The organism is Flavobacterium nitrogenifigens (genome assembly GCF_003254565.1).
Classification (GTDB): domain Bacteria; phylum Bacteroidota; class Bacteroidia; order Flavobacteriales; family Flavobacteriaceae; genus Flavobacterium; species Flavobacterium nitrogenifigens.
Genome location: NZ_QJRI01000177.1, coordinates 57,672 through 173,014 on the forward strand (window position 1 = coordinate 57,672; position 115,343 = coordinate 173,014).

Annotated in this window: 99 protein-coding genes and 2 tRNA genes (1 of these 101 only partly in view); 50 read left to right on the forward strand and 51 right to left on the reverse strand. The window is 33.4% G+C overall.

Annotated features, from left to right (window positions below; translation table 11 throughout):
- From DM397_RS14750 to DM397_RS14795, 10 genes are all read left to right on the forward strand, one after another.
- On the forward strand, positions 1-437 hold the 3' portion of the coding sequence (locus DM397_RS14750; protein ID WP_111378449.1) for a phosphoribosylanthranilate isomerase. Its footprint begins 196 nt before the window's first position; only the last 437 of its 633 coding nucleotides appear in the window; its start codon lies off the left edge, out of view; its stop codon occupies positions 435-437.
- 12 nt (positions 438-449) lie between these two features.
- Positions 450-1,631, forward strand: coding sequence for a tryptophan synthase subunit beta (trpB, locus tag DM397_RS14755; RefSeq protein ID WP_111363367.1), 1,182 nt, complete (start codon positions 450-452; stop codon positions 1,629-1,631).
- A gap of 56 nt (positions 1,632-1,687) precedes the next feature.
- Positions 1,688-2,008, forward strand: a complete 321-nt coding sequence (locus DM397_RS14760; RefSeq protein WP_111378273.1) for a gamma-glutamylcyclotransferase family protein — start codon at positions 1,688-1,690, stop codon at positions 2,006-2,008.
- Between the two features lie 9 nt (positions 2,009-2,017).
- Positions 2,018-2,755: a carbon-nitrogen hydrolase family protein gene (locus DM397_RS14765; protein ID WP_111378274.1), complete on the forward strand. Its 738-nt coding sequence runs from the start codon at positions 2,018-2,020 to the stop codon at positions 2,753-2,755.
- A gap of 101 nt (positions 2,756-2,856) precedes the next feature.
- Entirely contained in the window at positions 2,857-3,618 is a 762-nt protein-coding gene (gene trpA / locus DM397_RS14770; RefSeq protein ID WP_111378275.1) for a tryptophan synthase subunit alpha, read from the forward strand.
- Positions 3,619-3,728: 110 nt separating this feature from the next.
- Positions 3,729-4,277, forward strand: a complete 549-nt coding sequence (locus DM397_RS14775; protein ID WP_111378276.1) for a hypothetical protein — start codon at positions 3,729-3,731, stop codon at positions 4,275-4,277.
- A gap of 262 nt (positions 4,278-4,539) precedes the next feature.
- On the forward strand, positions 4,540-5,169 hold the full coding sequence (locus DM397_RS14780) for a TetR/AcrR family transcriptional regulator (protein WP_066033843.1): 630 nt from the start codon (positions 4,540-4,542) through the stop codon (positions 5,167-5,169).
- Complete coding sequence (locus DM397_RS14785) at positions 5,159-6,478, forward strand: TolC family protein (RefSeq protein ID WP_111378277.1); 1,320 nt, start codon at positions 5,159-5,161, stop codon at positions 6,476-6,478. The genes DM397_RS14780 and DM397_RS14785 overlap by 11 nt, the downstream gene beginning before the upstream one ends.
- Before the next feature lie 12 nt (positions 6,479-6,490).
- The gene (locus tag DM397_RS14790; protein ID WP_111378278.1) at positions 6,491-7,570 is read left to right on the forward strand and encodes an HlyD family secretion protein; all 1,080 of its coding nucleotides are present in this window, start codon (positions 6,491-6,493) and stop codon (positions 7,568-7,570) included.
- A gap of 5 nt (positions 7,571-7,575) precedes the next feature.
- Positions 7,576-9,162 carry an MDR family MFS transporter gene (locus DM397_RS14795; RefSeq protein WP_111378279.1) on the forward strand — a complete coding sequence of 529 codons (1,587 nt, stop codon included), beginning with the start codon at positions 7,576-7,578 and terminating at the stop codon, positions 9,160-9,162.
- Between the two features lie 260 nt (positions 9,163-9,422).
- Here the strand turns inward: DM397_RS14795 and yaaA are convergent, their stop codons facing one another.
- Positions 9,423-10,181, reverse strand: a complete 759-nt coding sequence (yaaA, locus tag DM397_RS14800; RefSeq protein ID WP_111378280.1) for a peroxide stress protein YaaA — start codon at positions 10,179-10,181, stop codon at positions 9,423-9,425.
- A 1,129-nt stretch (positions 10,182-11,310) separates the two neighbouring features.
- On the opposite strand from yaaA, the gene DM397_RS14805 reads away from it, so the two are divergent.
- From DM397_RS14805 to DM397_RS14815, 3 genes are read left to right on the forward strand one after another with little or no spacing between them, the layout of a single operon-like run.
- Positions 11,311-11,685: a GxxExxY protein gene (locus tag DM397_RS14805; RefSeq protein ID WP_111378281.1), complete on the forward strand. Its 375-nt coding sequence runs from the start codon at positions 11,311-11,313 to the stop codon at positions 11,683-11,685.
- A 14-nt stretch (positions 11,686-11,699) separates the two neighbouring features.
- Entirely contained in the window at positions 11,700-13,133 is a 1,434-nt protein-coding gene (locus DM397_RS14810) for a CCA tRNA nucleotidyltransferase (RefSeq protein WP_162615491.1), read from the forward strand.
- Positions 13,134-13,148: 15 nt separating this feature from the next.
- On the forward strand, positions 13,149-14,174 hold the full coding sequence (locus tag DM397_RS14815; RefSeq protein ID WP_111378282.1) for a COX15/CtaA family protein: 1,026 nt from the start codon (positions 13,149-13,151) through the stop codon (positions 14,172-14,174).
- 117 nt (positions 14,175-14,291) lie between these two features.
- Here the strand turns inward: DM397_RS14815 and DM397_RS14820 are convergent, their stop codons facing one another.
- The 9 genes from DM397_RS14820 to DM397_RS14860 form a co-directional block, all read right to left on the reverse strand.
- Positions 14,292-15,059 carry a LytR/AlgR family response regulator transcription factor gene (locus tag DM397_RS14820; protein ID WP_111378283.1) on the reverse strand — a complete coding sequence of 256 codons (768 nt, stop codon included), beginning with the start codon at positions 15,057-15,059 and terminating at the stop codon, positions 14,292-14,294.
- Between the two features lie 39 nt (positions 15,060-15,098).
- On the reverse strand, positions 15,099-15,485 hold the full coding sequence (locus DM397_RS14825; protein WP_111378284.1) for a 2TM domain-containing protein: 387 nt from the start codon (positions 15,483-15,485) through the stop codon (positions 15,099-15,101).
- Between the two features lie 13 nt (positions 15,486-15,498).
- Positions 15,499-15,816 (reverse strand): 2TM domain-containing protein, encoded by a 318-nt coding sequence (locus DM397_RS14830; protein ID WP_111378285.1) that lies wholly within the window; start codon positions 15,814-15,816, stop codon positions 15,499-15,501.
- Positions 15,807-16,136: a 2TM domain-containing protein gene (locus DM397_RS14835; protein WP_111378286.1), complete on the reverse strand. Its 330-nt coding sequence runs from the start codon at positions 16,134-16,136 to the stop codon at positions 15,807-15,809. Before DM397_RS14835 ends, DM397_RS14830 begins: the two co-directional genes overlap by 10 nt.
- Positions 16,117-16,440, reverse strand: a complete 324-nt coding sequence (locus DM397_RS14840) for a 2TM domain-containing protein (RefSeq protein ID WP_111378287.1) — start codon at positions 16,438-16,440, stop codon at positions 16,117-16,119. The genes DM397_RS14835 and DM397_RS14840 overlap by 20 nt, the downstream gene beginning before the upstream one ends.
- Complete coding sequence (locus DM397_RS14845; RefSeq protein ID WP_111378288.1) at positions 16,440-17,777, reverse strand: 2TM domain-containing protein; 1,338 nt, start codon at positions 17,775-17,777, stop codon at positions 16,440-16,442. Before DM397_RS14845 ends, DM397_RS14840 begins: the two co-directional genes overlap by 1 nt.
- Positions 17,778-17,796: 19 nt before the next feature.
- Positions 17,797-18,417, reverse strand: a complete 621-nt coding sequence (locus DM397_RS14850; protein ID WP_111378289.1) for a hypothetical protein — start codon at positions 18,415-18,417, stop codon at positions 17,797-17,799.
- A gap of 48 nt (positions 18,418-18,465) precedes the next feature.
- A complete protein-coding gene (locus DM397_RS14855) occupies positions 18,466-18,873 on the reverse strand; it encodes a DUF2141 domain-containing protein (protein ID WP_185957087.1) in 408 nt (135 codons plus the stop codon).
- Between the two features lie 373 nt (positions 18,874-19,246).
- On the reverse strand, positions 19,247-21,412 hold the full coding sequence (locus DM397_RS14860; RefSeq protein WP_111378291.1) for a TonB-dependent receptor: 2,166 nt from the start codon (positions 21,410-21,412) through the stop codon (positions 19,247-19,249).
- A gap of 143 nt (positions 21,413-21,555) precedes the next feature.
- On the opposite strand from DM397_RS14860, the gene DM397_RS14865 reads away from it, so the two are divergent.
- The 10 genes from DM397_RS14865 to DM397_RS14910 all read left to right on the forward strand — a co-directional run bounded on the left by DM397_RS14865 (position 21,556) and on the right by DM397_RS14910 (position 29,488).
- The gene (locus DM397_RS14865) at positions 21,556-22,014 is read left to right on the forward strand and encodes a DinB family protein (RefSeq protein WP_111378292.1); all 459 of its coding nucleotides are present in this window, start codon (positions 21,556-21,558) and stop codon (positions 22,012-22,014) included.
- A 12-nt stretch (positions 22,015-22,026) separates the two neighbouring features.
- Positions 22,027-22,485, forward strand: a complete 459-nt coding sequence (locus tag DM397_RS14870; RefSeq protein WP_111378293.1) for a YciI family protein — start codon at positions 22,027-22,029, stop codon at positions 22,483-22,485.
- A gap of 19 nt (positions 22,486-22,504) precedes the next feature.
- Positions 22,505-23,992 (forward strand): hypothetical protein, encoded by a 1,488-nt coding sequence (locus tag DM397_RS14875; RefSeq protein ID WP_142479092.1) that lies wholly within the window; start codon positions 22,505-22,507, stop codon positions 23,990-23,992.
- Complete coding sequence (locus DM397_RS14880; RefSeq protein WP_111378295.1) at positions 23,992-24,567, forward strand: sugar O-acetyltransferase; 576 nt, start codon at positions 23,992-23,994, stop codon at positions 24,565-24,567. Before DM397_RS14875 ends, DM397_RS14880 begins: the two co-directional genes overlap by 1 nt.
- Complete coding sequence (gene gloA2 / locus DM397_RS14885) at positions 24,567-24,956, forward strand: SMU1112c/YaeR family gloxylase I-like metalloprotein (protein WP_111378296.1); 390 nt, start codon at positions 24,567-24,569, stop codon at positions 24,954-24,956. Before DM397_RS14880 ends, gloA2 begins: the two co-directional genes overlap by 1 nt.
- Positions 24,957-25,194: 238 nt before the next feature.
- Positions 25,195-26,478 (forward strand): chloride channel protein, encoded by a 1,284-nt coding sequence (locus DM397_RS14890; protein WP_239457861.1) that lies wholly within the window; start codon positions 25,195-25,197, stop codon positions 26,476-26,478.
- Between the two features lie 99 nt (positions 26,479-26,577).
- Positions 26,578-27,177, forward strand: coding sequence for an HPP family protein (locus DM397_RS14895; RefSeq protein WP_111378298.1), 600 nt, complete (start codon positions 26,578-26,580; stop codon positions 27,175-27,177).
- Between the two features lie 211 nt (positions 27,178-27,388).
- A complete protein-coding gene (locus DM397_RS14900) occupies positions 27,389-27,931 on the forward strand; it encodes an IS1096 element passenger TnpR family protein (protein ID WP_111378299.1) in 543 nt (180 codons plus the stop codon).
- Positions 27,932-28,026: 95 nt separating this feature from the next.
- A complete protein-coding gene (locus DM397_RS14905) occupies positions 28,027-28,392 on the forward strand; it encodes a four helix bundle protein (protein ID WP_111378300.1) in 366 nt (121 codons plus the stop codon).
- Positions 28,393-28,429: 37 nt separating this feature from the next.
- Positions 28,430-29,488, forward strand: coding sequence for a nucleoid-associated protein (locus tag DM397_RS14910; RefSeq protein WP_111378301.1), 1,059 nt, complete (start codon positions 28,430-28,432; stop codon positions 29,486-29,488).
- Between the two features lie 89 nt (positions 29,489-29,577).
- On the opposite strand, the gene DM397_RS14915 is transcribed toward DM397_RS14910, so the two are convergent.
- Together DM397_RS14915 and DM397_RS14920 are read right to left on the reverse strand one after the other, a co-directional pair.
- Entirely contained in the window at positions 29,578-30,159 is a 582-nt protein-coding gene (locus DM397_RS14915) for a TetR/AcrR family transcriptional regulator (protein WP_111378302.1), read from the reverse strand.
- A 71-nt stretch (positions 30,160-30,230) separates the two neighbouring features.
- Complete coding sequence (locus DM397_RS14920; protein ID WP_111378303.1) at positions 30,231-30,983, reverse strand: glucose 1-dehydrogenase; 753 nt, start codon at positions 30,981-30,983, stop codon at positions 30,231-30,233.
- A gap of 226 nt (positions 30,984-31,209) precedes the next feature.
- Between DM397_RS14920 and DM397_RS14925 the strand changes: the two genes are divergently transcribed.
- On the forward strand, positions 31,210-33,579 hold the full coding sequence (locus DM397_RS14925; RefSeq protein ID WP_111378304.1) for a GAF domain-containing protein: 2,370 nt from the start codon (positions 31,210-31,212) through the stop codon (positions 33,577-33,579).
- 291 nt (positions 33,580-33,870) lie between these two features.
- On the opposite strand, the gene DM397_RS14930 is transcribed toward DM397_RS14925, so the two are convergent.
- Positions 33,871-35,058, reverse strand: coding sequence for a Pycsar system effector family protein (locus DM397_RS14930; protein ID WP_111378305.1), 1,188 nt, complete (start codon positions 35,056-35,058; stop codon positions 33,871-33,873).
- Positions 35,059-35,084: 26 nt separating this feature from the next.
- On the opposite strand from DM397_RS14930, the gene DM397_RS14935 reads away from it, so the two are divergent.
- Positions 35,085-38,816 (forward strand): metallophosphoesterase, encoded by a 3,732-nt coding sequence (locus DM397_RS14935; protein WP_111378306.1) that lies wholly within the window; start codon positions 35,085-35,087, stop codon positions 38,814-38,816.
- A 156-nt stretch (positions 38,817-38,972) separates the two neighbouring features.
- Here the strand turns inward: DM397_RS14935 and DM397_RS14940 are convergent, their stop codons facing one another.
- Positions 38,973-39,830, reverse strand: a complete 858-nt coding sequence (locus tag DM397_RS14940) for an SdiA-regulated domain-containing protein (RefSeq protein ID WP_111378307.1) — start codon at positions 39,828-39,830, stop codon at positions 38,973-38,975.
- 125 nt (positions 39,831-39,955) lie between these two features.
- Entirely contained in the window at positions 39,956-41,008 is a 1,053-nt protein-coding gene (locus tag DM397_RS14945; RefSeq protein WP_111378308.1) for a hypothetical protein, read from the reverse strand.
- A 106-nt stretch (positions 41,009-41,114) separates the two neighbouring features.
- On the opposite strand from DM397_RS14945, the gene DM397_RS14950 reads away from it, so the two are divergent.
- Genes DM397_RS14950 through DM397_RS14960 form a run of 3 tightly spaced genes read left to right on the forward strand, consistent with a single transcriptional unit; the run spans position 41,115 to position 45,234 of the window.
- A complete protein-coding gene (locus tag DM397_RS14950; RefSeq protein WP_111378309.1) occupies positions 41,115-42,026 on the forward strand; it encodes an ABC transporter ATP-binding protein in 912 nt (303 codons plus the stop codon).
- Between the two features lie 3 nt (positions 42,027-42,029).
- Positions 42,030-42,866, forward strand: coding sequence for an ABC transporter permease (locus DM397_RS14955; RefSeq protein ID WP_111378310.1), 837 nt, complete (start codon positions 42,030-42,032; stop codon positions 42,864-42,866).
- A gap of 13 nt (positions 42,867-42,879) precedes the next feature.
- Complete coding sequence (locus DM397_RS14960) at positions 42,880-45,234, forward strand: T9SS type B sorting domain-containing protein (RefSeq protein ID WP_167511666.1); 2,355 nt, start codon at positions 42,880-42,882, stop codon at positions 45,232-45,234.
- A 148-nt stretch (positions 45,235-45,382) separates the two neighbouring features.
- On the opposite strand, the gene typA is transcribed toward DM397_RS14960, so the two are convergent.
- A complete protein-coding gene (typA, locus tag DM397_RS14965) occupies positions 45,383-47,179 on the reverse strand; it encodes a translational GTPase TypA (protein WP_111378311.1) in 1,797 nt (598 codons plus the stop codon).
- 168 nt (positions 47,180-47,347) lie between these two features.
- Between typA and DM397_RS14970 the strand changes: the two genes are divergently transcribed.
- Both DM397_RS14970 and DM397_RS14975 read left to right on the forward strand, forming a co-directional pair.
- Positions 47,348-49,057: a PAS domain-containing sensor histidine kinase gene (locus DM397_RS14970; RefSeq protein WP_111378312.1), complete on the forward strand. Its 1,710-nt coding sequence runs from the start codon at positions 47,348-47,350 to the stop codon at positions 49,055-49,057.
- Positions 49,058-49,062: 5 nt separating this feature from the next.
- Positions 49,063-49,470, forward strand: a complete 408-nt coding sequence (locus DM397_RS14975; RefSeq protein WP_111378313.1) for a response regulator — start codon at positions 49,063-49,065, stop codon at positions 49,468-49,470.
- Positions 49,471-49,693: 223 nt separating this feature from the next.
- Here the strand turns inward: DM397_RS14975 and rpsT are convergent, their stop codons facing one another.
- From rpsT to proS, 4 genes are all read right to left on the reverse strand, one after another.
- On the reverse strand, positions 49,694-49,945 hold the full coding sequence (gene rpsT / locus DM397_RS14980; RefSeq protein ID WP_111378314.1) for a 30S ribosomal protein S20: 252 nt from the start codon (positions 49,943-49,945) through the stop codon (positions 49,694-49,696).
- 154 nt (positions 49,946-50,099) lie between these two features.
- A tRNA-Glu gene (locus DM397_RS14985) sits at positions 50,100-50,171 on the reverse strand.
- 45 nt (positions 50,172-50,216) lie between these two features.
- Positions 50,217-50,288: transfer RNA gene (locus tag DM397_RS14990), tRNA-Glu, on the reverse strand.
- A gap of 78 nt (positions 50,289-50,366) precedes the next feature.
- Positions 50,367-51,845, reverse strand: coding sequence for a proline--tRNA ligase (proS, locus tag DM397_RS14995; protein ID WP_111378315.1), 1,479 nt, complete (start codon positions 51,843-51,845; stop codon positions 50,367-50,369).
- 102 nt (positions 51,846-51,947) lie between these two features.
- Between proS and DM397_RS15000 the strand changes: the two genes are divergently transcribed.
- From DM397_RS15000 to DM397_RS15020, 5 genes are all read left to right on the forward strand, one after another.
- Positions 51,948-52,955 (forward strand): hypothetical protein, encoded by a 1,008-nt coding sequence (locus DM397_RS15000; protein ID WP_111378316.1) that lies wholly within the window; start codon positions 51,948-51,950, stop codon positions 52,953-52,955.
- Positions 52,956-52,995: 40 nt separating this feature from the next.
- Positions 52,996-54,573, forward strand: a complete 1,578-nt coding sequence (locus DM397_RS15005; RefSeq protein WP_111378317.1) for an OmpP1/FadL family transporter — start codon at positions 52,996-52,998, stop codon at positions 54,571-54,573.
- 211 nt (positions 54,574-54,784) lie between these two features.
- Positions 54,785-56,098 carry a 30S ribosomal protein S12 methylthiotransferase RimO gene (rimO, locus tag DM397_RS15010; RefSeq protein ID WP_111378318.1) on the forward strand — a complete coding sequence of 438 codons (1,314 nt, stop codon included), beginning with the start codon at positions 54,785-54,787 and terminating at the stop codon, positions 56,096-56,098.
- A 42-nt stretch (positions 56,099-56,140) separates the two neighbouring features.
- The gene (locus tag DM397_RS15015; protein ID WP_111378319.1) at positions 56,141-56,686 is read left to right on the forward strand and encodes a hypothetical protein; all 546 of its coding nucleotides are present in this window, start codon (positions 56,141-56,143) and stop codon (positions 56,684-56,686) included.
- Positions 56,687-56,714: 28 nt separating this feature from the next.
- The gene (locus tag DM397_RS15020; protein WP_111378320.1) at positions 56,715-57,620 is read left to right on the forward strand and encodes an N-acetylmuramoyl-L-alanine amidase; all 906 of its coding nucleotides are present in this window, start codon (positions 56,715-56,717) and stop codon (positions 57,618-57,620) included.
- 348 nt (positions 57,621-57,968) lie between these two features.
- On the opposite strand, the gene DM397_RS15025 is transcribed toward DM397_RS15020, so the two are convergent.
- From DM397_RS15025 to DM397_RS15055, 7 genes are all read right to left on the reverse strand, one after another.
- On the reverse strand, positions 57,969-59,060 hold the full coding sequence (locus DM397_RS15025; protein ID WP_111378321.1) for an outer membrane beta-barrel protein: 1,092 nt from the start codon (positions 59,058-59,060) through the stop codon (positions 57,969-57,971).
- 596 nt (positions 59,061-59,656) lie between these two features.
- Positions 59,657-60,622 carry a glycoside hydrolase family 5 protein gene (locus DM397_RS15030; RefSeq protein WP_111378322.1) on the reverse strand — a complete coding sequence of 322 codons (966 nt, stop codon included), beginning with the start codon at positions 60,620-60,622 and terminating at the stop codon, positions 59,657-59,659.
- Between the two features lie 12 nt (positions 60,623-60,634).
- The gene (locus tag DM397_RS15035; protein WP_111378323.1) at positions 60,635-61,867 is read right to left on the reverse strand and encodes a glycoside hydrolase family 27 protein; all 1,233 of its coding nucleotides are present in this window, start codon (positions 61,865-61,867) and stop codon (positions 60,635-60,637) included.
- 96 nt (positions 61,868-61,963) lie between these two features.
- A complete protein-coding gene (locus tag DM397_RS15040; RefSeq protein WP_111378324.1) occupies positions 61,964-63,001 on the reverse strand; it encodes an IPT/TIG domain-containing protein in 1,038 nt (345 codons plus the stop codon).
- A 20-nt stretch (positions 63,002-63,021) separates the two neighbouring features.
- Positions 63,022-64,620, reverse strand: coding sequence for a RagB/SusD family nutrient uptake outer membrane protein (locus DM397_RS15045; protein ID WP_111378325.1), 1,599 nt, complete (start codon positions 64,618-64,620; stop codon positions 63,022-63,024).
- A gap of 13 nt (positions 64,621-64,633) precedes the next feature.
- Entirely contained in the window at positions 64,634-67,825 is a 3,192-nt protein-coding gene (locus tag DM397_RS15050) for a SusC/RagA family TonB-linked outer membrane protein (protein WP_111378326.1), read from the reverse strand.
- Between the two features lie 313 nt (positions 67,826-68,138).
- On the reverse strand, positions 68,139-69,017 hold the full coding sequence (locus DM397_RS15055; RefSeq protein ID WP_111378327.1) for an AraC family transcriptional regulator: 879 nt from the start codon (positions 69,015-69,017) through the stop codon (positions 68,139-68,141).
- Positions 69,018-69,324: 307 nt separating this feature from the next.
- Between DM397_RS15055 and DM397_RS15060 the strand changes: the two genes are divergently transcribed.
- The 6 genes from DM397_RS15060 to DM397_RS15085 are packed head-to-tail and all read left to right on the forward strand — an operon-like array spanning position 69,325 to position 76,872.
- Positions 69,325-70,461: a glycoside hydrolase family 26 protein gene (locus tag DM397_RS15060; protein WP_239457862.1), complete on the forward strand. Its 1,137-nt coding sequence runs from the start codon at positions 69,325-69,327 to the stop codon at positions 70,459-70,461.
- A gap of 36 nt (positions 70,462-70,497) precedes the next feature.
- Positions 70,498-71,889, forward strand: a complete 1,392-nt coding sequence (locus DM397_RS15065) for an MFS transporter (RefSeq protein WP_111378328.1) — start codon at positions 70,498-70,500, stop codon at positions 71,887-71,889.
- A gap of 27 nt (positions 71,890-71,916) precedes the next feature.
- A complete protein-coding gene (locus DM397_RS15070; protein WP_111378329.1) occupies positions 71,917-73,107 on the forward strand; it encodes a glycoside hydrolase family 130 protein in 1,191 nt (396 codons plus the stop codon).
- A 6-nt stretch (positions 73,108-73,113) separates the two neighbouring features.
- Positions 73,114-74,304 (forward strand): AGE family epimerase/isomerase, encoded by a 1,191-nt coding sequence (locus DM397_RS15075; protein ID WP_111378330.1) that lies wholly within the window; start codon positions 73,114-73,116, stop codon positions 74,302-74,304.
- Between the two features lie 3 nt (positions 74,305-74,307).
- On the forward strand, positions 74,308-75,540 hold the full coding sequence (locus DM397_RS15080; RefSeq protein ID WP_111378331.1) for a glycoside hydrolase family 26 protein: 1,233 nt from the start codon (positions 74,308-74,310) through the stop codon (positions 75,538-75,540).
- Positions 75,541-75,585: 45 nt separating this feature from the next.
- On the forward strand, positions 75,586-76,872 hold the full coding sequence (locus DM397_RS15085; RefSeq protein WP_111378332.1) for a glycoside hydrolase 5 family protein: 1,287 nt from the start codon (positions 75,586-75,588) through the stop codon (positions 76,870-76,872).
- A gap of 76 nt (positions 76,873-76,948) precedes the next feature.
- Here the strand turns inward: DM397_RS15085 and mgrA are convergent, their stop codons facing one another.
- From mgrA to DM397_RS15110, 5 genes are all read right to left on the reverse strand, one after another.
- Positions 76,949-77,905 carry an L-glyceraldehyde 3-phosphate reductase gene (gene mgrA, locus DM397_RS15090; protein WP_111378333.1) on the reverse strand — a complete coding sequence of 319 codons (957 nt, stop codon included), beginning with the start codon at positions 77,903-77,905 and terminating at the stop codon, positions 76,949-76,951.
- Between the two features lie 171 nt (positions 77,906-78,076).
- Positions 78,077-78,643 carry an HdeD family acid-resistance protein gene (locus DM397_RS15095; RefSeq protein WP_111378334.1) on the reverse strand — a complete coding sequence of 189 codons (567 nt, stop codon included), beginning with the start codon at positions 78,641-78,643 and terminating at the stop codon, positions 78,077-78,079.
- A gap of 390 nt (positions 78,644-79,033) precedes the next feature.
- On the reverse strand, positions 79,034-81,331 hold the full coding sequence (bglX, locus tag DM397_RS15100) for a beta-glucosidase BglX (protein WP_111378335.1): 2,298 nt from the start codon (positions 81,329-81,331) through the stop codon (positions 79,034-79,036).
- A gap of 376 nt (positions 81,332-81,707) precedes the next feature.
- The gene (locus DM397_RS15105) at positions 81,708-83,087 is read right to left on the reverse strand and encodes a sialate O-acetylesterase (protein WP_111378336.1); all 1,380 of its coding nucleotides are present in this window, start codon (positions 83,085-83,087) and stop codon (positions 81,708-81,710) included.
- Positions 83,077-84,171 carry an SGNH/GDSL hydrolase family protein gene (locus tag DM397_RS15110; RefSeq protein WP_111378337.1) on the reverse strand — a complete coding sequence of 365 codons (1,095 nt, stop codon included), beginning with the start codon at positions 84,169-84,171 and terminating at the stop codon, positions 83,077-83,079. The genes DM397_RS15105 and DM397_RS15110 overlap by 11 nt, the downstream gene beginning before the upstream one ends.
- A gap of 204 nt (positions 84,172-84,375) precedes the next feature.
- Between DM397_RS15110 and DM397_RS15115 the strand changes: the two genes are divergently transcribed.
- Positions 84,376-84,879, forward strand: coding sequence for a C40 family peptidase (locus DM397_RS15115; RefSeq protein ID WP_111378338.1), 504 nt, complete (start codon positions 84,376-84,378; stop codon positions 84,877-84,879).
- 150 nt (positions 84,880-85,029) lie between these two features.
- Here DM397_RS15115 and DM397_RS15120 read toward each other — a convergent pair whose 3' ends face one another.
- Together DM397_RS15120 and DM397_RS15125 are read right to left on the reverse strand one after the other, a co-directional pair.
- A complete protein-coding gene (locus DM397_RS15120; protein ID WP_111378339.1) occupies positions 85,030-86,607 on the reverse strand; it encodes a L,D-transpeptidase family protein in 1,578 nt (525 codons plus the stop codon).
- Positions 86,608-86,775: 168 nt separating this feature from the next.
- Positions 86,776-87,192 carry a DUF1573 domain-containing protein gene (locus DM397_RS15125; protein ID WP_111378340.1) on the reverse strand — a complete coding sequence of 139 codons (417 nt, stop codon included), beginning with the start codon at positions 87,190-87,192 and terminating at the stop codon, positions 86,776-86,778.
- Positions 87,193-87,357: 165 nt separating this feature from the next.
- On the opposite strand from DM397_RS15125, the gene DM397_RS15130 reads away from it, so the two are divergent.
- The 4 genes from DM397_RS15130 to DM397_RS15145 all read left to right on the forward strand — a co-directional run bounded on the left by DM397_RS15130 (position 87,358) and on the right by DM397_RS15145 (position 90,772).
- Positions 87,358-88,623, forward strand: coding sequence for a sensor histidine kinase (locus DM397_RS15130; RefSeq protein ID WP_111378341.1), 1,266 nt, complete (start codon positions 87,358-87,360; stop codon positions 88,621-88,623).
- The gene (locus DM397_RS15135; RefSeq protein ID WP_111378342.1) at positions 88,620-89,306 is read left to right on the forward strand and encodes a response regulator transcription factor; all 687 of its coding nucleotides are present in this window, start codon (positions 88,620-88,622) and stop codon (positions 89,304-89,306) included. The genes DM397_RS15130 and DM397_RS15135 overlap by 4 nt, the downstream gene beginning before the upstream one ends.
- Before the next feature lie 84 nt (positions 89,307-89,390).
- On the forward strand, positions 89,391-90,155 hold the full coding sequence (locus tag DM397_RS15140) for an MBL fold metallo-hydrolase (RefSeq protein ID WP_111378343.1): 765 nt from the start codon (positions 89,391-89,393) through the stop codon (positions 90,153-90,155).
- 86 nt (positions 90,156-90,241) lie between these two features.
- A complete protein-coding gene (locus tag DM397_RS15145; RefSeq protein ID WP_111378344.1) occupies positions 90,242-90,772 on the forward strand; it encodes a hypothetical protein in 531 nt (176 codons plus the stop codon).
- A 13-nt stretch (positions 90,773-90,785) separates the two neighbouring features.
- Here DM397_RS15145 and DM397_RS15150 read toward each other — a convergent pair whose 3' ends face one another.
- The gene (locus tag DM397_RS15150) at positions 90,786-92,984 is read right to left on the reverse strand and encodes a B12-binding domain-containing radical SAM protein (protein WP_111378345.1); all 2,199 of its coding nucleotides are present in this window, start codon (positions 92,982-92,984) and stop codon (positions 90,786-90,788) included.
- 135 nt (positions 92,985-93,119) lie between these two features.
- On the opposite strand from DM397_RS15150, the gene DM397_RS15155 reads away from it, so the two are divergent.
- Positions 93,120-98,969 carry an Ig-like domain-containing protein gene (locus DM397_RS15155; protein ID WP_111378346.1) on the forward strand — a complete coding sequence of 1,950 codons (5,850 nt, stop codon included), beginning with the start codon at positions 93,120-93,122 and terminating at the stop codon, positions 98,967-98,969.
- Between the two features lie 117 nt (positions 98,970-99,086).
- On the opposite strand, the gene DM397_RS15160 is transcribed toward DM397_RS15155, so the two are convergent.
- The 3 genes from DM397_RS15160 to DM397_RS15170 form a co-directional block, all read right to left on the reverse strand.
- Complete coding sequence (locus DM397_RS15160; protein ID WP_111378347.1) at positions 99,087-99,746, reverse strand: SdpI family protein; 660 nt, start codon at positions 99,744-99,746, stop codon at positions 99,087-99,089.
- A gap of 3 nt (positions 99,747-99,749) precedes the next feature.
- Complete coding sequence (locus DM397_RS15165) at positions 99,750-100,004, reverse strand: autorepressor SdpR family transcription factor (RefSeq protein ID WP_111378348.1); 255 nt, start codon at positions 100,002-100,004, stop codon at positions 99,750-99,752.
- Positions 100,005-100,108: 104 nt separating this feature from the next.
- Positions 100,109-101,386 (reverse strand): MFS transporter, encoded by a 1,278-nt coding sequence (locus tag DM397_RS15170; protein ID WP_111378349.1) that lies wholly within the window; start codon positions 101,384-101,386, stop codon positions 100,109-100,111.
- 267 nt (positions 101,387-101,653) lie between these two features.
- On the opposite strand from DM397_RS15170, the gene bshC reads away from it, so the two are divergent.
- The 3 genes from bshC to DM397_RS15185 all read left to right on the forward strand — a co-directional run bounded on the left by bshC (position 101,654) and on the right by DM397_RS15185 (position 105,232).
- On the forward strand, positions 101,654-103,243 hold the full coding sequence (gene bshC, locus DM397_RS15175) for a bacillithiol biosynthesis cysteine-adding enzyme BshC (protein WP_111378350.1): 1,590 nt from the start codon (positions 101,654-101,656) through the stop codon (positions 103,241-103,243).
- Positions 103,244-103,367: 124 nt separating this feature from the next.
- A complete protein-coding gene (locus DM397_RS15180) occupies positions 103,368-104,639 on the forward strand; it encodes an acyltransferase family protein (RefSeq protein WP_111378351.1) in 1,272 nt (423 codons plus the stop codon).
- A 173-nt stretch (positions 104,640-104,812) separates the two neighbouring features.
- Entirely contained in the window at positions 104,813-105,232 is a 420-nt protein-coding gene (locus DM397_RS15185) for a nucleoside-diphosphate kinase (protein ID WP_111378352.1), read from the forward strand.
- A gap of 64 nt (positions 105,233-105,296) precedes the next feature.
- Here DM397_RS15185 and DM397_RS15190 read toward each other — a convergent pair whose 3' ends face one another.
- The 13 genes from DM397_RS15190 to DM397_RS15250 all read right to left on the reverse strand — a co-directional run bounded on the left by DM397_RS15190 (position 105,297) and on the right by DM397_RS15250 (position 115,318).
- Complete coding sequence (locus DM397_RS15190) at positions 105,297-106,016, reverse strand: hypothetical protein (RefSeq protein WP_111378353.1); 720 nt, start codon at positions 106,014-106,016, stop codon at positions 105,297-105,299.
- Between the two features lie 131 nt (positions 106,017-106,147).
- A complete protein-coding gene (locus DM397_RS15195) occupies positions 106,148-106,444 on the reverse strand; it encodes a DUF721 domain-containing protein (protein ID WP_111378354.1) in 297 nt (98 codons plus the stop codon).
- The gene (locus DM397_RS15200; RefSeq protein ID WP_111378355.1) at positions 106,425-106,865 is read right to left on the reverse strand and encodes a lipocalin-like domain-containing protein; all 441 of its coding nucleotides are present in this window, start codon (positions 106,863-106,865) and stop codon (positions 106,425-106,427) included. The genes DM397_RS15195 and DM397_RS15200 overlap by 20 nt, the downstream gene beginning before the upstream one ends.
- 496 nt (positions 106,866-107,361) lie before the next feature.
- Positions 107,362-108,315 carry a signal recognition particle-docking protein FtsY gene (ftsY, locus tag DM397_RS15205; protein ID WP_111378356.1) on the reverse strand — a complete coding sequence of 318 codons (954 nt, stop codon included), beginning with the start codon at positions 108,313-108,315 and terminating at the stop codon, positions 107,362-107,364.
- A gap of 186 nt (positions 108,316-108,501) precedes the next feature.
- A complete protein-coding gene (locus DM397_RS15210) occupies positions 108,502-108,654 on the reverse strand; it encodes a DUF4295 domain-containing protein (RefSeq protein ID WP_008468081.1) in 153 nt (50 codons plus the stop codon).
- Between the two features lie 73 nt (positions 108,655-108,727).
- Positions 108,728-108,910, reverse strand: coding sequence for a 50S ribosomal protein L33 (rpmG, locus tag DM397_RS15215; RefSeq protein ID WP_035640032.1), 183 nt, complete (start codon positions 108,908-108,910; stop codon positions 108,728-108,730).
- A gap of 27 nt (positions 108,911-108,937) precedes the next feature.
- Positions 108,938-109,174, reverse strand: a complete 237-nt coding sequence (rpmB, locus tag DM397_RS15220) for a 50S ribosomal protein L28 (protein ID WP_008468080.1) — start codon at positions 109,172-109,174, stop codon at positions 108,938-108,940.
- A gap of 71 nt (positions 109,175-109,245) precedes the next feature.
- Positions 109,246-110,499: a CinA family nicotinamide mononucleotide deamidase-related protein gene (locus tag DM397_RS15225; protein ID WP_111378357.1), complete on the reverse strand. Its 1,254-nt coding sequence runs from the start codon at positions 110,497-110,499 to the stop codon at positions 109,246-109,248.
- Positions 110,500-110,681: 182 nt separating this feature from the next.
- On the reverse strand, positions 110,682-111,026 hold the full coding sequence (locus DM397_RS15230; protein WP_008468078.1) for an Hpt domain-containing protein: 345 nt from the start codon (positions 111,024-111,026) through the stop codon (positions 110,682-110,684).
- The gene (locus tag DM397_RS15235; protein ID WP_111378358.1) at positions 111,026-111,637 is read right to left on the reverse strand and encodes a fumarylacetoacetate hydrolase family protein; all 612 of its coding nucleotides are present in this window, start codon (positions 111,635-111,637) and stop codon (positions 111,026-111,028) included. The genes DM397_RS15230 and DM397_RS15235 overlap by 1 nt, the downstream gene beginning before the upstream one ends.
- A gap of 83 nt (positions 111,638-111,720) precedes the next feature.
- On the reverse strand, positions 111,721-112,491 hold the full coding sequence (locus DM397_RS15240) for a 3'-5' exonuclease (RefSeq protein ID WP_095931062.1): 771 nt from the start codon (positions 112,489-112,491) through the stop codon (positions 111,721-111,723).
- 220 nt (positions 112,492-112,711) lie between these two features.
- Positions 112,712-114,070, reverse strand: coding sequence for a dihydrolipoamide acetyltransferase family protein (locus DM397_RS15245; RefSeq protein WP_111378359.1), 1,359 nt, complete (start codon positions 114,068-114,070; stop codon positions 112,712-112,714).
- 84 nt (positions 114,071-114,154) lie between these two features.
- Positions 114,155-115,318, reverse strand: a complete 1,164-nt coding sequence (locus DM397_RS15250; protein WP_111378360.1) for a glycosyltransferase family 2 protein — start codon at positions 115,316-115,318, stop codon at positions 114,155-114,157.
- Positions 115,319-115,343 lie beyond the last annotated feature (25 nt).

Below are 115,343 nucleotides of genomic sequence, written 5' to 3' on the forward strand. Positions count from 1 at the left end.
TTGCAAAATACAATTTACAAGCCATTCAATTACACGGACATGAATCGGTTGAATTTTTATCAGAATTAAAAAATCAATTAGCAAAGAAAATTGAAATCATAAAAGTATTTTCGGCAGATGAAAATTTTGATTTCGAAACAATTAAGCCTTTCGAAAATGTCTGCGATTATTTTCTGTTTGACACAAAAGGAAAGCTTCCAGGCGGAAACGGAACAACTTTCGACTGGACAATATTAAAAAAATACAATTCAAAAAAACCTTTCTTTTTGAGCGGTGGCATCGGAATGAAGGAATTAAAAGCCATTGAAGAAATTTCAAAAACCAATTTACCGATCTACGCTGTCGATGTAAATAGTAAATTTGAAATCGAACCAGGGCTGAAAAATAAAAATCTATTTAGCAATTTCAAACGCAAATTTGATGTTGCCAACTTTTAAAATTTAAATAAAATGAGTTTTAACGTTAACGAAAAAGGATATTACGGAGAATTTGGCGGTGCTTATATTCCAGAAATGTTATATCCAAATGTAGAAGAATTACGTCAGAAATATTTAAGCATAATGGATGAACCAGATTTTAAAGCAGAGTTCAACCAATTGCTTAAAGATTATGTGGGACGCCCTAGTCCGTTGTATTTTGCAAAACGTTTATCTGAAAAGTACAACACCAAAGTTTATCTAAAAAGAGAAGACTTAAACCATACCGGCGCGCACAAAGTAAACAATACGATTGGTCAGATTTTATTAGCAAAACGTCTAGGCAAAAAAAGAATTATTGCCGAAACTGGAGCTGGCCAACACGGTGTTGCAACTGCAACAGTTTGCGCTTTAATGGGAATTGAATGCATCGTTTATATGGGCGAAATTGACATTGCACGTCAGGCACCAAACGTAGCGCGTATGAAAATGTTGGGCGCAGAAGTTCGTCCGGCACTTTCAGGTTCTAGAACTTTAAAAGATGCTACAAACGAGGCAATCCGCGATTGGATCAACAATCCTGTAGATACACATTATATTATTGGATCTGCAATTGGACCGCATCCTTATCCTGATATGGTGACGCGTTTTCAGAGTATCATTTCAGAAGAAATCAAATGGCAGTTGAAAGAAAAAGAAGGACGCGAAAATCCTGATTACGTTGTGGCTTGTATCGGTGGAGGAAGTAATGCTGCTGGAACATACTATCACTTTTTGCATGAGCCAGAAGTTGGAATTATTGCCGTTGAAGCAGCTGGAAAAGGAGTTGATAGCGGTCATAGTGCGGCAACAAGCAAACTAGGTAAAGTTGGTGTTATACATGGCTGTAAAACGCTTTTAATGCAAACTCCTGATGGACAAATTACAGAACCGTATTCTATTTCAGCAGGATTAGATTATCCTGGGGTTGGACCATTGCACGCACATTTAGCACAAACAGGACGCGGCGAATTTTTCTCTGTTACCGATGACGATGCTATGAATGCTGGTTTACAGCTTACAAAATTAGAAGGAATTATTCCGGCGATCGAAAGCGCACATGCGTTTGCAGTTTTGGATCAAAAGAAATTCAAACCTGAAGATATTGTAGTGATTAGCCTTTCTGGACGTGGCGATAAAGATTTAGATAATTACATTGATTACTTTAAATTGTAATAAAAGCATTAATTTGCACATCTCTAATCGCAACTATTAACGAGAAAAATATAATTATGGAAAAGTTATTCTCATACGGAACATTAAGATCGAAACAAGTTCAAATGCAGATTTTTAAAAAAGTATTAGTTGGAACTCCAGATCAGCTCTTGGGTTATAAACTAAAAAGTTTACAGATCGAAGAAGAATTTGGAATGGCAGATTATGTGGTAGCAATTGCAAGTGAAAATGCGGAGGAAAATATACATGGCGTAGTTTTTAATGTTTCTAATGCAGATTTAGCAAAAGTCGATTTATTTGAATCTAATTCGTACAGAAGAGTTCAGGTTAAACTGCAATCTGGAACAGTTGCTTGGGTTTATACCGAAAACAAATAATTGAAAAAAATGATTTTAGCGGCCGCACAGACAAAACCAAAACGTGGAAATATTGCTTCAAATTTATTAGACCATTATCGGCTTATTGAATTGGCGGCACAAAATGGAGCTCAACTAATCGCTTTTCCTGAAATGTCAATTACTGGATATGAAAGAGAAAATGCTAAGGAATTGGCTTTCGCCGAAGATGATTACAGAATAGACCATCTGAAAGATTTGGCAACCGACAATAACATTGTCATTATTGCTGGTGCTCCAATTTTAATTGAAAATCAATTGTTTATTGGCGAATTTATAATTGCTCCCAACGATTCGGTTTCTATTTATACGAAACAGTTCTTGCATGAAGGCGAAGATGAATTTTTCCAGTCTTCTTTTGACAATAATCCGATGGTTACGATTGAAGACCAAAATATTGCATTTGCGATTTGTGCTGATATTGACAATCCGAAACATGCTGAAAATGCTGCAAAAAATAACGCAGATATTTATATTGCGAGCATTTTCTTTTCGCCAAACGGTATTCCGAATGCGTACAGAGATTTACAAAATTATGCTGAGAAACATAAAATGAATGTTTTGATGTCCAATTTCAGCGGAGAATCTTGGGGTTCACCTTCGGCTGGACAAAGCGCTTTTTGGAATAATAAAGGAGAATTAATTGGTCAAATGAATGGCTCAGATTCTGGTTTATTATTGGTTGAAAAACAAAATAATGATTGGATAAGTAAAATCATAACAGTTTAAGTTCCTGCAAGGTTTTCAAAACCTTGTAGGTATAATTAAATCACATAAAATAAGAAACTTACAAGGTTTTAAAAACCTTACAGGAGAAAAACACACTAAAAATGAACAGAATAACTCAAAAATTACAAGAAGATAAAAAGATCCTTTCGATCTATTTTTCTGCGGGATATCCGAACTTAAATGATACTGTGCAGATTATTCAGGATTTAGAAAAAAACGGAGTTGATTTAATTGAAATCGGACTGCCTTTTAGCGATCCTTTGGCAGATGGACCAACCATTCAAGCGAGTTCTACACAAGCGCTTCATAACGGAATGACAACTCAAATTCTTTTTGATCAGCTGAAAAACATCCGCGAAAGCGTAAAAATTCCGTTGATTATCATGGGATATTTTAATCCGATGCTGCAATACGGAGTTGAAGCTTTTTGCCAGAAATGTGCTGAAATTGGAATTGATGGTTTAATTATTCCTGACCTTCCGGTTGATGTTTATGCAGATGAATACAAAGCGATTTTTGAAAAATATGGTTTGATCAATGTTTTCTTAATTACGCCACAAACTTCAGACGAACGTATTCGTTTTATTGACAGCGTTTCAAATGGATTTATTTATATGGTAAGTTCTGCAAGTGTTACAGGATCTCAATCTGGTTTTGGGGATGTTCAAGAAAACTATTTTGAAAGAATCTCTAATCTGAATTTGAAAAATCCTCAAATTGTTGGTTTCGGAATTTCAAATAAAGAAACTTTTAATCAAGCAACTAAATATGCTAAAGGTGCTATTATTGGAAGTGCTTTTATCAAACATTTGAGTGAAAGCGGAAGTGGGAAAATTGAGGAATTTGTTGGGGAGATTCGATAGATCATAAATTTACAAAATACAACACGGCATTTATTTTTTTAAGTGTCGTTTTTTTATGCGATGATATTAATGCATATATTTAAACAATAACTATTATTTCAGAATAACACATGAAAAAAATTCAGTTAATTTTAGCTTTACCTTTTATTATCTCAAGTTGTCAAAAAAAATCTGACTACTCGAAATTAACTTATAATCAAAAGGCAAACGAATTAATTCAGCAACTCCTTATTAATGACTCTTGCAATTGTGTTATGGAAATATCAGATATGCCAATGATTAAAACAAGCATGGTAGAAAATCCTAGATTCGATATTAGGAAAGAAATAGTAAAAAAACTACACTTAAAGAGCAAAGAACAATTGGATAGTTTGGAAAACATTTCTAAAAGTTTTATTCTAGATACTGTTTTTTTAAAACGCAAAAGCATAACGATTATTAAGCGAGATTCTATAACTATTTCAAATATAATTAAAGATCATGGTCGTGAACTAATAAAAAAATGTCCTAATGGAGTTTTAAGCTTTACAAAGCCAATTTTATATGAAGAAGGTAGAATTGCATTAGTAGATGCTAAGGTTGCTTTTTTTAGCTGTCTTTCAAGTCCATTAAAAATTTATAATTACAGAAATGAAAAATGGGTTTCTAATGACAATTAAAAGTAATATTAAAAAATTGACAAAGATTAAGACCTTTTTATTGTGGAGTTATTAATGAAGATTCCTTATTCGTTGGAATAACAAAAAAGATTAACAAAAGCTGAAATACTAAGGTGTTTCAGCTTTTTTATTTTAACTAATTAAACAACAAATTAACATAAATTATCGAAAACGCTTTATGTTAATATTATGTTAAAATAAATTTAAACAAGTGTTTAAATTAAACAAGTGTTTAATTTTGCATCCGATTAGAAACAATACTATGTCACACATCGAATTGAACGATAAAAAAATTCAGATTCTTAATGTTGCGGAAAGACTTTTTTCTGAGAAAGGATTTGAGGGTACATCGATACGGGATATCTCCAAAGAGGCCAAAATTAACATTGCTATGGTCTCTTATTATTTTGGTTCAAAAGAAAGGCTACTTGAAGCTCTTATTTTTCACAAAACCGTTGATTTAAAACTACAACTCGAAAATTTATTGCAAGAAGACATAGAACCTCTTGAAAAAGTCAATAAATTAATCGAAATTTACATCAACAGAATTTGCCTTAACAAAGGGATTTACAGGGTTTTACATTTTGAACTTTATAACAAAAAGAGAGAAAAAAGCCTTCAAGCTTTTACTGAACTTAAAAAAGGAAATTTAAAATCGGTGGAAAGCATTATCAAACAAGGTCAAGCCCAAGGAGTTTTTAGAAAAGATGTTAATATCCAACTCATTACGCCTACGATTATCGGAACCTTTTTTCACTTTCACATGAATCGCTCTTTCTTCGAAGAAATATTTGATTTAAAAACAGAAGAAATGTTTAACAATTACATTAAAAACGATCTTACAAAGCACATTCAACAAACTATAAAAGCGCTACTTGTTTATGAAAATTAGTCAATTAATGCTCTTTGGAGTTTTCTTCATCGGAATATCTTCAATGGAAGCACAAGAGAAAACAAGTTTAACCTTGGGTGAGGCCGTACAAATGGCTTGGGAAAAGAGTAACGAAGTTACGCTTGCCAATACTAAGGTAAACACAAAAAAATACGAATTAAAAACCGTAAAAAACAATCAATACCCAGATCTTAAAGTTTCTGGTCAATATCAGCGTCTTACAAAAGCATCGATTGATATGCCTAATCAAGGTGAAAGTGCTTCATTAGCTTCTCCAGACAGAGCAATGCTTGGAATGGCGAACTTAAGTCTTCCTATTTTTGCTGGATTTAAAATTCAAAACAGCATAGATGCCTATGAAGGAATGTACGAAGCAGAAACTGCTAATGCTGCAAAAACTAAAGAAGATGTTGCTTTAAAAGCAATCACTTATTATACAGCATTGTACAAGGCTCAAAAAACTTTAGATGTCTTAAACGAAAATCAAAAAAGCGCAAAACAACGTGTTACTGATTTTACAGAGTTGGAGAAAAACGGAATTATCCCGAGAAATGATTTATTGAAAGCGCAATTATTAGTTTCTAAAACGCAATTATCTATTGATGAAGCTACTAATAACATCAATAACATCAACTTTTATCTGACTACTTTACTGAAATTAGATCCAAATGTAAAAATTCAGGTAAATGAAGAAGATTTCTTTAATCTTAAGACAAGCAATTCTATAACATCTGATGCTGTTGCACTTGAAAGCAGAAAAGATTTAGAAGCAATAAGATTGCAAAGCAAAGCTTCTGAAGCTAATGTAAAAATTGCAAAAGCTGGGTATTACCCTTCAATTTCACTTTTAGGCGGCTATACAGCATTTGATCTAAAAGACATTGTAACTGTAAAATACGCAATGAACTTTGGAATCGGATTATCTTATGATTTATCAGGAATTCTAAAAAACAATGTTCATGTAAAAGAAGCAGAAAGCAAAGCATTGGAAGTAAAAAATACCGAAGCAATTATGACAGACCGCATTAAAGTAGAGGTTCAGAAATCTATTGAAGATTATGACCTAGCAATTAATCAAAGTGTGGTTTATGAAGAAGCATTACAGCAAGCTGCAGAAAACTACAGATTAGTAAAAGATAAATTTGACAATGGTTTATCTGACACTAATGATTTGGTAGAAGCAGATGTAGAGCATTTAAATGCCAAAATTCAAACTGCTTTATCTAAAGCAACCATTATTCAAAAATATTACGAATTACTTTCAGTATCAGGACAATTATCACAATCATTCAATCTTTCTAAAATATAATCGATAGCTCTCATGGAAAAGAAAAAAACAAATAAAAAATTCATCATCATACTTGCAGTTCTGATTTTAGGAGGCGGAACTTACGGAATATCTAAATACCTACACGGCCAAGCTCACGAAGAAACTGATGATGCTCAGATCGAAAAAAGAATGAATCCGATTATCCCGAGAGTTTCAGGATATATCAGCAAAGTTTATGTGAAAGATAATGATTATGTAAAAAAAGGAGATACTTTATTTACAATTGACAAGAGAGATTATCAATTAAAAATTGATGAAGCTAACGCTGCATTATTGGGAGCTGAAGGGCAATTTGAAGCTGCAAAAGCAGATATTGGAAGTGCTTACGCAAGCATCTCTGTTTCTGATGCTCAAATGAGATCTGCAAGCGGTTCTATCGAAAGTGCTAGAATTAGATTGAGACAACTTACAAATGATTATAACCGTTACAATAACTTGTACAAAACGCACACGATTACAAAACAGCAATACGAACAAGCTTTAACTGCAAAAGAAGAAGCTGAAAACCAAGTACGCGTTTTAGAACAACAGCAAAAAGCTACTTCATACCAAAAATCGGTTATTCAATCAAAATCTAAAGTTTCTGATAAACAGACAGAAGTTGCTGCAGCAAACATCAAAAAAGCAAAAACAATGTTGGATGTGGCACACTTAAACCTATCTTACACTGTAGTTACAGCTGCAATTGACGGTCAGGTATCTAAAGTTGATATTCAGCCTGGACAATTGGTTCAGCCAGGACAATCTTTATTCTACATCATCAATAATAATGAAGCTTGGGTTGTGGCTAACTTCAAAGAAACACAATTGAACAAAATGGTTGTGGGTCAAAAAGTAAGTTTAAAAGTTGATGCTTATCCAAACTATGAGTTTAAAGGAACTGTATCTTCTTTCTCTCCTGCAACAGGATCTCGTTTTTCATTATTGCCTCCTGATAACGCAACAGGAAACTTCGTAAAAACAATTCAGAGATTACCAGTAAAAATTACCATAGACGAATCAAACGATCCTGAAAAAGTAAAACTTTTAAGACCAGGTATGAACGTTGACGTAGATGTACATTTGAAATAAAATAAATGGCAACAGCAGTACAAGACGACGATTTAGTAGAATACGGTTTCAGACGCGTTATCATTACGATTACAGCAGTACTTTGTGCACTGCTGGAAATTGTAGATACGACGATTGTAAACGTAGCGCTGACTGACATGCGCGGAAGTCTTGGTGCTACCTTGACTGATGTGGCATGGGTAATTACAGCATACGCAATTGCGAATGTTATTGTAATTCCGATGACGAGCTGGCTATCACAGCAATTTGGAAGACGTAATTATTTTGTGGCTTCCATTATAATATTTACGGTCTGTTCCTTTTTGTGTGGTAATGCCACCAATATTTGGGAACTTGTAGCCTTCCGTTTCGTACAAGGTATGGGTGGTGGAGCATTACTAGTAACAGCCCAAACGATTATTACAGAAAGTTACCCGGTAGCAAAACGTGGAATGGCGCAAGCTATTTACGGAATGGGTGTAATTGTAGGACCAACATTAGGTCCGCCATTGGGAGGATATTTGGTAGATAATTATTCTTGGCCATATATCTTCTACATCAATATTCCGTTGGGGATTATTGCTACTATTTTGGCTTTAACTTTTGTTAGAAGTCCGAAATATGGAGAAAAACTAAAAGCGAATCAGGTGGACTGGTGGGGAATTATATTGCTAACTGCCTTTATTGGTTCTTTGCAATTCGTACTAGAACACGGACAACAAGATGACTGGTTTAATGATTCTACAATTGTGGCATTAAGTGTTGTTACTGTTCTTGGTTTGGTTCTCTTTATTTGGAGAGAGCTCACTTACGAATATCCAATTGTAAACCTAAGCGTTTTAAAAGATGGAAATCTTAGAATTGGAACCATTATGTGTTTTATTCTTGGTTTCGGTTTGTATGGTTCAACATTGATTATCCCAATTTATACACAGTCGATTTTAGGATGGACAGCAACTGATGCAGGTTTATTGTTGATTCCAGGATCTATTACAACGGCTATTATGATGCCATTTGTGGGGAATATGATTCAGAAAGGTGTGCCTCAAGGCTATATGGTTGGAGTAGGATTTTTAATTTTCTTCTTCTTTACCTTTATGATGTACAGCCGCATGACACCTGACACGGGGGTTGAACATATGTATTGGCCTTTAATTTTGAGAGGAATTGGTTTAGGATTACTTTTCGTTCCTATTACAACACTTTCGCTTTCGACTTTAAAAGGAAAACAAATTGGTGAGGGAGCAGCTTTTACCGGAATGATGCGTCAGTTAGGCGGGTCTTTTGGTATTGCAATTATCACTACTTTTATCACACGTTTCAGCCAGTCACACAGAGTAGATTTAATTAACAACCTAGATCCTGCCAAATTTGATGTGCAGCAGCGAATTGCAGGAATGCAACACGCCTTTATGGCAAAAGGATATAGCGCAGATGTGGCGCTGAAAAAAGCTTATCAAGCTATAGAATATTCTGTAATGAAGCAAAGCACTGTAATGGCTTATATGGATATCTTCCTTTATCTAGGAATTATGTTTTTATGTTGCATACCGATTATTCTCTTTATCAAAAAAGGGAAGAACAAAATTAGTGCAGCCGACGCAATGCATTAATAATAATAGATTTATAATACGCAGAAACGCCGAATTCATCATTTAGAATTCGGCGTTTATTTTTTTTTAAACATTTTATTTAACCGCAAAGTTCGCAAAGAATTTTATTTTTAAGAAGCGTTAAAAACCGCCAAGTTCGCAAAGCTTTGTAAAAAAACTTTGCGAACTTGGCGTATCCCGATAGATATCGGGATTGCGCTCTTTGCGGTTAAAAAAACTTAGAATCTCAGCAACTTAGAACCTTAGAAGCTTAAGAAAAATTACCTTGTAAAAACCAAATGATTCCCTTTAGAAAGATTCGCATCAAACTGATACCCTTCGTAATTAAAACCTTTTAAGTCATCTACAGTTTCAGCGTTGGTATCAATAATATAACGAACCATCATTCCTCTCGCCTTTTTCGCAAAGAAACTGATTATCTTTAGTTTCCCGTCTTTGTAATCTTTAAAATCTGGAGTGATTACAGGAACTTTTAAAGCTTTTACATCAACAGCAGAAAAATATTCGTTACTAGCTAAATTCACGAATAATTCATCTTTTTTCAATTCTTTGTTTAAAGCTTTCGTTACAACAGGTTTCCAGAATTCGTGTAGGTTTTTATATTCACCAACTGGCATTTTAGTTCCCATTTCTAAACGATACGCCTGCATTAAATCAAGCGGTTTCAAAAGACCGTAAAGTCCAGATAAAATTCTCAATTTATCCTGTAAAACCTCCAATTTTTCTAGTGGAATTGTATAAGCGTCTAAACCTGTATATACATCGCCATCAAAAGTATAAACCGCTGGTCGCGCATTTTCGGGTGTGAAAGGTGTTTTCCAATCCTGATTGCGTTTCCAGTTTAAATCGGCTAGTTTGTCTGAAATAGACATTAATTCTGATAATTCAGCTGGTTTTTTAGTTTTTACTACTTTATGAACCACTCTTGCTTCTTTTAAGAATGAAGGTTCGGTATATTGAGATGTTGGTAATTCTTTTTCGAAATTCAGTGATTTCGCTGGAGATATAACAATTTTCATGTGTGCTTTTTTCTATGTTTCAAAAATACAAATTGAATTTCTAAAAACAGATTATCGCAATTGATTTGTTTTATGGGACCATATTTTTTTTTCGCCACGAATTCACGAATTTATTTTTTTAAATCTTTGAGCATAATTTCGAATGAATTTCTGAAATTCACTATCCTATTTTTTTAAATCAATTAAAATTAATTCGTGAATTCGTGGCAGAAAAATTTAAATCATACAGAAATTCACAAATTATTTTTAAAATCTTTGAGCATAATTCCAAATGAATTTGTGAAATTCACTATCCTGTTTTTTTAAATCAATTAAAATTAATTCGTGAATTCGTGGCGGAAAAATTTAAATCATACAGAAATTCACGAATTATTTTTTAAAATCTTTGAGCATAATTTCGAATGAATTTCTGAAATTCCCTATCCTATTTTTTTAAAATTAATTAAAAATAATTCGTGAATTCGTGGCAGAAAAATTTAAATCATGTTGAAATTCACGAATTATTTTTTAAAATCTTTGAGCTTAATCTCGAATGAATTTGTGAAATTCACTATCCTGCTTTTTTAAATCAATTAAAATTAATTCGTGAATTCGTGGCGGAAAAATTTAAATCATGTTGAAATTCACGAATTATTTTTTAAAATCTTTGAGCATAATTTCGAATGAATTTGCAAAATTCACTATCCTGTTTTTTTTAAATCAATTAAAATTAATTCGTGAATTCGTGGCGAAAAAATTTAAATCATGCAGAAATTCACGAATTATTTTTTAAAATCTTTGAGCATAATTTCGAATGAATTTATGAAATTCACTATCCTGTTTTTTTAAATCAATTAAAATTAATTCGTGAATTCGTGGCGGAAAATTTAGATTAATTCGTATCATTCACCACCACTGTTTTTTATTTTAATAAAATTCAATTGAAAAATTGTGAATTTATTCAAAAAAGTGAGTAATAGATTGTAATAGGCATTTTCTATGTTGTAAATTTGCAACCATAAAATTCCAAAAACATTTTCAATACAAAAATTGAAAGTTGTATTCTAAATAATAGCCACAAATTCACGAATTAACTTTTTAAAAAATTAATTAGAAAAATTCGTGAATTCGTGGCGGAAAAATTTAGATTATGTCAAAAATATTGTATCAGCAGGAAAGCTATCAGATAATGGGAATTTTATTTGATGTTCATAGAAATTTAGGTGGAGGCTTTTCTGAAATTGTATATAAAGATGCTTTAGAATATGAATTCAAGAAAGCCGATATTCCATTTGAAAGAGAAAAAGAATATTTGGTAAATTATAAAGACATAATATTAGATCACAAATTTTATGCTGATTTTGTTTTGTTTGATCAAATTATACTTGAAATAAAATCAAGTGATTATTTACATCCAAAATACATTTCACAATGTCTTAATTATCTAAAAGTTTCCAAAAATAAATTAGCGATTTTAGCAAACTTTAATTCTTCCTCACTTGAACATAAACGTATTATTTTATAAAAATTAGTGAATTCGTGGCGATACAAACAAACTATAAAACTGCTTTACAAAATAAAATCTTCGATATCATTTCGAAAGCTTCTCAGGAATTAAATGTTGACTCTTATGTGATAGGAGGATTTGTTCGTGATTTGCTTTTAAACCGAGGTTCTAAAAAAGACATTGATGTAGTGGCTGTTGGAAGCGGCATCGAATTGGCTCTTAAAGTTTCAGATTTACTTCCGAACAAACCAAAAGTTCAGGTTTTTAAAACTTACGGAACTGCCATGCTTCGTTTTGAAGATACTGATATTGAATTTGTTGGCGCACGAAAAGAATCGTATAATCGTGACAGCCGAAATCCGATTGTAGAAAACGGAACTTTACAAGATGATCAAAATCGTCGTGATTTTACCATCAATGCATTGGCTTTATCCTTAAATTCAACTAATTTCGGAGATCTTTTAGATCCTTTTGACGGATTAACCGATTTAGAAAATAAAACAATCAAAACACCTTTGGATCCGGATATTACTTATTCTGACGATCCTTTGCGTATGTTGCGTGCGATTCGTTTTGCGAATCAATTGAATTTTGAAATTGAAGAAAATTCACTAAACGCCATCACCAAAAATGCTGATCGCATTAAAATAATTTCTGGCGAAAGAATCGTTGATGAGTTAAACAAAATTCTCTTGACCGATAAACCTTCAACTGGATTTTTACTTTTATACAAAACTGGGCTTTTAGATTTAATCTTACCAGAATTAACAGCGTTGAATCAGGTAGAAGAAATTGAAGGTCATACACATAAAAACAATTTTTATCATACGCTAGAAGTTGTCGATAACATTTGCCCAAATACAGATGATGTTTGGCTTCGATGGTCGGCATTATTGCATGATATTGGAAAAGCGCCAACAAAACGTTTTACAAAAAAACAAGGATGGACTTTTCACGGACATGAATTTCTGGGCGGAAAAATGGCAAAGAAAATCTTTGAACGTTTACACATGCCTTTAAACCATAAAATGAAGTTCGTTCAGAAAATGGTTATTATGAGTTCCCGTCCGATTGTTTTGGCTCAGGATATTGTGACTGACAGTGCAGTTCGCCGTTTGGTTTTTGATGCTGGTGAAGATGTAGAAAACTTAATGACTTTGTGCGAAGCGGATATCACAACCAAAAATCCATCGAAATTCAAGAAATATCATAAAAATTTCGAACTCGTACGCAAGAAGATTGTAGAAGTTGAGGAGCGTGATCATGTTCGTAATTTTCAACCGCCAATTTCTGGCGAAGAAATTATGGAAATATTTGATTTAAAGCCTTCTCGCGAAATTGGAATTTTAAAAGAAGCGGTAAAAGAAGCAATTTTGGAAGGCGTTATACCGAATGAATATCAGGCTGCTTATGATTTTGTAATTAAAAGAGCAGAGAAATTAGGCTTAAAAAAAGTTGAGAAATAAGTATTATTTAATAAAATGAAAAAAGAGAATAAATCAGTAATCATTTGGTTACTATCGGGTTGTGTTTTATTGTTTTTAATGGTTGTCGTGGGAGGAATCACACGTTTAACCAATTCAGGTTTATCTATGACCGACTGGCACTTGGTAACCGATACATTTCCGCCATTAACAGAAGCCAAATGGCAAGCCGCTTTTGACGAATATAAAAAATTTCCTGAGTACCAAAAAATCAACATTCACAACGATTTTCAATTGGCTGATTACAAATTCATTTATTTCTGGGAATGGTTTCACCGTTTTATTGGGCGTATTATTGGTTTGGTTTTCTTTGTTCCGTTTGTTTACTTTTTAGCCAAAAAGAGATTGGATACTCCAACGATTAAAAAATGCATCGTTCTTTTGGCAATGGGAGCTTTCCAAGGATTCTTAGGTTGGTTTATGGTAAGAAGCGGGTTAATTGACAATCCTGATGTAAGCCACTTTAGACTTTCACTTCACTTAACTTTTGCTTTTATCACATTTGCATATACACTTTGGGTAGCATTAGATTTGATTTATCCTGAAAGAAATATCAACAAGATTTTACCTCTAAGAAATATTGCGCGTTATGCTTTAGCGGCTCTACTTATCCAAATTATTTACGGCGGATTTGTAGCAGGATTAAATGCTGGATTAATCCATAATCATTGGCCTTTAATGAGCGACGGAGAATTTATTCACGAATCTGTTTTTATTGAGCAGTCTTCTTTAATAAAGAATTTAATTGAAGGAAAAAGCGGTGTTCAGTTTGTACACAGGACTTTTGCTTATGTAGTTGTAGCGATTATCCTTTTTCTTTTCTTCAAAAGTAAAAAATACACGCTTACTCACACTCAATCAAACGGAATCAAAACTTTAGTTGTTTTTGTTTTCATTCAGTTTTTATTGGGAGTTTTCACTTTATTATACAGTGTGCCTTTGGCTTTAGGATTAATTCACCAAATTATGGCGTTTTTCCTTTTAAGTGCTATGACATATACATTGCACCGTTTGAGCAAATAAAACAAGAAATATTAAAAACATAAAAGAGCCTTAAAAAATTTTAAGGCTCTTTTTTTATGATATCGACTTTAATCAAATGAATTAAAATCTGCTAAATTTCTATATTTTATTTATTCTTTATCCCAACCAAGCTTTAAAATCCTGAACTTTCTCTCGGCTTACAATTACCTCATCGTCTTTATAACTTGGCAAAATAACTTTTAATCTTGAATTAGTGTAAACCTGAATTTCTTTAATTGCCTTCAATGGAACAATAAATTTTCTGCTTACGCGAAAGAAATCCTTTTTATCCAGTTCTTGCTCTAAGATTTCTAAAGTTGAATCGATCAAATAATCACGATTGTCGTAGGTATGAATATAAGTTCCCTTATTTTCACTAAAAAAACATTCAATTTCTTCTGTTGTAATTACTTTTAAATGCTGACCAATTTTAACTGTAAATCTCTTTTTATACGTTTTTTCAAAAGGATTTGACAGCATTTGACGAATCTGCTCAAAATCCAATTGCATATTTGAAGATTCTGCTGCAACTTTTGGAAGACGTGATTTGAATTTTGAAACAGCTGTTTCAAGATCATCTTCGTCAATTGGTTTTAGAAGATAGTCAATGCTGTTTAATTTGAAAGCTTTTAGCGCATATTCATCATACGCCGTAGTAAAAATGATAGCGCTTTTAATGTCTATTTTTTCGAAGATTTCAAACGACAAACCATCCGATAGTTGAATATCCAAAAAAATCAAATCGGGATGCGGATTATTTTCAAACCAATGAACCGATTCTTCAACAGAGTGAAGCATGGTTTCTACAGTTACATCTAACTTTTCAAGCTTTCTCTGCAATAGTCTTGCAGCTGGTTTTTCGTCTTCTATAATTAATGTGATCATTTACTACAATGTGAAATTTGAAAAAATATGAATTCAAAGTTACTCCCATTTATTTTTATTTGCGACATCTTTTTCCATGTATTTTTGGATTTTTCTTTTCTCCCAATCTGGTCCAAAAATCCAATCAGCGCCAAAAACAGATAATGCGTGAGCTAATAAACCAATTCCCCAAAAAAATGCAGTCGAATAGGTATGTAATTCTGTTAAACCACTTAAATCCATTACCAGTAGACCTGCAGATTTATCTCGAGTCAAACTCGATACAATGATGATAATATTTACAATAATGAAAATTTTCAAATGCGAGTAAAACCTTTTAAGTCTTTTTACTCTTCTATAAGCTGCATTGTAATTTGGATCATCTGAATACTCTCCAAAATGATGTCTTGCATAATCTTCGTACATTTCTCTTCTAAAACGTCCCATAACTATATCTTAATTATTTCCACTTATTTTTATTCTGTTTTTCCTTCTCCATAAATTCTTTGATTTTTCTTTCTTCCCATTCCTTACCCATTCCTGGAAAAACCTCAAAGACTTTTAATCCGTGAAAAACAACACCAACTCCCCACCACAGCAATGGCCAGAAAAACCATAAATAGTTTGGTGATGTATATAAATTTATAAAAACCAAAATTGCATTTACTAATATGTATGCTAGAAGATTTCCATAAAAACCTTTAATGTTTTCTACCTTCTTTTTAGCTTGAATATATTTTTCCTCGTCGCTTAAATTCCTTTCCATAACTATTCCCATTTTTGTTTTTTATATTTCTTTTCTAAAATGCTTCTTAATTTTCGTTCTTCCCATTCTTGCCCAAAAATCTTGTAAGAGGCAAACAAATCGATTGCAGAACCTACAATTACAGCCGTCCAAATAATTACAATCACCCAATTGATATATTTTATAGGGAAGAATTGCAATGGCAAATTGGTATATTCCTTTAAAAGAAAAATAATCAATGCAATAGTGTAAATGAACAAATGCTTATAAAAATATTTCAGCTGAATTACTTTTTTGCTGGCTAATTCTTGCAGCATTGCTTCTTCCTGATCGTTATTTAAATCTGTTTCCATGACTATTCTCTAAACGTTGCTGATTTTCTTTCTCTAGAATTTCTCTTATTTTTTTCTCTTCCCATTTCTTATTGAAAAAAGGCGGCAGACTAAAAACTTTCAATCCGTGTAAAACAATCGCGATTCCCCATCCCATTACTGACCATATCCACCACAGATATTCTGGAGAAGTCATATAATTTACAACAATCACAATCGGATTGCATAAAGCATACACAGTTAAATGCTCGTAAAATCCTCTTATTTCTTTTACTTTTTTCTGAGCATCAAAATAACGAACTGTTTCTGTGAAATCTTTTTCCATTATTTCCACGTTTTTTGGTTGTTATCTTTCTCTAAAATTTCGCGAATTTTTCTTTCTTCCCAATCTGAGCTGTATCCAAAAACTTTAAAAGCATGCATGGCAACTCCAAATCCCCAGCCTAAAGCCGAAAACCAAAACCATTGAAATCCTGGTGAAAATTTTAGATTAATAAAGATCAAAAACGGAATCACACAGCAATACGAAATGATATTTCCGTAAAATCCTTTAAGTTCTTCTACTCTTTTTTTAGCTCTATAATAAGCTTTTGCTTCGTCTGTATATTCTGCACTCATTTCCATAACGGCAATTTGTTTTGTTAAAATTGGAATTCTAACGGTGAAATTCTTTCCATCTTCTTCAATCTTCACTTTTCTATCTGTTATAATTCCGTATCTGTTTACAATATTCTGCAGTCCGACACCTTGCCTATCCTGCAAAACTTCTTTTTTCTGAAGATCATTCTGAATGGCCAGATAATCTTTATCAATAAAAATTCTAATATGAAGCGGTTTTTGCTCGCTTACTACATTGTGTTTTACAGTATTCTCTAATAAAAGCTGTAAAGAAAGCGGCACCACTTTGGCTTCTGGGTTAATGTTTTCAGTTAGCAATTCGTAAAACAAACTATTTTCGAAACGCATTTTAAGCAAATTCATGTAAGTTTTTGCGAATGACAATTCGTCTTCAACTGAAACCAATTCTTTGTCTTTCTGTTCTAAAACATATCTATAAATTTTAGAAAGAGAAGTCGTAAAACGCTGTGCATTATCTGGATTCTCTTCTATTAAAGAACTAAGAACATTTAAGCTATTAAAAAGAAAATGCGGGTCAATCTGGTTTTTTAAACTTTCGAATTTGGCATTTGCCGTACCTGCGATAATTTTCTGCTGTGTTACTTTGTTTTCCTGATAGAGTTTATAAAAGTTAAGTCCGTGAAAAAACAGTAGAACAATAAAAGTCATTACTGCAGATTCTATGTAATTTTCAGCCTTTTCATTGGCTAAAAAACCAATAATTGTCTTATTCTCGATTATTACACTTGTAAACAAACGTAATACTACAATTACGATCATTGAAACTAAAAAAGAACTTGCAAAACCAATTAAAATTCTCTTTAGCGAATATGGATTTTCTCTGAAAACTCTATCTAAAAAATCAAAAAGAACGACATTTACGATATATAAAACCACACTGTAAAGCATGCAGTACAAGAAATAGATGTAAAGATTCTTGTTAAAGACTGCTGTTCCTAAAGAAGCAAACCGAATTAGAAAAGAGAACAAAAATACTATTCCTCCAACTAAGCATGCTTTTAACAAATTAGGTTTTAATATCATCATATTTTATACTACTGAATTATTTACAAGTTTTCTGAATTTCTAAAGCTCTATCCAATCCCCATTTTGGAGAATAAGGCGTTGCAGGTTTAAAAGTATTAAAAAGTTCAATAGATTTATCAACTTGCACGCATAAAGGTTTTGTATCTACTCCTGTCCATTTTGCTCCTCCTATCTGATAATCTGCTTCACCAAAAACCGCTCTGGGATTATTTGGATCCAGCGCTTTAGCTTTTGCGTAAGCTTCCATCACTTTAGCAGAATATTTCATTCCGTTTGTCATCGGGTCTGCTACAACATATCCAGTGTAAATTAATGCCTGCATCACATACAATTCTGAGTTGGCTTGATCTTTTATCAATTCGATATCTAATGCATCTTGTGCTTTTGTCAATAACAAATCGATTTTTGCTTTGTCTTTTTCTGTAAAAACAGCAGTTGCATTGATCATAGCAACATAATAATTAGGCAAATAGCTATTTTTTTCTGCGGCAGCAATTCTTTCAAATAAAGCCGAAGCTTCTGTAGTTTTTCCTTCTTTCCAAAGTCCGAACGCTTTGTTCATTCCTTGTTCAAATTGTGTTTGAGCTGAACTTATTACTACTACAAATAGCGCGATTAAAGTGATGATTTTTTTCATTTTATAAGTTATTTATTAGTTTGTTTATATGTATTAGTTATTTGTTTATTAGAATGCAATTTCAACTTTTGAATCTTTAGTGATATTAAATTTAGCATCACTATACAAAGGAGGTCCCATAAATCCTTTTGCATTATTTGAAGCCGCATATTCTTCTATTGGCATTCCCATTGAGTTTCTATCAAGCTTTCCGTTGATATTTTCATCATGATAAGTTGAAATTGCATATTCTCCAGCAGGAAGGTTATCAAAAGTTACAACCGCTTTATTGTCTTTAATTTCCGAAGCCAAACTCTTGTAAGTTGCTTTAAGGAAAGTTCCGTCTGAATTATATAATCCTACTTTAACAACGCCTGTGTCATTTTTTAAACCTGAAACGGCAACAGTTAATTTTACATTTTGAGCAGACATTAAGCTGCAGATAAATAAGATAGTTATTGTAATAATTTTGGTCATGATTTCTATTTTTTTAAGTTTCTAAGTTACTAAGGTTCTGAGATTCTAAGTTTTTTTTGTTGATGATTAAAACTCTTTTTTTAGGTTCAAAGGTTCAGAGTTGCAAAGGTTCAGAGGTTTGGTTTTCTCATTACTAGTATTCAAAAAACTTTGAACCTTTGTCGCTTTGTTTCTTTGTTCCTTTTAAATTACACTTCAAAAGTATGCTGGTTTTTAGTCTTTTAAAATTAAATGATACTGAGTTGTTGATTTTTGATGATGAATTGTTTTTTTTTATAAAGCTACTAAGGTTCTGAGGTACTAAGGTACTAAGGTGCTAAGCTTCTAAGTTTTTTCCTCAGCACCTTAGCACCTTAGCCTCTTAGAACCTTTTTTAAAGATTCTTCAATTGATTCTCATTCTTATTCTGGCTGATGGTCCAAAAGAAACCTATAAAAAAGAATCTGTCTGCTGTTGGCACTACGGCTTGTCTTTGATAAACACCGCTTGCGTCTGGTGTTTTGGCGTAATCATATCCGAAGATATTTTGCGTTCCTAAAACATTTGAAACAGAGAAATAAAGGATTTTTTGTGTTGTTAATAAATAAGCCCAGCTAAAACTCAAACTATTGTATGATTTTGTTTTTCCATTCATAAACTGCGTTTGATTCGGATCGTTGTACGGACGTCCTGAACTAAAGCTGTTTGTTAAACTCGCCTGAGATTTCCAGTCTGTAATAAAATATTTTGCTACAACAGATAAGTTATGATTGGCAATAAAACTTGGAGTTGCCATGTTTGGAAAATTTTTATACTGTCTTTCTGAATCGATATAAGAATATGAAATCCAATATTCTAAGTTTTTATACAAATTGCTGTCTCTCCAAAATAAATCGAATCCTTTTGCGTAACCAGATCCATTGTTGTTGAAAACCGAATTGTATTGAATATCTCTCGTATCGTATTGCACCAAATTACTGTAATCTTTGTAATAAGCCTCTGCTCTAAGTGTTTGACCTATTCTTGTAAACGTATAATTGAAAATATAATGTCTTGCTTTCTCACTTTCAAACTGATGGTATTTAGAAAATTTAATATAATCTACAACGGGTGTTTGAGAATAATCTCCGTAAGCAAACGAAAACTGACTGTTTTTTGAAGCTTTATAACCTAATGAAGCTCTTGGCACAATATTGTTTTCGTTTAATAAACTATTGTTTGAATATCTCAAACCAACTTTCAATGCTAATTTTTTAGAAAATAAAAGATCTCCTTCAGTATACGCTGCAAAAATGTTCGAATCGTAACCATTTGTAACATTAAGTGAAATATTATCGGCTACGTTTTCATCGTATTTGGTAATGAAATAATCGCTTCCGAAAGACAACTTAAAAAAGTTTGAAAATTTCTTGCTTAATTTCAGCTTCAGCTGTGCTGCATTTTCCTGACTATCAATTCCTGTAATATCATATTTCAGTTTATTTTTACTGTAACCGTAACTCACTCCAGAAGTAATTTGCCAACCTGTCCCGAAACTTCCTTTATAAGATGAATTCAAATAGAAGTTATTGTTGTTCATATCTGTTCGAATCGGATTCTCGAAATTGACATTTTTCTGATTCAAATCAAATTTTTCAGAATCAAAAGAAGCATACAACTTAAATATTCCGTTTGTGAAGTTGTATCTATAAACTGTCTCTCCACCAAGTGACTGATAAGGGTTATTCCAATCTACATTCTGTGGAATAACAGCCTGATATGGAGCCAAATTAATATAAGCCATATTTACGCTCAAAGAACTTTTTTTGAATTTCTGCGTATTTCCTAAACTCAAACCAACCGTCATAAGCCCAATATCTGTTTTATCATGATCCTCTTCGTCTTGTGTATTTAGAAGCAAAACACTCGACAAGGCTTCACCATATTCTGCAGAATAACCACCTGTAGAAAATGCGATTCCGCTAAACAAAAAAGGAGAAAAACGGCTTCTTGTTGGTAAGTTATTTGTCGTTGCACCATAAGGCTGTGCTACACGAATTCCGTCAACAAAAGTCTGTGTTTCGCTTGCTTCTCCTCCACGTACAAACAAACGTCCATCTTCGCCTACGGTTTGTGTTCCTGGTAAAGTCTGCAAAGCTGCCACAATATTTCCTGCAGAACCTGCCGTAGTTACAATATCTAGCGGTTTCAAAACAGAAACTCTAGATTTCTCTCCAGATTCCATAGTTCCAGCTGTAATAATAACGGCATCCAAATTATTAATATTCTCTGTTAATTTTACCGTTTGATTTTTATAATTAGTAACATCTATTTCTTGCTTATAAGTTTCGAAAAGTAAAAAGCTTATCACTAAAAATTTATTTCCAGTTTCAGTAGTTTCAAAAGAAAATTCTCCTGTTTCAGAACTTGTTGCTCCATCGTAAGTTCCATCAATATAAATATTAGCGCCAGCTACAGGTTTTCCTTTTGGGTCTACTACTTTTCCAGAAATCGTATTTTGAGCAAAAATTAAAACTGTAAAAAATAAAAAGCTTATTGTAAAAAATAATTTGGTTTTCATGTCATCTTTGGTTTTTGATGAAGCAAATGTATTTTAACAATTCATGTTAAAAAATATATAATAACCCAATTGTAGATTTTCGAGGATGAGTTGTAAAATACTAATTTGTATCTTAGCTAACGTGTTTCTAAAAACTATTAACTATGTCAGAAAGTAAAAGAGTTTCGAATTTGTATCAATCCATTTATAATGGAAATCCATGGCTTGAAGTGACCTTAGCAGATACTTTAAAAGATGTAACTGCAGCTCAGGCTTATAAAAAAATCAACCCTAATTTAAACACGATTTGGGAAATTGTCAATCACCTAATACAATGGAGAAGAAACATCTTAAAGCGTGTTCAAGGAGAAATAATTACAACACCCGATCATAATTATTTTGTGCCCATTTTAGATTCATCTGAACCCGCTTGGGAACAATCACTGCAAAGTCTGGCAAAATCTCAAGAATTATGGAGTGCTTGTCTGAGTGATTTTAATGATGAAGATTTCGAGAAAATAGATCTAAACAATAACCATAATTTTTATGAAGATATTCACGGAATCATTCAGCATGACGTGTATCATTTGGGACAAATTGTTATTTTGAAAAAACTGCTTTAAAAATTCATAATCATGAAAAAGCCACTTTTAGTTTTTGTTTTTTTAGTAATGAGTGCAATCGGCTTTTCACAAGAAACCGAAGTGAAATATGATGAAGCTCTAGCGAAATCTCTCCATGCCGACGAATACGGAATGAAAAAATATGTTTTCTGTCTTTTAAAATCTGGAAGTAATACAACCGCTTCTAAAGAAGAAACCAAAAAACTTTTTGCAGGTCATATGGAAAATATTGGAAAACTGGCCAAAGAAGGAAAACTGGCTGTTGCTGGACCTTTTATGAAAAATGATCGAAATTATCGTGGCATTTATATTTTTAATGTAGAAACGATTGAAGAAGCCAAAGCTCTTGTTGCCACCGATCCGGCAATAAAAGCCAATTTACTCGAAGCCGAATTAACGCCTTGGTATTGCTCTGCCGCTTTGCAGGAAATTCCGAAAATGCATGAAAAAATTGCCAAGACGAAAATGTAAAATATTTCACTCTTGTTTTATGGATAAATTAATTTTAAGAATTTCATTTTTTACAATCTACCTTCTTATAGCATCTTCATCTGGAAATTGCTATGGAAAAAGCATCTATATCGAATCTGAAATTTCTGCAAAAACAAGTCAAATTGTAAAAAAAATAGAAAATATTAATGTTTTAATGGGTTCTGCGGTTTTTGCTTCTGGAACAAGGCCAAAACAATATGATAACTTTGAAGAGTTAAAAAAAAGCGCTTCTCAAGAGGAATTAAAAATACTTACTAAACATATAAATGGAGTAGTAAGGTGCTATTCCTTCTGGGCATTATTACATTATCCTGAAACCGATTTATTTTCGATAGTAAAAGAACATTTAAATGACGATACAATTGTTCTAACACAATTTGGATGCGAATCATCAGAACAAAAAGTTGGAGATTTTTTCATCAATCTTGTTACACCAGATTATGTATATGATGAAATCAAAAAGTTAAACGAAAAGGAATTTAAAATTATTGACAGTCTTCTAGTTTACAAAGAGAATAATCTTGATTCAAGGTTTAGAGCTATTGAAACTGCAGAAATAACTAAAGAATTATATCCAAAAGTTAGAGAATTGGTAACTAAATATAATAACCAAATTGCTTTAGTAACTCTTGCAAAATATAAAAATGAAAATGATATTGAACTCATTTTAAATAATAAGGATAATAATTATGGAAATTTTTACACCTATAAAGCAATACAAAATTTTCCAGATTTAAGATTTCAACAATTCTTAGAGAACAATCTTAATTCTACCTTCAACGATACTCATTATGATAACGAATGGAGAGAATTATATATCGCAATTGCAACTTACAAAAATCAAAAAGCATTAGAATTATTGAGTTATCCATTCACGAAAGTTAAACATCCAAACATAAAAAAATATCATATAAACTTTGTTTATGATGCAATCCTATTGAACAAATTCAATCTTTATGATAATTTACTATGGAAAATTTGGGAAGAAGAAAATGTTCTTACGCTTAATGGTTTCAAATATCTTTTGAAAATTGATCCATTAAGAACTTACCAATTAAGTAAAAAAATGTTAATCCCAAATTATGTCCTTGAGAATCAAATATCACTTTCTGTAATTAGTAATGACAATATATTTGGAGAAAACTTAGATGAAACAATCTTAAATTTCATTTTAATAAATGATAAAAATCAAGCTTATGAGATAATTACACGTAAAATTTTAGAAGCTAAGGTTATTGAGTTTGAAATGTATTGTAATAAAGTTCTTGAACTTAAAGATTCTTATTTTGTCGAGCCCCTTTTTAAAAGGTTAAAAGTTGAAGACAATGCACATGTATATACACAAATTGTCATGACGTTAATTTCATTCAAAGATGAATCTATCAATAAAAGAATGCTAGAAACAAGAAAACAGAACAGAAACATGAATAAAAATTGGGGAAGCGATTATCTAGATAAAATTCTCAAAAAGAACAATATCCAATAATGAAAACAGAAAAAGAAAAAATGATCTCTGGCGAATATTACAACGCCTTTGATCCTGAATTATTAAAGGGTCGCCGAGCGGCAAAAAACCTTTTACACAGCTTAAATGTAAAAGAATATAGAGTTACCAAAAAAGCAAAAGAAATTTTGGCAACACTTATTCCGAATGCCGGTGCAGGTTTATATATTGAACCTCCTTTTCATTGTGATTATGGGTACAACATTTTTGCTGGCGAAAACGTTTATTTTAATGTGAACTGTGTAGTTTTGGATTGTGCGCCCGTAACAATCGGATCAAATGTATTTATTGCACCGAATGTTCAGATTTATACCGCTTCTCATCCGCTTGACGCTGAACTAAGAAAAACATTAGAAAATGCGTATCCTGTTACAATTGGAGACGATTGCTGGATTGGCGGAAATTCTGTTATCTGCCCTGGCGTAACAATAGGAAAAGGATGTGTTATTGGTGCTGGATCTGTGGTTACAAAAGATATTCCAGACAATTCGCTTGCTGTTGGAAATCCAGCAAAAGTTATTCGAAAATTAAATCAAGAATCTGAATCAAAAAAATAATGCTTACCCTTAATAAAGTCCATCATATTGCCATCTTATGTTCCGATTACGAAAAATCGAAATATTTCTACACTCAGATTTTAGGTTTAACCATAATTAGAGAAATCTATCGTGAAGAACGCCAGTCGTATAAATTGGATTTAGCTTTGAATGGCTCTTATGTTGTCGAATTATTTTCATTTCCAAATCCGCCGCAAAGACCTTCTAGACCCGAAGCGGTCGGTTTAAGACATTTGGCTTTTGAAGTCATTAATCTGGAAGAAACGATTGCTTTTTTAAATTCAAAAAATATAGAATCAGAACCTATAAGAATTGATGAAACGACCGAAAAACGTTTCACTTTTATTGCCGATCCGGATTTGTTGCCAATTGAGTTTTACGAGAGATAAATTAAGTTATTTTTTAATCTCGCAAAGTCGCAGAGTCGCAAAGTTTTTTAAGTAAATTCTTTGCGACTCTGCGACTTTGCGAGCAATTTCTCTTCATTTTGCCAAGTAAAACACATGACAGAATTTTCCTGTTTATATTCATTTTAACACACTAAAATGAAGATTTCCTAGAAAAAACCGAATTTGATGCTTAATTTTGTAATCCGCAGAAAAAAAATGCGGAATTCTCAAACTTATAATGATGAACAAAAGGGCGCAAATCAAAAAAAATCATCAATTAATCAAATTTCGAAAATTAGTTATTGTTTCTATCTTAATTGGCTTCCTTTCTGCCTTTCTCGGAATTTCACTAAAAAAAATAACCGAATATTACGAAGAAATCTTCTTTCACGAAGTTTCGGTTCATCCCATATTTTATATCATATTTCCAGTTTTCGGTTTGTCGGTAATTTATTTCTTAAGACAATATCTTTTTAAGAAAAAAGAAAATAAAGGGATCAAAGAAGTTTTTGAAAGCACTGCATCAAAATCTAAAAATCTGCCATCTTATAAAATCCCATCACATTTCATAAACGGATTACTAACTGTTATTTTCGGAGGTTCTACAGGAATCGAAGTTTCAACTGTTGTCGCTACAGCAACTATTGGTTCTGTTGCTCACGAAAAAGAAAATGTTTTCCGTCAATACAAAACAGAACTAATCTGTGCGGGAGTAGCTGCAGGTGTTACTGCGCTTTTCAGCAGTCCGATTGCGGGAGTTTTATTTGCTTTCGAAGTAATTTCTAGAAAAGTAACGCGAGCATTTATCATTTCAAATTTAATTGCCGTTTCTATCGCATTTGGTTTGTTGACCATTTTAAAAGAAGAGCCATTATTTGCAGTTTCAATTACAACATGGAATTTAAAAGCGATTCCGTATTTTATTCTTTTAGGAATTTTAGCCGGAATGAATTCGGTTTATCTGACACGCTGCGTTTTATTCTTTAAATCTCAATTTGGAAAAATCGATACGCATTATTACAAAATCATTCTAGGATCTGCTGTTTTAAGCCTTTCGTTATTCTTTTTTCCGCAATTGTACGGAGAAGGCTATCATGCCATTAAAGGAATTTTCGGAAATGTGCATCAAGCTCAATTGACCATTACTTTAGCACTGACTTTCATCGGAATTTTAATTTTAAAACCAATTGTAACTTCAATTACGTTGGCTTCTGGCGGTGACGGCGGTGTTTTTGCGCCAAGTTTATTCATCGGAGCATTTTTAGGATTGTTGCTAGCTTCTATCTTAAACAGCTTTTTTCATGTAAATGTAATTCCGGTTAACTTTATGATTATCGGAATGGCGGCGGTTCTAAGTGCCAGCATTCACGCCCCTTTTACAGCAATATTTTTAGTTTGCGGATTAACAAATGATTATACTTTGTTTTTCCCAATTCTTGTAGTTTGTTTAATATCAAAATACACTGCAAAAACCATTTATCCGTATACTGTATACAGTTATTCCCCAAGCCTAATTAAATAACCTCAAACCGACAAGCTACAGATTCGCAAAGCAATAAAGTCTGATAACATACCGCAAAGCATATTTAAAAACATAACGAGCAAAATAATACCACATACTATGCCCACTGAAAAAATAAAAAGAAGCTATCGCAAAACACGTTACATTCTTTACAAAGAAACCTTAATAGACTATAAGGAACACTTTTGGTCATTTTTAGGTTCATTTATTGGAATCGGAATTTTGGCTTACGTTCAATCCATACATTTTTCTGGTCCTGATGCGGTTTATTTAATCGGTTCTTTCGGAGCTTCGAGCGTATTAGTTTACGGAATTATCCAGAGTCCATTTTCTCAGCCCCGAAATTTAGTCGGCGGACACGTAATTTCGGCTCTTGTTGGAGTTACTGTCAATAAACTGGTTCCTGATATTATGTGGATTGCCGCACCTTTAGCGGTTTCGATTGCCATTATTTTAATGCAGATTACCAAAACACTTCATCCGCCAGGAGGAGCAACAGCTTTAATTGCAGTTATTGGAACAGAAAAAGTAAAAGCACTTGGTTATATGTATGTTCTTTCTCCCGTTTTCACAGGAGTTATGATTTTACTTTTGACAGCCTTGGTTTTTAACAATATGACTTCAAGCAGAAGCTATCCAAGTCACAGCACTTATCACAAACATTATCATAAAATTAGAAAAAGACTGGCGAGAAAGTAATTTTCTTTCTTCTCCTGCAAGGTTTTCAAAACCTTGTAGGTATAAACTTCAGCATTAATAAGACCTACGAGGTTTTGAAAACCTCTCAGGATTGCAAAACAATTATAACACAGCAAATCAAAAGATTAAAATCTTTTCAACAAATCACGATTCGTAATTCGTATTTCGTATTTTATATTTTACCTTTGACCTCTCAATAAAAACAAAGATTATGGTTTATAAATTTAGAGTTATTCTAGACGCCGAAGAAGATATTTTTAGAGACATTGCTATTCTTGAGGAAGATACACTTGAGGATTTACACAATGCAATCTTCAATGCTTTTGGCTTTGACGGATCAGAAGTGGCTTCATTTTATACTTGTGATGATACATGGAATCAAGAAGATGAAATTCCGCTTTTTGATACAGGAGATGTTCCTGGCGAAATGAGAACCATGAACGATTATCCGTTATCTAGTATTTTAGACAAAGAAAATACAAAGATTATCTACGTTTACGATTTCATCAGTATGTGGACTTTCTTAGTTGAATTGGCTGCTATAGAAGATGAAGCCGTTGGAGCAACTTACCCTGAAACTTTATTCTCTCACGGTGAAATGCCAGACGAAGCTCACGAAAAAAACTTCGAAGCCGATGACATGCACGATGATATCTACGGAGAATTTGAAGACGACCTAGACGAAGACGATCTTGACATGTTCGAAGGTGATGACAGCTTCGAAGATTATGGATTTGAGGAGAATTGGAACTAATTTAAGGTTCTAAGGTTCTGAGATGCTAAGGTACTAAGGTTTTATTTTTGAAAGTTTTTTCTTATTTTTAATTCTTCGAATTAAAAATATTAAGCATGAGCAATTTTAGAACTTTATTGGTTTGGCAGAAATCTATGACCTTGATTACCAAAATTTATTCCTTAACAAACAAATTTCCCAAGGAAGAAGTCTTCGGATTAACTTCTCAAATTAAACGTAGCTCGATTTCAATTCCCAGTAATATTGCCGAAGGATATGGAAGAGAAAGTGATAAAGAACTCTTGCGTTTTTTAAGCATTTCTATTGGTTCTTTATTCGAAATGCAAACGCAATTAGAAATCGCAAAAAATATATCTTATTTAAAAGAAGACGATTTTAACAATTTATATGAGGATAGCCGAGAGATAGAAAGAATGTTAGTTTCTTTTATAAAAAAAATAAAAGACAGAACCAAACCTTAGTACCTTAGCATCTCAGAACCTCAGTACCTAAAAAAATATGATAAATTTATTCAACACCCACATCGACACGCTGTCAATACACCGCGTAGGAAACAAAAGCCGTAACGAAGCGATTTTTTTATCAGAGCAGCCGTTTAACTTAAATGACGAGATTGTTCCTTTGATAAAAGAATTCTTTTTTAAGCCTTTTAGAGAAAAAGAAGAAAACTATTATCAGTTTGCACACGAAGTGGACTTGGACTACAACGACATGTTTAAATATGCAACTGAGATTTTTGCCAATCCTTCAAATGTTCATGAGGTTTCTAAAAACATCACAAAACATTTATATGAGCAGTCAAATCATCCGCACATTAAAAATGGAGAGGTTTACGTAACCTATTTAACAAATCTAAGTATTGATAATAATGTTGTTGATGCAATCGGAATTTTTAAAAGTGAGTTACAAGCAGACTTTTTACAGTTTGAAGAAAATAACAGCAACCTTGAGATGATTCTGCAACAAGGAATCAACCTGAATAAATTGGATAAAGGATGTTTAATTTTCAACTTTAAAAAAGAAGAAGGATATAAAATCCTAACTGTAGACAGCAACCGTTATGATGCTCGTTACTGGTTAGAGCACTTTTTATCTGTTGATGCTTTTGAAGATGAAAATTTCATCACAAAAAAATATTTGAAATTCTGTCAAAACTTCGCAAAAGACGTGGTTTTGCCAGCCGAAGACAAGAAAGAGGAAGTAATGTTTATGAACCGATCTGTGAATTATTTCGCCAAAAATGATCAGTTTGAAGAGCAGAATTTCTTGAATGAAGTACTAGACAATCCTGATTTGATTCCTGAATTTAAAAACTATAAAGTTGATAAAGGAGAAAAATACAGCATCGAAGATGTAACCTCATTCCCTATTGCCAATGCAGCAGTTTCTGACGCTAGAAAATCGATTAAAAACGTAATTAATTTGGACACTCACATTCAGATTAAAATGGATTTCATCAATCCTGAAAGTGCAGAAAAATTTGTTGAAAAAGGCTGGGATGAAGAAAAACAAATGTATTACTACTTAGTTTACTTCAATAAAGAAGAAAAAAGCTAAGAAGTTTTCATTTTCTATTACTTACTTATTAATACAGAAAACGGCGGTTATAAATATAATCGCCGTTTTTTATTTGATAAATTTTGAATCTAAAACAATGAAAATATCGATTTTAAAATATCATCATAAACCTGTTTATCCTTTTCACCGGCACGAGCCAAAACTCGAATTCCAGAATAATTATTAAAGATAAATCGTGCCAGTGATCTCGCATCTTGCTTATCAGAAATCTGACCTAAGTCCTGCCCTTTTTTTACAGCATTACAAAAAATGTCCTCTACCACTTTCTGGTTGTCATGAACAATTTTTGCAATTTCAGGATCATGCATCGCAAGTTCGACTGCCGAATTTACCATAAAACAGCCTTTTGTAATTCGATCTTGAAGACTTTCTATAACCGCTTGTTTGAAAATTTCAGTTAAAGCGGTTTTGATGTTTTCAGCATTTTCAAATAGTTCATTAAGACTATCTAGATTTTGCTTTTGATATCGTTTTAATGACTTTACAAAAAGCTTTTGCTTATCTCCAAAAGTATCATACAGACTAGAACGGCTTAAACCCAAATGGTTTACCAAATCTTGTGCAGAAGTTCCGTTGTAACCTTTGTGCCAAAAAATTTCAATTGCTTTATCTAAAGCCTGATCTTCATTAAATTCTTTCGTTCTAGCCATGACATTCAAATTAAAATCCTTTACAAAGATACAAAAATACGGAACAATCGTTCCTGAATTGGTTAAAAAAATTATAGCACTGTGTTTACAATAAGTCCGCCGTCAACCACAATTTCAGATCCAGTAATAAACGAAGCATCATCTGAAGCTAAGAAACTAACTGTTTTGGCAACTTCAGCAGATTGTCCAAATCGTTTTAATAAAATCTTCTCACCCAAAGCAGATCCTAATCCTTCTACTTGTTCTTTTTCTAAACCAACTTTTCCATACAATGGTGTTTCAATTGGACCAGGAGAAACCGCGTTTACTCTAATTTTACTTGAAGCCAATTCTACAGCAAAAACTTTATTTAAAGATAATACAGCAGCTTTACTTGCAGCATATACACTTGAATTTGGCATTCCTACATGAGCATTTACCGAAGTATTAAAGATAATTGAACCGCCATCATTTAAAATTGGAAGCACTTTTTGAACTGTAAAATAAACTCCTTTTACATTCACATTCATAATACTGTCATAATGATCTTCTGAAGCTGAATCTAACGGCGCAAAAGCTGCAATTCCAGCATTCAAGAATAAAATATCCACTTTCCCAAATTTTGCTTTTACTTCTTCGACTAAATTGTCAATTGACTTTAAATCAGATTGATCTGCAACAATTCCAGTAACATTTAATTCTGATTCCGCTTTCGCTAAAGCTTCTTTGTTTCTTCCTGTTATAATCACTCTTGCCCCTTTTGCAACTAAATCAGCTGCTGCTGCATATCCTATTCCGCTGTTTCCACCTGTCACGATTGCTACTTTGTTTTCTAAATTTTTCATTTTATTATTATTTAAGTTATTGATTATTCAATTATTATGATACAAAGATACAATAACGGAACGATCGTTCCGTTATTATTGCTGTTAATTTTTTGTTAAAACAAAAATTACCCTCCTAGATGTCTTTATTTTAAAGGCAAACAGCTATTTAACTATAAGCGAAAGAAATAGCAAAATGTCGTACATTCTTAATTTATGCTTAATTTTGTATTAAAAAATAACTCAGATGGATATTCAATTTTTTAAAGAAAGTCCTTTTACCACTATAATTTCATTTCACAAGCTAATTGAATCTTTTGAAGAAATTGCACAGTCAGACGTTGATTACAGATCAAATTATGCCAAAGCGATTTTAGAACAAATTGAATTAATTCCGGAACTTAGGACTGGAATCCAGGATTATTCAGTTATCAAAAACAATGAAGCTTTAATTAAAAATATATTAGCCGATTTATTTCCGACTGCTCTGACGCACAACGAGATAAAAGCGGTTACAATTCCATTTCAAAATATCTCCTTTAATTATACAGAGCGTTTCAAGAAAATCCTCAAAAATGCGGGAGACGAATTTTATATGGAAATTCGTGATTTTAGCGACCATCAATTCTATATCAATAACTGTTGTTTAATTTTGAGCAGTTATTACAAACAGCATATTGATTTCAATCAGCCGTTTTTCTATGACATTCCTAATGAAAATGGTATTGAAAAACATTATCGCATTTTGTACAATGCTGATTTCATGGAAATTACTCCAACCGAAAACGCTGTTCCACTAACTCAAGAAGATATTGATCAATTACTTGATAATTATAACGATATCAATTTATGGAAATCTAAATTCCCAAAAGGAAGCTGGATTTTAAGAGGTTTTGGTATTGTTTCTTTATTTGATGCGACAACAGAAAGTGCTATTTCTATATTGAAAAGCAATCTTCTGAAACCTGGGCCTAAAACGGTTGAAACAGATCAAGAAGTCTCTAATATTTTTCAGTCTATCTTTAATCTTCCAAATTTAAAAGTCGGATTTATTATCTATAATCCAGAGGAAGAAAAATTTATCAGACCAGCAAAATATGAAAATCAGATGAAAAGCTTCTTGCTTTCGGCTGATCAGGAAGTCGATTGTAAAAATGCTTTGTTCGGATGTTCTTTCGAAAATTTATTAGATAACAATGAACCTTTTGTTATTTCTAATGTGCGTAAATTCACTGAAGAACAAACAAATAAAAAACTTGGAGAGCATTTACTATCACAAGGTATACAGAGCTGTATATTTGCACCAGTTATAAAAAACGGGCATTTATTAGGAGTTGTAGAATTAGTTTCACAAAACATACAAGATCTAAATAGTGTAAATGCTACAAAACTAGATTTGGTTCTGCCATATTTAACCGATACTATTGATCGTGTTAATACCGACATGCAGCATCAGATCGAGGCGATTATTCAGCGTGAATACACTACGATTCACCCAAGTGTGTATTGGAAGTTCAAGAGAGAATCTCAGAACTATTTTCAAAATATGAATCATACTAAAGATTATATTTTTAAAGAAATTGTTTTTAAAAATGTATATCCGCTGTATGGACAAATTGATATTAAAGGTTCTTCTGAACATCGCAACGAAACGGTAAAAATTGATTTAAAAAGTCAACTGACTGCTCTTATGGAAATTTTTGATAATCAAGAAGAAAACTCAAACTTAGTTCTTCTTGAGCAAAGAAAATTTGAATTGGAATCGCTTCGAAGCGAGTTGGATTATCCACTAAAAGCAGATACAGAACAGCACATACAGCGTTACATTGAAGAAGAAATTCATCCGATACTGAAAAACACAAAAAGCAATGCTAAATCTGAAAAATTAGAGCAATTATACTTTGATAGCTTAGACGAAAAAACAGGAATGTTTTATCAGGAAAGAAAGAAGTTTGACAATGCCATGTCGATTATCAATAAAAGATTGGCAACAGTTTTAGACAGAAAACAAGTCGAAGCTCAGCAAATTTATCCGCATTATTACGAACGTTTTAAAACGGATGGTGTTGAACATAACTTATATATTGGAGCTTCTATCTCGCCAACAAAACCGTTCGATATTATGTATCTGCATAATCTTCGTTTGTGGCAATTGCAAACTCTATGCGAAATGGAATTGGAACACCATGAACTTAAAGAATCGCTACCTTACGAATTGGATGTTACTTCGTTAATTCTTGTTTTCAGTTCTGCACTTTCTATCCGTTTCAGAATGGATGAAAAACGTTTTGATGTAGACGGAACTTACAATGCGAGATATGAAGTCGTTAAAAAACGAATTGACAAATCTCATATTAAAGGAACAAACGAAAGAATTACAGAAAAAGAAAAAATCACGATTGTTTACTCTCAAAATAGTGAAGAAGCAGAATATTTAAAATACATTAAATACTTGCAGCACAAGAAAATTTTGGAACCATCGATAGAACAATTTGAAGTCGAAGATCTTCAGGGAGTTTCTGGTTTGAGAGCGATTCGCGTGAAAGTAATCAACAATAATTCAAACCCAGGAATTAAGAAAATAACTTATCAGGATTTGTTAGATGAGCTCAACTAAATAGTTGAGCTTTTTTTATTTTTTAAACACATAGAAACATAGATTTTGAAACTTAAAAAGGCGTTTCACTTGCATCAATTCACATAGCTATGTGTGAGAAACTAGTTTCTTTCTTTATTCTTTGTAGATAAAGAAAAAACTATGTTTCTATATGTTTAAAAATATTTTTGTTAAAAAACTTTGTCAAAGTTCTCTAGACACGGATAAAACGGATTTTTAATTTAAATCAAAAAAAACTGTGTTCATCTGCGTTTTCGCGATAGCGAATCCGTAAAATCAGCGTCTAAAATTTTAAATTGATTTAAAAGCAATCACAAACGCAATCACTGTTATGATAATTCCGAACATAAAAAAGTTATAGGCAATTCGGAGTAAATTATATTTTCGTTGCAAAACCAATCCCAAGTAATACAAATCTTTGATCATCGTTGAATACAGATAATCTCGGTCTTTCATCATTTCATTCATTGCCCAATCATAATCTTCAAGAGGCATTTTATAGAAATTCCCAAAAAACATTAAATTCACTTTTCTGGCTTCGACATCATCACGCGTAAAGAATCCTGATGTCACTTTTGGACGTGTAGAAAGAATCGCGAAAATAATCGTAATTACGCTCGACATTAGCATAATAAACGTCGGCACAACTAAATGGGCATTTTTTGGACTATCTAGTTTTGGAATAATAGATGATAATGCAATCGAGATAATAATGGCATTTACCGACAATAAAATATTGGCTTTACTATCTGCAATACCGCTTAAACGGGTATGGTTTCCAAGTGTAACACGAAATAAAGTATCAATTCCGCGATCAGGTTTATCGGCTTTTTCCGCTTTTTCTCTTTTTTTATTTTCTTCTTCTAGTGCAGCGGCAGCTTTCAATTCCTGTTTATTTATTTTTTTCTGAATTAATAATAGATTTTTCTCTTTCAGAGGCTGCCATTTTCTCAACGCATAATCTGTATAGAATCTATGTTTATTCAATAAAAAATTAAGATTTTCTCTAGTCCATTCGTCATTAGAAAAGCTAACTATTCCCGCATTTTTTAATTCCAAACGAAGCAATTCGCAAGTTGTCGCATATTCAGCTCCCATTAGATGGGCGTAATCTGCATCACGAATAATCTTTTCTAAGTGCGTTCTAGGCTCATATTCTTTGACAGTAGCCAGAATCAAGCTCGAAACAAGTGCGATAAATTCTTCCGATTTTCCTTTTTCTCGCAGAAAAGCAGCAACAATTTCAGTACTCTTCTTTTCATGATTTTCATATCCTTCAATGTATCCAGTATCATGAAACCATGCCGCAACCAAAAGCGCTTCCTTATCTTCTCCGCTTACATCTTCTTTTTTGCAAAGTTCTTTTACTGCTGTAACAACCGTAAAAGTATGATTAAAATTATGGTAAGAATATAAATTAGAAAGTTTATCTTTGAGTAAATTACTCACGAAATCTTCGGATTGTTCTATTAGATTCATAAAGAATATTTTTATACCACTAAATTATGAAATTGTTTTTGGATAATCATTTTATTGCCAAGATTAAAAACTATTTATTAGCAATAACAGCACTATTCATCGTTTATTCTTGTGCAACACGCAAACCGCAATATGGAAAAAGTGTGAGCGCCAACGAAACAGAAAACGCAACAGATACCATAAAAATTGCACATACTTTTTTTCTTGTTGGCGATGCTGGAAATGCCGATGAAGAACAGGCACAGCAAACGTTAGAACTTCTGCATCAAAAGCTTAAGAAAGCGAGTAAAAAATCTACTCTTCTTTTCTTAGGCGACAACATCTATCCGAAAGGTTTTCCGAGCGACAAACATCCTGAAGACAAGGCTTTAGCAGAAACTAAATTAACCAATCAATTAAAATTAACGAAAGATTTTAAAGGAAAAACAATCGTAATTCCAGGAAATCACGACTGGTACAGTGGCATCAAAGGCCTAGAACGTCAGGCTGATTTTGTAGCGAAATATTTAAATGACAAAAAAGGTTTTCTTCCAAGAAAATCCTGTCCGATTGAAAACGTAAAAATTGACAGCACCACTACTCTGATAGCTGTTGATAGTGAATGGTTTCTTGAAGATTGGAACGATCACCCAACTATAAATGACAATTGTGAAATTAAAACCCGAGAAGCTTTTTTTGAAGAGCTAGAAGGGCTTTTAAACAAGAATCAAGAAAAGACAGTGGTTTTAGCCATTCACCACCCTTTATTAAGTAACGGAACACACGGCGGACAATTTTCATTAGAAAAACAATTATTTCCTTTAGAGCAAAAAATTCCGCTTCCGGTAATTGGTTCATTTATTAATTTATTGCGAAAAACATCTGGTGTAAGTCCGCAGGACATTCAGAATAAACAATATACGATTTATACTAAAAGAATTAAAACGCTTCTGCAAAAGCAGAAAAATGTAATTGTAGTTTCGGGTCACGATCATAACCTACAATATATCAGCAAAGAAAATATTCAGCAGATTATCAGTGGTGCTGGATCAAAATCGGAAGCTGCGCGAGCTATTAGTCCGTACGATTTTTCATATGGCAGAAATGGTTACGCTACTTTAACTATGTTTAAAAGCGGAGATGCGAAAGTTTCTTTTTATGGAAATGAAAACGGCAAAGAAAAGTTGCTTTTTGAACGTGAAATCATAAAAGCCAAAGAGGTTAATTGGGCAGCAGATATCCCGAACAAGTTTCCTTCAACTGTGACCACTTCTATTTATTCTCCAAAGATGACTCAAAAAAGTGCATTTCATAGATTTTTATTCGGCCAGCATTATAGAAAATATTACAGTATGCCAGTTGAAGCTACAACAGCAACAGTTGATACTTTAAAAGGAGGCTTAAAACCTATTCGTGAAGGCGGAGGACATCAGTCAATTTCATTGAGAATGTCGGATCCTCAAGGGCGTGAGTACGTGATGCGTGCTATGAAAAAAAGTGCTACAACATTTTTGCAATCTGTAGCTTTTAAAGATCAATATGTGGTAAATGAATTTGAAAAAACATACGCCGAGGATTTTTTATTTGATTTTTACACGACTTCTCACCCTTATTCTTCTTTCGCTATCGGAAGCATGTCTGATCAAATTGGACTTAGACATACTAATCCGATTTTATATTATATTCCGAAACAAAATGGTCTAGGTGAATTTAATGCTAGTTTTGGAGACCAATTATATATGGTTGAAGAAAGACCTGCTGACAATCATCTTGATGGCAAAAATTTCGGAAAACCGAGCAACATCATCGGAACTGATGATATGATGCTGAATCTTCATAAAGATGAAAAATATACTGTTGATGAAAAAGAATATATCAAAGCGCGTTTGTTTGATATTCTTTTAGGCGATTGGGACCGACACAGTGATCAATGGCGTTGGGCTGAGTATAAAGAAGATGGAAAAGTAATTTACAGACCTATTCCAAGAGATCGTGACCAAGCTTTTGTAAAATACGATGGCGCTTTGCTTTCACTTATAATGAATATGCCTCCTCTTCGTCACATGCGAACTTTTAAAGGTGACAGAATCAATGTGAAATGGCTTGGAAGAGAACCGTACCCGATGGATTTAGCATTTCTAAAAACTGCTGGAGAAAAAGAATGGATTGAGCAAGCCCAGTACATTCAGGAAAACTTGACAGATGCAGATATCGATTTGGCTTTTAAAAATATGCCAAAAGAAGTTCAGGATGAAACAGTTGATGAAATCAAAGCAAAGCTAAAAAGCAGAAAAAAAGATCTTCAGAAATATGCGCGTGAGTATTCTGAAGTGTTAGATAGGACTGTTATGATTGCGGGAACAGACAAAAAAGACAAGTTTGTTTTAAATCATAATATAAAGAAAAGGATTGAAATTCAGGTTTTCAGAATCAAAAAAGAAGGTGATGAATTGCTTTATACCAAAAACGTAACCGATGATAAAACCAAAAATCTTTGGATTTACGGATTAGATGATAATGATGTTTTTGAAGTAAAAGGAAACGAAAAATCGAGCATTAAAATTCGTTTGATTGGAGGTCAGAACAACGATACTTACAACATCGAAAACGGACGAAAGGTTATTGTTTATGATTTCAAATCAAAAGAAAACACCTATAATTTAGATTCTAAAACACAAACACAGCTTACAGATGATTACGATGTTAATGCTTACAATTACGAAAAACCAAAATATAATGTAGTTTCTGGTCTTCCAAACATTGGATATAATCCAGATGATGGTGTAAAAGTAGGCGTTAGCGTAAATTATACCGTTAATAATTTTAAGCAAAATCCGTACACGCAAAGACATATTTTTAATGCTTTCTACTATTTTGCTACTGGCGGTTTAGAGTTTAATTATGCTGCACATTTCCCCGGTTTGTTAGGAAAATGGGTTATTGATGTGGAATCACTATATACGACTCCAAATTTTGCCATGAACTATTTTGGTTACGGAAACGAATCGCAATACAATGATGATTTAGGAATGGATTACAACCGTGTTCGCATTAGAAAATTTAATGCTTCGGGTGCCATTCGTCATGTAGGAAGATACGGAAGCGAGTTTAGCATTCAGCCAATCTTCCAAAGAATGACCGTTGAAGACACCGAAAATAGATACATCAACATTCCTGGAATTGTAAATCCGGAAGTATTTGACAGTCAGAATTACGGAAGTTTGAAAGTAAAATATCAGTTTAAAAATTCAGATTTTGCTGCTAAACCTACATTAGGAATGTATTTTATGCTTGCAGGAACTTGGACAACAAATCTTGACGAAACAAAAAAGAATTTCCCAACTCTTGAAAGTATTTTAGGCTTTACGCATAAAATCGATCATAACGGAAAATTGATTCTAGCTACTTACCTTAAAGGAAAGGCTATTTTTAATAATAATTACGAATTCTATCAAGGTGCTTCTCTGGGAGGCGACACCGATTTACGAGGTTATAGAAACGAACGTTTCTTAGGAAGTTCATACTTCTCTCAAAGCTCTGATTTACGTTTAAGCATTGGGAAAATCCGTAAAACGATTGTGCCTTTTACGTATGGAATTTTAGGCGGTTTTGACTACGGAAGAGTTTGGCTTGATGGTGAAAATTCTAAAAAATGGCACCAAGATTACGGCGGCGGACTTTGGCTGAATGCCATAAATGTGATTACAGCAAGAATCTCATATTTTAAATCTCCTGACGAAGTTGGAAGATTGATTTTTGGAGCGGCATATAGCTTTTAAAAAAGTTGCTAAGCTGCTGAGATACTAAGATTCTAAGGTTTTCTCTACTCTGAGTAAAAAAAACAGCCACGAATTCACGAATTATTTTTAATTAAAAATTCGTGAATTCGTGGCTAATCTTTTCTTAGCATCTTAGCACCTCAGTACCTTAGCAACTTAAAGCTTAAACTCGTAGAGCTTTCCTCCTATTTTGTTTGTTTTTTCGTCGGCGATTAGTAACGTATTATTATCTTTAAAAACGATCGCTTCTTTTTGTGAAAAGTGATTTAAATTTAATTCCGTTTGAGTTCCTTTATGGAATAAATCTCCTTTAAATCCTTTAAATAAAAGCACTTTGTCATGACTTAATAAAGCCACTTTTTTTCCGTCAGGGCTTATTGTGGCGCTTGTCAAAACACAATGATTATAATTGCTGCAGGTTTTAAATTCTCCTATTTTAACTGCTTTTTGAGTTCCCGCAGCATTTTTTATTTTGTAAATAAAAGCTGTTCCGTCAAAACCTTTACTTCTGTTTTTGGTAAAAAGGTAGAAATAGCCTCCTTGTTCGAAGAAGCCTTCAACATCGTAAAACATTTCTTTTTTCTTTGGCGGAAATTCTTTTTGTTCCGGATACGAAAATGAAATTTTATATTCAGCTTTAGCTACATCATTATTCAGTTGATTTTTTGCAACTTTATAAATACAAAGATCTCTTCTTTCGTTATCATTGTTTCCAAAATCTCCAATGTAGATATTTCCAGATTTATCTTTTGTAATATCTTCCCAATCGACATTTGTGGCATTTGAAATCGTAATGGTTTTGGCTAATTTCCCTTTAGAATCGATGGCGTAAATTGCATTTTTATTTCCGCTGTCTTCCAAAGTATAAAGCGTTTGCGTTTCGGGAAAATAAGTTATTCCTGAAACTTCTTTTAATTTTTTTGGAAGCGAATAAAGTTCTTTTAAATCAGAACCAGATTGTTTCTGGCAAGCTAATAAAACAATTGAACAGATAATTAGGAAAGATTTTTTCATGATATTATTTTTATTTTTTTGTCATCCTGAGGAACGAAGGATCACACTAGAGATTGCGTAAAGTAATTCTCCAATCTTTGTAGAGTTACTTGTGTGATCCTTCGTTCCTCAGGATGACAATAATTCTAAACTAAGTTAGTATTTTTAAAATTACGGGTAATAAATTCAAATGCGGCGTGCATGATGTGCCCCATTGATTTTGCGTTTTTAAATTTCATATCGTTTGTATAACGGTATAATTCCATTTTTAATTGCAGTAAATGTTCTTGAGTAGAAATGGTATCGTGGCACATAATATTCAGCAATTTTTTAATTCTCGTTTCGGCAGAATGAATACGTTTTGCCAAAATTGCCCTTTCTTCATCTTTATATTGAATAATCGAACGCTCTTCTAATTTCTCTTTGATCAATTGAATCATCGGGAAATTTTCCTTGAAAAACTGCGGACGATACACTTTAAAATTCCCCTCGTAACATTGCTGATCAAAATCGATTGGACGAATTTTATAAACTACTTGATCAAAATCGTGAATCGGGACAATTACATAATTATACGCACGCATGTCACCCAAAAGCCGAATCATACAACGTTCGTTAAATTTCACAAACTCTTTGGCAATCTGTGCTTTTTCCATTTCACTACATTTATCAAGCAAAGTATCCATAAAAACATCGCCTGGAATTCCGATAATATGCTCTTCGATTAGAGTGTCTTTATAAACCAGAAAGTTGATTTTATCTGGCGAAAGAATATCTTCCAATTCTAATCCGTAAATTCGAGAAGCATCGGCTTTTTTGATATAAAAATGGACATAGTTATCATTAAGAATATTTCGAACTTTAATTCTAAAAGGTTTCGAATTTCCGAAAGTACAATAATCAATTGCATCAACATTCAAATATTGAATAATTTCGCTATTACCATCAGAATGCAGAAGCGAGTATATTTTCTTTAGATTCAAATCAATTTCATTACGCTCAAATTCGCCATAATAAACCCGAATCCAAAGCGTGTCTGTATCATTTTTATCGTATACATTTATTGAACCCGAAAAACGAAGCAAGTCATCATAAAACACAGAAACTTTAGAAATACGTTCGTATCGTTCTAAATAGCTTAAAAGTGGCTGTGTTAAAGGGTAAGACGGTTTTTTTAAAACCATTAAAGGCTCGCTCATTTTGAATATCTTTATTACAAATTTACATCAATACGATTTAAAGTTAGAATTTAAAGTAACAAAAATCAACTTGGCTCGTCATACTAAAAACTAAAACCAGAAAAATTTGGAAACCATATTAACCATTGAGAATTTAAGCAAAAGATACGGCCGAATTCAGGCTTTGAAAAATGTATCTTTTCAAATACAAAAAGGTCGTGTTTATGGCATTCTAGGGCCAAACGGCAGCGGAAAATCGACTACATTAGGAATTGTATTGAGTGTTGTCAATAAATCGTCTGGCAGTTATCGCTGGTTTGATGGCAATGTCGAAACTCATGATGCTTTAAAAAAAGTGGGCGCTATTATAGAAAGACCTAATTTTTATCCGTACATGACAGCCGAGCAAAACTTAAAATTGGTTTGCAAAATCAAAAACATCAACTATTCTAAAGTCAATGAAAAATTAGAATTAGTTGGTTTAAGCGAAAGAAAAGACAGTAAGTTCAGCACTTTTTCATTGGGTATGAAACAGCGTCTAGCAATCGCGTCGGCACTTTTGAACGATCCTGAAATTTTAATTTTAGATGAACCAACCAACGGATTAGATCCACAAGGAATTCATCAGATTCGTGATATTATCAAAAAAATTGCTTCGCAAGGAACGACTATTTTACTTGCTTCTCATTTATTGGATGAAGTAGAAAAAGTATGTTCGCAGGTAATTGTTTTGAGAAAAGGTGAAGTTTTATATTCCGGCCCTGTTGATGGAATGTCCTCAAACGAAGGTTTCTTTGAGTTGCAAACCGATAATAATTTAGTTTTAAAAACTGTTTTAGCAGAACATCCTGCTGTTGATAGAATTGCTGAAGAACATGATAAAGTTTTAGTTTACCTAAATTCTGACTTATCCGCTTCAGAATTAAATCAGTTTTTGTTTTCTAAAAACATTGTTTTAAGCCATTTAGTAAAACGTAAAAACAGTCTAGAAGCACAATTTTTAGAATTAACCAAAAACGCTATCGCCCAAAAAAACTAAATCATGAAAAGACTTCTCTCTATAGAATTACAAAAAATCTGGATGAACAAAGCCAGTAAAATATTAACTCTAACTTATTTTATATTACTTTCTTTTATAGCCTTAATTGCTGCCATAAAATTTGATATTGGAATTTTCAAATTTCATTTGGCAGAAATGGGAATTTTTAATTTTCCTTTTATCTGGCATTTTAATACTTACGTAGCTGCTTGGATGAAATTCTTTTTAGCTATAGTAATCGTTTCTATGATGGCAAATGAATATAGTTACGGAACTTTAAAACAAAACTTAATTGATGGTCTTAGCAAAAAAGAATTTATTTTATCTAAATTCTTAACTGTAGTTTTATTTGCTTTTGCATCTACTGTTTTTGTTTTTATAATGAGCTTAATTTTAGGATTTTGCTTCTCTTCTTACACCGAATTTGGTATTGTTTTTAGCGACTTAGACTATCTTTTGGCCTTTTTTGTAAAATTGACAGGTTTCTTTTCGTTCTGCTTATTTTTAGGAATATTAGTAAAACGTTCTGCTTTTGCACTGGGGTTTCTTTTAGTTTGGAATATAATTGAAGCAATCATAAGAGGTACTTTGGCATTTAAAATTTTCCCAAACAGCGATACTGACAAAAAAATTACGCAGTTTTTGCCTTTAGAATCAATGTCTAATTTAATTGTCAATCCAGGACCAAGATTATCTGTTGTGAAGAACATTGGCACACAAATGGGAATTGAAACAGATGCTGATTTTAGCGTTGATTATTTTGCTGTTTTTATCGTTCTAACTTGGACTTTCCTATTTATATATTTTTCTTACAAATTATTAAAAAATAGAGATTTGTAGTATATTTGTTACTATGAGTCCTTCAAGAATTTTATTTCTAACTTTCATTTTGTGCTGTTTTTATACCAAAATCAGCGCACAGGCTATCTCTGTCAATTCTAATGCGACACCTGCCGATTTAATTCAGAATGTTTTAATAAATAGTTCTTGCATCGATACTGAAAGTGTAAGTGGGTCGGGAAACCCAACTCCAAACCAGCAGAGTTATGGCTCTTTTACGGCAGGTGCAAATTTTCCTTTTTCGAGCGGAATAGTTTTAAGCACTTCTCCAAGCACAAAAGCAGTGGGGCCTTATATACAGGAACAATCCAAAGGCACAGAAGTGCCAGGATGGAACGGTGATACTGATCTCAATCAAGCTTTAGGAATTAACAATAGTACGCAAGCAACAGTTTTAGAATTTGATTTTATAGCATTAACTAATTCTGTAAGCTTTAATTATATTTTTGCTTCAAATGAATATCAACTTAATTTTCCTTGTATTTACTCAGACGGATTTGCATTCTTAATTAAAGAAGCTGGAAGCAGTGAAAACTATAAAAACCTTGCCGTTTTACCCAATACTACAACAGCAGTTTCGGCAACAACAGTTCATCCTAAAATTGAAACTGTTAAAGATGAGTACGGAGTATCTTTAATTGGATGCGAAGCTGTTAATGAAAACTACTTTAATGGATATAATTCAGATTCTAGCCCTATTAATTATGCAGGTCAGACCGTAGTAATGAATGCTTCAACGGATGTCATTCCAAATAAAAAATATCACTTAAAAATGGTTGTTGCCGATGATGCTACGAGACAATACAATTCGGCAGTTTTTATTGAGGCAGGCAGTTTTGTAACTAAAATAAATTTTGGTGAAGATAGAACTGTGGCAAATAATAATCCGATCTGTTTTGGAGAAAGTTACGTTTTAGATACCAATTTAAGTTCAACAGCTTATACTTTTAAATGGTTCAAAAAAGATGCTTCCAACAATTATATTGAGATTACTGGAGCAACGTCTTCCTCTTATGCTGTACAAACATCAGGAATGTATAAAGTTGAAGCAAATTTGAGTGGCACGACATGCATTTCTATTGGAGAAATCACCATTGAGTTTACACCTCAAATTCAATCAACCAACACTTCTTTATTGCAATGTGATGATGATGCAGACGGTTTCACCATTTTTGATTTGACCAAAGTTGCTAATATTGTAAAAAATAATAACTCACAAATCGTTAATCAAGGATATTACGAAACTTTGGCAGATGCACAGGCAAAAACAAATCCAATTTTAAATCCGCAGCGTTATACCAACAAAACTCCAAATCAAATTGTTTTTGCTAGAATTGAAAATACTTTTGGTTGCAGTGCAATACCTCAAATCACATTAAATGTTTCTAGTACTGTGATCCCAGATCAGAATCCAATTGCCAAGTGCGATGAAGATGAAATACAAGACGGTTTATATCAATTTGATTTAGCAACAGAAGTAACTCCTCAAGTTTTAACAGGTTTGCCTCCTGGACTGGTAATCAATTATTTTTTGACAGCTTTAGACGCAGTTACAGAAACAAATCAGCTACCAAATATTTTCAAAAATACTACGCCAAACAGCCAAACTATTTATGCTCGTGCCGCAAATGGTTCTGATTGTTATGATATCACTCCTATAGAATTGATTGTCCACACCTTCAACCCTCCAAATTTTGAAGATGAGACACAATATCTTTGCAAAGGAAGCGAAATAACATTATCAGTAGCAACTGGTTTCAACAGTTATGCTTGGTCTAATAACTTAGGTACAACAAATTCAATCCAAGTTAACACCCCAGGTGATTACTCGGTAACCGTAACAGACGCTAATGGATGTCCAAAAACTAAAAATTTTAAAGTAATTCTATCTGAACCAGCTACAATTACAGGAGCTGATGTAAAAGATTTCTCTGGAATAGACAATTCTGTAAAGATTCTCTATACTGGTGTTGGAAATTATGAATTTTCTCTGGATGGAATTGTTTTTCAAGACGATCCAACTTTCACGCAAATAAGTCCAGGAGTCTATAATGCGATTGCTAGAGACAAAAATGGTTGCGGTCCTTCTAATGTATTTCAAATATATGTCTTAGACTATCCTCGTTTCTTTACTCCAAACGGAGACGGATTTAATGATTTATGGGTAATTAAAAACATTGACCAGATGCCAGATTATACCATCTCTATTTTTGATCGCTACGGAAAGTTATTAAAACAAATGAATCAGAATGGATCAGGCTGGAATGGAATTTTCAACGGAAGAGAAATGCCTTCAGATGATTATTGGTTTACGCTTCTTTTTGTTAATGGAAAAAATGTGAAAGGACACTTTAGTTTGAAAAGATAACTTTTATAAATTTCAAACTCTGAAATTCCAAATTCCAATACTTGGTCAAAAATTCAATTCTTTAAACAATTTCAATTAATCAAAAAAAAAGAATCCCAAACTCCATGAAATTGGAATTTGGGATTTTTTATATTGAAAGTTAAACTAATTAGATTTTATATCTTTTTCTATCAGTTTCACTTAAGTAAATCTTTCTTAAACGTAAAGATTTTGGAGTTACTTCAACGTACTCATCTTTTTGGATATACTCTAAAGCTTCTTCTAATGAGAATTTGATAGCTGGAATAATTCTAGCTTTATCATCAGCTCCAGAAGAACGTACGTTAGAAAGTTTTTTCGTTTTAGTAACGTTAACAGTCATATCGTCGCTACGAGTGTTTTCTCCAATTACCTGACCTTCATAGATATCCTCGTTAGGATCAACGAAGAATTTACCACGATCTTGTAATTTATCAATAGAATAAGGAATAGCTTTTCCGTTTTCCATAGAGATTAATGAACCGTTGTTACGTCCAGGAATTTCTCCTTTGTATGGTTCGTACCCAATGAAACGGTGTGCCATAATAGCCTCACCAGCAGTAGCAGTAAGCAATTGATTTCTCAAACCAATGATTCCACGAGATGGAATGTTGAATTTAATAATCATACGCTCACCTTTACCTTCCATAGAAAGCATTTCACCTTTACGGATAGTCACGAATTCAACCGCTCTACCTGAAAGGTTTTCTGGCAAGTCGATCGTTAATTCTTCAATTGGCTCACATTTAACACCATCAACTTCTTTGATAATAACTTGCGGCTGACCAATTTGAAGCTCATATCCTTCTCTTCTCATTGTTTCAATAAGAACAGATAAGTGAAGTACACCACGACCAAAAACCATGAATTTATCAGCAGAATCAGTTTCTCCAACTTTCATTGCTAAGTTTTTCTCAAGCTCTTTTGTCAATCTTTCACGGATATGACGAGAAGTAACAAATTTACCTTCTTTACCAAAGAAAGGTGAATCGTTAATTGTAAACAACATACTCATTGTTGGCTCGTCGATAGCAATTGTCTGTAAAGCTTCTGGATTTTCAAAATCAGCGATAGTATCACCAATTTCGAATCCTTCAATACCTACAACCGCACAAATATCTCCAGCAACAACCTCTTCTACTTTTCTACGGCCTAAACCTTCAAAAGTGTGTAATTCTTTAATTCTAGATTTGATGATTTTACCATCTCTTTTTACCAAAGAAATTGGCATTCCTTCTTTTAAAGTACCTCTTTCAAGACGTCCGATAGCGATACGACCTGTAAATGAAGAGAAATCTAAAGACGTGATCAACATTTGTGGAGTACCTTCAGAAACTTTAGGAGCTGGAACATTAGCAATAACCATGTCTAATAATGGTTCAATGTTTTCTGTTTGATTTTTCCAATCATCAGACATCCAGTTGTTTTTAGCAGAACCGTAAACAGCTGGGAAATCTAACTGCTCTTCAGTAGCTCCTAATTCGAACATTAGGTCAAAAACTTTTTCGTGAACTTCTTCAGGAGTACAGTTTTCTTTATCTACTTTATTGATAACCACGCAAGGCTTCAATCCTAAATCGATCGCTTTTTGCAAAACGAAACGAGTTTGAGGCATTGGTCCTTCAAAAGCATCAACTAGCAAACATACACCATCGGCCATGTTCAATACACGTTCTACTTCACCTCCAAAATCGGCGTGGCCAGGAGTGTCGATAATATTGATTTTTGTTCCTTTATATTGAACCGATACGTTTTTAGAAGTAATGGTAATACCTCTCTCGCGCTCTAAATCATTATTATCTAAGATTAAATCACCTGTGTTTTCGTTTTCACGAAATAACTGACAGTGATACATAATTTTATCAACCAAAGTTGTTTTACCGTGATCGACGTGGGCAATAATTGCAATGTTTCTAATAGATTCCATCTGTGATTTTTAATGGGCGCAAAGGTACACTTTATTTTTTAAAAAAAAATGTTTCTGCCATAGTTTGCGTATATACAATCAATTAGTTAATATAAATGATAAAAATATCGTTTTCAAAATGATATTAAGATACGTTCTGTTATAGTTAAATTAACTATATTTGAGGTGATGAAAAGTAAAACTCTCCAAATTACTCTTATTTATACCATCATCTCGATAATTATGGCGGTCTTATGTCATAAATTACTCATAACCTACTTTTCTTCTTCAGAATATCTATATCTGCCTTTAATAAAAGATGTTGTTTTTATTCTAATTACAGTATTGGTTTTCAGTTTAATACTTTCAAAAAATGAAAAAAGAAACATAACCATCTTTGAAAAACTAAACAAGACCAACGAAGAAATAAAAGAATCTAATGAGAAATATGACATTGTAGCAAAAGCGACAAGCGATACAATCTGGGATTGGAAAATTCAAGAGGACAGTATTAATTGGAACAAAGGAATTGAAGGTGTTTTTGGTTATGACCCAAAAGAAGTGGGCAAAACTTCTAAATGGTGGTTTGACAAAATTCACCCAGAAGACAGCATCCGAATGTCAATAAAGTTATATTCTTTCATAGAACAAAAAACTGAAAAATGGCAGGATCAATACCGTTTTAGATGCGCAGATGGATCATATAAATATGTTTTGGATCGAGGTTTTTTATTGAAAGATGAAAATGGAAGAGCCATCAGAATGATTGGAGCTATTCAGGATATTACGAAACAAAAAGAAGAAGAGCAGCGATTAAAACTTTTAGAAACTGTAATTACACAATCTAAAGATTCTATTTTAATTACCGAGGCCAATTCTTCTGAAAGAAAAATACCGAAAATAGTTTACGTGAATCCTGCATTTTCTCAAATGTCAGGTTATCAGTCAAATGAAATCATTGGGAAATCGCCAAACATTTTTAAAGGGCCGAAATCAGATTCTGACGAATTAAAGAAACTTTTAAGAGCCATAAAAAACGAAGAAGAATGCCTAATTGAAACCATTACTTACACCAAAAGTAAAGAAGAATACTGGGTACGCTTTTCTATGATTCCTATATTTAATAATGAAGGCATAATTTCTCACTGGATCTCAATACAGAGAGATATTACAGATGAGAAAAAACTTGAAACAGAAAAAGAACATCTTATTCGAGAATTAACCCAAAACAATAAGGATTTAAAACAATTCTCCTATATCACATCACACAATCTTAGAGCACCGCTTTCGAATTTGATTGGACTTTTAAATTTAATAGAAGACATACCTATAGAAAATGAAGAGCTTGAAGAAATATTAGCCGGATTTACAAAATCAACACATTTGCTAAATGAAACCATCAATGATTTAGTAAAAGTTATCATCATTAAAGACAACCCTTCTATGCAAAAAGAAGAAGTATCTTTAAAAGAAGTTTTTGAAAATGTATTTAGTCAATTATCTTTTCAAATCGAGTTACACAAACCAATAATTAAACTTAAATTCGACAAAGTACCTGAACTTATTACTAATAAGGCTTATATTGAAAGTATCTTATTAAATCTCTTAACCAACTCTATAAAATACAAATCAGAAAACAGGAAACTAAAAATATCTATAATAGCAGAACAAATAGAGCAAAGAACAATCTTAACCTTTAAAGATAACGGAATCGGAATTGACCTTGAACGAAATCGCGACAAAGTATTTGGCCTTTATCAAAGATTTCATAATTACCCTGACAGCAAAGGCTTAGGATTATATCTTGTAAAATCGCAAGTAGAAACAATGGGAGGCACAATCTCTATTGATAGTGAAGTTAATAAAGGAACTACATTTACGATAACATTTAAAAATTAATTACTATGCTTGAGCAGATTTTATGCATTGATGATGACCCAATAACATTAATGCTATGCAAAAAGGTAATTTCAAAATCTTCATTTTCACATGAAGTTGTTACAGCTCAAAATGGCGAAGAAGCCCTTCATCATTTCAATGTCTTAAAATATACCAAGGACAAAACAAAAAAAAGGCCTGAATTAATTTTTTTAGATTTAAATATGCCAATTATGGGAGGATGGGAATTTCTAGACCATTTCACTTCTTCAGATTATAAAGAGTTCAATACAGTTCCGGTAATTGTGTTATCTTCTACCATTGATCCTGAAGACCTTGCCAAAGCAAAAAAATACCCAATTATAATAGATTTCCTTTCTAAACCAATTACACAGCCAATGCTAGAATACCTTAAAAAGAAAATTGATTTATAAAATTTAAAACCCTAATGTTTTAAATTCTAAATAACAAAACCCCTCAATACACAAAATCAATCAAGGTTTAAATTTTTAAATCTCTCAAATAATAAATTCCAAACTCCAATCTATTTATAAAATTGGAATTTGGAATTTATTTTTTATTGGAATTTTATTCTAGATTTAAAACAAAAAAAGTCCTCTTTTGGAGGACTTTTATATTTTTAATAAATTGTTTTAATTACAATTTAGCAACATGTTTAGTTAATTTAGACTTCAAGTTAGAAGCTTTATTATCATGGATGATGTTCTTTTTAGCTAATTTATCAATCATAGAAACTACAGTTGATAATTTTGCAGTAGCATCAGCTTTATCAGTAGCTAATCTTAACGCTTTAATAGCATTACGAGTAGTTTTATGCTGATATCTGTTAAGAACTCTTCTTTTTTCGTTACTTCTGATTCTTTTTAATGCTGACTTATGATTTGCCATTTTCTTTTAATTTTAGATGTAATAATTATTATAAATACTAGTTAAAAAAGAAAAACCTCCCACAACTGTAAAACAATCACTTTGGTTTTAACTAATAAAACAAAAACCGAGACACCAATCTTTGTTTTACAAAACTTATTTACAACTAATTTTGTAGTCCGTAGGGGAATCGAACCCCTGTTACCAGGATGAAAACCTGGCGTCCTAACCCCTAGACGAACGGACCAATATTCTCCTAAGTTGGAAACTTTTCAATATGTAATATAACTTGTAGTCCGTGGGGGAATCGAACCCCCCTTACCAGGATGAAAACCTGGCGTCCTAACCGATAGACGAACGGACCGCGCTTCTGTATTGCGGATGCAAAGATACATCTATTTTTTATTTGCGCAACACCTAATGCAAAAAAATGTATTTTTTTTTAATACGCCTTAGCAAAAAGCACTCTTTTAGAAGATGGTTTCCCAGTAAACACACAGGTTCCCGCCTCTTCAATAGCATCCAAAGGAATGCAACGAATTGTCGCTTTTGTCAATTCTTTTATCTTTTCTTCTGTCTCAGCAGTCCCATCCCAATGAGCAGATAAAAAACCTCCTTTTCCTTCTAAAACTTCTTTAAATTCCTCAAAACTATTTACTTCCGTAATATGAGTATTGCGATAATCTAATGCTTTAGTAAATAAGTCCGTTTGAATCTGTTCTAAAAGATCATTTACATGTTCAACAATTTTTTCGCTAGCAACAACCTCTTTTGTCAAATTATCGCGTCTTGCCACCTCAAAAGTTCCGTTTTCTAAATCTTTTGGACCAACCGCAATTCGAACAGGAACTCCTTTCAATTCCCATTCTGCAAATTTAAATCCTGGCTTTTGAGTTGTTCTGTCATCAAACTTAACCGTGATTTTCAATTTTCTCAATTTAGCTGTTAAATCTTTAACGGCTTCTGTAATTTGAGCCAATTGTTCATCAGTCTTATATATAGGTACAATAACTACTTGAATTGGAGCCAAATTTGGAGGCAATACCAATCCTTGATCATCAGAATGCGTCATGATTAACGCTCCCATTAAACGAGTAGATACTCCCCAAGAAGTTCCCCAAACGTGTTCTTGTTTTCCTTCTGCATTAGCAAACTTAACATCAAATGCTTTTGCAAAGTTCTGACCCAAGAAGTGAGATGTACCAGCCTGCAACGCTTTTCCGTCCTGCATTAACGCCTCGATGCAATATGTTTCATCAGCACCAGCAAAACGTTCTGTTTCGGTCTTAAAACCTTTAACAACTGGAATTGCCATAAAGTTCTCAGCAAAATCAGCATAAACATTCATCATTTTTTCAGACTCGTCAATAGCTTCCGCTTTTGTAGCATGAGCGGTATGCCCCTCCTGCCATAAAAACTCAGCAGTTCTCAAAAACAAACGCGTACGCATTTCCCAACGAACCACATTGGCCCATTGATTAATCAATAGAGGCAAATCTCTATATGATTGCACCCACCCTTTATATGTAGACCAAATAATAGCTTCACTTGTTGGACGAACAATAAGCTCCTCCTCTAATCTTGCATTTGGATCAACCATTAATTTACCAGGTCTTTCCTCATCATTTTTTAATCTGTAATGCGTTACAACCGCACATTCTTTTGCAAATCCTTCCGCATTTTTCTCCTCAGCCTCAAACATGCTTTTCGGCACAAACAAAGGGAAATACGCATTTTGATGTCCAGTTTCTTTGAACATACGATCTAACTCAGCTTGCATTTTTTCCCAAATAGCATATCCGTATGGCTTTATTACCATACATCCTCTAACTCCTGAATTTTCAGCTAGATCTGCCTTTACAACCAGTTCGTTATACCATTTCGAATAATCTTCTGATCTTGTAGTAAGGTTCTTACTCATATTATATTTTTTGGCACAAATTTTGTTTTAAACAATTTTAACTAAATAGTTTGACAAAACTAACTAATTTTGTAATGTGCAACAATAAAAAACACCACAGATATGAAAACTTACCTTTCACTCCGCCAAAACTCTAATCATTTTTACTTAATTGGATTATTGAGTTTATTGCTAGCATCTTGTGGTTCTTACCAAAATTCCTCTTATTATGATAATGATGGAGTTTATGGTGGCTCATCTGTAAAATATGCGCAAACTACTGGTACAAACAACCAATACAAAGAATATTTCAGATCACTGCAAGATGACAATCAGTCAACTGAAATTTTTACTGACGTTGACAATTATACTAATTATTCAGACAGCACTCAAACTGCCTCAACAGGTTATCCTGCATGGGGAAGCAGCAGTTCTGACGTTTCTGTAAGCTTCTACACTACCCCAACATGGTCATTTGGATTTGGATGGGGATACCCTTATTACGGCTATGGCTATTACGGATGGGGATACCCTTATTACGGATGGGGATATCCAGGATGGGGCTACCCAGGCTGGGGTTATCCAGGTTGGGGATATCCATATTATGGTTACGGATACAACTATTCTTACAACTACGGAAGAAGAGGTTCTGCAGCTTATTATGGAGACAGAAACTATGCTTACAATAGAAATTATAGCACAAATAGAGGGTACACAACCAACAGAAATTACACGACTAATAGAGGATACACTACCAATAGAGGAGATTATACAACAAACAGAAATTATACCACAAACAGATCTAACAGCTATACTGACTTTAGAAGAACTTCTACTTTAAACCGAGGAACAACCAGCCCTACATTTACTAATAGAGGAAATTACAACAATGGCTCTAATTACAACTATAGCAACAGAAGATCTTATAATAATAGCGGAAATGCCACAACAAACAGAAGCTATACACCTAACTACAATAGCGGCTCATCAAGAAGCTACACCCCAAGCAATAGTGGCTCATCAAGGAGCTACTCTCCTAGCATGGGAGGCGGAGGCGGTTCTAGATCATACAGCGGCGGTGGCGGCGGTGGAGGAATGAGATCTGGCGGCGGTGGCGGAGGAAGAAGATAATTTCCTCTGCACACTTGAATTAAAACTAAAACGTACCAAAATGAAAAAAATATTTTTCCTATTTATAACAGGACTAACTGTCAGCGCGTCATATTCTCAAGAAGTCTCAGATGCTTTGCGTTATTCTCAAGAAAACCTTACTGGAACTGCACGTTATAGAGCGATGAGTGGTGCTTTTGGCGCGGTTGGAGGAGACATATCTTCTTTAAGCGTCAATCCTGCTGGATCAGCAATTTTCAACAGCAATCAAGTTGGTTTTTCGTTCAGCAATCAGAATATCAAGAACAACTCTAATTATTTCGGCCCTCAAACAACAGATAAAGAAAACTCTTTTATCTTAAACCAAGCGGGCGGTGTATTTGTATTTAAAAACCATAATCCAAATGTGAAATGGAATAAAATTTCTATTGGCGCAACATACGAAAACACTAATAATTTTAATAACGAAGTTTTCTCTGCAGGAACTGCGAATAACTCTGTAGATGGATATTTTCTAGATTATGCAAATTACAGCAATGGAGGCGCTCCTGTTCCTCAGGAATTTGTTACTTTACAACCAAACGAAACATTATCTGATCTATATCAATATTTAGGATCCAATTTTCCTAACGGCCAATACCCAAACCTAAACGGTTTTTCTGCACAACAAGCACTATTAGGAAATATTGGACACATTATAGGCATTGATGAAGCAAACAATCCAAACAGTACCTATTCTACAAATGTTCCAAAAAACGGCAAGTACTACCAAACAAATGATATATACACAAGAGGCTATAATAGTAAAGTAAGTTTCAATATAGCAACATCATATAAAGACCGATTATATTTAGGAGCCAATTTAAATCTTCATATTACAGACTATAGAAGATCGACAAGTTTCTATGAATACAATAACAGCCCACTTCAATCTAACGCAACAATATCAAGTATAAGTTTTAACAATGATTTATATACTTACGGAAACGGATTCTCTTTTCAACTTGGAGCAATAGGAAAAGTAACTAATAATTTTAGACTTGGTGTGGCATATGAATCTAACACTTGGTACGAACTTTACGATGAACTTTCACAAAGCGTATATACTACAAGCCAAGCAGCAGGCGGATCAATTTTAAATGCAAATGCAAACCCTAATGTTGTAAATGTCTACGAACGTTACACCTTGCAAACACCAGATAAATGGACTTTTAGCGCCGCATACATATTTGGCAAATCTGGCTTATTAAGCATTGACTACGGCATAAGAAACTACGGAAACGCTAAATTCAAACCTGCTAATGCTGGCTTTGGCGGCATTAATAACCAAATAGACAACACTCTTACTAGCACAGGCGAACTTCGTATTGGTGGCGAATACAAAATCAAACAATTAAGTTTACGAGGAGGATACCGCTATGAAGGAAGCCCTTATAAAAACGGAATCACAGTTGGAGATTTAAACAGCTATTCTGCTGGTTTGGGATATAATTTCGGATCTACTAAGTTGGATTTAGCTTATTCTTACTTAGAAAGAAAATCTAAGGAAGCTTTTTTAGCATCACCAGGTTTTACAAACGGAGCCAACATCACTTCTAAATTAAACAATGTCACTATGACTTTATTATTTGAATTGTAATTAAAAATCAAAATAGATGATTGAGAATTTCCATCAAGTTCATACTTGGTGGATTTTTTTTTATTCTTCCGAAAACCTTTTTATTTTAAATCTAATTCAAAAAACACTAGCAACCAAACCTATTAACTTCATAAAAAACAGCTAAAACAAACTGCAAACTAGTGTGGTTTGAATAAAAAAAGTGTAATTTTGCACTCCAATTTATAAAAGTATGAGAACCAAGTCTTTAAAAAAGAACAAAATTAACGTAATCACTCTTGGGTGTTCAAAAAATGTTTATGATAGTGAAGTCCTAATGGGACAGCTACGTGCGAATGGAAAAGAAGTTGAACATGAAGCTCCTGCAGAAAAAGAAGGAAACATTATTGTAATTAATACTTGCGGGTTTATTGATAATGCAAAAGCAGAATCTGTAAATATGATTTTGGAGTATGCAGATAAAAAAGACAAAGGACTAGTTGACAAAGTTTTTGTAACAGGATGTTTATCTGAACGTTACAGACCAGATTTAGAAAAAGAAATTCCGAACGTTGACCAATATTTTGGAACTACAGAATTACCTCAGCTATTAAAAGCTCTTGGTGCCGATTATAAGCATGAATTACTTGGAGAACGTTTAACTACAACTCCAAAAAATTATGCTTATTTAAAAATTGCAGAAGGATGCGACAGACCTTGCAGTTTCTGTGCGATTCCGCTAATGAGAGGCTCTCACGTTTCTCAACCAATTGAAAAATTAGTTAAAGAAGCTGAAGGATTAGCTAAAAACGGAGTTAAAGAATTAATCTTAATTGCCCAAGACTTAACTTATTATGGTCTTGATCTTTATAAAAAAAGAAATCTTGCAGAATTACTAGAAGCTTTAGTAAAAGTAGAAGGAATTGAATGGATTCGTTTACACTACGCCTTCCCTACTGGTTTCCCTATGGATGTTTTGGAAGTAATGAAGCGCGAACCTAAAATCTGTAATTATATAGATATTCCGTTACAGCATATTTCTGATTCCATTTTGAAATCAATGCGTCGTGGTACAACTCAAGCAAAAACGACTCAGTTATTAAAAGACTTCCGCGCTGCAGTTCCTGGAATGGCAATTAGAACTACTCTTATTGTTGGTTATCCAGGTGAAACTCAAGAAGATTTTGAGATTTTGAAAGATTTTGTTCAGGAAATGAAATTTGACAGAATGGGATGTTTTGCTTATTCTCATGAAGAGAACACTCATGCTTATTTATTGGAAGACGATGTTCCAGATGATGTAAAACAAGCAAGAGCAAATGAAATTATGGAATTGCAATCTCAAATTTCTTGGGATTTGAATCAGGAAAAAGTCGGCAAAGTATATAAATGCATCATTGACAGAAAAGAAGGCGCTCATTTTGTTGGACGTACAGAGTTTGATAGTCCAGATGTTGATAATGAAGTTTTAATTGATGCTTCTAAACATTATGTAAAAACAGGAGAATTTGTTAATATCAAGATAATTGAAGCAACAGAATTTGATTTATACGGGGAACCTGCTTAAATTTACCCTGAACAATTGTTAATCACAGATAAAAATACTTTTATGAAACCTTTTCAAACTTTATTTATTTTAGTTTTTGGCTTATTTACTTTTACTGTTTCTGCCCAATATGGAGGAGGCTACAATAATGGCTATGGTAACGGTTATGGAAATGGCTACGGAAGAGGAAGCGGAATGGGTATGGACAGAAGCATGATGGCTGGACAACAGCAAGGTTCTCAAAGCAAACCTAAAGAAACTCCACCCGAAGAAACGGCAGGAATGATTGTAGAACAAATGAAACCGCAAGTAAATCTAGATGAATTACAAGCAATTGCGATTACAAATGTTTTAGCTGACAGCATACGAGAACAAGGCATTTTGTTAAAAAATGAAAGCAGCAACCAAGATCAAAAAATTGAGCAGATAAAAGCTTTACGCGAAAGTACCGATAAAAAGATTACGGCTTTTTTAAATCCGGACCAAATTGAAAAGTACAAAACTTTCATGGACACTTTAAAAGAAGTAAAAAAGACCAAATCGAAAAAGAAAAAAGATAAAGATTCTAAAGAAGTAAAAGACACTACGGATACGAAAATATCAGAATAATCGTTATTAACCTATAAAACAACGAATTATGACAAAAAAGCATTTTTGTTATCTGATTTTAGCTGTTATTGCCAGTGCTTGTTCGACAAATCCGTACAAGAATACTGAAAAAGCTTATGATCAGCAGCTGAAAAATTTGGAAAACCAGATTACAAGTAAAGAAGCTAAAACAATTCCGGCAGTTTCACCTGTTGTTATTGATACTTCGTATGCGCAGCAACTGAGAATTGTAAAAGACACCTTATCTAAAACAAATTCAACTTATTTGCAAAACGGCATTAACACGGAATGGATTGGTACGGTAAATTTCAATTTAAGAAAACCAAGCTTTGTTATTATTCATCATACGGCTCAAGATTCTTTGCAGCAGACGATAAATACTTTTACTAAAACAAAGACTCAAGTAAGTGCACACTATATCATTTCTGAAAACGGAAAAGTAGTGCAAATGCTGAATGACTATTTAAGAGCTTGGCATGCTGGAAATTCTACTTGGGGAAAAGTAACCGATTTAAACTCTTGTTCTATCGGTATTGAACTAGACAATAACGGATTTAAACCTTTTACAGAAGCTCAAATCAGCAGTTTGGTAGCTCTGTTAACCAAATTAAAAAAAGATTATAATATTCCGACACAAAACTTTTTAGGTCACGCAGATATTGCTCCTGGAAGAAAACAAGATCCAAGCGCTTTATTTCCTTGGAAAACCTTAGCAGAAAAAGGATTCGGAATCTGGCCAGACGAAGTCTTAGAACCTGCACCATTTGATTTTAAAATTGAACCCGCATTGAGAATTATCGGTTACAACACTAAAAATTTGACCGCGGCAATTCAAGCATTTAAATTGCATTATATTCAAACCGACGCAACTTCAGTTTTAGATAGAAAAACAATTGATGCTATTTATTCGATTTATAAAAAACAGGTTCAATAAAACCTCAACAATTAAACAAAAAAAGGGTTTCTGTAAAAAATACAGAAACCCTTTTTTTTATGGTTTATTATGAAAGATTTCTTGTTTTCAACCTACAAATCAAACGTTCCTACGGAACGTATAACCGCACGACAATCAATTCAATTCTACCAACAAAACATTCCTACGGAATGATTATCGACTATTCAACTTCGAACCTGAAACTTCAAACCTCAAACTTCAAACCTCAAACCTCAAACTTGAAACTTGAAACCTGAAACTTGAAACCTGAAACAAATAAAAAAGCTGCCAAAACATTAATATGTTTCGACAGCTCCAAAAAAAAAAAAAAAATATCAATCTTTATCTCTAGAAAGAGTATGTTGTTGCAATTAAGGCATAGAAACTTCCGCCTGTTGGTAACGCATCTTTATCTAAAAATATATCTTCAGACGCTGCATCGTATCTTAGCTCAGGAATTATAGTTAGTTTTCCAACTTTGTAGTTTAACGAAACTGTATTAGCAAATACATTTGACCCTGCTAAGGTTCCTAAACTTGGTGCTGCATCTTTTGCATCAAAATATTCCATTCTGTAAGCTAAAAGTAAAGATGGTTTGAAAGTGTAAGTAGCATATCCTACTAAAGAAAACCAATCTCCATCTAAATTACTATCAAAATCATTTGTCGTTTTAGCATAAGTTGCGTTTAAGCCAAGCGAAAAACTATCTGAAATTGCTTTAGAAGCTGTTAAATCAAACTGTGTTTTGTTTTCGTCTGAAACCGGAATCGTACTTCCTGGTATTGGGTTAGTACTTCCTGTCGTAAAATTCAAATAAGCACTTCCTGTATCTCCAATATATCCTACTTGTCCAATGAACGTTTTTTGGTATGAACCTGCATCCATAGCCGATTTAAAGTCTGTTGGGTTGGTTAAACCTAACATCGCTGTAAATTTACCAGAAGTATATTGTGCTTTAACCCCTGTATTAAAAAATGGCCCATAAGAAAACGCATAAGACATACTGTAGTTTTTGTTATCTACGGCATCTAATACCTCATAACCAATATGGGTTCCGAAACTACCCGCTACAACTTTAAATTCATCAGTTAAATTGTATGTAAAGAATAATTGTTTAATCATAAATTTTGCACTTGCATCTTTATCTGGTGTTTCATTATACGAAAACTCTGCTGCTCTTTTTCCGAAACCTAAGTCTACAAAAACGGAAGCTTTTCCAAAAGTATGACTCGCTTCTATCGACGCCATTCCCAACTCGAATGAATTCTGTGAGTTGGTGAAGCTCGTTAATCCATTCATTTGTTTTGAAAAATCATATTTATAGTACGCATCTGCAGAACCTCCCCATGTGGTTGCTGGGGGAGCTGCTGCTTCCTCTTCTTGGGCAAAGGCAAAAGAACTTGTTAACATCGCGGCTAAAATGTGAAATGCTTTTTTCATGTTTTAATTTGGTTTTTAGTTATTAATTGATTCTGGTTAGTTAATCTTTTATATATCTATTTAATAGCATAAGTCATTTCTAAAACCTTTCATGCGCCCTTCAAATCATCATCATTTTCATTAGCGAATTTATTAACTTTTGTATGAGTAGAATAATTCAAAACTGCTTTTTTGACGTTTTAGACGAAGAATTATGGATTACAAAAATTATATCGCCAATAATCGTGATTTGACATTTATCGATAATTGTTTTTGAAAATTCAACAACACATTTATAGTCGATTTTCAAAATTTATAATAGGTTAAAGTAAAAATTACTACAAAAATCAAACTAAAACTAACATCAAAACATATATAAAAATAAAATACCCCTAAAAAAATAGGGGTATATAAAAAATATTAGAAATAATAGACTCCAAACACTTTCAAAAAAAGACAACTTAAAAACCATTTTAAAGTAAACTAAATTCTTACAAATAACAACCTTACAAAACACCTCTTGATTGCGATCTGAAAAGCACAGTTTATAATATAGAAAAATCAAAAAAGCCCGTTCATTTAAGTGAACGGGCTTTTATATAAACTACTCGAATGATCTATTCTTCTTTATTGTATTTCCTTAAATATTCACGGACTTTAATTCCCGAATCTTTTAAATCCTCATCCTTCCATTTCCCATCCGATTTAGCAGATTTTTTTAAAATAGAACACGTTTCATCTTTATCAGATACGGACCAAGTTATCCAGCTTAGTTTTCGAGCTTCCATCCAATCTATGTATTCTTGCCAAGCTTTATAATTGAGAGGTCCATCGCCAGAGGCTTCCATTCCAGCAGATTCCGAAATAAAAACTGGCAACCCTCTCTTAATAGCCAAATCGGTTCTATCTCTTAATTCTTTGCCATGTGTTGCAGCATAAAAATGCATGGTATACATTATATTAGTATAACCTCTTATCGGATCTTCGGCTGGAAGATCGATGTCCTGATCCCAATGCGGACAGCCAACTAGAATAATATTATTAGGATCGTTTTCACGAATTACTCGAATTACTTCTTCTGCGTAATTTTTTACTTCCCACCAAGTTTCATAATCAGGCTCATTAAACACTTCGTATATAATATTAGGATACTTGGCGTACTTTTTTGACATCTCTGCAAAAAACTGTTTGGCCTCTTTCAAATTTATATTATGGCTATGCCAATCTATAATGACATAGATATCCGATTTTATGGCGCCATTTACAACCGCCTCTATTTTCTCTTTAGAAAATTCTGGATCCTTTATATAGGAGTAATCGCCAAGTTCGATTCCCATTGCAGCACGAACGACATTACAATTAAAATCCTTTTTTAGCCAGCTCACTGCTTTTTCATTATAAAATCTCGGCCACATGCTATGCCACCCAAAACTTAATCCTCGAAGCACAACTGGATTATTATCTTTATCTACAAGTTGAGTTCCAAGAACGCTTAATTGACCATGTTTTTTAACAAATTGCGCTTTTGAAATATTTACAATCAGTAAAAGAAAAAAAGCAGCAAAACAGAACTTTGATTTCATAACATATTAGTTTTAAGGAATTAGTTTTAGGGTAACAACATCATGTGAAGCAATTTCTGCACTAAAAGGTTTCTTGGTATTTCCTGCTTCTTTGTTTTTCCAAAGGTCTTTTATTTTGAAGATTGTTTTGCTAAAATCAGCTTCATAACCAAAATCAGCATCTTTTAAATTATTTTTATTCCAATTGAAAGTAACCTTTTTTGAAGTTTCGGTTCTATTTACAAAACTCACTGCCCAAGCACCGTCAGAAAGAGGTTTTACCCACACTTCTACCCCATCTAAGATAGTATATTTAAAACCCTGAATTCCAAGTTTATCCTGATTTACAGCAAGAAGTTCTTTATTGGTTAAAATTGCCAAAGTTTCTTTTGACATTTTTCTATAATCGTTTCCAGTAAATAAAGGCGAAGAAAGCATACACCACATCGCAAAATGCGTTTTGTCTTCGGTATCGTTCATTTCGTTTCCAACTTCCATCATATCAAAATCATTCCAATGATCTGGACCTGAATATTTACGAATATCTTTTCTCATATCGGCGATTTTCATGAATCCCCAAGACGACCAATTTTCTGGGTGTTTGAATTCGCAGTCAAAACATGGGTATATATCTCCCGAAATTCTCCACAGATTTCCAACTGGTTTTCCCCATTCCCACGGCTGATTGTCTCCCCATTCGCAAAGACTAAACACAATTGGCCTTCCAGCTGTTTTTAATGCATTGCTCATTGTTGTGTAAGCTTCTTTTGCCGTGATTCCTTCTGTATTACACCAATCGTATTTTAAAAAATCGATTCCGAGTTTTGCATAAAATCTAGCATCCTGATATTCATAACCTCTTGTTCCTGGATAACCTGCACAGGTTTTGGTTCCAGCGCAATTATACAAGCCAAATTTCAGACCTTTGTTATGCACATAATCAATAAGCACTTTCATTCCGTTTGGAAATTTTTCTGGATCTGGCACTAAATCACCATTTGCATCTCGCTCATGCGTCATCCAGCCATCATCTAAAACAATATAATTATAACCAGCAGCTGCTAAACCCGAAGTGACCATAATATCTGCGGTTTCTTTTACTAATTTTTCATCAATATTGGTTGCAAAAGTATTCCACGAATTCCATCCCATCGGCGGAGTCATTGCCAACCCTTCGTATTTTCCGCCCGTTTGTGTATGCGTATTTCCCTGACCGAAACTGAAAATTGAAAAGCACAGAGAGAATAATAAAATTATTTTTTTCATCCTATTAAATTTAAATGTATCACAAAAAAATATTCCCTAATTGAGTAGATTAGGGAATATTTAAACAAAACTAAAACCAAAATAGATTCTTTACTTCTATTTTAAAACAAATCCCATGTCATCCATAAGAATTGTATTTCCTCCAAAATTTCCAGATTCTTGAAGAGTCAGCTGATCAAATGTTGTTGGATTTCCGATGTCAGAAAACGGAATTTCGATAGTCGTCCATTTGTTTGTTAATGGCTTTTTAATTTGATAAGCCCATCCGCCAAAAACAAATATCACACTGGCATCTGTATTAGTAGAAACACTTTTTACTTTTACTCTAAAGGCTTTATATTTAGAAACATCTCTTGAGTTAAACTTCATATCAGCTCCATTCCATCCGCCAAAAACAAATTTAATCGCTGCTTGGCCCTGCACTACATCATCTTTAAAATTAGTATCAAAAGTATCGCTTCCGCTCCACATCCAATGTCCAGCATCGCCTTGAAGAACATCATCATATAAAGCTGACCCAACCGCTTCTTCAGATGTTGTAGTTCCTGAGATATTAGTAACACTTACATATTTATCTGCCGAATTTGCAGGCATTTTAAATTTAATCTCTGTTAATGACGAAGAAACTATTTCTGCCTGTACAGTTCCAACCTTAACTACAGGGTCAAGAAAATAATCTCCATAAATGGTAACCACATCACCAGCTGCAGCATTTATCGGATTATAACTTCCAAATTTTGGTGTTGGAGGCGCTATAATAAAATCATATAAAACCGTTCCTCGTTTTGTAACCAATTTCAATTTATTGCTTGCATCTGCATAAGGTGTTTTTTCATCGATTAAAACAAAAATTGCAGTATCGGTAACCAACGTAGGATTAAAATAGGTATCAAAATCATTAAAGTAAATTTTGGTAACACCAGAAAGCCCTTTTCCCTGAATAATATAATAGTTTTTAGGATCTCCAATTGTAACAGGAACCAAATCGCCTTCAACAGATTTTGCTACACTTGTAATGACTGGCGCTCCAGAACTTCCTGAAGAATCATCATTATCACATGACGAAAACACGCTCAGTACCATAAATGCCATTGCAAAGAAAGGCAAAAGGTATTTTATTTTTATATTTTTCATATTAGTCTAATTTTTAGGAATTATTTAAAAGTATATGGAACTGGAGCCTGCAATAACTTAGGGTTTTTAGCCACTTCGTTATCTGGATAATCCATATAGAAATCATTTGTTGCGTGATCTTCACTATAAACTGGCGTATAATGACGTTCTCCGTATCTGTCCCCTCTATTTTGTGCTGACATAATTGCAATTGCTTTTGCTTTGTCTATACGTCCTAGATCAAACCAATAATCTCCTTCAAAACATAATTCTTTTCTTCTTTCTAAAAATATATCATCAAAAGTAATTGAAGTTAAAGCTGCCAAACCTGCTCTCTTTCTTACCGCATTGATTGAACTTAAAGCCGATGCGTCTGATGTGCTTGCACCTCCAGCCAACACCGCTTCTGCATGAATTAACAACAATTCGGCATAACGCATTACATAAGTATTGTTATCCATCATTGCCCATCCATCTGCCTGACCTGTAACATTTCCGTTAACCACACCAATGCAATATTTTTTAATTGCTCCGCCAGACGCCTGAGCAAGATCTTTACCTGATGGAACTGTAAACCCTATTCCTTGTGTCGTTTTAATATTTGGATAAGTATCACCGCCAATCATTACTGTTTCATGCTTTCTTAAATCTCCAGCACCATATAAAGACAGCATAACTTCTTGGCTCGGGCCAAAAACTCCAGCATAAGACGCATTAGAAGTTGACAATGTGCCGTCTTGGAATCCGAATTGTGTGTTACAGTTATTTGCAGATCCGTAAGCTCCATCTCCTTTCCATTGAATAGCAAAAATGGATTCTTCATTATTGTTGTTAGCATAGGTAAACAAATCACCAAAACTTTTCCCAGGAAGCTGAGCCCCTCCTAAAAGTTTAAACTCACCGCTATTGATCACCTCTTCTGCCATTGCTCTTGCTTTTGCATAGTCTTTTTGATACAAATACGCTTTTGCTAGCATCGCTTTTGCAGAACCTTTAGAAACATGCCCATTATTTGCATAATTTGTTCCTCTGTTTTTTGCCACCAATAAATCAATCGCCTTTAAATAATCTGATGTGATTAATTTATAAATATCTTCAACTGGGTTTGTATTTACATAAGGATTACTTGTATAATCTAATGGATTTTCAATAATTGGCACTGGTCCCCAAAGTCTCACTAAATCAAAATAAGCAGTGGCTCTCATAAAATAAGCTTCTCCAATAGTATTATTCAAAACATCTTGAGAAACACCTGGCCCTACTCTTGCAGCAAGAAAGTTAATAATCATATTAGACTGTTGTACGTTTGCCCATAAAGATGACCAGCCATTTACCAATTCTGGATCACTTCCGTTTAAAGAAAAAGTTCTCAATCCGCTTACGTCAGGAGAACCAGAGTACATGTTTCCAGATCCTACTTCTAGCGCCCACCAGAATTTGTTATACATTTGAAACCAAGTTCTGCTATACATACCATTTGTTGCCGATGATACTTGTTCATCTGTGCTGTAATACGAATCCAAACTTATTCCATCTTCAGAAGGCCTGTCAGTAAAATCATCCTGACAAGATCCGAAAGTCAAAAATGCCACTGCCATAAAAAGCAGGCTATATCTATTTAAAAAAGATTTCTTTTTCATTTTTCTTTAATTTTTAAAATTCTAGGTTAAGTCCAATTAAAAATGTTCTCGCTACCGGATATCTTCCGTTGTCAATTCCTGATAAAAGTACATTCTGATTAAATGAACCAATCTCTGGATCGTAACCTGAATAGTTTGTAAACGTATATAGGTTCTGAGCAGACCCGTATAATCTTAATCTTGATATTTTATATTTTGAAATTACATCTTGCGGTAAAGAATACCCTAGCGTAATATTCTGAATTCTTAAGTATGATCCATCTTCAACATAACGATCTGAAATAAGAAGGTTATTATTTGAAGAATCTGCAATTGGTCTTGGGTTATTACTTGCTGTATTTGTTGGAGAATAATAATCCATTGCTTCCACCAATTGATTGTCATATAAAGAAGCATTTGTTGTACCAGCTCTTCTAGTCAAATTCATGACATCATTTCCGTATGAACCTTGAAGAAAAATAGAAAGATCTACGTTTTTATATTTGAAATTATTTGTAAACCCGTAAGTGAATTTTGGATGCGGATTCCCAATGAATGTTTTATCATTTGCATCAATTTTCCCATCTCCATTTACATCCACATATTTAACATCTCCCAAAGCTGTTTCTCCAGCTCCAGTTCCTACCGCTTGACCAAATTGTATTGGCGCATTGTCTAAAACTGTCTGATCCTTAAAAATTCCATCTGTTTTATATCCGTAGAATAACCCAATTGGGTTTCCAATTGTGGTATTGGTAACTACAACTGGCTGATATCCGTTGGTATTCACCTCTTGAGTTAACACGATTCCGTTAGCAATTTCGTCTAGATTATTTTTGTAATGAGAAACAACCAAAGATGCATCCCAATTGAAGTTTCCAGACGATCTTAAATCGTATCCAACCGTAATATCATAACCTTTATTACTCATAGTTCCCAAGTTAGAGTATGGCGCAGAAACTCCTCCGTACTGACCTCCACCACCTGTCAGATATAAAGGCAATGGTACTTGAAACAAGAAACCTTTAGATTTTTTGTCATAAACATCAAAACTTGCAGAAAGTTTATTATTCAGCAGTGTAAAATCTATACCTAAGTTAGTCTGATTCAAAGATTCCCAAACCAAATTTGGATTCGGGTAATTTGATGGCAAGAATCCGCTTCCTAAACCTGAATTCTGCGTTCCTAACATTGCAGAGTAACTGTTATTTGGAATCTGCTGATTTCCAGTTTCCCCATAACCCACTCTAAATTTAATATTGTCTACATATTTACGAGTTCCTTCCATAAAAGACTCATTAGATAATTTCCATGAACCCGAAATAGCGTTAAAAACCCCTTTTTGGTTATCTGTAGTAGGATCAAACTTAGATGAAACGTCCTGTCTTATAGAAGCCGTAATACTATATTTATCATTAAAATCATAAATAATACGAGCAAATAAAGACGAAAGCGAAGCACTTCCTTTGTATTGCGTTATAGTATTGTTATCAACATCAGCTAAATTAATAGTATGAATTGAATTTGTTTTAAACCCTTGCGCAGATGCAATTAAACCTTCCCAATGAGAATCATTTGCTTCCTGACCTGCCAAAAGTGTTATTTTGTGCTTGCCAAAAGCTCTATCATAAGTCAATAAATTTTTAATATTTGTAGAATACCAATTTTGTCTTCTTACATCTAAATCTGCTAATAAATTCACTTGGCTTCCCCATGCATAAGATGGTCTGAAGTCATCATTTTCAGAAAACTCTGTATTTGCTGCAATTTCAATGCGGTACTTTAATCCTTTAAAAATATCTGCCTCAGCATAAACATTTCCTAAGAAATTTTTTCTAACCAATTTATTATCTCTCGTCAACGCCTCTGCCACAGGGTTATAATAGGTAACGCTTTGTTCAGAAGATGGTGGACCTGCAAATGAGCCATCAACATTTCTAACTGGAATATCAGGAGATTGTAATAATGTATTAGAAATTAACCCTGAATAACTTTGGTTTACTGTAATTCTTTCGTTTGTAATACCTCCTGTTAAATTTCCACCAACTCTTAACCAAGATTTAATTTTTGAATCTAAATTCAATCTGACAGTATATCTCTTTAATCCAGAATTTATAATAGTTCCCTCATTATCTAAATAACTTCCAGACAAATAATAGCTTGTTCCATCTTTTGCACCAGAAAATGAAAGCTGATGACTATTAGAAATAGCCGTTCTATATACTTCATTTTGCCAATTTGTGCCAGGCCCTAACAATTCTGGGTGAGAAAACTCCTGACGAGTCTGAAAACCCCATTGTTTAGCAAGATTGGTTTTTAAAGTTGCATATTCTGACAAATTTAAAACATCCAATTTATTGCTTACTGTTGCAAAAGAAGTATAGTTCTCATACGACACTTTTCCACCACCTTTTTTACCTGATTTAGTTGTGATAATAATAACACCATTTGCCCCACGAGATCCATAAATGGCAGTTGCCGAAGCATCTTTCAAGATATCCATCGATTCAATATCATTTGGATTAATCATAGACAACGGACTCATAGCTGTATTACCGCTTCCTCCAGAAGCAGAAAATCCGTCTTTACCAGCCAAAGTCTGTCCGCTCGTAGATTTACCAGTTGCATCTCCAGAAATTGGCACACCATCAATTACGTATAAAGGCTCATTTGTTCCTGTAATAGAAGTTGTTCCACGAACTCTCACAGAAGCTGCACCACCAGGCTGGCCAGAGTTATTTGTTACCGAAACCCCAGCAGCCTTACCCTGAAGCATCTGATCAATAGAAACCTGTTTTAAGTTTTCAATATCTTTTGATCTAACAGAAGAAATAGCACCATTTACATCTTTCTTTTTCTGAGTTCCGTATCCAATTACAACAACCTCTTTTAAGTCTTCTGAAGATGGTTTTAAAGAAATATTGATTTTAGTTTTGCCAGCAATGGCAATTTTTTGAGAATCGAAACCGATAAAAGAGACTAGCAACGTCCCATTTGAAGGAGCATCAATACTATATTTACCATCAAAGTCTGAAGATGCAGTATTTTTAGATCCAACAACAGAAATATTGGCTCCAGGAATTGTCATTCCTTTATCATCAGACACTACTCCTGTTATTTTAACCTGAGCAGTAATAAAATTACTAGTCAGCAGCAAGAATAAAATCAAAGGAACCGCTCTGTGGTTAGCATTCCAATGAAGAAAGTTAGTCATTAGTTTTTTCATAATAATGTTTGGTTAGTTAAATTCGTTTATTGCATAATCAAAAAGTAAATGCCATGGTAATTATTACTTTTAAATTATTTAACAAATCTATAACAGAGAGAATTATCAAATCGATAATATTATATCATTTAATGATAATATTTTTACTGTAAACGATTAAAAAAACATATATAAAAATAAAATCACGTAAAAATTAAATTATTCGCAATAACAACTCTCAAAAAGAACCTAAACAATGAATAAAAACCAATGAAATCTCGAAAAGCAAACGTTTTCGTTAAAAATAATATTTATTAATGATAAAAAAGTATCACTATAAAATACGCTTCAAGCCTGAAAATTCTTCGCGATATTGACTTGGCGTACAATTTTTTGTTGCTTTAAAACTGCGATTGAAGTTTGCAATATTATTAAAGCCCGATTTAAAAGCTACCTCAGAAACACTCATATCTTTCTCCACCAGCCAGCGAGCAGCATAACCAATTCGAATGTCATTTATATAATTAACAAAAGTTTTTCCTGTACGCTTTTTAATAAATCGATTAAAAGAAATAATAGACATGCTCGCCACATTTGCCGCATCTTCTAAAGTAATTTTTTCTGCAAAATTTTTCTGCACATACTCGTAAACCAATTTCATTTTATCGTAATCATCAAACGTATCGTAGTCTACCGTATATGTCGAAAGCAAGCGCTGATTTCTAGAATTAGCCAGATCATATAATAAAGAAGTAATTTCTAGAAAATAATCCATACCATCCAATTTAGAAAGCCTCACAAGCCTTGGAGTTAGCTCTTCAGCCGTTTTTTTTGAAAACAAAATTCCATGAATAGATCGGTTAAACATATCTCGAATCGGATTCATGATACGTCTTGCAAGCAAAGATTCATGAAATAAATCATTATGAAACTGTATGGTTATTTCATGGATTTTTTTATTTGTGCATTTATTGAGCTCCCATCCGTGATATAAATTTGGCCCAATCAAAACCAATTCTACATTATCGATTTCTTCAATATTATCTCCCACAACACGCTTTACTCCTTTTCCATTTAAGATAAAATTGATCTCAAATTCTGGATGATAATGGACTGGAAAATCGAAACTATCTTTTACACGATCAAAAACCAAAAAGCTGTCACTTGCAGCAAGCGGAGCTATTTCTCTATAAAAATTTTTCGTAGTACTCATATTAAAAAGTATTTTTCAGAAAGGCAATATTCTTTTTTTTCGACTGCAATAATATGATATATAATTGATAAAATAATATTAATTACAGTTAAATCATCCGTTTATCTTTGAAAAAATTAATTATCATTTCTTTAAAAAGAATATTAATAATAATCATTAATCATTTTTAATCGAATATCTTTTTATAGTTTTAATAATTTTAAAGACAAATCGCTGAAGAATTTTCTAACAAAAAAACCAATAGATTTTAAAATCATAAATCATTGTAACTTTAGCATTTAGCGCCATAACAATCAATAATCCGACAATGAAAAAACATTTTATCATGCTTCTAACTGCTGTTTTTATAAGCGCTTCGTGCGAATCGCAAAAAAGCAACAGTAATACTATTTTGTCACTTTCAGATAAAAAAGCCACTCCAGAAACTCAATCACTTTATAAAAATTTAAATACATTATCTCAAAAAGGATTCCTATTTGGCCATCAAGACGATCTGGCTTATGGCGTGAAATGGAAATATGAAGACGGGCGAAGCGATGTAAAAGATGTTGTAGGAGATTATCCTGCAGTTTACGGATGGGACATTGCTGGTTTAGAAAATGATAAACCTAATAATATTGATGGCGTTCCTTTCAGTAAAATGAAACAATATATTATTGATGCCAATGCCAGAGGCGGAATTTCTACTATAAGTTGGCATTTTGATAATCCCGCAACTGGGAAAAACGCTTGGAATAATGTTCCAAATTCTTTAAAAACCATTTTACCAGGAGCCGAAAACCATAAAAAATTCACTTCTTGGCTAGATAAAGCAGCAACTTTCTTTTTGTCTTTAAAAGATAAAAACGGAAAAAATGTTCCTATTCTTTTCAGACCTTTTCATGAATTGACCGGCGGATGGTTTTGGTGGGGAAAAGGAAATTGTACTCCTGAAGAATTTAAAACCACTTGGAAATTTACAGTCGATTACCTTCAGAAAAAAGGTGTTCACAATCTAATATATATTTACAACACAGGAAGTTTTAGCAGTGAAGCCGATTTCTTAGCCAATTATCCTGGAGATAATTATGCCGATATTTTAAGTTTTGACACTTACCAAAATAATGATGATCCAAATGGTGAAAAATTTATCAATGAAGTTCAAAACCAATTCAAAATACTCAATGAAATCAGTACAAAAAAACATAAATTGATTGCCTTGGCTGAGGCTGGTTATGAAGCCATTCCAGATCCAAAATGGTGGACAGGAACTTTACTAAAAGCCATTGGAGATTATAAAATATCTTATGTTTTGTTGTGGAGAAATCACGGCTGGCAGGAAAAAGAACAGAAAATGCATTATTATGCGCCATTTAGTGGACAAGTAAGCGAAAAAGATTTTGTTGATTTTTATAATCTCGATCAGACTATATTTGAAAAAGACATTCAGAAAAAACTAAAATAACCGCCCGAAACAAATTACAACCTTAAAAAATAACCAATGCACGACAAAATTAGTTTAAAAGAAAAAATCGGTTACGGACTAGGAGATGCCGCCTCATCTATGTTCTGGAAAATTTTCAGTATGTATCTCCTGTTTTTCTACACCGACGTTTTCGGATTGGCACCTGCTGTAGTGGGAACCATGTTTTTAATTACCCGAATCTGGGATTCTTGTTTTGACCCAATTGTTGGAATTCTAGCCGATAGAACCAAAAGCAAATGGGGAAAATTTAGACCATACTTACTTTGGGTAGCCATACCTTTTGCCGTGATTGGAGTTTTAACTTTCTACACTCCAGATTTTGACGAAAAAGGAAAAATCATCTACGCTTATGTGACTTATTCCTTAATGATGATGATTTATTCTCTAATCAACGTTCCTTACGCATCGCTTTTGGGCGTAATGTCTTCCGATCGAAAAGAAAGAAATACACTTTCGTCTTACAGAATGGTTTTTGCTTTTGGAGGAAGTTTATTGGCACTTTGGCTAATTGAACCTTTAGTAAATTATTTTGGAGGTAATTTAAATTCTAAAACAGGTTGGCTCGCTACAATTGCCGTTTTCGGATTCATTACCACTGCATTTTTCTGGGCTTGTTTTGCATTCACAAAAGAAAGAATCAAACCCATTGCAGACGAAAAAAATAACTTAAAAGAAGATTTAAAAGATCTTTGGAAAAATAAACCTTGGTGGATTTTACTAGGAGCTGGAATTGGCGCTTTGGTATTCAATTCCATACGAGATGGAGCTGCGGTTTACTACTTTAAATATTATGTAAGCAGTTCTGTAAATTTCGATTTTTCACTTTTCGGAACCGATTTTCATATGACACCAACTTCTATTTACTTGGTTCTTGGCCAAGCAGCAAATATTATCGGAGTTATCATTGCAACGCCAATTGCCAATAAAATAGGTAAAAAGAAAACCTTTTTTGGCGCAATGGCTTTAGCAGCAATCTTAAGCCTAGTTTTCTACCTATTCGGAAAAGAAGATGTTTTCTTAATCATGAGTTTCCAAGTTCTAATCAGTATTTGTGCAGGCTGTATTTTCCCATTAATCTGGTCAATGTATGCCGATAGTGCCGATTATTCTGAATGGAAACAAGGACGTAGAGCAACGGGATTGGTATTTTCAGCATCCTCAATGTCACAAAAATTTGGCTGGACCATTGGTGGTGCGGGCGCAGGATGGCTTTTAGGTTATTTTGGTTTTCAGGCCAATGTTGAACAGACGGCAACAGCTCAAAACGGAATTCAATTAATGTTAAGTATACTACCCGCAATTGCGGCTGCAATATCAGTAGCTTTTATAGCATTTTACCCATTATCAGAAGAAAAATTACAGATTATAGAACAGGATTTAAACGAAAAGAGAGATCAAAATCATTAAAAAACCAAAGACAAAGAATTAATTTATATGACAACAATAACATCTTCAGTCAATTTTCAAGAAAGAAAATTGGCATTAGAAAACGAACATAAAACGCTTATTGAGCAAAAAAATGAACCTCAAGAAATTGCAGGAAACGGTATTTACGAACGTTACAAAAATCCTGTTGTTACCGCTTCTCACGTTCCGTTAAACTGGCGCTTTGATTTTAATGAAAAAACAAATCCGTTTTTACAGGAACGAATTGGCGTAAATGCAGCTTTCAATGCTGGGGCAATGAAATGGAACGGAAAATATCTACTTGCTGTTCGTGTAGAAGGAATTGACAGAAAATCGTTTTTTGCCATTGCGGAAAGTCCAAACGGAATAGATAATTTCAAATTTTGGGACAAACCTTGCGTAATACCACAAACCGAAGAACCTGATACAAATGTGTACGACATGCGTTTAATAAACCATGAAGACGGATTTGTTTATGGAATTTTCTGCACCGAAAGAAAAGATCCAAAAGCTCCAAAAGGCGATACAAGTTCAGCTGTTGCCAATGCAGGAATTGTACGTTCTAAAGATTTAGTAAACTGGGAAAGGCTTCCAGATTTGATTTCGAATACAGGACAACAGCGAAATGTAGTTTTACACCCAGAATTTGTAAACGGAAAATATTCTTTATATACACGTCCGCAAGACGGTTTTATTGATGTCGGATCTGGTGGCGGAATCGGTTTAGGGTATATTGATGACATGAAAAACCCGATTGTTAAAGACGAAAAAATTATTTTCGGAAAACAATATCATACTATTTATGAATTGAAAAACGGTTTGGGGCCAGCTCCAATTAAAACTTCAAAAGGCTGGTTGCATTTAGCGCACGGTGTACGTAATACTGCTGCAGGATTACGCTATACTTTATACATGTTCATGACCGATTTGAATGATATTTCTAAAGTTACGCACGTTCCAGCTGGACATTTTATGGGGCCTGAAGGAATTGAAAGAGTTGGCGACGTGTCGAATGTTTTGTTTTCTAATGGATGGATTGAAGGTGAAAACGGAACAGTTTACATCTACTACGCATCGTCAGATACAAGAATGCACGTAGCAGTTTCTACAGTTGATAAATTGGTTGATTATGTAATTAATACTCCTGCAGACACTTTTATTTCTGCGGGTTCAGTACAAACTATCATTAATCAAATCGAAAAAAATAACGCAATCTAAAATACCGTGTCATTACAACTTAAGCTTTTAAAATCAGAACTAACCACAGAACTAGATTCCATTCTTAAATATTGGTCAGAATGTACTATTGATGATCAAAATGGCGGTTTTGTAGGCCAAATTGATTTTAACGATCACATAATTGCTAAAGCAGAAAAAGGTTCGGTTCTTAATGCCCGAATTCTTTGGACGTTTTCTGCCAGTTACAAAACCACAAAAAACGAAAACCACAAAAAACTGGCCGAAAGGGCATTTGAGTTTCTTGCAGCTTATTTTTATGACACACAGTTTGGAGGTCTTTTTTGGAGTATAAATGAGGATAAAACTCCAAAAGACACCAAAAATCAGATTTATGCTTTAGCTTTTGCTATTTATGGATTATCTGAATATTATTCCATTTCAGATGACGAAAAAGCTTTAGAAATAGCTAAGAATTTGTATCAAAAAATTCAGGAACATAGTTATGATCCTATAAACAAAGGTTATTTTGAAGCTTTCACAAGAGACTGGCAGCCCATTGAAGATCTGCGTTTGAGCGCAAAAGACGCCAACGAAAAGAAAACTATGAATACGCATCTTCACATTATTGAAGGTTATGCGAATCTATACAAGGTTTGGAAAGATGAAAAACTGCTTGCAACTATCATCGAATTACTAGAAACCATCGAAAAATATTTTATCAATACCGAAACGGGACATTTGCGCTTGTTTTTTGATGAAAACTGGAAAGAAAAACCAGATGTTATTTCGTACGGACATGATATTGAAGCAGCTTGGCTTTTGCAGCAATGCGCCGAAATTTCAGGAAATGAAACCCTGATTGCCAATTATAAAAAACATGCCATTCAAATTGCTGAAGTAACCAAAGAAGGTTTAGATGCTGATGGCGGTTTATGGTACGAATTTGATCCTGAAAAAGAAAAATTAATTGCCGAAAAGCACTGGTGGCCACAAGCCGAAGCTTTAATTGGTTTTTATAATGCTTATCAATTGACTGGAAAAGAAGAATATCTAGATATCGTTTACAGAAATTGGAAATTTATTAAAAAACACATCATAGATTCACAAAACGGCGAATGGTTTTGGGGAGTTTACAGCGATTATTCTGTAATGCAAAAAGACAAAGCTGGATTCTGGAAATGTCCTTATCACAACGGCAGAGCCTGTTTAGAACTTATTAACCGAATTAAAGCTTAAAAATTGAAAACAACATTTCTTAAAATAGCATTTCTCAGCTGTTCGATTTTAACTATCATAAGCTGCTCATCCGATAAAGAAGAAGATTCAGTCGGCATAATAATAGACCATCCTATGCAGGACGATCCTTTAACTACATCGAATACCGCTAATTATATGGTTGATGCAAATGCTTCAAAAGAAACTGTTGCTTTATTTTACAATTTAAAAAGACTATCTAGAACCAAAACTGCGATTGGCCAGCAGGATGCTTTTAACAGTTTCTATCAGGATGCAGGCGGAGAATCAGACATTAAAAAAAATACTGGATATGACCCTGCCATTCTGGGTTCAGATTTTATGTTTATTACCGATAAAAACAATAACGAACAAGCTGATAACTGGTTCTATCAACAGGAACAAAAAATTATTGCCGATACAAAAAATGCTTACGCAAAAGGTATGATCAATACTTTCTGCTGGCATTTGAGAGAACCTTTTAAAGAAGAATCTTTTTATGCGGCAGATATGTCAGCTGAAGAAAAAGCTGTGGCTTTCAAAAGTATTTTGCCTGGCGGGGCCAACAACGAATGGTATAAGAAAAAATTAGACAAAATTGCCAGTGTTGTTTCCAGTTTAAAAGGGGCAAACGGCGAATTGATTCCGATAATTTTCAGACCTTTTCACGAATTTGACGGAAGCTGGTTTTGGTGGGGAGCTGATTTTTGCACCGCCGATGAATACAAAAAAGCATATCAATTTACAGTTGATTATTTAAAAAACGTAAAAGGTGTTCACAACATTTTATATGCTTTTTCTCCTGACAACTCTTATACAACCGAAGCGAATTATTTAAGCCAATATCCAGGCGACAAATATGTTGATATTATTGGAACGGACAATTATGGAGATTTCAACAACCAGGGACAAACCGGAGCTGACAAAGCAAATTCAAAACTTAAAATACTTTCTGATTACGCTAAAGCAAAAGTAAAAATCGCAGCCTTGACTGAAACAGGTTATCGCGTAACAAACACAACTCCGGCAATTGCAAATTGGTTTTCGACTTTATTATACAGTGCATTAACAAAAAATGATATTGAGATAAGTTACATGATGTTTTGGAATAATAATACAGATGGCTATTATACTCCGAATAATACCGCATCTAACGCTGTAGATTTTAAAACTTACAGTTCAAAAACAAGATCAGCTTTGGTAAATTCTCTTCCAAAGATGTATGAAATGCCAAAATGAAAATACTCAAAACCTGTCGGGTTTTACTCCTAAAAAAAACAGACCATGAAAAACAAACTTCTTAAAACCTTTAGCTTTTCTATAATTTTTTCCATACTTGCTTGTCAGGCACAGGAAAAAATTACCGTAAAAGGAAATGAATTCTTTAAAGGCGATAAACCTTATGCTTATATTGGAACCAATTATTGGTACGGAAGCATGCTCGCTTCTAAAAAAATAGGTGATCGCAAAAGGCTTTTGCGTGAACTGGATTTAATGAAAAAAAACGGAATCGATAATTTGCGTATTTTAGTTGGCGCAGATGGAGGCAAATACGATTTTACAGTTCGTCCTGCCTTGCAATACGAACAAGGGAAATACGACGAAGATTTATTGGACGGATTGGATTTTCTGATTAGCGAAATGGGCAAACGTAATATGTATGCCGTTTTGTATCTAACCAACAACTGGGAATGGTCGGGTGGAATGTCGCAATATTTAGAATGGAACGGCAAAGGTCCAGTTCCGGTTCCGAATATTCCGCCGAATACTTGGCCACAGTTTATGTCTTATACAGAACAGTTTCACAGCTGCGAACCTTGTATGAAAGCTTTAAACAATCATGTGAAGTTTATAATTGGCAGAACAAATGCCTATTCTAAAAAGAAATACAACGAAGACAACACGATTATGTCGTGGCAGGTTGGAAATGAACCTAGACTTTTTACGGTAGAAAATGAAGCAAAATTCACGAAATGGCTCAATAATATTGTGGATTTGATTGATAGTTTAGACAAAAACCATTTGGTTTCTACAGGCTCTGAAGGAAAAAATAGTTCGAACGACAGTATGGAAATCTTCGAAAGAACACATCAAAATCCAAATATTGATTATTTAACCATGCATATCTGGCCTAAAAACTGGAATTGGTTTAAAGCTGATAATCCTGAAGCTACAATACCTGCAACAATTGAAAACGCTGGTAAATATATTGATGATCACATTAAAGTTGCTAACAATCTGAAAAGACCTATTATCATTGAAGAATTTGGGCTTCCGAGAGAAAACGAAAATTTAAATGCTGGAGCATCTTCTGTTTACAGAGATAAATTTTACAGCTATATTTTCGGTAGAGTCGCTGAAAGCGTTAAAAATAATGGCCCGTTAAGAGCTGCCAATTTCTGGGGTTATGGCGGTGAAGGAAAAGCAATTCATCCGGACGGAAAATGGAATCCCGGAGAACCTTTCACAACAGATCCACCACAAGAACCACAAGGGTTAAATTCTGTTTTTAATGGAGATAAATCGACATTAGAAATTGTAAAAGATTATAATTTGAAATTGAAAAAATAAAATAAGAAACTAATCTTTACTAGATTTTCAAACCCTACAGATTTTTAAAACCTGTCGGGTTTAGTTATAATAAAAATTATGCTAATATTTTTTCAATTGCATTCAATTCATCCTGCGAAAATTCAGTGTTTTGAAGACAATCAATATTATTACACAATTGTTTTACAGAGCTCGCTCCGATTAAAACAGAAGTAATTCGTTTGTCTTTCTGCAACCAAGCCAAAGCCATTTGCGCCAAAGACTGATTTCTATTTTGAGCAATTTCATTCAGCTGAATTAATTTCTGAATTCTTTCCTGCGTAACCTCATCTTCTCTCAAATGTCCGTTTGGATTATGTGCTCTCGAATTTTCCGGAATTCCGTTTAAATATTTATCCGTTAAAAGTCCTTGTGCCAAAGGCGAAAAAGCGATACACCCTACTCCTTTTTCTTCTAGAACATCCAATAAACCATTTTCAACCCAACGTTCCAACATGGAATATTTTGCTTGATGAATCAAACATGGTGTTCCCAATTGTTTCAAAACATCAACCGCAACTCTGGTTTGCTCAGCAGAATAATTACTGATTCCAACATACAACGCTTTTCCGCTTCTAACAGCGTGATCCAAAGCCATCATCGTTTCCTCAATCGGCGTTTCTGGATCAGGACGATGTGAGTAAAAAATATCGACATAATCAATACTCATTCGCTTTAAACTTTGATCCAAACTAGATAAAAGATATTTACGTGAACCCCAATCTCCATAAGGCCCTTTCCACATCGTATAACCCGCTTTAGTAGAAATTACGATTTCATCACGCAGATTTCCCTGAAAATTATGCCATAAGATTTTACCAAAATTTTCCTCGGCAGAACCTGGAACTGGTCCGTAATTATTCGCTAGATCAAAGTGCGTAATTCCTTTATCAAAAGCTTCAATAGCAATGCTTTCGGCATTTTCGAAATTATCAACCGAACCAAAGTTGTGCCATAATCCTAAAGAAATTTCAGGCAGTAATAAACCGCTTTTTCCACATCTGTTATATTTCATTGTAGTAATTTATAAATTGGAGTTTTAATAGATTTTAAAGGTAAAAAAAACTCCAGCAGATTTAACAGATTTAGGAGATAAAAAATCTACCGAATCTGCTAAATCTGCGGGAGAAAATTAAAATCTAATTCTTTTTTAATTTATTAAACGCTAAAGAACAAACTATATTCTTTATTCTAAATCATGTAGTCTTTTCAGTTTGAAAGAAAAATAAATATAGAAAATACCGCTTGCGATGAAAGCAAAAGCAGTCCAATATACTATTGAAAGTCCTGCAAAAACAGGATTCCATAATAACAGAAATGAGAATAACAGTCCCAAAATCCCTAATCCTAAAAGATTTTTCCAATCTGGAACCGAATAGCTTTTTAAATTAAAAGCCATAAAAATAGCCATTACAGAACGAAATAAAATAGCCAATCCAACATAGAGTGGCAAAAGTGTTACCGAAACCAACGGATTAGCAATTAATACTATTCCAACACCCAAACCTATAATTCCTGATACTAGCGTCCAGCCCCAATTGTCTATTTTTTTTCTGTTTGAAAGTGCAAAAATAATTTCAAAAATTCCGCTAACCAGAAACGACACACTAAATAAAAATGCTAGTGTTAAATAAGCTTTTACTGGTGTGGCAAAAGACCAAAATCCGATGATTACAAAAAGTATTCCCACTAATAACGGAATGTACCAATAATCAATTGCTGCTTTCACTTTTTTAAATAAAGAATGTTCCATAATACTATTTTAAAATCTTGCCTACTCTATAAAGTTTTCAGCTTACCTTGAATTGCCAATAAAAATATTTTTAATTGGCTGTCTATCAAAGATAAGACAAAAGCGTAAACAAAAACAGCTTTTCTATAATAAAATACTGACATATAAACACTTAACAAATCAATAGCGTCCAGCTTTAGCTGGATGAAAACATAATCACAATTAAAAGGGCTTTAGCCAAACTTTATAGGTTTGGCTAAAGCCCTTTTCTTATTCAAATCTTATTCCCCTAGCTAAAGCTAGGGGCTATTCAAAAAAAACTTTGCGACTCTACTCCCGATAGCTATCGGGATTACGAGATTAAAAAACTCTGAACCTTTGTTACTTTGCTTCTTTGCACCTCAAAAAACCTTATTCCTTTATCTCAAAACCACTTTGCAAACCTTTATCAGAGCTTCCTCCAACCATGATTTTAAAAGTTCCGGCTTCAACCAAATAATTTCCTTCATTATCATAAAAACCAAGTTCCTTATCAGTTAAAGTAAAGTTTATTGTTTTTGTTTCTCCTTTTTTCAAATTAACCAATTCAAAACCTTTCAATTCTTTTATTGGACGAACGATACTTGCAAATTCATCATGAATGTATAATTGAACCACTTCTTTTCCATCATAATTTCCAGAGTTCGTAACCTCAACGCTCACTTGAACCTTTTCTCCTTTTTGAAAAGAAGTTTTATTCAACTTCAAGTTTTTATAATCGAAAGTTGTATAACTCAATCCGAAACCGAACGGAAATTGAGGCGTTTTCTCTACATCCATATAATGCGACCAGAAAACATTTTTATCGCTGTCAATTGGTCGTCCTGTACTGTATTTGTTGTAATAAATTGGCACTTGACCTACGTTTCTAGGAAACGACATTGGCAATTTTCCACTCGGATTATAATCTCCGTATAAAACCTGAGCAATCGCATTTCCTGCTTGCGTTCCTAAATGCCAAGCTTCTACAATTGCAGGAACATTTTCTGCTGCCCAAGGAATGCTCAACGGACGTCCATTATTTAAAACCAAAACCACATTTGGATTTACCTTGTAAATTTCTTCTAATAATTCTTGCTGTAAACCTGGCAAGTTCAAATCAGTTCTGCTTCTTCCCTCACCGCTTTGGAAACCGTATTCTCCCAAAACCATTACTACAACATCGGCATTTTTTGCTGCTTTTTTGGCAGCTTCAAATTCGCTTTTGTCTGTTGTATTGAAAACCGTTTCCGTTAAAAAAGTGGCTTTTTGTTTCAACAAATCGACGCCTTTTTCAAAAACCAATTGATTGTCTTTGTATTGTTGCATTCCTTCTAAAACCGAAACTGCAGTATCATCAGAAGCTGCAATTCTCCAACTTCCCAACGGACTATTTTTATCATTTGCCAAAGCGCCAATCAAAGCAATTTTCTGTCCAGATTTCTTTAGCGGAAGCAGACTCTTTTCGTTCTTTAATAAAACGATCGATTTCTTCGCCATATCCAAAACACCTTCATTATTGGCTTTACTTCCAACGACTTCTTTTTCGCGTTTTTCATCACAATATCTGTACGGATCATCAAATAATCCTAATTCAAACTTCACGCGAAGAATTCGGCGAACGGCATCATCAACCAAAGATTCTTTTATTTTTCCAGACTTAACCAAATCAACTAGTTTTGCCACATACAAATACGATTCCATATCCATATCAGAGCCTGCGATTACCGCTTTTGCAGTTGCATCGGCTTCGTCTTTTGCGTAACCGTGCGCAATCATTTCGCGAATCGAAGCGTAATCAGAAATCACAAATCCGTCAAACTTCCATTTTCCCTTTAAAATATCTCTTTGCAAAAAGGCATTTCCAGTTGCCGGAACACCATTCAACGTATTAAATGAATTCATAAACGTACGAACTCCTGCCTCAACAGTCGCTTCAAAAGGAGGCAAAACCGAATTATACAATTTCGAATTACTGATATCTACAATATTATATTCTAATCCCGCTTCAACATAACCGTAAGCGGCAAAGTGTTTCGCGCAAGCCGCGATCGTATTTACTTTAGCTAAATCACCAACAGTTTCACCCTGAAAACCTTTCACACGAGCATAGCCAATTTTACTTCCCAAATACGGATCTTCTCCCGCTCCTTCCATTACACGTCCCCAGCGCGCATCATTTGCTACATCGACATTTGGCCCGAATGTCCAGTTAATTCCAGACGCCGAAGCTTCATCAGCCGCAATCGCCGCCGACTTCTTAATCGCTTCCAAATCCCAACTTGCCGCTTCTGCCAACGGAATTGGACTTAACGTTTTATAGCCATGTATCACATCAAAACCAATAATTAACGGAATTCCCAAACGAGTTTCTTCAACCGCAATTTTTTGTACTGCACGAACCTCTTTCACGCCGCGAACCGTAAGCATCGAACCGACTAATCCTTTTCTTAAATGTTCGTATTTTAATTCAGCTGTTCCACCTTTTGGCGCTGGTCCCGTAACATCCCAAAAACCATTATATTGATTCATCTGTCCTACTTTTTCCTCAAGCGTCATTAGCGGTAAAAGCAAGTCTATACGCTGCTCAACAGTTTTATTCTTATCCAGATACGGCTTTTTTTGTGCATTCATATTTCCAACAGTAAACAGAGCAAAAACTCCAATAATTAGTATTCTTTTATTTTTCATTGTGGTTTAGTTAGTTCTTTTTAAGTTGCTAAGGTTCTAAGATACTGAGATCCTAAGTTTCTTTTTTTTTGCGTGTCCCGCCGAAAAAGGCGGGTCGGGCTTTCGGCTTTATCTTTTGTTCCGTTTCTCTCCACAAAAGGATACCGCCTCTATCCCTCACGCAAATCGGTTTCAAAAGGGCGTTTTTGGTTATCTTGTCATCCTGAGGAACGAAGGATCACACTAGAAACTCCACACAGAACTTTGCCAATCTTTGTCGAATCCCGAGTGTGATCCTTCGTACCTCAGGATGACAAACTTTACAGGGCTCCTACTTCGTTCAGCCTGACAAAGCAGATCAATAATCTAAAATCTTGCTTCTTGCTTCTTTATAGACTCACTCAGAAACAAAACAAGAAGCGGGCAAATTCGCTTTATTAAACAAATCTGACTGAATCGTATTTCCCCATGCAAACCTCACTTTTGATGGAGAAACCACTTTTTTACTTATCACAATCACTTCGTTATTTTTAATTGAAGCTTCGGCAGGATAGAAAACTCCGTCTGCTCCCGCAACTTCAAATTGATTCGATTTTTTGTCTTTAAAATACAATCCGTCTCCGTAGTCAAAAGAAACGGTTACTTTATTTTTATCAATTTTAATGGATTTAAAAAGTGGTCCATTAACTAAATTCGTGTTGGTTTTATAAGTTTCAACCAAAGCTAAATTTGCCAAACGAATTCCAACTGATTTTTTATTTTTGGGATGAATATCAATTGTATCCGAAATATCACTAATCACAACCATTCCTGTTTTCGGAACTTCTTTCAATAATTTTCTCTGAGAATCTCTAACTGTTACATTAGAAAAATTATTCTTTCCAGTTTTAAACGGTGCAATCTGAACATAGTAAAACGGAAATTCGTCTTTCCATTCTTTTCTCCAAGATGCAATTAAAGCGCCCAGAGTTTTATCATAAACTAGAGAACCAACATTAGATTCGCCTTGATACCAAAGTGTTCCTGCGATTTTAAATCCGATAATTGGATAAATCATCGCGTTGTAAGCTCTTCCAGGCTGTCTTGGTCCGTATTCTTGTTCGTTAAGTTTTTTAGCATTTTCTAGTAAAACAGAATCGTTATTTACAACTTCTGCCGGCATCCAGATTTCAGCAGGAGTTCCGCCCCAATTAGAAGAAATTAATCCGATGGGAACATTTTTTAAATCTTCGCGAAGACGTTTCGCAAAAAAATAACCAATGGCACTAAAATATTTCATGGTTTCGGGAGTCGATTCAGTCCAATTTCCCAGTAAATTATTCTGCGGATTTTCAGCCGTCAATTTTGGAACAGTGAAAAATCTAATATTTGGATTTGTAGCATTTTTCATTTCTTCTTCGCCATCGTCAATTCCCCAGCTTACCGACATTTCCATGTTAGATTGTCCAGAACAAAGCCAAACTTCTCCAATCAAAATATTCTTTAAAACCACTTCATTATAACCTTTTATAAAAATAGTAAAAGGCCCTCCCGCTTCTGGAGTTTTAATTGTCAATTCCCACTTTGCCTGATTATTGGCAACGGTTTTATATTCCTGATTGTTCCAGCTCGAAACCAATTTGATTTCTTCTTTTGGATTGGCCCAACCCCAAATTTTCACTTCAGAATTGCGCTGTAAAACCATATTATCACCAAAAATATTCGGAAGCGAAACGTTTGCCATCATAGTACTGGAAATCAATAAAAAGAAAACAAACTTATAGATATTATTTTTCATTTAGCAGTTTCTTTAAAAATGGTGCATATTCATTTGCCAAAACTTTGTGATCAGCAACATCTGGATGTCCCGTACATCCGTTGGGAGTCATTGGTTTGAATTTAAAAATCTGAATAAGTTTGTGTGTTTTATCATTCGCGAAAGCGTTTTTAACTTTATTCAAACAATCTTCAAAAACAATAGCTCTGTCTCCGCCTACCATTGGACTATTTGTAATTACAATCTGCACTTTCGGATTATGTTCATAAAGCATTTTTATAAAATTGATGTAATTCGAAATATATTTTTCAGGATTAAACGGAAGACGCTCTTTTTTACCATCTCCACCAGAAAAGTCATTTGTTCCCAAAGCAATGCTGATAATATCTGGCTGAAAAGCAAAATCGTATTTCGGTTTCGAAGCATCTTTCGTTAGATATAAATTAGGATAAACGTCTGGCATTATCGCTTCTTCTTTGTGCTCGCCATTCCAATTTCTATACATTCCGATTCCCGAAACACAGCTCATTAAATAATCAACATCAATTTCACGAGAAAGCGTTGGACCATAAGCATAATAACCATTATGATGATCCATATATTCGCCTTTATCACAAGGAACGTCCGACGGATCGCTTGCCGCGCCACAGGTAATAGAATCACCAATGAATTCGATTTTCTTTTTCTTTTTAAATGAAATCGGAATTAGTTTTGCCGTTGTTCCAGCAAACAAAATATTACCGCTTTGGGCTTCTGTATTTTTATAGATTTCTAAATGATGTTCTTTTTTATGGGAAGTTACTTTTATTGGAAAGGACTGAACTGCTCCTTTTTCAATTCTGATTTTCCCAATATATTTTCCGTCTAAAACCAATTGGACATAATTATGATGATCTTCAACGCTTTGAAGAGAAACTGAACACTCAGTTCCCAAAAAATTAAACGAAACCGAAGAAGCTGTTCCAATTAAAATAACCTGATCATTTTGAAGTTTATCAATTCGACCTTCATATAAAAAGGTTTTACTTGAATTTTGAGTTTGTGAATTCGAAATCGCCGAAATCAGCAAAAACGAAATTAAAACAGCTATTTTTTTGGGAAACATAGTTTATTTGTTAAAATATAAATACGATTCACAAATATATTGGAAAGAGAATATCGAAAAAGATACTAAAATGTCAAAAAGTAATAAAAAAACACCACACAAACCCATCATTCGGGCAATTACGTGTGTTAATTCTTACTTTTACAAGAACAACCCACAATTTAGATTTATCTTTGCCGTTTTACACTTTTACAATCAGCAAAAATGAAAGCCCTAAGTTTAATTTCTTTATTGTTTTTTATCACTCTTTCTTCTTTCAATTTAAAAAAGGAAAAAAAACAAATTCAAAACAATCCAACTCAAACCGAAATAAATCGTGATTCTATTATTACTTACGCCAAACAATATTTAGGAACTCCTTATGTATACGCCAGCAGTAATCCGAAAAAAGGATTTGACTGTTCGGGTTTTGTGAGTTATGTTTTTAAAAATTATGGTATAAGTTTACCTAGAAGTTCTGCAGAATATAAAAAGTTGGGAAAAACTCTAAAACCGGAAGATTTTAAGGTTGGTGATATTATTGTATTTTATGGTTATAAAAACAAAACCGCTATTGGTCATTTGGGAATCATTTGCGAAGCCAACGGAATGCAGTCAAAATTTATTCATGCTTCTTCAGGAAAAGCACAGCAGGTAACGGTAACAGCTCTTGACACAGAACACTATACCAAACGCTTTTATAAATGTGTTGATGTTTTATCGGAATAGTTTCTGTTAGCCACGAATTCACGAATTAACTTTTTTGCCACAGATTAAAAAGATTAACACAGGTTTTTATAATCATTTTTAATCCTTCTAATCTGTGGCTTTATTTTTTTTTATGCCAATTGAATAGATTCGGTTTTGGAATTTAAGTTTTTATTCTTCCGTCAATAATTTGATCATACTTTCATCTCTTCCATAAATATCTTTATAGAAATTTAAATTGCCTTGTCGATCTACCCAAGCGGTAAAATATCCGATATAAACTGGGACTTTTTTCTTAAGCGTGTACCAGCTTTCTTTTCCGGCATGCATAGCTTTATCAATTCTTTCAGGATTCCATTGCGGATCGACTTTTAACAATTCAATTGCCAATTCACGAGGTTTTGCGACGCGCACACAACCGTGGCTAAAAGCTCGGCTTTCTCTTTCAAACAAACTTTTTGATGGCGTGTCATGCAGATAAATATTGCTTGAATTCGGAAATAAAAACTTAACCAGACCAAGTGAATTATTTTTCCCAGGAAGCTGACGAACGGCTCCATTATTCCATTCTAGATTTTTCTTTTGCAGATAGTTTTTATCCTTTGCCATTCCAGGTTTTATCTCCGATTTGATAATACTCGGCGGCACATTCCAATACGGACTGAAAACAATATTGCTCATCATTCCGCTAAAAATAACGGTTTTCGTCATTGCTCTTCCTACAACAACCGGTGATATAAAAGCAATTTTACCATCTTCGACTATATACAATCTAAACTCAGGAATATTAACTTCTATATACTTCTGCCCTTTTTCTAATTCTGGATCTATCCATCGGCAGCGCTCCATATTGACAATAATCGTTTTGATACGATCTGAAACAGGAATATTCAAATCGTTTATATGTTCCAGAAGAATCGTGTTCTTTGCAGTATAACCGTGACGCAATTCGTAGTTTTTCATGGCTTTGATTAAAGTCGTATCACAAATAGCGCTTTTATTGTCCTCTTGAATGTCTTTGGTAACAAAAAGCCTTTCTCTTATTTGTGCTACAACAGCAGACGAATCCCCTACTTTCAGGCTTTTATAGTCTTCACCTGTTTCAATAGTTTTCCAGCCACCGTTTTTCTCAATTTCGCGATATTCTTTAAGAGCATCGCGAAGTTTGTAATACTGGCTGAACATCTTTCTTTTTTTATCATCCAAAATGGTTGATTTTTTAAAGATAGAATCTGAAAACACTTGATAATTCAGTTTTTTACGAGGCAAAAGCCATTCTAAAGAAACTACTGTTTTTTCGTCAAAACCGCCTACCTTTTCACCATAATAGTAATATAAATTAGAGAGCAGAAGATCGGTATCTTCTTTTGAAAGTTTGGTGTTTGCATTATTATCAAAAACAGAATTTAATTGCTCATTATACGGATAATTGGCTTTTAAGCCTTCTTGATCCATATTTTTATATTGATTGAAAAGTGTATTGGCAAATTCGACAATTCCTTTGTTGTCCTGCCACAATTGAGTCGACTTATTTTTTTGATATAAAGAAATTACATCATTTTTAAACTTGTCCAATTTCGGATAATTTTCGTAAAACTTAGCAATGCGAATGCTGTCGATAGTAAGTTTTAATTCAGGAACTTTTTCAACCGTTTTTATCGAGTTTTCCTCTTTTTTATCAGCTTTCGAATTACACGAAAAAACAGCGAAAAAAACAGTAGCAATAATAGGCGTATACCAGATTTTCATAACTCAAAATTTTTGATTAAAAGTAGAAAAAATTCTATTAAAACCAAGAACTCAGCAATAAATCTTAAGCCTTATTTTTTTGAAGTTTAAGTGGTTAATAAAATAAAAGCTCCAAACAATTTGCATGTCTGGAGCTTTCGCCATATAACCAACCTATTAAAATTCTAATTAAATAACAGTACCTTTTAAAGTAAGTACTTTTGGTGTTGTTTCTGCGCTAGTAGTAACTGTTACTGTTTTTGTAAAAGCACCTTTGTTTGCAGCATTGTAAGTTGCAGTAACTTTTCCAGATTTACCAGCCTGAATTGGCTCTTTTGTGTAATCTGTTGCTGTACATCCACAAGATCCTTGAACGTTTGTAATCACTACAGCTGTTTTTCCTGTATTTTTAAATTCGTAAACAATTGCTTTTGGAGTTCCCTGCGGAATTTGCCCAACATCAATTGTTTCTGCTTTCCAAGCAATTGTAGAACCTGCAGTTGCTGAAACTTCAGTTTCTGAAACTAAAGATTGTACTGGAGCAATTGCTGAAAAAGACATTAGGCCTAAAGCCAAAGCTAACATCGAAATTTTGATCATTTTCATAACTGATATATTTAAAATGGTTTATAGTTCATTTTTGATATTACAAAGGTAATTCAGACAAATTCAAGTCGCTGTTAACTGGTTTCAAACGTTTGTTAATGACTTGTTAACCGCCTATTTTTAGGCCAAAATTGATTAATATTACACTCTAAAAATTCTTTATTCTTGAAAATTAATAAACTCAACAGCATCATTGTCTTAGGATTAGTGGCTATCATTAGTATTTTGGTAGCACAATTGCTATGGACAAAAGAGGCTTTTACAATTGAACAAAAAAAGCTGAGCCAGAAAGCGCATATTGCTTTGCTGGAAGTAGCTAAAAAATTATACGAAGGAACCAATCACGAATTGCCGGTTCAGAATCCGGTTCAGAAAATTGCAAACGATTATTATATCGTAAATGTGGATAATGAATTTGAACCTGATATTTTAGAATTTTATCTGAAAACGGAATTCAAAAAAATGAATATTACCACCGATTTCGAATACGCGATGTACAATTGCCAAAGCGACGAAATGATTTATGGTGATTATATTTCGCTTTATAAGAAAAAAGCAGAATGTAAAAAGACTGTTTATTTCCCCAAACATAAAAATCTGGTTTATTATTTTGCTGTTCGTTTTCCAAATGAAACAACCTATTTATTTAGTTCGATGCGTTTTTGGTTTATTCTTTCTACGGCATTAATTCTGATTTTGTTGATTTATGTTTACTCGATTTTTACTCTTTTACAACATAAAAAATATTCAGAATTGCAGCGTGATTTCATTAATAATATGACGCATGAATTTAAAACGCCACTAGCTTCTATTCTGATTGCATCAAAATATCTTATTGAGCAAAAGCCAATTAAAGAAGATAAAAAACTGTTTACTTATACCGACATTATTATCAATCAAGGAAATAAGCTAAATAGTCATATTGAAAAAATTCTAAATATTGCAAAGTCTGATTATGCACCTTTAGAACTTAAAAAAGAGACTATTTTAATGGTTCCAATTATTGAAGAAGCAATAGAAAACATCAAATTAAAATATCCTGAAGCTTCGATTACAATTGAAACTATTTCAAGAGAATATTTACTAGAAACAGATACTTTTCATTTTGCTAATTTAGTTTACAATTTACTGGATAATGCAATTAAATATTGTAATGAAAAGCCCGAAGTTAGAATAAAGATCATCGAAAATAATAACTGCCTAAAATTGGAGTTTATTGATAATGGAATTGGAATTAATCCTAAGAAAATATCTTTTATCTTTGATAAGTTTTACCGCGTTCAAAACGAAAAAAGCAATGAAGTGAACGGATTTGGACTTGGTTTATATTACGTAAAAGAAATCTGCAGCCTGCAAAACTGGAAAATAAAAGCCGAAAATAATCAAGAAAAAGGTATCACCATAACATTATCAATTCCTTACAAAAAATGAGAAATTTCAAAATATTATATGCCGAAGATGATGAAACTCTAGCGTTTTTAACCAAAGATAATTTGGAGCAAAACCATTATGAAGTAATTCATTGTTCTGATGGAAAATCGGCACTGAAAATTTTCGAGGAAGAAGAATTTGATATTTGCATTTTTGATATTATGATGCCAAAAATGGACGGTTTTGAACTTGCCGAAGCCGTTCGAAAAATTGATGTTGAAGTTCCGATTATTTTTCTTTCGGCTAAAACTTTAAAGGAGGATCGCATTAAAGGGCTTCGTTTAGGTGCTGATGATTATTTGGTAAAACCTTTTAGTATTGAAGAATTATTGCTGAAAATTGAAATTTTCTTGAAGCGTTCTCAGAAAAATATTCCGACTGCAAAAACAATTTATGAAGTTGGCAAATATCAGTTTGACACCAAAAACTTTATTCTTTTTAACAATGAAGAAAAAGTCGGATTAACACAGCGCGAAGCAGAATTATTGAAGCTTTTCTTGGATCACAAAAACTCTGTTTTAAAACGCGAACAAATCTTAACCTCTTTATGGGGAACAGACGACTACTTTATGGGAAGAAGTTTGGATGTTTTTATTTCGCGTTTACGTAAAATCTTGGCAAATGAAGAAGGCATTTCAATAGAAAACCTTCATGGAATTGGATTTAGGTTTTCTATTGGGTAAATCACAATTCTGTTAAAAATAAAGAAAAATCTGTAAGCAGTTTTTAGAAAAACTTTGTATTTTTAATATCTAATTTTCTTGGATATGAAATTACATCATTTGCGAAATGCCTCTTTGGTAATTGAAACAGAAAAGCATGTCATTTTAGTTGACCCAATGTTAGGTAAAAGAAAAACAATTCCGCCTTTTACTATTTTCAGATACAAACCCAAACGAAATCCGCTGGTGGCTTTGCCAAAAAACAGCCGCGATATCTTAAGTCGTGTAACGCATTGTTTGATTACGCATTTACACCCGGATCATATTGACAAAGCAGGTGAAGTTTTTTTAAGAAGAAAAAGCATTCCTGTTATTTGTAGCTCAAAGGATGAAAAAGCACTTGTACAACGAGGACTTAGCGTAATTCAAACTTTGGAATATTGGGATCCTCAAAAATTTCTAGACGGAAAAATTACAGGAATTCCAGCCATTCATGGCTACGGATTTGTTGCTAAATTAATGGGAAATGTAATGGGTTTTCTTATCGAATTGGCAGATCAAAAATCAATTTACATTAGCTCTGACACTATTTTTACAGAACATGTAGAAAAAGTCCTAACGCAGCTTAAACCCGACATTTCTATTGTGGCCTGCGGAACTGCAAGATTAGATTTTGGACAGCCATTATTAATGCGAATGGATGATATTTTGAAATTCGTCACACTTGCTCCAGGTAAAGTTCTTGCCAATCATTTAGAAGCTTTAAATCATTGTCCTACGACAAGATTACAATTAAGAACTGCGCTCGCTGATCATGGTCTTTTGAGTAAAACTTCTATTCCTAATGATGGTGAATGCATAGAGTATTAACTAAAAAACAACTCTTTTTTTTGTGTGCTTTTATTTCTTATTCTCTCGTAAATAGTATATTTGGCTCGCTAACCAAATCAAAATAAATGACCGATTTTTTAAGAAAAATACACTTAGTTAAAGACATTTCTATACAATTACCAGTTTCAAAAATCGATTTTATTCAGAAATTCAGAAGTCATGTTGATGAATCTGATTTAAGTTTTGTTCCTTTTGAAGTTTTTCAATCCAGCAAAAATGAGTACAAAGGCAATATTTCTAATAATTATTTTGAATTAAAGAAACGAAGAAAATTATTTGACACTAACTATTCATTTGCAAAAGTAACAGCCCATTTTAGTGAAGATAGTAACCGTTTAAACATTGAAGCTGAAATTAATGGCTTTAGGAAAAGAATGCTTTTATTTGCAGGACCTATGGTTCTATTTTATTCGATATTTATTATCACTTCTCTTTTTCTTACCAGCAATAATTCTGCTTCCTTTTTTGTTTTGCCTTTCCTTCTATTTCATATGTCTATAATGTTAGGAATTCCTTATTTCATTATCAGAAGAAGTGTAAAAAGAATGATTTATGATTTAGAAAGAGATTTTCATTATTGGGTAACCAAAAATTAATTTAGAAATTTAATTATAAAACCAATAATCCAAACTCACGCAAAGTATTTACTGGTTTAGAATACCAAAACAATTCGAAATCTTCCAATTCGGTTTCAAAATCATTTTTAACTTCTTGAAAAGTATAACCTTTAGAACCTGAAACGGCTATTTTTGATAAAATTGAAAGTAGCCACTCGCCTTCTTCTTTACTTGTTTGAATATCGAAACTTTCTTTTTTATCATGAAAAGTGAGCGACATCATTTCCCAGCTTTTTCCTTTTTTAGATTTTGTAAAAATTTCTGCAGTAGGTTTTCCTCCAATCCAAACCACTTTTGCATTTGGTTTTGTATTGAAATCGTTTTGTTCTTCTAATGCATTAAAAATAAAATCGGGATGGATTTTGGTTTTCGGAATTTTAAAATCAAACCAATCCTGAAGTTCGTAATCAAAACAGATTCCGTGCATGAAATTAAAAAGCGATTTCTTTAATCCGAAACTGAATTTGTCATGATTGATTCCCGTTGCATCTGTATATTCAATATCATTATTAGCAAAAGTTCCAATCGCTTCTGTTTTTTTGGTCACGCCAAATTGTTCCGGATACAGTCCAACCGGACTATGTGCTGTTAAAGCAAACTGATGCCAAAATCCCGACTGCAAAACTCCCGCTTCAAATAATTGACGAACCATTTCAAGACTATCAACCGTTTCTTGAATGGTTTGCGTTGGATATCCGTACATCAAATACGCATGAACCATTATCCCCGCTTCGGTGAAATTTCGGGTTACTTTTGCAACTTGTTCTACAGTAACTCCTTTGTCAATTAATTTCAATAATCGATCTGAGGCTACTTCCAAACCGCCTGAAACCGCAATACAGCCAGAAGCTTTTAGCAGCAAACATAAATCTTTAGAAAAACTTTTTTCAAAACGAATATTGGTCCACCATGTTACAGCGAGTTTTCTTTTTAGAATTTCAAGAGCCAAAGCACGCATTAAAGCGGGCGGAGCGGCTTCATCAACAAAGTGAAATCCGTTTTGACCTGTTTTCTCTATTAGTTCTTCGATTCTGTCACATAAAAGACTTGCGGCAACAGGTTCATAAACTTTTATATAATCTAAAGAAATATCACAGAAAGTGCATTTTCCCCAATAACAGCCATGTGCCATTGTGAGCTTATTCCAACGTCCATCGCTCCACATTCTATGCATAGGATTTACAATTTCAATAACCGAAATATATTTATCCAAAGGCAAATCTGAGTAATCTGGAGTTCCAACCTGAGATTGTTTATAATCGTGTTTTAGAGAATTGTTTTTATAAACAACTTCTCCGTTTTCTAATAAAAAAGTTCTTTTAAAAGAATCGGAATCTGGATTTTCTAAATGAAAAATTAATTCTTCGATTGGGACTTCTCCATCATCTAAAGTAATGAAATCGAAAAACTCAAAAACACGTTTATCAGAAAGCGAACGTAATTCTGTATTTGGGAAACCGCCACCCATCGAAATCTTAATTTCAGGATGATTTTGTTTTACCCATTGTGCGCAACGAAACGCGCTATATAAATTTCCTGGAAATGGTACAGAAATTAAAAATAAAGTTGGTTTTACAGCTTCTATTTTAGCTTTCAAAAGCGAAATCAAAATCGAGTCAATATAAGTTGGCTCTTGTTGAAGCGCTTCGTATAATTCGTCAAAAGAATTGGCACTTCTACCTAAACGTTCAGCATATCGGCTGAAGCCAAAATTTTCATCAACACATTCGACAATAAAATCTGAAATATCTTCTAGATATAAAGTCGCTAAATGTTTGGCTTTGTCTTGAGTTCCCATTGAGCCAAAAGCCCAATCCAATTCTTCCAATTGTGCAAAACGAGAAGCTTCTGGCAAAAAATCTTCCTGACAAATCTGCAAAGCCAACGTTGGATTTTTTCCTTGCAAAAACTGAATTACAGGATCAATCGTTTTGATATATTCGTCTTGTAAAGCAAAAATACGTTTCGAGTTCTCTGAGATTTCAGAACCTGAAACTTGAAACTCTGAAACTTGAAACAAACTTTCTAATCCTTTTTTCGAAAACAATTCCAAAATCACATCAATACCCAAATCAGCCTGAACCGATTCGATATTTTTAGTGTTTAGAAAACCTTTTATATACGCCGTTGCCGGATACGGTGTATTCAGTTGGGTAAAAGGCGGTGTAATTACAAAAAGTTTCGTTTTCAAAAGGGAATTATTTTTTTTGCAAAAATACGGGATATTAAGGACTTTTTGAGGAAAAGATTTTGTTAGTCGCCGTTTTGATTTTTGATTTGGTTTTGTAGATATTTAATTACATTTGCCAGTATCCAAATTTAGCCTATGAAACGAATTTTACTTGTACTTTTTTTGACACTATCGGCATCTTGCTATTCACAAGAAAACTGTAACAACGGAATAGATGACGATGGAGATGGAAAGATCGATTTAAATGACGAAGACTGCACTTGTAATAAAACTGCTTCAATTTTATCGAATTCTTCTTTTGAAGAAAAAACGAATTGTCCTCAAAATTATGATGACATTCCAACAAGCACTTATTGGACAAAAGGAACGATCCCATCCCCAGATTATTTAAATAAAGACTGCTATCTTTTTAGTACTATTTACAGCAAAAATCTTCAAAATTTCCCCGATGGTAAAGGAATTTTCAGGGCAGTGTACAAAAACAATAAAAAAGAATATATCGCTACAAAATTATCAAGCCTATTAAGTGCCGGAACAAACTATCAGTTAACACTGAATATTGCTACATTGATGAGTACCGAAACAAATAATCTAAGTAAACGTTTTGATTTTAATTTCTTAGCTCCTACTTACGTGACACTTTATGGATGCAACAATAAAGATAATTTACCATTAAATACCACTTCAGATCCAAACTCGTTTGACTCATCCTGGATTGAAATTGGAAAAGTTTTATACCAACCTCAGACTGCTTGGGGAGAAATAACAATTAATTTTACTACAAGCATTGCTATTAACGCAATAATGCTTGGACCAGAAAAAATATTGCCTCCATCATTTAACACGGACTATGAACCTTCTTTCTTATATGATAATTTAAAATTAAATACTGCTGAAAATTTTGGTGTAACTATTGTTCAAAGTGGCAATTTCTGCAATAATGATTTACTATTGACTGCTAACCTGACTAAAACCATGAGTTCAGCAACAACTTTTCAATGGTATAAAAATGGAATAGCAATAAATGGAGCAACTAATAAAATTTATGCGATTTCTTCAGTCAAAACAAATCTGGGAGAATATGCAGTAAAAGTTACAGATGAAAATGATTGTTTCATAAGTCCAAAATTAACCATAAACAATTCAATTCTTAATCCTTCTGTAACAGTAACCCAGCCTACTTGTCAAGATACAAATGGCTACATCAAAGTTAACGAACCAGGAATCGAATATAGTTTTGATAAAGGTTTGCCTTTTCTTTCAGATGATAACTATGTTACAAAAGATTTGGTTTGGCAAGCAAATGCCAACTTTGCTACAAAAGAATATGGTAAATATTATGTTCAGACAAGAACTGCTTCGGGTTGTATTTCTACACCTACAATTGTAACAATTAATCCTCCAATATTACTAGACCGCCCTACATTTTCGATTATTCAACCAACTTGCAACTCTGGTGGAACTATTACTATCACTACCCCAGGATCACAATTTAGCTTTGATGATGGTTTGACTTGGGAAAACAGTGCTACTAAAACAAACTTACCTACTGGAACTTATTTACTTAAAATAAAAAACAGTAGCGGATGTGAATCCTATTCTCAAAGCGTCTTGCTTTTTCCGTCCTATATTAATTCTCCAAACTATACTTTAACCCATCCTACCTGTAATCAAGGTGGTACTATTACTATTACTAGCCCCGCATCAGAATATAGTTTTGATAATGGAGAAACATGGACAATAAATCCAATGGCAACCAATTTACCTTCTGGTTATTACAATGTTAGAATTAAAGATCAATTTGGATGTATATCGAAGCCTTATTTTAATCAAATTTATTTAAATTCATTTTCTAAACCATATCCGGAAGTTAAAGTTACTCAACCAAAAACTTGTAGTAATACCGGAAGCATTGTTTTTTCAAAGACTTCATATGAATATAGTATTGACAACGGACAAACGTGGCAAAAAACACCTGCCTTTAACAATTTACGACCTGGTAATTACGTAGTTAAAACAAAAAATGGACAAGGTTGTGAGTCCGAATTCTATCCAGTTAAAATAAATTTTTATTTATCTAAACCAACTTATACCACAATAAATCCTACATGTACAACAAACGGCAGTATTACTATTACCAGCTCGGCATCTGAATATAGTTTTGATAATGGAGAAACATGGACAACAAATCCAACAGCGGATAATTTACCTGCGGGTTCTTATAATATTAGAATTAAAAATGAGTTAGGCTGTGAATCTAATGATGCATATGTCTATTTACCTGCTTTCTATCTTAATGAACCTACATACAAAATAATAAATCCCAATTGTGAAACAGAATCAAAATGGGGTATTTTAATTACAACCCCTGCAACATCTTATAGTTTTGACGGTGGATTAACATGGAGTCCAAGCCCAAGCATTTCTAATTTAGATTATGGAACTTACTTCTTGAAAATAAAAAATTCTTTAGGCTGTGAATCAAATTATGCAATTGCCAATATAAGTAATGCTTACTATTTAGAACGACCTAAATTTTCAGTTGTTCAACCTACTTGTACCACTCCAGGACGTGTTACCATAACCACTCCAGCTGCATTTTATAGTTTTGATGATGGAGCAACATGGGGTACGGATCCAAATCTTACTAAATATCCTAATGGTGCCGTAAGTGGCTTTCTTAGGATTAAAAATAAAATAGGCTGTATAAGTGAAAATGATTGGTTTAGTCTTAACCCCAATTTCCTTAATACCCCTACCTATACAATAGTGCAACCAACGACTTGTGACAGTAATGCTACAGGAAGTATTACTATTACGACACCGGCTGCCTTATATAGCTTTGATGGTGGTTTAAATTGGAGCACTAACCCTACAGCTTCAAATCTTCCTGTAGGATTTAAATATCAGTTAAAAATAAAAAACAACGAAGGATGTGAATCAGGAAACCTTGTAGTTGAATTCACTCCTGTTAGATTAAAAGAGGTCGATTACAAAGCTACTTCCCCTAGCTGTGGCAAAGGAGGTTCTATTACAATTACTACACCAGCACCATTTTACAGTTTTGACGGTGGTGAGACTTGGGGCACAAATCCAACTGCTTCAAATTTACCACTTGGTTTTTATTATCCTAAAATAAAAAATGAATCTGGATGCATCTCAGAAACACTTTATTCTGTGAATTTCACTGAAGAATATTTATCTAATTTTAACATACAAGTCACTCAACCTACCTGTGAATCAAAGAATAAAGGAAGTATCACAATAGATCCACTATTTGATCAATATAGCTTTGATGGTGGTAGAACCTGGAGTCAATACAATACAGCCACAAATTTATCTCCTGGTAATTATTCCATAGTCGTTAAAAATAATTTAGGTTGTGAGTCCTGGTGGAGAGTTGCAACACTTTATGATTTTTACTTGCCTAAACCTGATTACACTACAACCCCTCCTACATGCGAAGGAGCAAGTATTACAATAATTACTCCAGCTGCCTCATACAGTTTTGATAATGGAGAAAATTGGACAACTAACCCAACAGCTGTGAATTTAGATGAAGGATATCATTTTATTATTGTGAAAAATGAATTAGGCTGTCAATCATACCCGCTAGGTGTTTATATATCTAAATTTTATCTTAATGAACCTTTATTTACATTTACTCAACCTAATTGTGAAATTTTTGGAAGTATAAAATTTACCTCTTCAGCCTCGCAATATAGTATTGACAATGGCGATACTTGGACTACAAATCCATTAATTTCAAATTTAAAACCAGGGAATTATTATTTAAAAATTAAGGATGAGTTTGGATGTGAATCCAATTCAAAATATATTTCACTTAATGACTTAAATCCTGCACCTGAACAACCAAATATTGTAGTACAGCAACCAAGCAGCTGTACCTCGGCAATGGCATACATTTTAGTAACTACAAACGCTTACCAATATAGTTTTGATGATGGAATAACATGGTCTACTAACTCTCAAGTCGGCAAAACAATTCCCGGTGATTATTTCGTTAGAATTAGAAATAGCGCAACAGGCTGTCCATCACCTTCTACTAAAGCGATAATTAATCCTGCTTTAGATGCTGTAAAAGTTCCAACTTATACCGTTTCGCAGCCCATCAGCTGTACAAATCCTTTTGGAACGGTCACAATAACAACTTTAGCTTCAAAATATAGTTTTGACAATGGAATAACTTGGAAAACAAGTCCAGATTCTGAAAATCTAGCTGTTGGAAATTATAAAATTAAAATTCAAAATGCCGCCGGATGTGAATCCGAAGCTGTTTCGATTACCATAAATGCTCCTACAGATTACCCAGCTATTCCAACAAACAGTATAATCCAACCTAATTGTAATAATAGCCAAGGAAAAATAACCATTCTTACTACAGCATCAGAATATAGTTTTGATAACGGTCTAAACTGGTCTAATAATGCAACATCGACATTTTTAAATCCAGGTGAATATTATTTAAAAATTAAAAATGCCAATGGGTGTGTTTCTGAACCAGTAAGAACCACTATAATAGCTTTTGTTAATTCTATACCATTACCTGAAAATGCAAATCCTAAAATCTTCTGCATTCAGGAAAATGCAACTTTAGACAATATTCAAATGATCGGAAACAATATAAAATGGTATAATGCTCAAACTGGCGGAACTCCTTTGGTCAATACAACATTACTCCAAAATGATGGAGCTTATTTTGCATCACAAACTATAGATGGGTGTGAGAGTTTAAGAGTTCCTATATCCGTTACGATTCAGAATACATTAACACCAACTGGAAATGCCAATCAACAATTTTGTACAGGACAAAACCCAACAATTGCAAATCTTGACGTAACCGGAACTTTAATAAAATGGTACGATGCACTAACCAATGGAAAGTTATTAGCAGAAACAACAAATCTGGAAAACGGTAAAACGTATTACGCATCTCAAACAGAAAACAGTTGCGAAAGTCCAAGATTTGGAGTTACAGTATCAATTGTAAATACTCCGTCTGCCCCATCAGGAAATGGAACCCAGGAATTTTGTAAAAATGAAAACCCAACATTGGAAGACATTCAAATGACTGAACAAAATTTAAAGTGGTACGATACCCATTTTTCAGCAGCTCCTCTGCCTAATACAACTTTATTAGAAAATGATCGAACGTATTACGCTTCACAAACAATTGGATGTGAAAGCGACAGGACTCCAATTTTGGTAAAAGTCTATAATACACCTTTGCCAACTGGAAATAATAATCAACAATTTTGCATCGATGAAATTGCAACCATAGAAGATCTTAGGATAACTGGAACTGCACTAAAATGGTATAGCGCGTCAATAAATGGAAATATTTTACAAGAAACAGATTTATTACAAAATGGAAAGTATTATGTGACACAAACTCTAAACAACTGCGAAAGCGAAAGATTACCTATTACTGTAAAAGTACAAGACACACCAATTCCAATTGCCGATTCTCCACAGCAATTCTGTATTCAGAAAAATGTAAAAATTAGTGATATTGCAATAAATGGTCAAAATATCAAATGGTATGAAAGTTCTACCTCTACAGGTAAATTATCAGAATCGACTCCATTAGAAAATGGAATTACGTACTATGCTTCTCAAACAATCAGTAATTGTGAAAGCGACAGAATTCCTGTAACAATAAGTATTCTAGAAGCAACAGCTGGAAATTGTATTCATTTGGTTAATGAACTTCCTTATCCAAAATTCTTTACGCCAAATGGCGATGGCTTTAATGACACTTGGACAATCGACCCTGATTATTTGGCTCCTAATTCGTCTATTAGAATATTCGATCGATACGGAAAATTAATTAAAGAATTGGCATTAAACACTTCTTGGAACGGAACTTATCTCGGAAATCAACAACCAGCTTCAGACTATTGGTTTACCGTCACTAGAATAAACGGAACAGAGTATAGAGGACATTTTTCTTTAAAAAGATAATCAGTTATAGCAAAAAAGGTTCGTACTTAAACGAACCTTTTTTTATTTAAAACTTTATAATATAATGCATTACCAATTCTACTAGAATAACTATTACTTTTATCATGATTCCTAAATTTACATTTGGCCTTTCTTTTTCAAACTCCTATATTTCAAATAAGAATAAGCTATAGGCACAATTGCTATAGCAAAAACAATTGTCAAAAACACTTTAGCGAAAATAGAACTGTCAAAAATCAAACTTCCCAAAATAATGATCAACCCAGCAATAAACCAAAGTTTTCCAGCAAATAAGTGTGTCGTTTTCCAGACTTCTTGATTTTCTAAAGTCCACGGTGTCTTAATTCCGACAAAATAATTGGGCCTTATCACTTTAAAATAGTTTCCTAAAATCATAAACAAAGCGCCAGCCAAAACGAAAATAAAACTTGGGCTCGAAATAGTTTGACTTTTTGTACTGTAAATAATAAATAAAGCTAAAAGCGACATAAATAAAACCAAAACAAATTTAAGCTGATACAATTTTCCTCCCATTAAAGAAATTCTTTTCTTAGGATCAATCTTTGTGATAACAGATAAGACGATATAAGTTAAAACTGGAAGCATAAAAAGCATTGCAATCAAAGTCAATTTATTTCCCCAGCCATCTATTTCTCCTCTAGAATTCCAGTGAATAGGAACTATCTCAGGCAGACTTTTCCAAACTGCAGCTAAATAAACACAAGGAATCAAAACAATCCCAATTAAAGGAAGCTCTTTTTTAAATTCTAAATTCATTTTTTATTGTTTAAAGGTTAGTATCCATTGCAAAACATCTTCCATTATGGTGGTATTGATGGAGTAAATGATGAATTGCCCGTTTTTTTCAGATGTAATTAAATCAGCTCTTTTTAAAATGTCTAAATGATGAGAAATACTTGGTTTAGAAATATTAAAAGCATCAGCAATCTCTCCTGCCGACATATCTTTTTGCTTTAAAAGATCCAGAATCTCTCTTCTAGTCGCATCATTTAATGCTTTAAAAATATCATTCATTACATTTATATATTTAGACAAATATCTAAATACTTTTTAAACAAACAAAAAAAAAGCAGTAATTTTTTACATTACTGCTTTCAAATATTTTAAATGGAATTTATTTAAAACTTATGTTCGTCTTTGCTAATTACCAAAAATGAAACTAAAGATATAAGTGCAGCTGTAACCAAATAATACCCCACATAACTCACATCATAAGTCTTAGCTAGCCAAATCGCAATCATTGGCGCAAATGCAGCGCCTAGGATTCCTGCCATATTGAACGTTAATGACGCTCCAGAATAACGAACGTTCGTCGGAAACAATTCGGAAAGAAAAGTTCCCAAAGGGCCATATGTAAATCCCATCAAAGACATTCCGATACAGGCAAATAAAGCAACCAATGGAATATTACCTTCTTTCAGGAAAAACGAAAAGAAAAATCCAAAAACCGCAATAGCTGCTGTCGCCGCTATAAGCATTTTGCGACGTCCGATTTTATCTGCAACGACTGCCGAAACCGGAATAAAAAGTGCAAAAAATAATACTGAGAATAATTGAATCAATAACCCGTCTCTTTTTACAATTCCTAAATCTGACGTTGCCCAGCTTAGAGTGAAAACTGTCATTAAATAGAAAACCAAAAATGTTGTAATCGCGGCAAAAGTTCCGAAGATCAATTGATTTTTATAAGATTTCACCAATTCTAAAAATGGCACTTTTACTTCTTCTTCATGCTTTTTAGCTTCTTCAAATGAAGGTGTTTCGGTAATTTTTGTTCGAATATAAAAACCAACAATTACCAAAAGTGCGCTGGCAATGAAAGGAATTCTCCATCCATAACTCATAAAATCTTCATTACTCATCGAATCAGTAAGCAATAGAAAAGTTCCGCCTGAAAGTAACAATCCGATTGGCGCGCCTAATTGCGGAAACATTCCGTACCAAGCACGTTTATTTGGTGGCGCATTCTCAATGGCAAGCAAAACAGCTCCTCCCCATTCTCCTCCTAAACCAACACCTTGTCCGAATCGGCAAAGCATCAATAATAATGGAGCGGCGACACCAATACTTTCATAACTTGGCAGAAAACCAATTGTAACGGTAGAAATTCCCATGGTCAACAAAGCAGCAACAAGAGTAAATTTACGTCCGATTTTATCTCCGTAATGTCCAAAAAATGCAGAACCTAACGGACGAGATAAAAAGGCTATAGAAAAAGTCGCTAAAGATTCTAGAGTCGCCATCGTCGAATCTGAACTTGGAAAAAATAATTGTGGAAAAACCAATACGGCAGCATTGGCATAAATATAAAAATCAAAAAATTCGATTGTAGTGCCAATAAGGCTTCCAAAAAGAACATGTTTTAAAGAGTTCTTTTTATTCGGGTTATTTTTCATGAAAAATGATGTCTTTTTTATTTGCAAAAATAGAGTTTCATTATTAAAAATTCATATTTACATAAATTACTTTTACAACTACTTTATATTTTTAACAAATTATCTAAATTTTCAATTTTCAACAATCTTACAAAATCAAAATTTAAAACACTGATTACAACGCTTTTAAAAACATCAGAAAAAAATCAAATCTTAAGCAATTGTTAATAGCGTTTTTAACTGTATATTTTCATTAAATTTACAGCTGTCAAAAATAAATTATAAATTATGCCTACCGACTGTATCAGCTTTCAATCTTCTGGATATTTCTCTAAACTAATGCAGGATTATTTAGATCAAAAACCAGAATTAAAACCGCTGTACAATAATTTTCCAGTCTTAGAAAATTTCGAAAAACAAATTGCTGAAAAATCAGCCAATTTTGACCACAGCAACCGAACAGTGTTGGTTGACACTTTGCATAAGCAATATCAAAACATTGAAATTTCTGATTTAACAAGACAGAATATTTCGCTTTTAGCACTCGAAAATACTTTTACCATTACCACTGGTCACCAACTGAATTTATTCAGCGGACCATTATATTTTTTATATAAAATTATTTCAACAATTAATTTAACTAAAGAATTAAAATCAAAATACCCTTCGTACAATTTTGTTCCAGTTTACTGGATGGCGACAGAAGATCACGATTTTGAAGAAATTAATTATTTTAATTTTAAAGGAAAAAAAATTCGATGGAATGCCGAAAGCACTGGTCCAGTCGGAAGACTTGCAACTGATGGTTTAGAAGATTTATTTGAAATTTACTCTCAGGAATTAGGTTCAAGCACAAATGCAAATTCACTGAAAAAGCTTTTTGAAGATGCTTATCTAAAACATTCAAATCTAGCAGATGCAACCCGTTATTTAGCAAATACACTTTTCGCTAGCTATGGCTTAGTAATTATAGATGCAGATGATGCCGATTTGAAACGTGCTTTTATTCCGTATGCAAAAGAAGAATTAGAAAATCAGACTTCGTTTAAAGAAGTTCAAAAATCAATTGAAGAGCTTGCCGAATATACCGTTCAGGTAAATCCGCGCGAAATCAATTTATTCTATATTGAAGATAAACTGCGCGAAAGAATCATTTTTGAAAATGACAAATATTGGGTTAACAATACCCGAATTTCATTTTCTAAGGAAGAAATTCTAAAACTTTTGGAAAGCAATCCTGAAAAATTCAGTCCAAACGTAATTATGCGTCCATTATATCAAGAAATTATTCTACCTAATCTTTGCTACATTGGCGGAGGCGGAGAAATTGCTTATTGGTTAGAACTGAAAGCCTTTTTTGATGCCGTAAATATTACTTTTCCGATATTATTAGTCCGAAATTCAGTTCTTCTAGCAACCGAAAAGCAATCTAAAAAAGCTGATAATTTAAATTTAACTTGGAAAGATTTATTCAGCAAATCAGAGAATTTAATCAATGAGATTACTCATAAACTTTCTCCATTTCCTATAGATTTAACTCCTCAAAAAGAAGCCCTTGAAAAACAGTTTAGCTATCTTTTTGAATTGGCTGAAAAAACAGACAAATCTTTCACAGGAGCTGTAAAAGCACAAGAAGTAAAACAAAAGAAAGGTTTAGAAAATCTAGAAAAGCGTTTATTAAAAGCACAAAAAAGAAAACTGGCTGATCAATTGGAACGTGTTACCGATTTGCAATGTGAATTATTTCCAAACAATAGCCTTCAAGAACGCCAAGCTAATTTCTCTGAATTTTATTTAGAAAAAGGAGAACAATTGATTCCACTTTTAATTCAGAAATTAAAGCCTTTAGAACATAATTTTGACATCATAATAATCTAAAATAATTATCTTTAGAAATTCAAAAGTGATAATTTAGGAACAAATAACCAGCTCATTTCCGATATTATTGCTGTCTCAAACCAAATAGAATTATATTTTATAACCTATTTAACGAACTAACCTAATGGTAAGAGAACGCCTAATTTCGCTTGATGTCTTTCGCGGACTGACTATTCTATTGATGACAATTGTAAACAATCCCGGTGACTGGGGCAATGTTTATCCACCACTTTTGCACGCGCAATGGAATGGCTGTACACCAACAGATCTTGTATTTCCGTTTTTCATCTTTATAATGGGAGTTGCTGTACCACTTGCAATGCCCGACAAAAAATACGACGAAACAACGTTCAATAAAATCCTAATTCGTTCTTTAAGAATGTTCTGTCTGGGGATTTTCTTTAATTTCTTTGGAAAAATTCAGCTTTTTGGTTTAGATGGGATTCCGCTTCTTATAGGCAGATTGATTATTACTTTTGCCGTTGGTTATGGTCTGATGGGGAATTTCAGTAATAGACTAAAAAACATTTTTGCTTTTAGCATTTTAGCAATATATCTTATTTTAGCTTACGGAGGTTTTGAAAATTATGCAGACGTGAGACTTCCTGGAGTACTACAACGTATTGCAGTTGTCTATTTTGTAGTTTCGCTTTTATATTTAAAAACATCGCGAAAAATACAGCTTATTACAGGAATCGTTTTGCTTTTTGGCTATTGGGCTGTTATGATTTTAATTCCAGTTCCGGGATTTGGAGAAGCTAGTTTAGAAAAAGGAACCAATTTAGCTGCTTGGGTCGACAGCGTGTTTTTAAAAGGACATATGTATCATGAAACCAATACTTGGGATCCTGAAGGAATCTTGAGCACACTTCCGTCAATTGTAAACGGAATTATTGGTTTATTTATAGGACAAATTCTGCTTCTTAGTGTAACTAAAATCCAAAAAGCCCAAAGAATGGGAATGATTGGTACATCGTTAATCTTTTTTGGATTAATCTGGGATTTAGTTTTCCCAATAAATAAATCCATCTGGACAAGCAGTTATGTTTTATATACAACAGGATTAGCAACAGTTTTCTTAACCGTTTTATATTTAATTATTGATATTGCCGAATACAAAAAAGGGTTTAAACTCTTTTTAATTTGGGGAGTCAACCCAATGATTGTATTCTTCGCTTCGCAAATTATACCTCAAGCTTTGGTAATGATTCGTTTTCAAAATCCGTCACTTCCAAGCGAACAAATCAATCTATTAGATTATTTGTACAGATTTGGCATCGCACCATTTTTTAGCAATCCAATGACAGCATCATTGGCAGGCGCATTAACCTATGTAGCAATCTGGACATTTATTTTATGGATTTTCTATAGAAACAAGTTGATTTTTAAAGTTTAAAAACAATAAAAATATTTTTAAAGACGCGCAATTGTGCGTCTTTTTTTTGACTATGATTCACAATTTCTTCCATTCTTAATCAAAACATCATTCCAGCATGTTTAAATTATGAATTTATTAAAATCAATTCATAAAAAAAGTATACTTTTGCACAAAATTTAATAAAATACAAAATGGCAACAAATAGAACTTTTACAATGATTAAACCAGATGCTGTTGCAAACGGACACATCGGAAATATCTTAGCAATGATTACTAATGGTGGTTTCAAAATCGTTTCATTAAAATTAACTCAATTAACTGTAACTGATGCTAAAGCATTTTACGCAGTACACGCAGAAAGACCTTTCTACGGAGAATTAGTTGAATTCATGTCTCGTGGACCAATTGTTGCTGCTATTTTAGAAAAAGACAACGCAGTAGAAGATTTCAGAACTTTAATCGGTGCCACAAACCCAGCAGAAGCTGCTGAAGGAACTATTCGTAAAGCATACGCTACTTCAATCGGAGAAAATGCAGTTCACGGATCTGACAGCGACGAAAACGCTGCTATCGAAAGTGCATTCCACTTTGCAGGAAGAGAGCAATTCTAAGACTTCTTAAATCATAAAAAAAACCGCTTCATAACTGAAGCGGTTTTTTATTTACTTATAATCATTAAAGACTTTCAGAAGTCTTCTTTACCATTTTCTCAACTCTGCCATCCAAATCTTTTAAAAGCTCGTCTAATGCGCTTTCGCACATTGGCAATACTTTATCAAAAGATAAAACAGGAATTCCTCCTACTATTGTTCCCGTTTTCTTTGAATTTGCTCCTTCGTTAAATGCAAAAACTTTTTTTCCATTTTTATCATACAAAGCAATTCTTGCATAAGCTCTCATTTTAATAGTACCAGTTCCGCCAACTGCAAACCCTTTTACCACAGCAAAGTGAATCTCTGTAAACAAGACACCATCTGCATTATCTTTAAACATAGTAGCAGTTGCCACTTCATTTGCTGAGCCATTTATTCCCTCATAGATATATTTATATCCAGGGTAATTGATAATATATTTTCCCTTTTCTCCCTCTCTATCAAAATGAGGAATATAGTCAATATACTCTTGTTTTTGAGTTACATCTGTTTCAGGAAGTAAATCAAATGGAAACTTTTTAGAATAATCATTAAAAAAAGCATTGTGATACTTTTCCAAAATTGGTTGTAGGTTAAAATTTGGATTGTTTCCTAAATCTGTTACTGCCGCAACAGCACTTAAACCAAGCTCTGAAAGATCAATTGTTTTGTCAGTGTAAAAAGCAACAACAGCAACTTTTTTCTTTTGTGAATAACCAGTTAACGTACATAATACGGTTAGAATTAGTAAAATTTTTTTCATTGATTTTTTATTGTTTTTGGGTTTATAAAAAAGACGCTATTTTAAAGAAATAACTGCCCAAATGTATCGTAAAAAAAAACACCTCACAATAGAAGTGTTAATTAATTTTAAAATTTATCTTACTAAAAAAACTACCGCAAAATCACGTCTTTCACCACTTCACGGCCCAATTCTTCATTGATCATTTTCACGATTTTATATTTTCCGTGAGTTAACTCTTCACGTAAAACAGAAGACCCCAATTCTACATAAAGTGTGCTTCCTTTCAGAACAACATTACGAGTATATGTATTCACACCATTTCCCATAAGCTGTCTCCAAGCCTCACGAACATCAATTTCATCCATTCCAGGCTGTAATTTGTTCACCTGAATAATTTGCTGTAAAACAGCACCTATTGTTGTTTCGCTATTTAGTCTTTTCGCCATCGTTCAAAAGATTTACTGGTCCAGCTTTTTTATAATGATATTCAATTTTTTGCGGATTTTTCACCACTAATTTGTCATCCGAAAGCGAAATAATTTCTTCGCTCCATTTGGTATATTTCGTTTTGTAATCTAAGAAAGCCTGATCTCCCGCAAAACGAACTGATACATTCTCAAAAGTATCTGTTGTCAAAAAAGTGCCATCAAACTGTGGCATCACTTTCGTTCGGACACCTTTATTATTTTTAATCTGAAAAAAATCAAAAGTCTCGTTCATTTTATATTCCTTCTCTTCTCCTTTCTCAAAAACCACTTTTTCAATTTCCCAATAACCGTTCAATTTAGCAATATCTGCTGGTTTTATTTCCTGTTTACAGCTCACAAACAAAAATGAACAAAACAAAACTATGAAAGCATTTTTCATAAATAAAAATATTAAAATTTATTCTTTTTTCTTTAAAATGAAGTCGAAGATTTAGGAGCTGATTCTTGCTGTCCACTGTATCTTTTGTGTCCGCCGCGGCGGACACAAAAGGATGCCGCTCCCATCAGGGCTAGGGCTCCCGTTTTCAAAAGAAATTTTATCGAACTACAAAGATAATCTTATAATCATCAAAAGAAATAAAAAATCAAAAAACACATGAAACTATTTTTAGAAGCAATTGTTCCCTAATAAAAAAAGTCTTTAAATAGAAAAAACCTAAACGATCTTTCTATTTAAAGACTCAATATTTTTTAAGCAATCTTTATTATCGGTTGTTTTTTATTCTTTTAAGAACCCCTAAAAAGAATAAAACAATTCCCAAAACCAATAAAATATAATATACTGAAAGATTTTTATCCTTTAAAACATTTGCCAGAACAAAAGATATTACACTAGCAAAATAGAACGTTAAAGCTGATACATTTTTCATTATAAATTATTTAAAGAAACTATCAACGAATTCATATTTATTAAAGACTTGCAAATCTTCAATTCCTTCGCCAACACCAATATATTTAACCGGAATTTGAAATTGATCAGAAATACCAATTACAACTCCCCCTTTTGCAGTTCCGTCCAATTTAGTTACCGCTAATGAAGTAACTTCTGTTGCTGCTGTAAATTGTCTTGCCTGTTCAAAAGCATTCTGTCCTGTTGAACCATCCAAAACTAAAAGCACATCGTGAGGCGCATCGGCAACCACTTTCTGCATTACACGTTTTACTTTTGTCAGCTCATTCATCAAGTTTACTTTATTATGAAGACGACCAGCAGTATCAATAATAACAACATCTGCATTTTGAGCCACAGCAGATTGCAAAGTATCAAAAGCTACAGAAGCAGGATCGCTTCCCATTTGCTGTCTTACAATTGGCACGTTTACACGATCTGCCCAAACTTGCAATTGATCAATCGCAGCCGCACGAAAAGTATCTGCAGCACCTAAAACCACATTATGACCCGCTTTTTTAAACTGATAAGCCAATTTACCGATCGTTGTTGTTTTGCCTACTCCATTTACTCCAACAACCATCAAAACGTAAGGCTTTTTATCTTTCGGAATTTCGAATTCAGTGGCTTCACCTGTATTCGTTTCAGACAGCAAAGCCCCAATTTCATCGCGCAGAATTTGATTTAATTCGTCTGTTCCTAGATATTTATCTTCAGCAACACGTTTTTCAATTCTTTCAATGATTTTTAATGTAGTATTTACTCCAACATCAGAACCTACAAGAACTTCTTCAAGATCATCTAAAACATCATCGTCAACTTTAGATTTTCCTGCAACGGCTTTGCTTAACTTTGAGAAAAAAGTAGTTTTTGTTTTTTCAAGACCTTTGTCTAAAGTTTCTTTTTTTTCGCTAGAGAATAATTTTTTAAAAAAACTCATTTTTTGTAGTTTATTAGATTATTAGGTTTCTCGATTTCCTGACCAGAAACCCAAATCTTTAAAGAAAGTGCAATTGTTTCCTTAAAAAGAGCCAATTGTTACGATTCTTTAAATTTTTAGACAAATATAGGTAATAAAAAAGCTACTTCCGAATGAAAGTAGCTTTTCTATATAATGTAAATGTAATTATTTCTTTTTCAAGAATTCATCAACTTCTTCAGGAGCCATAATAGATTCTACGAATGTATATGCACCAGTTTTAGGAGATTTTACCATTTTGATGGCTTTTGATAATCTCTTAGAAGATGTTTGTAACGATGCTACGGTTTTCTTTGCCATGATTCAAATGTTTTGGAATTCAATAAATCTTCAAATGAAAAACCATTTGAGATTTTATCAAAATCTCTAATTATTACTTAATTTCTTTGTGAACAGTTACTCTTTTTAAGATTGGATTAAATTTTTTAATCTCTAATCTATCTGGAGTGTTTTTTTTGTTCTTAGTTGTAATATATCTAGAAGTTCCTGCAACACCAGAAGCTTTGTGCTCAGTACATTCTAAAATTACTTGGATTCTATTACCTTTCTTTGCCATCTTGCTATATATTTATTTAGGAAAAGATTATTTGATAAATCCTTCTGACTGCGCTTTTTTCAAAACTGCAGTGATTCCATTTTTATTAATTGTTTTTATCGTAGATGCTGCTACTCTAAGAGTAATCCATCTATCTTCTTCTGGAAGATAAAAACGCTTTTTAACTAAGTTTACAGAAAACTTTCTCTTAGTTTTGTTCATAGCGTGAGAAACGTTATTTCCTACCATCGCTCTTTTACCTGTAAGGTCACAAACTCTTGACATTATACTTATCTTTTATCGTTATTCAAAATCAGGGTGCAAAGAAAAGAAAAATAAACCATTGTAGCAAAAAATTATTGCACAAATTTTAAAATTTCTTTCTGTAAAATTTCCAAACTCTTAACTGATGCCCTATCTATCACTTTTTCACGCGATTGTCCGAAGTTAAATTCTTCAACAATTACTCCGTTTGGTGTGGCTAAAGCAATAAAAACTGCACCTATTTCGGCATCAGAATCTCCTTTTGAAGGACCTGCATTGCCCGTCGTTGCCAGCGCATAGTCTGTTTTCAGCAATTCTTTAACATTCAAAGCCATAGCCGATGCTACCTCAGCACTTACAACTGAAAACTGATCAATTAAATTCTGCGGAATTCCCAAAACATTCACTTTAGCTTCTGTTGCATAAGAAACAACACTTCCTTTAAAATAGCCTGACGAACCCGGAACAGATGACAGCAATGAAGCAACTCTTCCTCCTGTACAACTTTCTGCTGTTGAGACGGTTTTATTTTGTTTAGAAAGCAATTTACCTATTACAGTTTCAATTGTTTCATTTTCTTCGTAACCTACAATTATATCATGAATTATAGCATCTAAAGATTGAACATTAGATTCTATTGCCTCTTCTAATTCTTCTTTATTAGTGCCGCGAGCTGTTAGGCGGAGACGAACTCGTCCTGGATTTGGCAAATAAGCCAGTTTTATAAATTCTGGAAGATTATTTTCCCATTGCTCAATACGTTCTGCAACTAAACTTTCGCCTTGACCATAAGTTAAAATAGTTTTATGAATAATATAAGGACGTTTGTATTCGCGAACGATTTTTGGAATTATTTCCTCTTCTACCAAATATTTCATTTCATACGGAACTCCTGGAAGCGAAATAAAAACCGTATCTTCTTTCTTCATCCACATTCCCGGCGCAGTTCCCACTTTATTATGCAATACCGTACAAGTTGACGGAACTAGAGCTTGATCTTTGTTAAGCTGAGAAATTGGTCTTTTGTAAAAACCTTCAATTAATTCTGTAACGTGTGCCAAAACTTTTTGATCGACTACTAATTCATCATCAAAGTATTCACAAAATGTTTTCTTTGTAACATCATCTTTTGTTGGTCCTAATCCGCCTGTTACAATAACAACATCCACTTTGTTTTGCAATTGCGTAAAAGTATCCAAAATATGTTTTTTATCATCGCTTATCGATAGCATTTCTGCCACCTCAACTCCAATTCTATCAAGTGATTTAGCAATAAAAGCCGAATTTGTATCTACGATTTGGCCAATTAAGATTTCATCTCCAATAGTAATAATTGCTGCTTTCATATCAGTGAAATATTTTTGTTTCTTACTTTCAGTAAGCTATAATTTATAAGTAGAAAATTTAAATTTTGTCTTGGAGGAAGGTATAACGGCTTTTACAAACTATAAGCCACTTACAAAATTTAAAAAATGATTTTTGACTTATTCCTTAATTTAAAGAAATCAGGAATAAGCCAAATTTTATATTAAAGATCAAAATCTTTTTTAATTTCTTTAATCGCTTCTTTTACTTGTACTTTAATACTTTTAAAAGTTTCGATAATATCTTTTTTCTTGCCTTCAGCTTTTGTCCACGCTTCTACCTGCAAAATTTCTTCAAAAGCCACATTTAACCCCATCAAATCCAATGTTGGCTTTATTTTGTGCGCATACGAATACGCATATTTATGATCCTTCTTTTTAATTCCTTCTTTAATTTGTTTTAAATCTTCCGGGACTTCTGTAACAAATAAAGTCAAAATCTGATTTACAAATTCAGGATCGTTATCTGAAAGCGCATATACTTTCGAAAGGTTGTACTTTAAAGCCATTATTTTACTTGTATTCTGAATAATTTTTTATCTTCTAAAAAGCCTTCTAAAATGTCATTTGGTTTTACAGCCGCAACACCTGCCGGTGTTCCTGTAAAAATAATATCTCCAATTTTTAAAGTAAAAAACTGAGATACATGAGAAATCAATTCGTCAATTTTCCAAAGCATCATACTTGAGTTTCCTTTTTGAACCACTTCTGAATTGCTTCTTAATTCAAAATTAAGATTTTCCACAGAAACAAAGTCAGTTTTTGGTAAAAAATCACCAATAACCGCAGAACCGTCAAAAGCCTTAGCTTTTTCCCACGGAAGCCCTTTTTCTTTCAACTTACTTTGCAGATCTCGAGCAGTAAAATCGATTCCTACGCTAATTTCATCATAATATTTATGAGCAAATTTCGGTTCAATATATTTCCCAACTTTATTAATCTTAACGATTATCTCAACTTCATGATGAACATCTTCAGAAAACTCTGGAATTACAAACGGATGCTGTTTCAGTAAAACAGCAGAATCTGGTTTCATAAAAACAACCGGCTCACTCGGACGCTCGTTTTTCAACTCTTCTATATGATTGGCATAATTCCTGCCGACACAGATAATCTTCATTTTTTTTTAGGTTCTAAGATACTTAAGATGCTAAGTTTCTAAGGCAAAAACTCAGAACCTTAGAAACTTAGCACCTTAGAAGCTTACTTCGTATTTAATTTTCTTAATTTAATTGCTGTTAAAACTTTTTTGGTATACAGTGGGAAATCAGCATTTTGAATCCAGCTGAAATATCCAGGTTCTGTTTCTAAAACTTTCTCCACTTTAGCTCCTTTGTGTTTTCCAAAAGTAAAAATTTCTTCATCATCTTTATCAAAAGCAATCATTCCTGCAAAATCTGCTATTTTTTTACGAGTTGTAAATTCAGATAAAGATTTCATATCATTTTCCAATTCCGGATAACGATCTAATTGCGCTTTCAAGATTTCGTAAGTTGCCATTGTATCTGCTTCTGCCGAATGGGCATTATCGAGACTTTTACCACAATAAAACTTTAAAGCCGCACTTAAAGTACGCTCTTCCATTTTATGAAAAATAGTCTGTACATCTACAGAAACTTTATTCTTCATATCAAAATCAACTCCCGCACGAAGCAATTCTTCTGCTAGAAGTGGGATATCAAAACGATCTGAATTAAATCCCCCCAAGTCGCTATCTTTAATCATATTATGAATATGCGGAGCAAGTTCTGCAAAAGTTGGTTCGTTGGCTACTTTCTCGTCAGTGATGCCATGAACTGCAGTTGTCTGCGGAGGAATTGGAATTGTCGGATTAACCAACCACGTTTTACTTTCTTTGTTTCCGTTAGGAAAAACTTTGAATATTGAAATTTCTACGATTCTATCTTTACCGATATCAATTCCCGTTGTTTCGAGATCAAAAAAGCAAATTGGCTTGTTAAGTTTTAATTCCATTTCTATTTTTTATAAGTTTACAAATGTAATTTTTAAAGCGGAATATCTCTCTTTATTCTGATTTTTTTTGTCAAAAAACACATTCAATTACTCAATTTTAACTTTTAAAAATTAAGCTCATAGGAAGTCTACGCAATACTGCTTAATTCTTTTCTTACAAAATAAAAAAATCCGGCAGGTTTTAAAACTGCCGGATTTGAATTTATTTTTAAAATGAATTTTAGAAATCTCTATCTACATCAAAAGCTTCTAAATATTCTGCTACTCTTTTCACAAAACTTCCTCCTAATGCACCATCAACAACTCTATGATCGTAAGAGTGAGATAAGAACATTTTTTGGCGAATTCCGATAAAATCACCTTCTGGAGTTTCAATAACCGCAGGCACTTTACGAATTGCTCCAAGAGCCAAAATACCTACTTGTGGCTGATTGATAATTGGCGTTCCGAAAACACTTCCAAAAGTACCAACATTTGTCACTGTATAAGTTCCGCCTTGTGTATCGTCTGGTTTTAGTTTTCCAGCTTTTGCACGGTTTCCTAAATCGTTAACCGCTTTTGCCATTCCAACCAAATTCAACTGATCTGCATTTTTAATTACAGGAACAATTAAATTTCCGTTTGGCAATGCTGCCGCCATTCCTAAATTGATATTTTTCTTTTTAATGATATAATCTCCGTCAACAGAAATATTCATTCCTGGGAAATCTTTTAAAGCTTTTGCAACTGCTTCCATCATAATAGGAGTAAAAGTCAATTTCTCGCCTTCTCTTTTTTCGAAAGCCGTTTTTACTTTATCTCTCCATTTTACAATGTTAGTTACGTCAACTTCAATGAAAGATTGTACGTGAGCCGAAGTTTGAACCGAAGCCACCATATAACCTGAAATCAGTTTACGCATTCTGTCCATTTCTACAATTTCGTCAGCACCGTTTACAGAAACTGGAACCGCTTGTTGGCTTTTCTGAACAATTGGCTCAACTGCTTTTGAAGCTTCTGCTTTAGGAGTTTCAACAACTACTTTTGGAGCCGCTTCAACTGCTTGAGGTGCCTGAACAGAACCTGATTTACGATCTTCTACGTATTTCAGAATATCTTCTTTAGTCACACGTCCGTCTTTTCCAGAACCTGCAATGTTTTCAAGTTCGCTTAAAGAAAGACCTTCTTCTTTTGCAATATTTTTTACTAATGGAGAAAAGAATTTATCTGATCCTGAAAAATCTTGAGAAGTTACCGTTTCTTTAACCGATTCGATTGTTTTTTCAATTTCGGCAGCTTCTGAAGGAGCGGCAGTTTCTTGAACCGCATTTACAGCTTCTGGAGCTGCTGTTTCTCCGCCTCCAGTTTCAATAATGGCAATAGTCTGCCCTACTTGCACTAAATCATCTTTACCAAACAATTGCTCAACTAAAATTCCTGATACTTCACTTGGCACTTCGCTGTCAACTTTATCTGTTGCAATTTCGAGTACGGCTTCATCAGCCTCAATTTTGTCTCCAACTTCTTTCAACCAGTTAGTTATGGTTGCTTCAGCGACACTTTCTCCCATTTTAGGAAGCTTTAATTCAAATCTTGCCATATTGTTAATCTAAAAGATGTTTTTGATTTTCAGATTGCGAAATTAATGAAAATTTTAAATATAAATTTCATTTAATATAATTTTTTACTCGATTTTCACGATTTGCCCTCTGTCATTCCTTGAATTACTTCCAATAATAAAACCTGTATTTTTGGGAAAAATTTTAAAAGTAACCTGCTTATCTTTAAGAGTTTCTATGATTTCGATACATTTTTTGAATGAAATATAGTGATTATCCAAAATGATCTCTGCCTTTTTACCCTTTAAAATTAGCCACGAATTTACCATTTTTTCTCCTTTGAAATCTAAAAAAGCAACTTTATTTTCCAAAATTGGAGCCAATTTTTTAGCGAAATTCTCATTTTCGGAACATAAAAAATAACTTTCTGGCAATGGGTTTTCTTTTGGTTTTCCTTGAAACATTTTAGCAACAGAAAACAAAAATGCACCAATTTGAATAAAGATACTAAAGAACTGCGATTTCTTAAAATGCTTTTGATAAAAGAAATTCATAGCCTCCTGAAAACGCATCATATATTTTTCGTCTTTTACGGTGCTTTCTCCTTTATAATGCAAAACGGTAGTTTCATGAAAATAATAATTACTTTTTTGCATTTGTAAAGCGCGATACGACAAATCAATATCATCGGCATACATAAAACATTTTTCATCAAAACCATTTAGATCCTCATATAGTTTTCTTTCTAAAAATATAAAAGCGCCAACGAGAATATCTACTTTCCCCGTTTCGTTTTCGTTTAAATGCTGAGCGTAATATTGATTAAAAAGTTTTACTTTGGGAAATATTTTATATAATCCGAAAATTTTAGTGAAGGCAACCCAAGGTGTTGGAATTCCGCGTTTGCTTTCTGGCAGAAATTCTCCAGTTCCGTCAATTAATTTACAGCCTACAATTCCAAGATTATTTTTCCTTTCGGCGAAAGCCAGAATCTTTATAAAAGTATCTTCTGCAAGGACAGTATCAGGATTTAAAATACAAACGTACTTTCCTTTCGCTTGACGGACACCAATATTATTCCCTTTTGGGAAACCAAAATTTTCTTTGTTTTCAATTAGTTTTACGTCAGGAAAATTTTCTTTCATCATCAAAACACTTTCGTCTGATGAATTATTATCCACAATAATAATTTCGGCATCGATTGACGCAATTGCTTCCTGAACACTTAAAAGGCATTGTTCAAGAAAGTAACGCACATTATAATTTAAAATAACAACCGATAATTGCATGAAATTTTGAGTCTGTAGATTTTGT

Bases quoted from the DNA above. Each gene is read 5' to 3' on its own strand.
- DM397_RS14875 (WP_142479092.1), top strand. From the start codon at position 22,505: ATGGATAAATTAATTTTAAGAATTTCATTTTTTACAATCTACCTTCTT.
- DM397_RS14910 (WP_111378301.1), top strand. From the start codon at position 28,430: ATGATAAATTTATTCAACACCCACATCGACACGCTGTCAATACACCGC.
- DM397_RS14775 (WP_111378276.1), top strand. From the start codon at position 3,729: ATGAAAAAAATTCAGTTAATTTTAGCTTTACCTTTTATTATCTCAAGT.
- DM397_RS15015 (WP_111378319.1), top strand. From the start codon at position 56,141: ATGAAACCTTTTCAAACTTTATTTATTTTAGTTTTTGGCTTATTTACT.
- DM397_RS15060 (WP_239457862.1), top strand. From the start codon at position 69,325: ATGAAAAAACATTTTATCATGCTTCTAACTGCTGTTTTTATAAGCGCT.
- DM397_RS15165 (WP_111378348.1), bottom strand. From the start codon at position 100,004: ATGAATGATATTTTTAAAGCATTAAATGATGCGACTAGAAGAGAGATT.
- DM397_RS15095 (WP_111378334.1), bottom strand. From the start codon at position 78,643: ATGGAACATTCTTTATTTAAAAAAGTGAAAGCAGCAATTGATTATTGG.
- DM397_RS15025 (WP_111378321.1), bottom strand. From the start codon at position 59,060: ATGAAAAAAGCATTTCACATTTTAGCCGCGATGTTAACAAGTTCTTTT.
- DM397_RS15105 (WP_111378336.1), bottom strand. From the start codon at position 83,087: ATGAAAAATAATATCTATAAGTTTGTTTTCTTTTTATTGATTTCCAGT.
- DM397_RS15040 (WP_111378324.1), bottom strand. From the start codon at position 63,001: ATGAAAAATATAAAAATAAAATACCTTTTGCCTTTCTTTGCAATGGCA.
- DM397_RS14825 (WP_111378284.1), bottom strand. From the start codon at position 15,485: ATGGGACGTTTTAGAAGAGAAATGTACGAAGATTATGCAAGACATCAT.
- DM397_RS15155 (WP_111378346.1), top strand. From the start codon at position 93,120: ATGAAACGAATTTTACTTGTACTTTTTTTGACACTATCGGCATCTTGC.
- DM397_RS14805 (WP_111378281.1), top strand. From the start codon at position 11,311: ATGTCAAAAATATTGTATCAGCAGGAAAGCTATCAGATAATGGGAATT.
- DM397_RS14830 (WP_111378285.1), bottom strand. From the start codon at position 15,816: ATGGGAATAGTTATGGAAAGGAATTTAAGCGACGAGGAAAAATATATT.
- DM397_RS15200 (WP_111378355.1), bottom strand. From the start codon at position 106,865: ATGAAAAATGCTTTCATAGTTTTGTTTTGTTCATTTTTGTTTGTGAGC.
- DM397_RS14920 (WP_111378303.1), bottom strand. From the start codon at position 30,983: ATGAAAAATTTAGAAAACAAAGTAGCAATCGTGACAGGTGGAAACAGC.
- DM397_RS14960 (WP_167511666.1), top strand. From the start codon at position 42,880: ATGAGTCCTTCAAGAATTTTATTTCTAACTTTCATTTTGTGCTGTTTT.
- DM397_RS14900 (WP_111378299.1), top strand. From the start codon at position 27,389: ATGGTTTATAAATTTAGAGTTATTCTAGACGCCGAAGAAGATATTTTT.
- DM397_RS15225 (WP_111378357.1), bottom strand. From the start codon at position 110,499: ATGAAAGCAGCAATTATTACTATTGGAGATGAAATCTTAATTGGCCAA.
- DM397_RS14795 (WP_111378279.1), top strand. From the start codon at position 7,576: ATGGCAACAGCAGTACAAGACGACGATTTAGTAGAATACGGTTTCAGA.
- DM397_RS15140 (WP_111378343.1), top strand. From the start codon at position 89,391: ATGAAATTACATCATTTGCGAAATGCCTCTTTGGTAATTGAAACAGAA.
- DM397_RS14880 (WP_111378295.1), top strand. From the start codon at position 23,992: ATGAAAACAGAAAAAGAAAAAATGATCTCTGGCGAATATTACAACGCC.
- DM397_RS14940 (WP_111378307.1), bottom strand. From the start codon at position 39,830: ATGAAAAAATCTTTCCTAATTATCTGTTCAATTGTTTTATTAGCTTGC.
- typA (WP_111378311.1), bottom strand. From the start codon at position 47,179: ATGGAATCTATTAGAAACATTGCAATTATTGCCCACGTCGATCACGGT.
- DM397_RS14840 (WP_111378287.1), bottom strand. From the start codon at position 16,440: ATGGAAAAAGATTTCACAGAAACAGTTCGTTATTTTGATGCTCAGAAA.
- DM397_RS14930 (WP_111378305.1), bottom strand. From the start codon at position 35,058: ATGAATCTAATAGAACAATCCGAAGATTTCGTGAGTAATTTACTCAAA.
- DM397_RS15065 (WP_111378328.1), top strand. From the start codon at position 70,498: ATGCACGACAAAATTAGTTTAAAAGAAAAAATCGGTTACGGACTAGGA.
- proS (WP_111378315.1), bottom strand. From the start codon at position 51,845: ATGAGTAAGAACCTTACTACAAGATCAGAAGATTATTCGAAATGGTAT.
- DM397_RS14945 (WP_111378308.1), bottom strand. From the start codon at position 41,008: ATGAGCGAGCCTTTAATGGTTTTAAAAAAACCGTCTTACCCTTTAACA.
- DM397_RS15240 (WP_095931062.1), bottom strand. From the start codon at position 112,491: ATGGAATTAAAACTTAACAAGCCAATTTGCTTTTTTGATCTCGAAACA.
- DM397_RS14790 (WP_111378278.1), top strand. From the start codon at position 6,491: ATGGAAAAGAAAAAAACAAATAAAAAATTCATCATCATACTTGCAGTT.
- DM397_RS15210 (WP_008468081.1), bottom strand. From the start codon at position 108,654: ATGGCAAAGAAAACCGTAGCATCGTTACAAACATCTTCTAAGAGATTA.
- DM397_RS15180 (WP_111378351.1), top strand. From the start codon at position 103,368: ATGGTAAGAGAACGCCTAATTTCGCTTGATGTCTTTCGCGGACTGACT.
- DM397_RS15230 (WP_008468078.1), bottom strand. From the start codon at position 111,026: ATGGCTTTAAAGTACAACCTTTCGAAAGTATATGCGCTTTCAGATAAC.
- ftsY (WP_111378356.1), bottom strand. From the start codon at position 108,315: ATGAGTTTTTTTAAAAAATTATTCTCTAGCGAAAAAAAAGAAACTTTA.
- DM397_RS15005 (WP_111378317.1), top strand. From the start codon at position 52,996: ATGAAAAAAATATTTTTCCTATTTATAACAGGACTAACTGTCAGCGCG.
- DM397_RS15000 (WP_111378316.1), top strand. From the start codon at position 51,948: ATGAAAACTTACCTTTCACTCCGCCAAAACTCTAATCATTTTTACTTA.
- DM397_RS14835 (WP_111378286.1), bottom strand. From the start codon at position 16,136: ATGGAAACAGATTTAAATAACGATCAGGAAGAAGCAATGCTGCAAGAA.
- bshC (WP_111378350.1), top strand. From the start codon at position 101,654: ATGCCTACCGACTGTATCAGCTTTCAATCTTCTGGATATTTCTCTAAA.
- DM397_RS14890 (WP_239457861.1), top strand. From the start codon at position 25,195: ATGATGAACAAAAGGGCGCAAATCAAAAAAAATCATCAATTAATCAAA.
- mgrA (WP_111378333.1), bottom strand. From the start codon at position 77,905: ATGAAATATAACAGATGTGGAAAAAGCGGTTTATTACTGCCTGAAATT.
- trpB (WP_111363367.1), top strand. From the start codon at position 450: ATGAGTTTTAACGTTAACGAAAAAGGATATTACGGAGAATTTGGCGGT.
- DM397_RS14895 (WP_111378298.1), top strand. From the start codon at position 26,578: ATGCCCACTGAAAAAATAAAAAGAAGCTATCGCAAAACACGTTACATT.
- DM397_RS15250 (WP_111378360.1), bottom strand. From the start codon at position 115,318: ATGCAATTATCGGTTGTTATTTTAAATTATAATGTGCGTTACTTTCTT.
- DM397_RS14935 (WP_111378306.1), top strand. From the start codon at position 35,085: ATGAAATTGTTTTTGGATAATCATTTTATTGCCAAGATTAAAAACTAT.
- DM397_RS14780 (WP_066033843.1), top strand. From the start codon at position 4,540: ATGTCACACATCGAATTGAACGATAAAAAAATTCAGATTCTTAATGTT.
- DM397_RS14925 (WP_111378304.1), top strand. From the start codon at position 31,210: ATGGATATTCAATTTTTTAAAGAAAGTCCTTTTACCACTATAATTTCA.
- DM397_RS15110 (WP_111378337.1), bottom strand. From the start codon at position 84,171: ATGTTTCCCAAAAAAATAGCTGTTTTAATTTCGTTTTTGCTGATTTCG.
- DM397_RS15120 (WP_111378339.1), bottom strand. From the start codon at position 86,607: ATGAAAATCTGGTATACGCCTATTATTGCTACTGTTTTTTTCGCTGTT.
- DM397_RS14970 (WP_111378312.1), top strand. From the start codon at position 47,348: ATGAAAAGTAAAACTCTCCAAATTACTCTTATTTATACCATCATCTCG.
- trpA (WP_111378275.1), top strand. From the start codon at position 2,857: ATGAACAGAATAACTCAAAAATTACAAGAAGATAAAAAGATCCTTTCG.
- rpmB (WP_008468080.1), bottom strand. From the start codon at position 109,174: ATGTCAAGAGTTTGTGACCTTACAGGTAAAAGAGCGATGGTAGGAAAT.
- DM397_RS15185 (WP_111378352.1), top strand. From the start codon at position 104,813: ATGGCAACAAATAGAACTTTTACAATGATTAAACCAGATGCTGTTGCA.
- DM397_RS15245 (WP_111378359.1), bottom strand. From the start codon at position 114,070: ATGGCAAGATTTGAATTAAAGCTTCCTAAAATGGGAGAAAGTGTCGCT.
- yaaA (WP_111378280.1), bottom strand. From the start codon at position 10,181: ATGAAAATTGTTATATCTCCAGCGAAATCACTGAATTTCGAAAAAGAA.
- gloA2 (WP_111378296.1), top strand. From the start codon at position 24,567: ATGCTTACCCTTAATAAAGTCCATCATATTGCCATCTTATGTTCCGAT.
- DM397_RS15125 (WP_111378340.1), bottom strand. From the start codon at position 87,192: ATGAAAATGATCAAAATTTCGATGTTAGCTTTGGCTTTAGGCCTAATG.
- DM397_RS15035 (WP_111378323.1), bottom strand. From the start codon at position 61,867: ATGAAAAAAATAATTTTATTATTCTCTCTGTGCTTTTCAATTTTCAGT.
- DM397_RS14865 (WP_111378292.1), top strand. From the start codon at position 21,556: ATGTCAGAAAGTAAAAGAGTTTCGAATTTGTATCAATCCATTTATAAT.
- DM397_RS15045 (WP_111378325.1), bottom strand. From the start codon at position 64,620: ATGAAAAAGAAATCTTTTTTAAATAGATATAGCCTGCTTTTTATGGCA.
- DM397_RS14860 (WP_111378291.1), bottom strand. From the start codon at position 21,412: ATGAAAACCAAATTATTTTTTACAATAAGCTTTTTATTTTTTACAGTT.
- DM397_RS14820 (WP_111378283.1), bottom strand. From the start codon at position 15,059: ATGATCACATTAATTATAGAAGACGAAAAACCAGCTGCAAGACTATTG.
- DM397_RS14815 (WP_111378282.1), top strand. From the start codon at position 13,149: ATGAAAAAAGAGAATAAATCAGTAATCATTTGGTTACTATCGGGTTGT.
- DM397_RS15055 (WP_111378327.1), bottom strand. From the start codon at position 69,017: ATGAGTACTACGAAAAATTTTTATAGAGAAATAGCTCCGCTTGCTGCA.
- DM397_RS15195 (WP_111378354.1), bottom strand. From the start codon at position 106,444: ATGGCGAAAAGACTAAATAGCGAAACAACAATAGGTGCTGTTTTACAG.
- bglX (WP_111378335.1), bottom strand. From the start codon at position 81,331: ATGAAAAATAAAAGAATACTAATTATTGGAGTTTTTGCTCTGTTTACT.
- DM397_RS15070 (WP_111378329.1), top strand. From the start codon at position 71,917: ATGACAACAATAACATCTTCAGTCAATTTTCAAGAAAGAAAATTGGCA.
- rpsT (WP_111378314.1), bottom strand. From the start codon at position 49,945: ATGGCAAATCATAAGTCAGCATTAAAAAGAATCAGAAGTAACGAAAAA.
- DM397_RS15115 (WP_111378338.1), top strand. From the start codon at position 84,376: ATGAAAGCCCTAAGTTTAATTTCTTTATTGTTTTTTATCACTCTTTCT.
- rimO (WP_111378318.1), top strand. From the start codon at position 54,785: ATGAGAACCAAGTCTTTAAAAAAGAACAAAATTAACGTAATCACTCTT.
- DM397_RS15190 (WP_111378353.1), bottom strand. From the start codon at position 106,016: ATGAAAAAAATTTTACTAATTCTAACCGTATTATGTACGTTAACTGGT.
- DM397_RS15160 (WP_111378347.1), bottom strand. From the start codon at position 99,746: ATGAATTTAGAATTTAAAAAAGAGCTTCCTTTAATTGGGATTGTTTTG.
- DM397_RS15170 (WP_111378349.1), bottom strand. From the start codon at position 101,386: ATGAAAAATAACCCGAATAAAAAGAACTCTTTAAAACATGTTCTTTTT.
- DM397_RS14870 (WP_111378293.1), top strand. From the start codon at position 22,027: ATGAAAAAGCCACTTTTAGTTTTTGTTTTTTTAGTAATGAGTGCAATC.
- DM397_RS15085 (WP_111378332.1), top strand. From the start codon at position 75,586: ATGAAAAACAAACTTCTTAAAACCTTTAGCTTTTCTATAATTTTTTCC.
- DM397_RS15135 (WP_111378342.1), top strand. From the start codon at position 88,620: ATGAGAAATTTCAAAATATTATATGCCGAAGATGATGAAACTCTAGCG.
- DM397_RS15020 (WP_111378320.1), top strand. From the start codon at position 56,715: ATGACAAAAAAGCATTTTTGTTATCTGATTTTAGCTGTTATTGCCAGT.
- DM397_RS14845 (WP_111378288.1), bottom strand. From the start codon at position 17,777: ATGATATTAAAACCTAATTTGTTAAAAGCATGCTTAGTTGGAGGAATA.
- rpmG (WP_035640032.1), bottom strand. From the start codon at position 108,910: ATGGCAAAGAAAGGTAATAGAATCCAAGTAATTTTAGAATGTACTGAG.
- DM397_RS14765 (WP_111378274.1), top strand. From the start codon at position 2,018: ATGATTTTAGCGGCCGCACAGACAAAACCAAAACGTGGAAATATTGCT.
- DM397_RS14760 (WP_111378273.1), top strand. From the start codon at position 1,688: ATGGAAAAGTTATTCTCATACGGAACATTAAGATCGAAACAAGTTCAA.
- DM397_RS14955 (WP_111378310.1), top strand. From the start codon at position 42,030: ATGAAAAGACTTCTCTCTATAGAATTACAAAAAATCTGGATGAACAAA.
- DM397_RS15235 (WP_111378358.1), bottom strand. From the start codon at position 111,637: ATGAAGATTATCTGTGTCGGCAGGAATTATGCCAATCATATAGAAGAG.
- DM397_RS15145 (WP_111378344.1), top strand. From the start codon at position 90,242: ATGACCGATTTTTTAAGAAAAATACACTTAGTTAAAGACATTTCTATA.
- DM397_RS15050 (WP_111378326.1), bottom strand. From the start codon at position 67,825: ATGAAAAAACTAATGACTAACTTTCTTCATTGGAATGCTAACCACAGA.
- DM397_RS14975 (WP_111378313.1), top strand. From the start codon at position 49,063: ATGCTTGAGCAGATTTTATGCATTGATGATGACCCAATAACATTAATG.
- DM397_RS15030 (WP_111378322.1), bottom strand. From the start codon at position 60,622: ATGAAATCAAAGTTCTGTTTTGCTGCTTTTTTTCTTTTACTGATTGTA.
- DM397_RS14905 (WP_111378300.1), top strand. From the start codon at position 28,027: ATGAGCAATTTTAGAACTTTATTGGTTTGGCAGAAATCTATGACCTTG.
- DM397_RS14915 (WP_111378302.1), bottom strand. From the start codon at position 30,159: ATGGCTAGAACGAAAGAATTTAATGAAGATCAGGCTTTAGATAAAGCA.
- DM397_RS14855 (WP_185957087.1), bottom strand. From the start codon at position 18,873: ATGACCAAAATTATTACAATAACTATCTTATTTATCTGCAGCTTAATG.
- DM397_RS14785 (WP_111378277.1), top strand. From the start codon at position 5,159: ATGAAAATTAGTCAATTAATGCTCTTTGGAGTTTTCTTCATCGGAATA.
- DM397_RS14850 (WP_111378289.1), bottom strand. From the start codon at position 18,417: ATGAAAAAAATCATCACTTTAATCGCGCTATTTGTAGTAGTAATAAGT.